104 protein-coding genes, 1 tRNA gene, 2 pseudogenes, 1 riboswitch and 1 other annotated feature are annotated in these 115,343 nt (G+C 36.8%); of the genes and pseudogenes, 15 read left to right on the top strand and 92 right to left on the bottom strand.

Going from position 1 to position 115,343, the window contains the following annotated elements; translation table 11 throughout:
* Positions 1-52: 52 nt before the first annotated feature.
* On the top strand, positions 53-475 hold the full coding sequence (locus STRPS_RS00855) for a DUF6556 family protein (protein WP_007894304.1): 423 nt from the start codon (positions 53-55) through the stop codon (positions 473-475).
* 27 nt (positions 476-502) lie between these two features.
* On the opposite strand, the gene gorA is transcribed toward STRPS_RS00855, so the two are convergent.
* The 5 genes from gorA to STRPS_RS00830 form a co-directional block, all read right to left on the bottom strand.
* Positions 503-1,852: a glutathione-disulfide reductase gene (gene gorA, locus STRPS_RS00850; protein WP_007894372.1), complete on the bottom strand. Its 1,350-nt coding sequence runs from the start codon at positions 1,850-1,852 to the stop codon at positions 503-505.
* 116 nt (positions 1,853-1,968) lie between these two features.
* Complete coding sequence (locus tag STRPS_RS00845; protein WP_007894297.1) at positions 1,969-2,307, bottom strand: YlbF/YmcA family competence regulator; 339 nt, start codon at positions 2,305-2,307, stop codon at positions 1,969-1,971.
* Between the two features lie 61 nt (positions 2,308-2,368).
* Positions 2,369-3,535 (bottom strand): chorismate synthase, encoded by a 1,167-nt coding sequence (gene aroC / locus STRPS_RS00840; protein ID WP_007894390.1) that lies wholly within the window; start codon positions 3,533-3,535, stop codon positions 2,369-2,371.
* A 95-nt stretch (positions 3,536-3,630) separates the two neighbouring features.
* On the bottom strand, positions 3,631-4,308 hold the full coding sequence (aroD, locus tag STRPS_RS00835) for a type I 3-dehydroquinate dehydratase (protein ID WP_007894132.1): 678 nt from the start codon (positions 4,306-4,308) through the stop codon (positions 3,631-3,633).
* Entirely contained in the window at positions 4,305-5,465 is a 1,161-nt protein-coding gene (locus tag STRPS_RS00830) for a class I SAM-dependent rRNA methyltransferase (protein ID WP_007894364.1), read from the bottom strand. The genes aroD and STRPS_RS00830 overlap by 4 nt, the downstream gene beginning before the upstream one ends.
* A gap of 135 nt (positions 5,466-5,600) precedes the next feature.
* Here STRPS_RS00830 and STRPS_RS00825 point away from each other — a divergent pair, with 135 nt between their 5' ends.
* Positions 5,601-7,781, top strand: coding sequence for an LTA synthase family protein (locus STRPS_RS00825; protein WP_007894330.1), 2,181 nt, complete (start codon positions 5,601-5,603; stop codon positions 7,779-7,781).
* 127 nt (positions 7,782-7,908) lie between these two features.
* Here STRPS_RS00825 and rplT read toward each other — a convergent pair whose 3' ends face one another.
* The 5 genes from rplT to STRPS_RS00800 form a co-directional block, all read right to left on the bottom strand.
* Positions 7,909-8,268 (bottom strand): 50S ribosomal protein L20, encoded by a 360-nt coding sequence (rplT, locus tag STRPS_RS00820; RefSeq protein WP_007894401.1) that lies wholly within the window; start codon positions 8,266-8,268, stop codon positions 7,909-7,911.
* A 54-nt stretch (positions 8,269-8,322) separates the two neighbouring features.
* Positions 8,323-8,523 (bottom strand): 50S ribosomal protein L35, encoded by a 201-nt coding sequence (gene rpmI / locus STRPS_RS00815; protein ID WP_003085764.1) that lies wholly within the window; start codon positions 8,521-8,523, stop codon positions 8,323-8,325.
* A 41-nt stretch (positions 8,524-8,564) separates the two neighbouring features.
* A complete protein-coding gene (gene infC / locus STRPS_RS00810) occupies positions 8,565-9,095 on the bottom strand; it encodes a translation initiation factor IF-3 (RefSeq protein WP_007894295.1) in 531 nt (176 codons plus the stop codon).
* Between the two features lie 14 nt (positions 9,096-9,109).
* Positions 9,110-9,232 (bottom strand) — a sequence feature (ribosomal protein L20 leader region).
* A 23-nt stretch (positions 9,233-9,255) separates the two neighbouring features.
* Positions 9,256-9,936, bottom strand: coding sequence for a (d)CMP kinase (gene cmk / locus STRPS_RS00805; protein ID WP_007894338.1), 681 nt, complete (start codon positions 9,934-9,936; stop codon positions 9,256-9,258).
* A 19-nt stretch (positions 9,937-9,955) separates the two neighbouring features.
* Positions 9,956-10,450 (bottom strand): SAG1386/EF1546 family surface-associated protein, encoded by a 495-nt coding sequence (locus tag STRPS_RS00800; protein ID WP_007894126.1) that lies wholly within the window; start codon positions 10,448-10,450, stop codon positions 9,956-9,958.
* 46 nt (positions 10,451-10,496) lie between these two features.
* On the opposite strand from STRPS_RS00800, the gene STRPS_RS00795 reads away from it, so the two are divergent.
* Entirely contained in the window at positions 10,497-10,694 is a 198-nt protein-coding gene (locus tag STRPS_RS00795; RefSeq protein WP_007894064.1) for a ferredoxin, read from the top strand.
* On the opposite strand, the gene STRPS_RS00790 is transcribed toward STRPS_RS00795, so the two are convergent.
* From STRPS_RS00790 to dnaG, 20 genes are all read right to left on the bottom strand, one after another.
* Positions 10,681-11,169, bottom strand: a complete 489-nt coding sequence (locus STRPS_RS00790) for an EbsA family protein (protein WP_007894367.1) — start codon at positions 11,167-11,169, stop codon at positions 10,681-10,683. The genes STRPS_RS00795 and STRPS_RS00790 overlap by 14 nt on opposite strands.
* A gap of 29 nt (positions 11,170-11,198) precedes the next feature.
* Positions 11,199-12,422 carry a peptidase T gene (gene pepT / locus STRPS_RS00785; RefSeq protein WP_007894320.1) on the bottom strand — a complete coding sequence of 408 codons (1,224 nt, stop codon included), beginning with the start codon at positions 12,420-12,422 and terminating at the stop codon, positions 11,199-11,201.
* A gap of 84 nt (positions 12,423-12,506) precedes the next feature.
* A complete protein-coding gene (locus STRPS_RS00780) occupies positions 12,507-14,384 on the bottom strand; it encodes an N-acetylmuramoyl-L-alanine amidase (protein ID WP_007894133.1) in 1,878 nt (625 codons plus the stop codon).
* Positions 14,385-14,405: 21 nt separating this feature from the next.
* Positions 14,406-15,542 carry a glycosyltransferase family 4 protein gene (locus STRPS_RS00775; RefSeq protein WP_007894106.1) on the bottom strand — a complete coding sequence of 379 codons (1,137 nt, stop codon included), beginning with the start codon at positions 15,540-15,542 and terminating at the stop codon, positions 14,406-14,408.
* Positions 15,532-16,365, bottom strand: a complete 834-nt coding sequence (locus STRPS_RS00770) for a glycosyltransferase (protein WP_007894130.1) — start codon at positions 16,363-16,365, stop codon at positions 15,532-15,534. The genes STRPS_RS00775 and STRPS_RS00770 overlap by 11 nt, the downstream gene beginning before the upstream one ends.
* Before the next feature lies 1 nt (position 16,366).
* A complete protein-coding gene (locus STRPS_RS00765; protein WP_007894382.1) occupies positions 16,367-17,785 on the bottom strand; it encodes an oligosaccharide flippase family protein in 1,419 nt (472 codons plus the stop codon).
* A gap of 5 nt (positions 17,786-17,790) precedes the next feature.
* Entirely contained in the window at positions 17,791-19,149 is a 1,359-nt protein-coding gene (locus STRPS_RS00760) for a DUF2142 domain-containing protein (protein WP_007894395.1), read from the bottom strand.
* A gap of 10 nt (positions 19,150-19,159) precedes the next feature.
* The gene (locus STRPS_RS00755; RefSeq protein WP_007894371.1) at positions 19,160-20,095 is read right to left on the bottom strand and encodes a glycosyltransferase; all 936 of its coding nucleotides are present in this window, start codon (positions 20,093-20,095) and stop codon (positions 19,160-19,162) included.
* Positions 20,095-21,153 carry an NAD-dependent epimerase/dehydratase family protein gene (locus STRPS_RS00750; protein ID WP_234944388.1) on the bottom strand — a complete coding sequence of 353 codons (1,059 nt, stop codon included), beginning with the start codon at positions 21,151-21,153 and terminating at the stop codon, positions 20,095-20,097. Before STRPS_RS00750 ends, STRPS_RS00755 begins: the two co-directional genes overlap by 1 nt.
* 1 nt (position 21,154) lies before the next feature.
* Positions 21,155-21,877: an IspD/TarI family cytidylyltransferase gene (locus tag STRPS_RS00745; protein WP_007894361.1), complete on the bottom strand. Its 723-nt coding sequence runs from the start codon at positions 21,875-21,877 to the stop codon at positions 21,155-21,157.
* On the bottom strand, positions 21,878-22,702 hold the full coding sequence (locus STRPS_RS00740; RefSeq protein ID WP_007894057.1) for a LicD family protein: 825 nt from the start codon (positions 22,700-22,702) through the stop codon (positions 21,878-21,880).
* 36 nt (positions 22,703-22,738) lie between these two features.
* Positions 22,739-24,499, bottom strand: coding sequence for a hypothetical protein (locus STRPS_RS00735; RefSeq protein ID WP_007894300.1), 1,761 nt, complete (start codon positions 24,497-24,499; stop codon positions 22,739-22,741).
* Positions 24,496-24,846 (bottom strand): DUF2304 domain-containing protein, encoded by a 351-nt coding sequence (locus STRPS_RS00730; RefSeq protein WP_007894331.1) that lies wholly within the window; start codon positions 24,844-24,846, stop codon positions 24,496-24,498. Before STRPS_RS00730 ends, STRPS_RS00735 begins: the two co-directional genes overlap by 4 nt.
* Positions 24,846-25,571, bottom strand: a complete 726-nt coding sequence (locus STRPS_RS00725; RefSeq protein WP_007894141.1) for a glycosyltransferase family 2 protein — start codon at positions 25,569-25,571, stop codon at positions 24,846-24,848. Before STRPS_RS00725 ends, STRPS_RS00730 begins: the two co-directional genes overlap by 1 nt.
* A gap of 2 nt (positions 25,572-25,573) precedes the next feature.
* Entirely contained in the window at positions 25,574-26,515 is a 942-nt protein-coding gene (locus tag STRPS_RS00720; protein ID WP_007894048.1) for a glycosyltransferase family 2 protein, read from the bottom strand.
* The gene (gene cps2T, locus STRPS_RS00715) at positions 26,505-27,659 is read right to left on the bottom strand and encodes a beta 1-4 rhamnosyltransferase Cps2T (RefSeq protein ID WP_007894136.1); all 1,155 of its coding nucleotides are present in this window, start codon (positions 27,657-27,659) and stop codon (positions 26,505-26,507) included. The genes STRPS_RS00720 and cps2T overlap by 11 nt, the downstream gene beginning before the upstream one ends.
* A 117-nt stretch (positions 27,660-27,776) precedes the next feature.
* Positions 27,777-28,631 (bottom strand): dTDP-4-dehydrorhamnose reductase, encoded by an 855-nt coding sequence (gene rfbD, locus STRPS_RS00710; protein ID WP_007894311.1) that lies wholly within the window; start codon positions 28,629-28,631, stop codon positions 27,777-27,779.
* A gap of 105 nt (positions 28,632-28,736) precedes the next feature.
* Complete coding sequence (locus STRPS_RS00705) at positions 28,737-29,075, bottom strand: metal-sulfur cluster assembly factor (protein WP_007894093.1); 339 nt, start codon at positions 29,073-29,075, stop codon at positions 28,737-28,739.
* Between the two features lie 294 nt (positions 29,076-29,369).
* Entirely contained in the window at positions 29,370-30,479 is a 1,110-nt protein-coding gene (rpoD, locus tag STRPS_RS00700; protein ID WP_003084376.1) for an RNA polymerase sigma factor RpoD, read from the bottom strand.
* Positions 30,480-30,487: 8 nt separating this feature from the next.
* On the bottom strand, positions 30,488-32,296 hold the full coding sequence (dnaG, locus tag STRPS_RS00695; protein ID WP_007894277.1) for a DNA primase: 1,809 nt from the start codon (positions 32,294-32,296) through the stop codon (positions 30,488-30,490).
* Positions 32,297-32,421: 125 nt separating this feature from the next.
* Between dnaG and mscL the strand changes: the two genes are divergently transcribed.
* A complete protein-coding gene (gene mscL / locus STRPS_RS00690; RefSeq protein ID WP_007894068.1) occupies positions 32,422-32,799 on the top strand; it encodes a large conductance mechanosensitive channel protein MscL in 378 nt (125 codons plus the stop codon).
* A 225-nt stretch (positions 32,800-33,024) separates the two neighbouring features.
* On the opposite strand, the gene rpsU is transcribed toward mscL, so the two are convergent.
* The 3 genes from rpsU to rexB form a co-directional block, all read right to left on the bottom strand.
* A complete protein-coding gene (gene rpsU, locus STRPS_RS00685) occupies positions 33,025-33,201 on the bottom strand; it encodes a 30S ribosomal protein S21 (protein ID WP_000048058.1) in 177 nt (58 codons plus the stop codon).
* A 180-nt stretch (positions 33,202-33,381) separates the two neighbouring features.
* On the bottom strand, positions 33,382-37,035 hold the full coding sequence (gene addA, locus STRPS_RS00680; protein WP_007894147.1) for a helicase-exonuclease AddAB subunit AddA: 3,654 nt from the start codon (positions 37,033-37,035) through the stop codon (positions 33,382-33,384).
* 1 nt (position 37,036) lies between these two features.
* The gene (gene rexB, locus STRPS_RS00675; RefSeq protein ID WP_007894286.1) at positions 37,037-40,273 is read right to left on the bottom strand and encodes an ATP-dependent nuclease subunit B; all 3,237 of its coding nucleotides are present in this window, start codon (positions 40,271-40,273) and stop codon (positions 37,037-37,039) included.
* A gap of 170 nt (positions 40,274-40,443) precedes the next feature.
* Here rexB and ypfJ point away from each other — a divergent pair, with 170 nt between their 5' ends.
* Positions 40,444-41,361, top strand: coding sequence for a KPN_02809 family neutral zinc metallopeptidase (gene ypfJ / locus STRPS_RS00670; RefSeq protein ID WP_007894266.1), 918 nt, complete (start codon positions 40,444-40,446; stop codon positions 41,359-41,361).
* A 112-nt stretch (positions 41,362-41,473) separates the two neighbouring features.
* On the opposite strand, the gene STRPS_RS00665 is transcribed toward ypfJ, so the two are convergent.
* The 25 genes from STRPS_RS00665 to eno all read right to left on the bottom strand — a co-directional run bounded on the left by STRPS_RS00665 (position 41,474) and on the right by eno (position 69,507).
* Positions 41,474-41,848 carry an OsmC family protein gene (locus STRPS_RS00665; protein WP_007894293.1) on the bottom strand — a complete coding sequence of 125 codons (375 nt, stop codon included), beginning with the start codon at positions 41,846-41,848 and terminating at the stop codon, positions 41,474-41,476.
* 91 nt (positions 41,849-41,939) lie between these two features.
* On the bottom strand, positions 41,940-44,345 hold the full coding sequence (gene pheT / locus STRPS_RS00660) for a phenylalanine--tRNA ligase subunit beta (RefSeq protein ID WP_007895982.1): 2,406 nt from the start codon (positions 44,343-44,345) through the stop codon (positions 41,940-41,942).
* A 14-nt stretch (positions 44,346-44,359) separates the two neighbouring features.
* Complete coding sequence (locus STRPS_RS00655) at positions 44,360-44,884, bottom strand: GNAT family N-acetyltransferase (protein WP_007894116.1); 525 nt, start codon at positions 44,882-44,884, stop codon at positions 44,360-44,362.
* Positions 44,885-44,928: 44 nt separating this feature from the next.
* Positions 44,929-45,972 (bottom strand): phenylalanine--tRNA ligase subunit alpha, encoded by a 1,044-nt coding sequence (gene pheS, locus STRPS_RS00650; RefSeq protein ID WP_007894315.1) that lies wholly within the window; start codon positions 45,970-45,972, stop codon positions 44,929-44,931.
* A 304-nt stretch (positions 45,973-46,276) separates the two neighbouring features.
* Positions 46,277-47,146, bottom strand: coding sequence for a DNA/RNA non-specific endonuclease (locus tag STRPS_RS00645; RefSeq protein WP_007894365.1), 870 nt, complete (start codon positions 47,144-47,146; stop codon positions 46,277-46,279).
* A gap of 30 nt (positions 47,147-47,176) precedes the next feature.
* Entirely contained in the window at positions 47,177-47,368 is a 192-nt protein-coding gene (locus STRPS_RS00640; protein WP_176602246.1) for a DNA-directed RNA polymerase subunit beta, read from the bottom strand.
* Positions 47,368-48,639, bottom strand: coding sequence for a UDP-N-acetylglucosamine 1-carboxyvinyltransferase (gene murA, locus STRPS_RS00635; protein ID WP_007894157.1), 1,272 nt, complete (start codon positions 48,637-48,639; stop codon positions 47,368-47,370). The genes STRPS_RS00640 and murA overlap by 1 nt, the downstream gene beginning before the upstream one ends.
* 74 nt (positions 48,640-48,713) lie before the next feature.
* Positions 48,714-48,938 carry a DUF1146 family protein gene (locus STRPS_RS00630; RefSeq protein ID WP_037598858.1) on the bottom strand — a complete coding sequence of 75 codons (225 nt, stop codon included), beginning with the start codon at positions 48,936-48,938 and terminating at the stop codon, positions 48,714-48,716.
* An 81-nt stretch (positions 48,939-49,019) separates the two neighbouring features.
* Positions 49,020-49,436: a F0F1 ATP synthase subunit epsilon gene (locus STRPS_RS00625; protein WP_007894322.1), complete on the bottom strand. Its 417-nt coding sequence runs from the start codon at positions 49,434-49,436 to the stop codon at positions 49,020-49,022.
* Between the two features lie 12 nt (positions 49,437-49,448).
* The gene (atpD, locus tag STRPS_RS00620) at positions 49,449-50,855 is read right to left on the bottom strand and encodes a F0F1 ATP synthase subunit beta (RefSeq protein WP_007894308.1); all 1,407 of its coding nucleotides are present in this window, start codon (positions 50,853-50,855) and stop codon (positions 49,449-49,451) included.
* Positions 50,856-50,972: 117 nt separating this feature from the next.
* Entirely contained in the window at positions 50,973-51,851 is an 879-nt protein-coding gene (locus tag STRPS_RS00615; RefSeq protein ID WP_007894114.1) for a F0F1 ATP synthase subunit gamma, read from the bottom strand.
* Positions 51,852-51,866: 15 nt separating this feature from the next.
* Positions 51,867-53,372, bottom strand: coding sequence for a F0F1 ATP synthase subunit alpha (gene atpA, locus STRPS_RS00610; protein ID WP_007894375.1), 1,506 nt, complete (start codon positions 53,370-53,372; stop codon positions 51,867-51,869).
* Between the two features lie 15 nt (positions 53,373-53,387).
* On the bottom strand, positions 53,388-53,924 hold the full coding sequence (locus tag STRPS_RS00605) for a F0F1 ATP synthase subunit delta (RefSeq protein ID WP_007894165.1): 537 nt from the start codon (positions 53,922-53,924) through the stop codon (positions 53,388-53,390).
* Positions 53,924-54,418: a F0F1 ATP synthase subunit B gene (gene atpF, locus STRPS_RS00600; RefSeq protein WP_007894109.1), complete on the bottom strand. Its 495-nt coding sequence runs from the start codon at positions 54,416-54,418 to the stop codon at positions 53,924-53,926. Before atpF ends, STRPS_RS00605 begins: the two co-directional genes overlap by 1 nt.
* A 15-nt stretch (positions 54,419-54,433) precedes the next feature.
* Positions 54,434-55,147, bottom strand: a complete 714-nt coding sequence (gene atpB / locus STRPS_RS00595; RefSeq protein ID WP_007894291.1) for a F0F1 ATP synthase subunit A — start codon at positions 55,145-55,147, stop codon at positions 54,434-54,436.
* A 109-nt stretch (positions 55,148-55,256) separates the two neighbouring features.
* The gene (locus STRPS_RS00590) at positions 55,257-55,454 is read right to left on the bottom strand and encodes a F0F1 ATP synthase subunit C (protein ID WP_003085112.1); all 198 of its coding nucleotides are present in this window, start codon (positions 55,452-55,454) and stop codon (positions 55,257-55,259) included.
* 290 nt (positions 55,455-55,744) lie between these two features.
* Entirely contained in the window at positions 55,745-57,184 is a 1,440-nt protein-coding gene (gene glgA, locus STRPS_RS00585; protein ID WP_007894124.1) for a glycogen synthase GlgA, read from the bottom strand.
* Positions 57,181-58,314, bottom strand: a complete 1,134-nt coding sequence (gene glgD, locus STRPS_RS00580; RefSeq protein ID WP_007894150.1) for a glucose-1-phosphate adenylyltransferase subunit GlgD — start codon at positions 58,312-58,314, stop codon at positions 57,181-57,183. Before glgD ends, glgA begins: the two co-directional genes overlap by 4 nt.
* The gene (locus STRPS_RS00575) at positions 58,304-59,443 is read right to left on the bottom strand and encodes a glucose-1-phosphate adenylyltransferase (RefSeq protein ID WP_007894098.1); all 1,140 of its coding nucleotides are present in this window, start codon (positions 59,441-59,443) and stop codon (positions 58,304-58,306) included. Before STRPS_RS00575 ends, glgD begins: the two co-directional genes overlap by 11 nt.
* A 60-nt stretch (positions 59,444-59,503) precedes the next feature.
* Positions 59,504-61,378, bottom strand: coding sequence for a 1,4-alpha-glucan branching protein GlgB (glgB, locus tag STRPS_RS00570; protein ID WP_007894335.1), 1,875 nt, complete (start codon positions 61,376-61,378; stop codon positions 59,504-59,506).
* 75 nt (positions 61,379-61,453) lie between these two features.
* Complete coding sequence (gene pulA, locus STRPS_RS00565; RefSeq protein WP_007894156.1) at positions 61,454-63,754, bottom strand: type I pullulanase; 2,301 nt, start codon at positions 63,752-63,754, stop codon at positions 61,454-61,456.
* Entirely contained in the window at positions 63,754-64,785 is a 1,032-nt protein-coding gene (locus STRPS_RS00560) for a diacylglycerol kinase family lipid kinase (RefSeq protein ID WP_007894341.1), read from the bottom strand. The genes pulA and STRPS_RS00560 overlap by 1 nt, the downstream gene beginning before the upstream one ends.
* A 15-nt stretch (positions 64,786-64,800) precedes the next feature.
* Entirely contained in the window at positions 64,801-66,759 is a 1,959-nt protein-coding gene (ligA, locus tag STRPS_RS00555; protein ID WP_007894140.1) for an NAD-dependent DNA ligase LigA, read from the bottom strand.
* 107 nt (positions 66,760-66,866) lie between these two features.
* Entirely contained in the window at positions 66,867-67,376 is a 510-nt protein-coding gene (locus tag STRPS_RS00550) for a QueT transporter family protein (protein WP_007894302.1), read from the bottom strand.
* Positions 67,374-67,487, bottom strand: a riboswitch (PreQ1 riboswitch). Its footprint overlaps the gene before it by 3 nt.
* 712 nt (positions 67,488-68,199) lie before the next feature.
* Positions 68,200-69,507: a surface-displayed alpha-enolase gene (gene eno / locus STRPS_RS00540; protein WP_003082749.1), complete on the bottom strand. Its 1,308-nt coding sequence runs from the start codon at positions 69,505-69,507 to the stop codon at positions 68,200-68,202.
* Between the two features lie 229 nt (positions 69,508-69,736).
* On the opposite strand from eno, the pseudogene STRPS_RS00535 reads away from it, so the two are divergent.
* Positions 69,737-70,182 (top strand): annotated as a pseudogene (locus STRPS_RS00535) (DUF1694 domain-containing protein).
* Positions 70,183-70,805: 623 nt separating this feature from the next.
* On the opposite strand, the gene serB reads toward STRPS_RS00535, so the two are convergent.
* From serB to STRPS_RS00480, 11 genes are all read right to left on the bottom strand, one after another.
* Positions 70,806-71,468, bottom strand: a complete 663-nt coding sequence (gene serB, locus STRPS_RS00530) for a phosphoserine phosphatase SerB (protein ID WP_007894122.1) — start codon at positions 71,466-71,468, stop codon at positions 70,806-70,808.
* 103 nt (positions 71,469-71,571) lie between these two features.
* Positions 71,572-73,296 (bottom strand): septation ring formation regulator EzrA, encoded by a 1,725-nt coding sequence (gene ezrA, locus STRPS_RS00525; protein ID WP_007894312.1) that lies wholly within the window; start codon positions 73,294-73,296, stop codon positions 71,572-71,574.
* Positions 73,297-73,448: 152 nt separating this feature from the next.
* Complete coding sequence (gene gyrB / locus STRPS_RS00520) at positions 73,449-75,401, bottom strand: DNA topoisomerase (ATP-hydrolyzing) subunit B (protein WP_007894054.1); 1,953 nt, start codon at positions 75,399-75,401, stop codon at positions 73,449-73,451.
* Positions 75,402-75,962 (bottom strand): HAD-IA family hydrolase, encoded by a 561-nt coding sequence (locus STRPS_RS00515; RefSeq protein ID WP_007894405.1) that lies wholly within the window; start codon positions 75,960-75,962, stop codon positions 75,402-75,404.
* 101 nt (positions 75,963-76,063) lie between these two features.
* Positions 76,064-77,281 (bottom strand): FtsW/RodA/SpoVE family cell cycle protein, encoded by a 1,218-nt coding sequence (locus STRPS_RS00510; RefSeq protein WP_007894145.1) that lies wholly within the window; start codon positions 77,279-77,281, stop codon positions 76,064-76,066.
* 121 nt (positions 77,282-77,402) lie between these two features.
* A tRNA-Arg gene (locus STRPS_RS00505) sits at positions 77,403-77,474 on the bottom strand.
* A 60-nt stretch (positions 77,475-77,534) separates the two neighbouring features.
* Positions 77,535-78,215: a hypothetical protein gene (locus STRPS_RS00500; protein WP_007894327.1), complete on the bottom strand. Its 681-nt coding sequence runs from the start codon at positions 78,213-78,215 to the stop codon at positions 77,535-77,537.
* Between the two features lie 663 nt (positions 78,216-78,878).
* On the bottom strand, positions 78,879-79,226 hold the full coding sequence (rplS, locus tag STRPS_RS00495) for a 50S ribosomal protein L19 (protein WP_007894388.1): 348 nt from the start codon (positions 79,224-79,226) through the stop codon (positions 78,879-78,881).
* 134 nt (positions 79,227-79,360) lie between these two features.
* The gene (locus STRPS_RS00490; RefSeq protein WP_007894137.1) at positions 79,361-80,578 is read right to left on the bottom strand and encodes a chloride channel protein; all 1,218 of its coding nucleotides are present in this window, start codon (positions 80,576-80,578) and stop codon (positions 79,361-79,363) included.
* On the bottom strand, positions 80,565-80,843 hold the full coding sequence (locus STRPS_RS00485) for a chorismate mutase (RefSeq protein WP_007894162.1): 279 nt from the start codon (positions 80,841-80,843) through the stop codon (positions 80,565-80,567). Before STRPS_RS00485 ends, STRPS_RS00490 begins: the two co-directional genes overlap by 14 nt.
* 114 nt (positions 80,844-80,957) lie before the next feature.
* On the bottom strand, positions 80,958-81,407 hold the full coding sequence (locus STRPS_RS00480; RefSeq protein ID WP_007894368.1) for a flavodoxin: 450 nt from the start codon (positions 81,405-81,407) through the stop codon (positions 80,958-80,960).
* A gap of 308 nt (positions 81,408-81,715) precedes the next feature.
* On the opposite strand from STRPS_RS00480, the gene yghU reads away from it, so the two are divergent.
* The 4 genes from yghU (at position 81,716) to STRPS_RS00460 (ending at position 84,428) form a co-directional block, all read left to right on the top strand.
* Positions 81,716-82,495: a glutathione-dependent disulfide-bond oxidoreductase gene (yghU, locus tag STRPS_RS00475; RefSeq protein WP_007894121.1), complete on the top strand. Its 780-nt coding sequence runs from the start codon at positions 81,716-81,718 to the stop codon at positions 82,493-82,495.
* 184 nt (positions 82,496-82,679) lie between these two features.
* Positions 82,680-83,114 (top strand): GNAT family N-acetyltransferase, encoded by a 435-nt coding sequence (locus STRPS_RS00470; protein WP_007894332.1) that lies wholly within the window; start codon positions 82,680-82,682, stop codon positions 83,112-83,114.
* A gap of 8 nt (positions 83,115-83,122) precedes the next feature.
* Entirely contained in the window at positions 83,123-84,055 is a 933-nt protein-coding gene (locus STRPS_RS00465; RefSeq protein WP_007894155.1) for a DHH family phosphoesterase, read from the top strand.
* Positions 84,056-84,167: 112 nt separating this feature from the next.
* Positions 84,168-84,428 carry a type B 50S ribosomal protein L31 gene (locus tag STRPS_RS00460; protein ID WP_003086121.1) on the top strand — a complete coding sequence of 87 codons (261 nt, stop codon included), beginning with the start codon at positions 84,168-84,170 and terminating at the stop codon, positions 84,426-84,428.
* A gap of 209 nt (positions 84,429-84,637) precedes the next feature.
* Here the strand turns inward: STRPS_RS00460 and STRPS_RS00455 are convergent, their stop codons facing one another.
* Genes STRPS_RS00455 through STRPS_RS00440 form a run of 4 tightly spaced genes read right to left on the bottom strand, consistent with a single transcriptional unit; the run spans position 84,638 to position 87,252 of the window.
* On the bottom strand, positions 84,638-85,045 hold the full coding sequence (locus STRPS_RS00455) for a PTS sugar transporter subunit IIA (protein ID WP_007894265.1): 408 nt from the start codon (positions 85,043-85,045) through the stop codon (positions 84,638-84,640).
* 4 nt (positions 85,046-85,049) lie between these two features.
* Entirely contained in the window at positions 85,050-85,868 is an 819-nt protein-coding gene (locus STRPS_RS00450; RefSeq protein ID WP_007894166.1) for a PTS system mannose/fructose/sorbose family transporter subunit IID, read from the bottom strand.
* The gene (locus tag STRPS_RS00445; RefSeq protein ID WP_007894288.1) at positions 85,855-86,736 is read right to left on the bottom strand and encodes a PTS mannose/fructose/sorbose/N-acetylgalactosamine transporter subunit IIC; all 882 of its coding nucleotides are present in this window, start codon (positions 86,734-86,736) and stop codon (positions 85,855-85,857) included. The genes STRPS_RS00450 and STRPS_RS00445 overlap by 14 nt, the downstream gene beginning before the upstream one ends.
* A gap of 12 nt (positions 86,737-86,748) precedes the next feature.
* Positions 86,749-87,252, bottom strand: coding sequence for a PTS system mannose/fructose/N-acetylgalactosamine-transporter subunit IIB (locus tag STRPS_RS00440; RefSeq protein WP_007894113.1), 504 nt, complete (start codon positions 87,250-87,252; stop codon positions 86,749-86,751).
* A gap of 157 nt (positions 87,253-87,409) precedes the next feature.
* On the opposite strand from STRPS_RS00440, the gene STRPS_RS00435 reads away from it, so the two are divergent.
* Entirely contained in the window at positions 87,410-88,135 is a 726-nt protein-coding gene (locus tag STRPS_RS00435; RefSeq protein ID WP_007894275.1) for a GntR family transcriptional regulator, read from the top strand.
* Positions 88,136-88,159: 24 nt separating this feature from the next.
* On the opposite strand, the gene lacD is transcribed toward STRPS_RS00435, so the two are convergent.
* From lacD to STRPS_RS00370, 13 genes are all read right to left on the bottom strand, one after another.
* The gene (gene lacD / locus STRPS_RS00430; protein WP_007896043.1) at positions 88,160-89,137 is read right to left on the bottom strand and encodes a tagatose-bisphosphate aldolase; all 978 of its coding nucleotides are present in this window, start codon (positions 89,135-89,137) and stop codon (positions 88,160-88,162) included.
* Positions 89,138-89,140: 3 nt separating this feature from the next.
* Complete coding sequence (locus STRPS_RS00425; RefSeq protein ID WP_007892745.1) at positions 89,141-90,316, bottom strand: SIS domain-containing protein; 1,176 nt, start codon at positions 90,314-90,316, stop codon at positions 89,141-89,143.
* A gap of 19 nt (positions 90,317-90,335) precedes the next feature.
* Positions 90,336-91,058, bottom strand: coding sequence for a GntR family transcriptional regulator (locus STRPS_RS00420; RefSeq protein ID WP_007892770.1), 723 nt, complete (start codon positions 91,056-91,058; stop codon positions 90,336-90,338).
* 113 nt (positions 91,059-91,171) lie between these two features.
* Positions 91,172-92,722, bottom strand: coding sequence for a zinc ABC transporter substrate-binding protein AdcA (locus tag STRPS_RS00415; protein ID WP_007892728.1), 1,551 nt, complete (start codon positions 92,720-92,722; stop codon positions 91,172-91,174).
* Between the two features lie 324 nt (positions 92,723-93,046).
* Positions 93,047-93,796, bottom strand: a complete 750-nt coding sequence (locus STRPS_RS00410) for an ADP-ribosyltransferase (RefSeq protein ID WP_007892751.1) — start codon at positions 93,794-93,796, stop codon at positions 93,047-93,049.
* Positions 93,797-94,365: 569 nt separating this feature from the next.
* Complete coding sequence (locus STRPS_RS00405; protein ID WP_007895994.1) at positions 94,366-95,763, bottom strand: C69 family dipeptidase; 1,398 nt, start codon at positions 95,761-95,763, stop codon at positions 94,366-94,368.
* Between the two features lie 106 nt (positions 95,764-95,869).
* Positions 95,870-96,781 (bottom strand): DNA-binding protein WhiA, encoded by a 912-nt coding sequence (gene whiA / locus STRPS_RS00400; RefSeq protein ID WP_007892723.1) that lies wholly within the window; start codon positions 96,779-96,781, stop codon positions 95,870-95,872.
* Positions 96,778-97,755 (bottom strand): YvcK family protein, encoded by a 978-nt coding sequence (locus STRPS_RS00395; protein WP_007892731.1) that lies wholly within the window; start codon positions 97,753-97,755, stop codon positions 96,778-96,780. The genes whiA and STRPS_RS00395 overlap by 4 nt, the downstream gene beginning before the upstream one ends.
* Positions 97,752-98,642 carry an RNase adapter RapZ gene (gene rapZ / locus STRPS_RS00390; RefSeq protein WP_007892718.1) on the bottom strand — a complete coding sequence of 297 codons (891 nt, stop codon included), beginning with the start codon at positions 98,640-98,642 and terminating at the stop codon, positions 97,752-97,754. The genes STRPS_RS00395 and rapZ overlap by 4 nt, the downstream gene beginning before the upstream one ends.
* A gap of 80 nt (positions 98,643-98,722) precedes the next feature.
* Complete coding sequence (locus STRPS_RS00385; protein ID WP_007892772.1) at positions 98,723-99,493, bottom strand: DUF1003 domain-containing protein; 771 nt, start codon at positions 99,491-99,493, stop codon at positions 98,723-98,725.
* A 216-nt stretch (positions 99,494-99,709) separates the two neighbouring features.
* The gene (gene asnS, locus STRPS_RS00380; RefSeq protein WP_007892729.1) at positions 99,710-101,056 is read right to left on the bottom strand and encodes an asparagine--tRNA ligase; all 1,347 of its coding nucleotides are present in this window, start codon (positions 101,054-101,056) and stop codon (positions 99,710-99,712) included.
* Positions 101,057-101,100: 44 nt separating this feature from the next.
* Complete coding sequence (locus tag STRPS_RS00375; RefSeq protein WP_007892744.1) at positions 101,101-102,291, bottom strand: pyridoxal phosphate-dependent aminotransferase; 1,191 nt, start codon at positions 102,289-102,291, stop codon at positions 101,101-101,103.
* 159 nt (positions 102,292-102,450) lie between these two features.
* The gene (locus STRPS_RS00370; RefSeq protein WP_007892740.1) at positions 102,451-104,913 is read right to left on the bottom strand and encodes a bifunctional DnaQ family exonuclease/ATP-dependent helicase; all 2,463 of its coding nucleotides are present in this window, start codon (positions 104,911-104,913) and stop codon (positions 102,451-102,453) included.
* A 151-nt stretch (positions 104,914-105,064) separates the two neighbouring features.
* Here STRPS_RS00370 and STRPS_RS00365 point away from each other — a divergent pair, with 151 nt between their 5' ends.
* Entirely contained in the window at positions 105,065-105,886 is an 822-nt protein-coding gene (locus STRPS_RS00365) for an alpha/beta hydrolase (protein ID WP_007892760.1), read from the top strand.
* Positions 105,887-105,945: 59 nt separating this feature from the next.
* A complete protein-coding gene (locus tag STRPS_RS00360) occupies positions 105,946-106,581 on the top strand; it encodes an MBL fold metallo-hydrolase (RefSeq protein WP_007892730.1) in 636 nt (211 codons plus the stop codon).
* Between the two features lie 593 nt (positions 106,582-107,174).
* Here the strand turns inward: STRPS_RS00360 and ftsX are convergent.
* The 6 genes and pseudogenes from ftsX to STRPS_RS00330 form a co-directional block, all read right to left on the bottom strand.
* A complete protein-coding gene (gene ftsX, locus STRPS_RS00355; RefSeq protein ID WP_007892738.1) occupies positions 107,175-108,104 on the bottom strand; it encodes a permease-like cell division protein FtsX in 930 nt (309 codons plus the stop codon).
* Entirely contained in the window at positions 108,097-108,789 is a 693-nt protein-coding gene (ftsE, locus tag STRPS_RS00350; RefSeq protein ID WP_007892765.1) for a cell division ATP-binding protein FtsE, read from the bottom strand. Before ftsE ends, ftsX begins: the two co-directional genes overlap by 8 nt.
* A 32-nt stretch (positions 108,790-108,821) precedes the next feature.
* Positions 108,822-109,923 (bottom strand): peptide chain release factor 2 gene (gene prfB, locus STRPS_RS00345; protein WP_100068853.1). Its coding sequence is split into 2 segments (ribosomal slippage): positions 108,822-109,850 and positions 109,852-109,923, totalling 1,101 coding nucleotides; the frame shifts between segments, so codons are not numbered across the junction.
* Positions 109,924-109,972: 49 nt separating this feature from the next.
* Positions 109,973-111,090: pseudogene (gene queG, locus STRPS_RS00340) on the bottom strand (tRNA epoxyqueuosine(34) reductase QueG).
* A 112-nt stretch (positions 111,091-111,202) separates the two neighbouring features.
* On the bottom strand, positions 111,203-113,119 hold the full coding sequence (locus tag STRPS_RS00335) for a fructose-bisphosphatase class III (protein ID WP_037598857.1): 1,917 nt from the start codon (positions 113,117-113,119) through the stop codon (positions 111,203-111,205).
* Between the two features lie 163 nt (positions 113,120-113,282).
* Entirely contained in the window at positions 113,283-113,921 is a 639-nt protein-coding gene (locus STRPS_RS00330) for an HAD family hydrolase (protein ID WP_007892733.1), read from the bottom strand.
* A gap of 68 nt (positions 113,922-113,989) precedes the next feature.
* Here STRPS_RS00330 and STRPS_RS00325 point away from each other — a divergent pair, with 68 nt between their 5' ends.
* Together STRPS_RS00325 and STRPS_RS00320 are read left to right on the top strand one after the other, a co-directional pair.
* On the top strand, positions 113,990-114,856 hold the full coding sequence (locus STRPS_RS00325; protein WP_007892726.1) for a metallophosphoesterase: 867 nt from the start codon (positions 113,990-113,992) through the stop codon (positions 114,854-114,856).
* Positions 114,857-114,873: 17 nt separating this feature from the next.
* Positions 114,874-115,248: a hypothetical protein gene (locus tag STRPS_RS00320; RefSeq protein WP_007892761.1), complete on the top strand. Its 375-nt coding sequence runs from the start codon at positions 114,874-114,876 to the stop codon at positions 115,246-115,248.
* Positions 115,249-115,343 lie beyond the last annotated feature (95 nt).

Here is a 115,343-nt window from a genome sequence, read left to right as displayed (position 1 = left end):
AGGTTTGTATCAATACACCTTAGTTCTAAGTAATCATTGATAAGGAGATAAAATGAATTCCCACTATTCACGAAAAAACAAACCCCAATCAAAGAAAACAGTTGCCGTTCCGACTAAGCATATCAAGACAGGTTTTACGGCTCTCCAAAAAACAATTGCCTTAATTGGTAGTATTTTAAGTATTATCGTTGCAACCATCACTATTACTAAAGTTCTTCATCCCAATACAGAAACCAAAAAAGATAAGGTTGATCATTCGACATCAACTATCGTTAAAATTATTGAAAAAGATAGCTCATCAAGTACAGTCAATACCGACCTCAGTCACTCTAGTAGCTCTGCTATTCCAGAAAGTAGCACCAATACCCAAACCAGCAGCTCTTCAGAAAATCCTGCCGCTAAAACAGATACAAGTACCAGCACAGCTCCAACAACTAATACCGGAGCTTCCACTAACACAAGCACTACACCTTAAAAGGCCGAGAATAATTCTCAGCCTTTTTTAGCGCATGGTTACAAATTCCTCAGCGCCCGTGGGGTGAATGGCAACTGTATTGTCGAAGTCTCTTTTTGTTGCTCCCATTTTGATGGCTACAGCAAAGCCTTGAATCATTTCATCAACCCCATAACCAATCCCATGTAAGCCAACAATTTTCTCATCTTTACCATAAGTAACCAACTTCATTTTACAGTTTTGACGATGACTTGTCACAGCAGTGTACATAGAAGCAAAAGTCGATTGATAAGTTTTAATGTGATCAACCCCATACTTTGCAATGGCAGCTTCCTCACTAAGTCCTACTGAACCGATTGCAGGATGACTAAAAATAACCGTCGCTATATTTTCATACTCTAGCTTCTCTTCAGTTTTACCATTAAAGAGACGCTCGGACAGCCGTCTGCCTGCGGCAATAGCCACTGGTGTTAATGCTAATTTCCCATTAATATCTCCAACAGCATAGACTCCCTCTACAGAAGTATTTTCAAAAGCATCTGTTTCAATATAACCTGACTTAGTGTACTTAAGGTCAAGGTTCTCAAGTCCAAAACCTTTGGTATTAGGATGGCGACCAATCGCCCAGATTAATTGGTCCACTTCAAGCTCTTCACCATTTTTTAGGGTAATTGTCAAAGACTGATCAGGATTTTTTATGACTGACTGAACGTGGCTTTCCGTCATCACATTAATGTCTGTTTTTTCCATTTCCTCTACTAAACTAGCAATGATATCTTGGTCAAAATGTCGTAAGGGACGATCATGCCGAACTAGTAAATGTGTTGTAGACCCTAAAGCCTTTAAAATACCTGCAATTTCGACCGCAATATAACCAGCCCCAACAATGGCTGTACGATCTGGTACCTGATCCAACTCAAAAAAACCATCTGAAGTAATGCCATAATCAGCTCCAGGAATATCTGGCACTGTCGGACTTCCACCAGTTGCAATTAAGATATGAGGAGCATAATAAGTTTCACCATCTACTTCAATATGATGGGCATCTATAAAGCGAGCAAAGCCAGTTAAATGAGTGACTCCACTTTGTTGAAAACTTCTTTCATAAGACTTATGAATGCTATCAATATAAGCTTGACGATTTTTCTTCAAAACATCAAATTGAAATAGCTCTTCTTGAACAGTGAAGCCGTAATCCTTAGCATAAGTATGTATGGTTTCTGCAACTTGCGCACCATACCACATCACCTTTTTAGGAACGCAACCTAAATTAACACATGTCCCACCAATTTCATTTGCTTCAATTAATAAGACACTTGCACCATGAATAGCTGCGCGATTGGCAGAGGCAATACCTCCGCTACCTCCACCTACTACTATGTAATCAAATGATTTCATGTTATACTACCTCTTCATTTTTCCTTAAATGTAACATAATTCATTTCACCTCTCAAGAATTTGCTACAGAAAAACCATTTCCTCCTTGAAAATGGTCTTGTATGTTATAAAGTCTTCTAAATAAGATCCTTAAGTGGTTTAAAGACAATACGTTCAACATCACTAATATAAACTGATAGTGATTGCTGTGCATCAAAATAAGCTTTTAAGAAAGCATTAGACTCAATCTTTTTACTAAGTTCTTCGATATCAGATTGCTCTTCAGCAGTTGGCATTTGCCCAGCCTGCATCATTCCTTGTAGCTTTTCTTGCATTGCAACGAATTGATCAAAAAGTTGACTTGCTTCGCCATCTTCCTTAATAGCAGATTTAGCAGCTTCTACATTTTTATATTCCGGAAGATGACGTAAGGCGCGCTCCAGTTTATTAGCATAATCATAAATTTCTTGTGACATCTATTAATCTCCTTTAACCTTAAATTACTACTATCATACCATAAATATGCCACTATTTCTGTTAATAATTTTTACAATAATCCAGATAATCGTCAAAGGTAGTTTTTAGCTCATCAATATGATCAGCCGGGAATTTTTCTAGAATTTCTTGTGCAAGCACAGTAGCGACAACATTTTCCATGACCACACCAGCAGCCGGTAAGGCAGTGGGATCAGACCGTTCAACACTAGCTTTAAAAGGTTGGTGCGTATCAATATCAACCGACATCAAGGGCTTGTAGAGGGTAGGGATAGGTTTCATGACCGCCTTGATAATCAGCGGCTGACCATTAGTAACTCCGCCTTCAAAGCCTCCTAGATGATTTGTCCGTCTCTGATAACCTGTTTCTTGTGTCCAAGTAATCTCATCCATGACCTCTGAACCTTTATGACTTGCCATATCAAAGCCCATTCCGAACTCGACTCCTTTAAATGCATTTATCGAAAGGATTGCTTGAGCTAATTTGCCGTCTAATTTCCGGTCCCAATGCACAAAAGATCCTAACCCTACCGGTACCCCAGTAACAATAGTTTCTATTATTCCGCCAATGGTATTGCCTTCTTGTTTAATGTTATCAATTAACCCCTTAATCAAAGTTTCCTGATCAGGATTAGCAATTGAAAGCTCTGACAATCTAGCCTTTTCTGCAAGTTCTTGAATAGACATTTCTTCTGGAATAAGGATCTCTTGCCCACCAAAATTGAGAATATGGTTCATTGTGGTAATACCTAATTCTTTTAAAAGTCGTTTTGAAAGAGCTCCCACAGCTACACGAATAGCCGTTTCACGGGCAGATGACCGTTCCAATGAATTTCGTAAGTCTTTAAAATGATATTTAATACCACCCACCAAATCAGCATGACCAGGTCGTGGTTTTTTCACTTGTCGCTTCTTTTGTGCGGCCTGATCTACTGGTTGGACAGACATAATATCGAGCCATTTTTGATGATCTTTATTGGTAATAATCATAGTGATAGGAGCGCCTGTTGTTTTCCCATGGCGAAGGCCAGAAGTAATAGATACTCTATCAGATTCAATCCGCATCCTAGCTCCCCTACCATAGCCACCTTGTCTTCTTTTAAGCTCATCATTAATCTCATCAAGATTAATGTTTAGGCCAGCTGGAAAACCTTCAACAATTGCTGTTAAACTATTACCATGCGATTCACCTGCCGTTAGATACCTCATCCTTACCTCCTTCATCATTTACTAAATACCACTATAAAGAAAAACATTATCCTAATTAGTATTAGAATAATGTTATGCTTATCTACCATACATCACTAGTCAGCTTCCATTACTGATATTAGTTTTTTCATATCAGCTAATGTCACTTGCCCCGGAGCACTAGCATCATCAACAGCCACAAATGTCCAAGCAGAGCCAATGATGTCGCCTGCAATCCGAGAAATTCTTCCCAGCTTACCCATTGACATCGTTGCATAGGTTTGCTCAGGATTCAGTGCTTTAAATCCACGAGTATAATTCATTACATTCAAAACATCTTGCTCACTTTTTGGCATGACAGCAATTTTAACAACACGAGGGGCCAGTTTTGTCATTTCCGAAAATGACTCCATGAGATTTTCAGGTGTCTCCTCAAAATTGTGATAAGACAAAACAAGATTCGAAAAATCCATCATTTCACCAAAAACGGATTTGTGCGTGAAATACTCAAAGTCAACAAAATCAGGATTATAGATGGCGTTGATTTCCTTAATCAAATCAATATATTCTTGGTCTGTCAAATCAATCATGCCACCCTCAGGCTTTGTTCTCAAAGTAAAGATAATTTCTCTACCCGCAAACTTTTCAAAGATGGCTGGAGCAACCGTGATCACTTTTTCCTTTGGAAGAAAGTCTGCACGCCACTCAATAATATCAACACCCTCATATTTAGACACATCAATAGATTGTGCTTCTTCAAAACTTGTCGGCATTATCGGAGCTACTATTTTCATTTTTTTACCTTTATTGTAAATACTTTTAAATAATTACTTCTTTCATCTGCGTTGTTTATTGTAAAATCTTCGGGTAACTGTTGAAGACTCATATCTGCGATATGGTAACCTTCAAAGCCTTTTTTAATCTCATTTTTAAACTGTATGACTGTCATATTTGCTGCGTTAGTGGACGCAATAAGCATTCCTTCTGGGCTCAAAATAGCTAGTGCTTCAGAAATAAGACGATGGTAATCCTTTTGAACCGAGAAAGTTTGTTTTTTGTTTCGAGCAAAACTTGGTGGATCAATAACAATGACATCAAAAGTCAAAGCTTTTCGTTTAGCATATTTAAAATACTCAAACACATCCATAACATGGAAAAAATGATTATCTGTAGAAATGCCGTTTGCTTGAAAGTGTGCGCTTGATAGGTCACGCGATCTTTTAGCTAAGTCAACTGACCTCGTTTCTTTAGCTCCGCCTACGGCAGCTGCTACTGAAAATGCTGCTGTATAAGAGAACATATTTAAGAGCGACTTCCCTTTTGCAAGTCCTTCTACTAGATTTTTTCGGACATCATGCTGGTCCAGAAAAATACCAGTCATTAAGCCATCGTTTAAAAATACCTGATAGTTCACACCATTTTCTTTAATAATAAAAGTCTCAGGAGCTTCTAAACCATAAAGGTGTACGGATTCTGCAGTTTCACTTTTGAAACGAATTTTACCGTATGCTCCCTTAATTTCAGGAAAGACCTTTTGGAAAGCCTCAATAATAATTTCTTTAATTGAAAAAACAAAAGTATTATACCACGAAAAGACAGCAAAGTCATTATAGAAATCAATGGTTAAACCACCGAAATTATCGCCTTCTTGATTAAAGATACGATAAGCATTGGTAGTCTCATCATTAATGAAGAACCTTCTCTTTGCTTTTGCCTGCAAAAATAATTGGCAAAAATAATCACTTGTTAAATCAGCATGCTGACCTAAAAACCAGCCAACTCCTCGATGTTGTTTGGAGAGGTATGCTACTCCAATAATTTGATTTCCTTTAGAAACAAGAGTTACTACCTGATCGGTAATGTTAAGATTTTTAAAATCTCTTTCTTCTAATAATTGAACTCCTGCGCTTAGCTTTTTTTCAACAAAAGAATTAATATAGAGTTTATTCATAGTCCTTATTATAACAAAAAGTCCCCAAAAATCCTACTAAATTTAAACTTTTAGCGAGCATAAGATCATTTTTTTTGTTATAATTTACTTTGAGATTTTTATCTTTAGGAAAAAATAAATGAGGAAGTTTCTTCAGTGACAACATTTAAAACTACCATATCAAAATTTACAAGTACGCGATTAGGGTTTATTCTCACCCTACTCCTTGCCTATTGGATAAAGACCCTTTGGGCTTATCAAATGGATTTTTCACTTGATCTAGGAAACCTATATCAAGTCTTCTTATCAATCATCAATCCTATCCCATTAGCATTATTACTATTGGGATTTGCACTTTATATCAAAAATACGAAAACGTTTTATATCCTCTCTTGGATAATTTATGTCATTCTGAACTTATTACTGATTTCAAATGCTATTTATTATCGCGAATTTTCTGACTTCATCACTGTAAGTGCGATGCTAGCCTCTAGTAAGGTGTCCGCAGGCTTAGGCGATTCCGCCTTAAACCTACTACGTTTCTGGGACATTATCTTTATTTTAGACTTTATTATCTTTGGTATTCTAAAAGTCAGCAAAAGATTAACGAGGGACCCTAGACCCTTTAACAAAAGAGCTGCCTTCGCTGTCTCTGCTCTTTCATTCTTGATGCTCACAGCCAATTTATTCCTAGCTGAGATTGATCGACCTGAACTATTAACGCGTGGTTTTTCTAATACTTATATTGTTAGAGCACTTGGCTTACCAGCTTTCACTGCGTATAGTGCCAATCAAACCTACCAAGCACAAAAAGAGCGTAACGGTGCCACAGCTGATGAATTAGTTGCTGTCAAAAAATATGTTCAGCAACATTACGCGGCGCCAAATCCTAAGTACTATGGAATCGCGAAGGGTAAAAATGTTATTGTTATTCATCTGGAAAGCTTCCAGCAATTTTTAATTGATTATAAATTAAAATCTGGTGATAAAGATTATGAAGTGACACCTTTTCTCAACTCACTTTATCATTCAAAATCTACACTAGCCTTTTCAAACTTTTTCCATCAAGTAAAAGCAGGAAAAACCTCTGATGCTGAAACCATGATGGAAAACTCACTCTTTGGTTTAAATAGTGGCTCCTTCATGGTTAACTATGGAGGTGATAATACACAATTTTCTGCCCCCTCTATTCTTAGACAAAAAGATGGTTATACTAGTGCTGTCTTTCATGGGAATGTTGGTACCTTTTGGAATAGGAACAATGCCTATAAACAATGGGGCTATAACTACTTCTTTGATTCTTCTTATTTCTCAAAACAAACCAAAAATAACTCTTTCCAATATGGACTCAATGACAAGTACATGTTCAAAGATTCCATCAAGTATTTAGAAAGAATGCAGCAACCTTTCTATACTAAGTTTATTACTGTAAGTAACCATTATCCTTATACCAGTCTAAAAGGTGAAAAAGATGAAGAAGGCTTCCCGCTAGCAGAAACCAAAGATGAAACTATTAATGGCTATTTCGCAACAGCAAACTATCTTGATGCCTCCATTAAATCGTTTTTCGACTATTTAAAAGCATCAGGCTTATATGATAAATCAGTCATTGTACTTTATGGTGATCATTATGGTATCTCGAATTCACGTAATACTAATCTAGCTACCTTATTGGGTAAAGATCCCGAAACTTGGTCGGAATATGACAACGCTATGCTTCAACGCGTACCTTATATGATTCATATCCCTGGTTATCAGGATGGTGGCATTAAAGACACTTTTGGGGGTGAAATAGATGCTCTACCAACCTTACTTCACGTCCTTGGTATTGACACTTCCAAGTATATTCAACTCGGTCAGGATTTATTATCTCCTCAGAATAAACAAATAGTGGCTCAACGGACCTCAGGGACCTATATGACGCCTGATTACACCAACTACGGTGGCAGACTTTATAACACTAAGACCGGTGTTGAAATTACAAATCCTGATGAAATAACTCTTGAAAAAACTAAAGCCATCCGCGAACAGACTGCACAACAATTATTAGCCAGTGATAATGTCCAAACAGGTGATCTCCTTCGTTTTAATACCGATAATGGATTAGAAAAAACAGATCCAAGTAAATTTCTTTACACACACCAATTAAAACAAATGGAAAAAATCGAAAAAGAACTTGGTAATAAGTCAACCAGTCTCTATAGTGAAAATGGTGATAAAACTACCATAAACCTTTTTAAAGCTCCTTCTTATTTAGAACTCAATCCTAAAGAGGAAAGAACATCATCATCTAATAATGACAACTCAAAAGATGGAAAAAAGGTTGAAAAAAATTAAAGCTATCCAAAAGGCACCTCTATTTTTAAAGATAGGGGTGCCTTTTGGAAACAAAATAAAAAAGAGTGGTAGAAAGGTTACCTTATCAACAAGGATAATCCTTTCTACCACTTCTGATGAGGTAAGTTTATTTACCTAATTTATCTTTTGCTGCATCAGCAAGTGCTGTAAAGCCAGCTGCATCTGTAACAGCTAAATCTGCAAGCATTTTACGGTTAACTTCAATTTCAGCAAGTTTTAAACCATGCATTAATTGTGAATAAGATAATCCATTCATGCGTGCTGCCGCATTAATACGTGTAATCCATAATTTACGGAAATCACGTTTCTTTTGACGACGGTCACGGTATGCATAGTAATAAGAATTCATTACTTGTTCTTTTGCAGTGCGGAACAAGATATGTTTTGCTCCATAGTAACCTTTAGCTAATTTTAATATACGTTTGCGACGTTTGCGTGAAACAACTCCACCTTTAACACGAGCCATTTATATTTCCTCCAAATAGTTCTAATAATTCTAGTAAATATTTAACTAAGTCTCTTATCTAAGACCAGTAAGCATTGCTTTAATACGTTTAAAATCTCCAGCACTTACCATTGAAGCTTTACGAAGATGACGACGTTGCTTTTTAGTTTTGCCGTGGAAACGGTGTGATGTAAAAGCGCGGAAGCGTTTCAAACCACCAGAACCTGTACGTTTAAAACGTTTAGCTGATGCGCGGTGTGTTTTTTGTTTTGGCATTTTTGTATTCTCCTCTTACTAAATCTTAAAAACTGTGACAATTATTTTTTGTCTGAAATCGGTGCAAGTTGCATAAACATTTGGCGACCATCCATTTTTGCTCTTTGCTCAATGATAGCAATATCCTGAGTAGCTTCAGCAAATTCAGCTAGAACCTTTGCACCAATCTCTTTATGAGTAATCATACGCCCTTTAAAGCGAATAGAAACTTTAACCTTATTCCCCTTTTCAAGGAATTTACGGCCATTACGAAGTTTCGTCTCAAAGTCACCCTTATCAATAACGGGACTTAAGCGTACCTCCTTAACAGTTACAACGCTCTGTTTCTTACGTTGTTCTTTTTGTTTCTTTTGAAACTCAAACTTGAACTTTCCATAGTCCATGATTTTGGCTACTGGAGGAACAGCTTGTGGCTGGATTAAAACCAAATCAACATTGGCATTATCAGCAATTGCTTGCGCCTCTGATAGTGGTTTTATACCTAATTGTTCACCTTCTAGACCAACTAGACGAACTTCGCGAACGCGAATTTCATCATTAATGAATAGATCCTTTTTAGCTATGATCTTCACCTCTTTATTTTTTTAGAGAAAAACGAAAGCGGACTTGATAAATCAAGCCCGCACACATAATATCCAAATGGATTTTGATATGTAGGGCCAGACAACCTAAGTCGCAAGGCGAGAAGTTCTCACTTCTGCTTTTCTCATTGTTACTATACTACCATGAATTTTATTTCGTGTCAATTAATTTTTCTGCTTTTTCTTGAATAAATGTTACGACACCTTGAATATCAACACCCGTTGTATCAAAAACAATAGCATCATCTGCTGCTTTTAATGGGGAAACTTGTCGATGACTATCTTTATAGTCACGCGCAGCAATTTCATCTTTCAAGGTTTCTAAATTGGTCTCTATCCCTTTTTCAATGTTTTCCTTATAGCGCCTTGTAGCCCTCTCTTCTACAGAGGCAATTAAAAAGACTTTTAGTTCAGCATCTGGCAAAACAACAGTCCCGATATCACGGCCGTCCATAATGATAGCACCTTTTGCTGCAATACGTCGCTGCTGTTCTACGAGTTCCTTGCGGATTTTGGCAATGGCCGAAACCCATGAAACATTGTTAGTAACATCATTTTGTCGAATAGCTAGGGTCACATCCCGCTGGCCTAGATAGACCAATTGACTACCGTCACTAGCTTTTTTGAAAGAAATAGGCTGTTTTGATAGTTCTGCTAGCAAAGCATCTACATCATTTTCTGTAAAATGGTGCTCTAAGGCAATATAAGTTGCACAACGGTACATAGCGCCAGTGTCTAAATAAGTGTAGCCAAGATTTTTAGCAATAATCTTGGCTACCGTACTTTTACCACTTGATGCAGGACCGTCAATTGCGATTTTAATAGCTTTCATGTTGTCCTCTTGTAAAAAATTAGTTAATGTATACCGCATCACCGGGATTTGCATACCAATACCCCAGCGTCATATGGTCTGGGTTTAAAGTCTGTAATTGTTCGACGCTAATACCTGCTCTCGCAGCAATAGATGCAACGCCCTCTCCCTGTAAAACAATAATCGTTTCGCCTTTTGTAGTACTTGAACTTGATGATGTACTAGAAGACGTCTCGGCCCTTGATGAACTACTTGTTTGCCCCTTTTTCGAAGATGACTTGGCAGCTTTTGATGCTTTAGCAGCTTCATTTGATTTTGATACAGATGCTCCATAAAAACCACTTGTGGCTGTTGTCCGATCTCCACCACTATTAGACGTATAGAAGAAAATAAACAAAATAGCAACGATAATAACGAAGAAAACACTTAATAAGGCTGTTAACCAAGGTGTGCTCAATATAGGGCCTCTAGCTTTGCGCGACCTTAACCCTTTATCCTCGTTGACAATTTTTTCTTCCCATGGTTCTTTAGCCATGATTTTCCCCCTTGTTAAATAAACAAAATCATATTAAAATGATACTATGAAAGTATCCATAATTCCAGAAAAATGTATTGCGTGCGGCCTTTGTCAGACCTACTCTGACCTCTTTGACTACCAAGACGATGGCATCGTAAAGTTTACCGATTCAGATAGCTTGCAAAAAGAAGTTTCTTTTCAAGATAACCAAACCTTACTTGCTGTTAAATCTTGCCCAACTAAGGCACTTACAATAGAGTAAGTGTCTTTTTTTCATCTTTATAGTATTCAAAATAATCCAAATTAATCAAATTATCAACAAGGATAACTTCTCCTTTAAAATACGGGTTAATAACTAAAGCATCAAGAAAATATTTCTTAGGCCACTTACGCATGTAAAAGAGATAGTTTTTATCACTTGTACAAATAGTCACAGTTGATTTAGTGACTTCAACTTTACTGATATCAGAAATTGCTAATTTCCGTGGCCCCAAAAGTCTTAAGGAAACAATTTTGAGAATGCCACCTTCTTCAATTAAGAAATAGCGATGCAATCCAACCCCCACTAAGATGACAAATATAAAAAATAAGACAAAGACGCGGCTAGGAATATTAGTATTCTCATAAAGGAGTGATAATCCAATAAAAATGGGAGAAATCGCAATTGACCAATAGATAATAGACCAGGATAACTCTGGTTGCCAGTGATATCGGATTTTACCAAAAATTTTAATCATTTGATTTAGTCCCCTTAAACTTTTAATAACTATGGTTTTTGTACAATACCCACAATAACTTGAACAGCTTTTTCCATAGTTTCAAGGCTGACAAATTCGAAGCGACCATGCATATTTTCTCCACCAGCGAAAATATTTGGCGTAGGGATTCCCATAAAGGAAATCTTTGATCCATCTGTACCACCACGTATTGGTTCAATGATTGGTTCAATAGATAAGTCTTCCATGACTTCTTTAGCTAACTCAACTGGAGTCATGTCTTTCTCAATAATCTTACGCATATTGTAATACTGATCATAAAGAGTGACCAGAACCCGTTCTGAACCAAGTTCGGCATTCATTTTATCTGCAATAGCTTGAACTTTTTCTTTTCTCTCTTGGAAAGACGTTTCATCAAAATCACGAATGATGTATGAGCTACTTGCTTCTTCCACACTACCTGACATATCACTCAACATATAGAAACCAGCATATCCATCTGTCAATTCTGGGCGGTCACTTGTTGGTAACTGATTGTGAAAGTCTATGGCTAATTGCAGAGCATTAATCATTTGTCCTTTTGCAGTACCTGGATGAACATTCCGACCTAAAAATGTCAAGTCCAGACCAGCTGCACTAAAGGTTTCAAATTGCAACTCTCCTAAAGGCCCTCCATCCACAGTGTAGGCAAAATCAACATCAAAGTCTTCAACATCAAATTTATCAGCTCCAACACCAATTTCTTCGTCGGGACCAAAAGCAACGCGAATCTCGCAATGCTCTATTTTAGGATTAGCTCCTAAAAATTCAATGGCTGTCATTATCTCAGCTATTCCTGATTTATCATCTGAACCAAGTAGGGTTGTCCCGTCCGTTGTAATGAGAGTTTGACCTAAATAATTAGTCAAATTTGAAAATGCTTCAGGATCTAATGAATAACCAGAGTCACCCAAAGGGATTGATCCACCTTGATAATTTTCAATAATTTGGGGATTGACATTTTCAGCATTAAAATCAGCAGTATCAATATGAGAAATGAAACCAATTTTACGAGTTAAGTGACTGGCATTGGCCGGCAAAGTTCCAACAATATAGCCATTTTCAGGGATATAATGAACATTCTGTAAGCCGATTGCTTCCATTTCTGGCTTTAAAATGTTCAAAGCAAAGTCAACTTGACTTTGGGTACTAGGAGTTGTTTTACTTTCAGGATTACTGCGTGTATTAACTTTAACGTACTTCAAAAAACGTTCTAAAAGAGTGTTATTTAACATTATCAACCTCAATCATTTATTACCCCCATTATAGCATAAAATAGCCCAAAAATCCTAAGCGGGGTAAGATTTTTGAGCTATTTTTTAGACCGTATAGTGTTTATAGTATGCCAGAATACCGCTTACAACGCCAGTAGCTAATTTTTCTTGATAAGCTGCTGTTGTAATCTTTTGGAACTCGGTTGCATTAGACATATAACCCAATTCTAATAGCACAGCTGGGGCAGTCGTTTCTCTTAACACCGCAAAGGTGTTTCTCAAGACCCCATTATCTTTAGCGCCAGTATTTTTCACCGCAGCTGACTGAATTGCTTGCGCTAAGAAGGCACTTCTGCTCAAGCGTTCGGGATCATTATGATACAATTCATTAATCGCTGACGGATACTCTGGATAATATTCATAATAGTAGGATTCAATTCCATTGGCATAGGAGCTTGTTGAGGCATTAAAATGGAGACTGACAAAAAGGTCAGACAATGAGGCATTGGCATTTTCCGACCGTGGAATCAAATCAACATATGTATCACTTGTGCGAGTGGTGATAACCTTATATCCAGCTGCTTCTAGCTTGGCCTTAATCCTATTTTGCATTTGCAAATTCAAGGTTTTTTCATACTGATTAAAGTAAGCCGCTCCAGAATCATAGCCACCATGTCCTGCATCAAGATAAATAATGTTATTAACAACTGCATAATTGCCTTGGGAAGCAGACAAACCTATAGGTGTGGCAATCTTATCGACTAATACAATCTCAATTGCCTCTAAACGTTTTGATTGCCCCGTAGTACCAGCAATGGCATTATCATAAACCCATGCTTGCCAACCAATATCTTGAACATGAACGCGATATTTCACACTGTATTTTTGTGCTAAACTGCCCGTTAGCTGTAATTGCAAAGCCTCTAAGCGACGTGATTGCCCATTTGTGCCACTCATACTTCCACTAGTGACATAATTTTGCCAGCCAATACCTTGTACATGACTACGATATTGTAAATTTCCAAATTCATTTGAAGATAAATTAACTATTAGCCCTTCAATTCTTTTTGATTGTCCCGTTGTTCCAGCAAGCTGACCTTCTGCAACAAGTGGTCCCCAACCAATAGTTTGAACGTGAGTTTGATAAGTTAAACTTGGTTTTACCATTTGAATAAAAGCCTTATTTTGATCTAAACTAGTCTCTGCTCCCTTTGTAATCAGAAAGATTTCAAAAGCTTCCAACTGTTTAGATAAGCCCGTGCTACCTGCAAAAGCACCATTTTTAGCCCAACTAAGCCAGCCATAAGAGGCAATATGAGTACGATAATAGATATCGTATTTAAGGGCTAAATCACCGGTTAGATTAATCTGAATAGCTTCAATTGCCTTAGATTGGCCTGTCGTTCCACTAATCTGACCAGTTGAAACAGCCTTTTGCCAACCCGAATTAATGACTGAACTATTATAAGTTATGGCACCTGTATAAGGAGTTGACATATTAATTTTGATAGCTTCGAGTCGTTTAGCTTGACCCGTCGTTCCACTCACTAAACCATCCGTTACTGGCGCTTGCCAACCGATATCCTGAACATGACCTGAGTAAGAGAGAACTGTATCTTGTACTGCTGCCGTTTTGACCTCGGTTTGATCAGTCTTTTTAACCAGAGTTATCGGGTTTGTAGGAGGAACCGTTTTAACATCCTGGCTAGTTGTTGATGGCACTTGTGAGTCTTGGTTAGAAACAAGATCTTTTGAACCTGTCCTTTGTGATTCTGAAACTAGATTAGTAGACATAGCTTGCTCACTTAATCCGGTTTGCCTACTAGTTGTATTTTGCTGATTGATAGTAACAGGACTAGCTACGCTATCAGTAACTAGTGGTCTGCTAACATCATTTGCATGGATTATGCCTACATTCACAAGATTAGCTAAAGCGATGCCCGCAAGTAAGTAAAACTTTTTTGAGCCATAGTATTTTTTCATTTTTCATCTCCATTATTACCTTTAGTTACCAAATAATATGGCCTCAAGTTTTTTAGCTGTTACTGACCAAACAAATGTTGATTGAATCCGTTCTTGAATATTTTTTTGTAATTTTACTCGTCTAGTAGAATCATCAACTAGGATTTGTAATGCATCTCTCAGTGACTCTTTATTTTCTTCAATAATGATTCCCAATTGATCATTGGTAATAACTTCAGTTGTACCACCACGATCTGTAGCAATTACGGCTGTTCCCAATAATCCTGCTTCTAAAATCGAAGTTGGTAAGCCTTCAGGATACATTGAAGGATAAACAAAAATATCTGATTGAGCCATTAAAGACATGGTCTCTTGGAAGTTTAACTTACCTAAAAAGTGAATATTCTCATTCTGATTTTCAGCTACTAACTCCTCAAGCAAAGGTCCATCCCCAGCAATCTGAAGATGAATATGGTCTGGAAACTTAGCCTCCGCAAAGGCCTCTACCAACATTGCTACACCCTTCTCTTTGAGTATGCGACCAGCGTAGGTAATATAGATTTCCTGCTCTTTTTTCGGTAAATAGCTAGCGCCCTTAAATTGGTTTGCTAAATCATCCGGAACAGAATTATAGATAACGCCACTTGACTTAATCGAAAAGTGTTTGAGCCAGTTGGAACTACGTTCTGACACTGCAAAAAATTGAGGATGATAAGATTTAACAAGAGCAGTCAAGAGATGCTCGTAGATAGCACCAAAGACATCCAAGACTTTATTATTGACGGTAAAATGACTACTACCATGATCAAGAACAATACTTGGAAGTCCTTTAGCTTTAGCATACTTTAACCCCATTAAAGTTGTCAATTGAAAGCGAGTATTACAGAGGATATAATCTGGATTTTCAGCTAAAAGTTTATCATATAAATCATGATATTCTTGATTCTTATCTAAAATCGGGTAGCGCTGTTTAAATTGTTTTTTAGATGGAAAACGATAGATTTTACGATTATTATCTACTTGATAATTAGGCAAATGATCGTGATTAGTGGTCACAATAATGATGTCGTAACCCAACTTAACCAACTCATTTGTTAACTTATCAGTATAACGTTCAATCCCACCCAAGAAAGGTAGAAAATATCCGGAGAAAAATAGAATTGTTTTCTTATTTGCCATTTTTATCCACCTTCATAAGTAAGCCTGCGATAATACCTTTACCCATTGCAGTCACCTTTGACAACTTATGCTTTTCAAAACAGACAATTTTAATAAACTCATCTCTTAAGACGATGTAGTTATTTTTTGTTTCCTTGTTAAAGCCATATTTTTTACTAAGGTAAATGGTATTACGAGAAAAATAATATTTTCGAAAAGCACTATGGTTAGATGTATAAGCTTCTCTTCCTAAAAACCTGATCGGACTTGCATTACCAATTTCGTGAAGAAATCCAATTTTATTGATGCGATAGGTTTTGTAACCTAACTTTTCATAATGATAGTTTAAATCATAGTCCACTAAATCAATAAACATTTTTTCATCAAATTTATCAGATTTGGCAAATACACTTGTTTTCATAAAAGCTGCTGATGTAATACATTTCTTAACTTCTTCATATTCAGAAGTATAGCTTTCATCACTAGTTTTATTGATGTCTTTAAACAAACAGGTTAATATACCTACATTCGGCAAATTTTTATAAGGTTGATAATTTGTAATAAGGTCTTTAAAAACAACAGTATCTTGATCTAATGTTAGAAACCAGTCGAAGGCATGTTCAATGGCGTAATTTCCAATTTTATTCAGTGCTGCTGCAATTCCTAGATTCTCATTTAATTTAATAAGGGTCAAATCTGGGAAGTACTGACAAATCTCTTCGCAATTTTGTGAACCATTATCAACAATAATAACTTTATCTACTTGAGGCTTAATAGCTTCAATATTTTCTTTTAAACGTTGCATTTCTGGATTGAATGTAACAATCCCTGCTAAAATTGGCATTTTACAGTCCCCTCTTAAAGTTTTTAAATAGAGCAATAACTGGTGTTTTCAACAAATAGATAATAATAATATAGGTTGACACACCTACAATTGTTTGAAGTCCATAGTTTATAAAGGAAATAGACATGTGGCTATCCATATAATAAATTAGAGAAGCTGTTACAAGTGCTGCAAGTGAATAACGTAATAATCCTCTTGTTAGTTCCTTAATACTAAAGACATCTCGTAAGGAGATTATTTGATATAAAGATACTGCAAATTCAGTTAAAACTGTTGATATAATGGCACCCATAGCACCAAGAATTGGAATTAAAATGATATTACCAATGACATTTGTAATTAACCCAACAACCGCTGAATAGGTATAGGCTTTTGTACGCTTTGAAGCTAGTAGATACTGAGTCCCTAAAGCATTACCATAGGAAATAAAAATAATCATAAAGGATTGAATAGCCATTAAAGCACCCACTTGAGCATAGTCTTTTCCAAAAAAGAAAGTTGCAAAAGTAGAGGATACTCCTACAACACCAGCAATCATAAGCATTGAAATAGCGTTACTCAAGTCTATTAATTTAATGAGTAATGATTTAGCTTCTTCTTTTTTTCCATTAGAAAAGAGACTTGACAAGCGTGGTAGAAAAACCCCACCAATAGCTGAAACGATTGTAAATAAAATCCGAATGATTTTATCCGACTGATCAAAATATCCAGCACTGACAACACTATCCATTGCACCTAACATACTTTTATTCAATGATAGGTAAATTTGCATTGTAATTTGTGGCAAAAAGAGCATCAAAGTTGGTTTCAAGTGCTTAAAAATTGAAAGTCTTTTAAAAGGGATCCGTATAACTTCTTCTTTCAGATGTTGCCATACTGTTAAATTTCCAAGTAAAGCTGCAAAAGCGATTAAAAAGATATACAAACCCAAATCATTTTTTGTTTTTACTAAAACAAATGTTAATGTAACCGTCGTTAGCTTAACAAGGGTATTTCGAACAACTATTCTTTTGAAATCTTCTATTCCCAAGTAATACCAAGAAATATCCGTTGCTATAGCCAGCAAATTTATCCCTTGTAAAAGGTAAAAATTAGTCCAATCTTTAATCCAGAAGACAAAAATCAAGTAAAAGACCGAAGCAATTGAGACGGTAATAAATTTCAAGAAAACTAATTCCCAAAATACTTTACTTCTTTTATACTTGTTATTTTGAACAAAAGCAATTTCACGATTCCCGTATAAAGAAATCCCCAAAGCTCCAAAAAGGGTAAAATACATAACAATTGAACTTGTATAGGCATTAATACCTATACCTACTGGAGATAAGATACGAGATACATAAGGAACTGTTATCAACGGAAGTATTAATGTTAATAATTGATAAGAGGTATTGTAAAAGATATTTTTTATTAATTTCACGCGAATTACCTCAAAATCAAACTAATAACAGTATCAAATAATAGAAGTCCATTCGATACGAGTATTAAACAAAGTAAAGCAATTGGCACAATTTTTTGACCATTTTGCTCAATTCTAAGTTTTATACTAGATGCAAAAACTTGTAATAATACTAAGGTTGGAGTGAAATAGCGTCCTTGTACTCCTTCAATATAACTTGTTCTTGCTCCATTATATTCTAACATGATAAAATATACCCCAAAAATCCCAACAAAGAATGTCACAAGGAATATTAGACCAATTTGTCTACTCTTAATAAATTTTTTTTCGGTAAATAAGACTGCGAAAAATAAGAGATACCAAACAGCTGAAATCCATGTGGGGATAAAATTATAAGTAGGATAAGGTGCTGCCAACCAAGATGTAATATCATTACTTAACAAGTCAGTTCCAGAGTAGTTATAGCCAAAAGTCATCAAGTACCTTCGGATAACAACGAAAATTCCCCCATGTGACCTACATACTAAATAGAAGACTCCTAGTGCAAGCAGGATAAGAACTATTTTTATCAGCATATGACTTTTTACAAAGTCATATGAGAGCCTTACTTTATTTGTCATTTTTTTTGCGAAGCTATGATTCGTCTGAAGTAATGAAATTGGAATCAATAAAAGTAATAGCCAGTAGTTTTGCTTACATGCAAGTAATAATAAAAGGCTTATAAACGCAAGAATAATTAACCGTCTTTTAGTTACTAAATGGTCTGATAGAATATTTATCAATACTGCTATTAGGCTGGCAGTAATAAGATAACCCGTTGCATCATATGATAGGCTCGCAAAAGCATTTAGTGCAACTGGACTCAAGAAAACAGCAAAATATATCATTTTTGCATTTCTTAAATATTTAATAATTAATGTTAAACTTATAATTGAAACAAAAGATGAAAAAAGTCTTGCTACGGTTATCATTACTCCCATTGAAGGATAAATATATGAACCAATTTTAAGACCAATTGCTGGCAAAACATGTCCACCAAAAACAAAGTTAAAAATGGAGTAGTTCACTTCTCGAGGAGCGTCTTTCCATGATACAAAATTTGCCTTATTGAGATAGTATTTTTCAAATCTTGTCCCATCCTGATATGACTCTTTTTGGCTCTTCATTCCTGAAGCAATGCTATATTCACCATATTTAGAAGTATCAATAACTTTATTTACAATACGGCCCGATACGGCTAGATGGTATTGACCATCAGGTTCATTGAAAAAAGGCATAAAAATGCTAAGTGACATTGTTACCATTAAACCTACTACCAAAAAGGTTTTGTGTATTGAATTGTCTGAAAAAATATTATCAAAAAAAGTCAAAGCTTTTTCTTTCATTTACTCACCATTATTTCTTAAAGATAAAAATTAAATCTCTTATTCGATTACTGAAACTATCATAATATTGGCCTTTTATAATAGTTTGTTTCAAGGTCGAAAATAATTTCCGATTCTCAGCATTTTCAAGACGCTCAACATTAAATTGATAATATTCGTTTAAACGATTTAGGTTTTTATGTTGATCCTCAACGAGCACGCCCCGAGCGATTGTAAAATAGCTCACTACTAATTTTAACTCCGAGATATGTCTTGAATGTGTGCTGTGTATGTTCAATAAATGGCCACTGGCGTTTCCACCATGCCGTTTATGTAATCCTACAGGATAATTATAATTGTATCCTGTTCCTAATAACCCGGAAATTCCGGTCATTAAGTTATCATGTGATAGCATTAACCCTTCTTGGTAATACTTCATAACTTGCTCAACAAATGATTTCCTGATACAAAAAGTCCAGCCTTGACGGTAATTATGATATGAAAAATCAAGTGGATACTGAGTAAGTTCAGCTTTAGCATCAAACCGAAATTGGTTCGGGTAAGTAGCTTCTTCTGACATTAGTTTAATATCAACATCTGCACTTAGGACATCAACAAAAGGGTGAGTTTCCATGATAGAAACTTGTTTATCATTTTTATCCAAATACCATATGTCATCTTGATCACTAAAAAAGATATAATCAACTGCTAGAGGTAATGAATCAAGTAATAATTGTCGAAAATTCAACCGCCACCCTAAATTCTTCTCATTTTTTTGAATGGACCAATTATTTAAGTTATGTTTTAAAATATAAGTATTAACAACTTCTATGGTTTTATCAGTTGAACCGTCATCACGAAGTAAGACATAATCCGGCTTCAATGTTTGATTTCTGATAGAATCTAATTGTTCTTCAATAAAATCTTGTCCATTATAGGTAGCCATTAATACTGCTGTTCTAACCATTATATCTCCTCAAAGCTCTTAACAGTTTTGACAAGCCCGTCTGTTAAGGAAACTTTCTTTTTCCAACCAATCTTTTCAATTTTTTCAGTACTTAGTCTTGTCCGTCCCATTTTACTATATGCTTTACTAACTTCATTTGGAATTTCAAATACAACCTGCAAATTTTTTTCTGGGAAAGTATCAACTAATAACTGAGCCAAGTTCCGAATCATAATAGGTTCTTCTTCATTAGCTATGTTATAGGCTTGACCAATTTCTCCATTTAATAAAATTAAGAATAAGGCAACTGTTGCGTCAGCTAAATAACAAAAGGCACGTTCTGCACTCCCATCACTTTTTAAAACAATGTCTTCTTTCATAAGAACATTGTTTATTAAATCACTCATAATACGGCCATCATTATTAACTTCCATACCAGGTCCATAAACATGTGCTAACCGAGCTACCGTAAATGGTACATGATACTGATCATAGTAGGATTTCAATAACGTCTCTGCAGCACGTTTACTTTCAGGATAACAAGCTCTGCTTTCTAAGATATCAAAAGCACCGTATGCTTCTTCATCAATGACCTCTTGTATTGCTTTTCCATATATTTCACGAGTTGACATAAAAAGAAAGTTTTCAATGCTTTTTGTTTTTGAAAATTCCAAGAGGTTAAGTGTCCCTAAGGTATTGGCTGTTATAATACCAACAGGATCAGTTAATATATAGTGGGGACTGGCATTGCTTGCTGCATGAACAAGAAAATCAACAGGACCATCGTAATGCAAGGCTTCATTGACATCGTGTTGAATTAATAGGATCTTATGGTCTTTCACCAAGTCAGTAAAACGAGCCTTAGCTTTTTCTAGGTTTCTAGCACTTGCAATAATAGTAATATTGCGATCCTCAAACTGATTTAAATAAACTAAGGTATAAATCATATAGGTGGCCAACATACTGTTCGCCCCAGTAATTAAAATTGATTTATGATTTAATTTATCCCAAGCTACGGATTGATCTTTAATAATAGCTTGTAGATCTTCTTGAACAATTGTATTTGAATAACTTATCATCTTATAATCCATAAATTTGTGCATTTTCTTTGGCATCGTAAAGAGCTTTAAACGTGTAAAAATCATCCGGTGTTGTGATTTTTATGTTTTCATATGGCCCTTCTACAATAGTTAACTTCCGATTGTACATTCCCATTAAGGTACTGGAATCAATTGCATTAGTGATTCCTTTTGAGATAGCATCACGTTGAACTTCTAAAATATCTTTCAAGTAAAAGCTTTGCGGAGCTTTTGCAATATAGGAACGCGTTCGATCAACAACCTCTTGAATTTCCTCTTGGTCATTTATCAAAACAACTGTTTCTTTTGCAGCTACTGATGTAATAGCAGTTCCTTTTTCCTTTACAGTTTTAATGTTGCTAGAAAGCAAAGGAACATCAATTAAGGGACGAACACCATCATGAATCAAAACAATATCATCTTGTCCACTAGCAATTTTTTCAGCAGCTTCTAAACCATTAAAAATTGAAAGCTGTCCTGTTTCACCTCCAGGAACAATTGCTTTAACTTTTTTGAGAGAAAATTTTTCTACTAATTTTTCCATGTAGTCAATCCAATCACTGACACATACAACAACAGTCACATCAATTTCTGGATTATTTTCAAAAACTTCTAAGGTATGAACAATGATTGGTTTACTATGAACTTCTAAAAATTGTTTTGGTTTCCCTTTAGAACGCATCCGGCTCCCTACGCCACCTGCAAAAATAAGACCAATATTCATTTAATTCTCCTTCCAGTACCAAGTATAGTAACTGTGATTTTCTCGCTTATTCTCAGGCGGTAATTCCATATAAGAATTGCCATAAAGTTGCTTTAAATAAGCATGATCATTTTTAATTTTTCTTACTGTTAGATGTTCAAATGGTGTGTCTTCATATTCTGAAAATAATTCAACAGGGAAAAACTCTTTTAAGCGATAGCGTGAGTCTGTATAGCCTATAAAAGGTACATCTTGATCATTGTATGTTCTCATAATTTGCTCTGCCACTAATGCTCGTTTTTTTGCTTGGCCATGATACAAAACAAAACGTGGAAAACCTAAAATCAATCTAGCAATAGCATATAGTTTCCGTGAACCACTAGCATAGTTTGGATAGGTTGTACACATAAGGTTTGCAGCTGCATTATGAACTTTCTTAAAGAATTTCTCCCGCTCCTCAGAACTTTCAGGTAATTTGTCCATAGGGAAGAGGTCAATAAAGATACCCGTCCAAGGATGAATTCGATCAGTCTTACTCTGATACATAGAGCCTGTATGATAGAGCTTTGCAAATGGCCAGAGGTTAGGTTCAACGGAATGGTGCAACAACTTATACTCTGTATTGTCTTCTTTAGCCAAAACTACCATCAACTTTTCATAGTCGCTTCTTTTGAGCATTAAGTCAATATCATCATCCCAAGGAATAAATCCTTGATGGCGAATAGAGCCCAAGAGACTTCCGCCACCTAAAGAATATTCTATTTTGTTTTCTCTTGCTATTTCATCAATATAGGAAAGCATCTCCAACTGAACTTTCCTAATTTCTGAAACGGTCATTTTTTTCATATCATATTTCCTTTCAAATTGAAGAAATCGTTATAACTAGGTTTTTTTGATAAAGAAAATAATAACGCCAATATAAGAAATAATAACAACAATTAATAGTCCGACTATCTTATAGATTGGATTCAAATTATGAGTTGATTTTTGACCCTTATTTTTAACAGGAATAGCATTATATTCTTGATCACCATATTTAAAATCTGAAACAAAACCGTTAACTTCATAATTAGTTACTCTAGCATTCGAAATAGAATTACTATCGACTTTAAAATAGATTGGTTTCTTATTATTAACTTCCCTCTTTTCATTTTGTCGGGGAATAATAAAATAGTTGTATCTATCTGAAAGACCTCTTATTTTGTATAAAGGTTCATTATCTTTTTTTTGTTCTTTTTTATTGAAAACCCAAAAGTCATAATTGATAGGGATATCTCTAACATTCCCATCTACGTAGCTAAACCTCTCACCGTTAATTAAAAATGGTTGAAAGTGACTGATTTTCTTGGCAAATTCCATTTGGTTTAAATGCGTATTAGTCCAAAAAGTTGTCTCTTTTTTTGTTTCTAAAACTTCTACTTTCCCATTTCGAATTCTTCCTAATATAAATTGAATTCCCGAGATTGGTTTATTTGTCTCCTGATCGTTTGTTACAAAATTAATACCATAACTTCTAATTTCCGGAGTAAGGATACCACCATTTTCATCTAAAACAAAAATGCCTTGTGATGACTTCGTGTTGTACACGTCAAATGATTTTTCCATAAGACTTGTTTGATCATTTGGTTTTTCAAGAATCAAAGGTAACTTATAATTGACCATTGAGCTCACATGTCCCTTAATAATCAGTTTACCTTTTGTATTTTTTTCAAAATTAAAATTAAGTAACTTTATCGCATAAAGCTTAGAAAGCGCCAGAGTAACTTCTTTATCCATAATATCCAAATCATTTTTATCTGGACTTTCTTTTCCAATACGATAACTAATTTGTCCATTTACAATTGTCGGACTATATTTAGAATCGGTGAGTTTTCCATTATCAGATTCCTTAGTAGTAATTGGATCAATTTTTTCTTGATATTGATGATTTGCTGAATCAATAACAAAATTGGGTGATAATCGTACCAGCATTTTGCGTGAAGTTATTGGAATTTCATAAGTCATTTCTTCTCCAAAGTCTGCTGAAATGCCACTTAACTTTTGTTTCCCATTAAGTAATATCGGTTTTTTATTTGGCCTCGAATTTCCCAGATAAATAGTAGAGTTATTAGTAAGTCTTACTAAACGATAATCTTTAGACCCAGTAGTATCTCTTAATATAGATAAGCCACTCTCTACATTCCCAATTAATTTACCGGATTTATTTGAAAATTTATACCTTGTATTTTCTGGATTAGATAGAAAGACTTCTTCTTTTAGGCCATTCATAAAAGTTAAGTAATCTAGTGAATTTTCAAAAAGAATCTTAATAATGGCCTTAGCCTCTGCATCATTATGCTTTATACCTTGTCCAAACTGGTAATCACCGAGATTTATTTTTGAGGCATGAACATCATATTTCTTTCTTACACTGTCTAAAGTATAATGTGAAAAATCAGATGTATTGAATTTACCAGACCTAATTTTTCTATAAGCCGTTTCATAGTTAAATACTGCGACATGTATTCCTTGCATTGGTTGATTATTATAATGATAATAAGCTGTAATATCAACTTTCTTATATGTATTTTCAGAATTACTTGACTTCTTACATCCCGTCAATAGTAAAAGAAAAGTTACAACAATTAATATCTTTTTGGTCATTTAGAATTTTTATCCTCTATTTCTTTTTTTAACAGGGAAACTTCTTGAATGAGTTTTTTGATTTGTTCTTCTTTGCGGGTACTACTGGTCGTATCAAATATCTCTAGGATAAATAAAAAGAGGACAGCCATAAACAAAAGAAAATTCATTGTTAACGCAAATCCAGCCCGATGCGCCACGAAAGAAACGACCTGTGGGAATAAACTAATAAAAACAAGTGAAAAACCGATAAATAACCACGGTGTTGCTCGTTTCACAGAAAATGAATGTCTATTAACCATACGAATGATGACATATAAAATGGCAATAGCTAACAGGAACATTTCAACTTGTAAAAATAAACTCATTAGTCTTTCTCCTTCATGAATCCTGCAATTAGGATTGAAATAAGCACATCAATCATGTAAGTTACAGATTTAAAAGCTCTTATACTCGAAACACCTTCTAAGCGTTCAAACATATTTGCAGGCATTTCTTTTACTTTTAAGCCTTTTTTTAAGAGACTTACAATTGATTCAGGTTCAGGGTAGGCAACCGGATATCGATCAGCAAAATAAGCAATTACCTTTTTGTTTCCAGCTCGATAACCGCTTGTTGTATCATAAATTTTCTTACCAGTAGTTAATTTAATAGCAATTGAGATAAGATTGATGCCTAAACGACGCATAAAGGTAGACTGAAAATTTTCAATTGACCTGTCAACAAAGCGAGAGCCAATAACAAAGTCTACTTCTTCATCTAGTACTGGCGTAACCACTTGGACTATACTATTGATATCATGTTGTCCATCACCATCAAATTGAACAGCGACATCGTAACCTTCTCTTAAAGCATAAATATAACCTGTTTGAACACCGCCACCGATGCCTAAATTTTGAATTAAATCAATGTGGTGAAGACCCTTAGCATCTAATATGTCTGCTGTCCTATCTTTTGAACCATCATTAATAACAATATAATCTAAAAGAAAAGGAAGTTGGTGTTCTTCTCGGTAGGACACAATATTAGCGACCGTTTTTTCGATACTTCCTTCTTCATTATAGGCTGGAATTATTAATAGTACTTTTTTCATGTTCATCTCGCATTATATAGATTTGTGATTAGTAATAATCGGAATACAATGATATGTTTCCATTGATTTTTAGTATAGTGATATTTTAATACTCTACGAATTCTTTCAGAGAAAGCTTGTTGATCAATATCAATATAATTTTCAAGTAATTCCCTATCCCCTTGGTTTAATAAAGGTCCATAGGAATATATAATTTTTTGTGCTTGTTTTTGTGAAGCATGAATGAGATTCCAATATCTGGTAAAAATCCTTTTGGGACCTTCCCTTAATAGTTTAAACCGTTTATCAAGTGTTCGTGCTCCAAGGACATTATTAGCGTGTTGGCGATAGAGCTCTCCAGGTTGATCAATGTAAATTAACTTACCAAGACTTGTTGCTAAAAGCGCTAAGTACCAATCGTGCATGATAATGTTATCCGGTGAGAGCCATTTTTCAGCTAAGGCATGATTAATCATCATGACTCCCCCCGTCACTGAATTTTCAGCCAATTCTTGAACCAAACTCGTATTAGCATGTCCAGATTGTGAACGAATCATACTTTCGTTGATAACATTTAACTGCTGATCAACAACTTTTAAATCCATGTAAACTAATATTGGTGTTTCTACAGAATATTTCTGAGCTTCTTCAAGTTGAACAGCCATTTTATCCGGTAGCCAAATATCATCTTGGTCACTAAAAAAATAGTAATCTGCTTTTTCGTACTTTAGAAGGGTGAAAAAATTCTTGATAACCCCATAATTTTCCCGATTCTCAGCATTAATAAAGTGAATACGACTATCCTTTGCAACATATTCTTCAATAATTTCTGGTGTTCTATCTGATGAACCATCGTCTCGGATTAGCAGATGCCAGTCTGTAATAGTTTGATTGCGAATACTTTCAATCTGCTCCGCTAGAAATTGTTCCCCATTATAGGTTGACATTAAGATATTAATTTTCATTTAAAAATAAAGCCTCATATTCTCCTACAATTTTATCCCATGTGTATTCTCTTTGAATAATATTTCTAGCTTCTTGACCTAAATCATCATAGTTGTGGCGACTATCTACACTCTCAATTAACTGAGCTAAAACAGTTTGTTCTTTAGTCCAATACAAAGCGCCAGTTTTTGCCACTGATTTATTGAAATCAACACCTAAAACTAAATTCAACTTAGTGTGAGCAAGAGCTTCTAAGAGACCCGGATTTGTGCCCCCAACTTCATGTCCATGGATATAGGCAAAAGCATTTTCTCGGATATAGGTTAATAGCTGCCGATCATACAAAGTTCCTAGAAACTTAATCCGCTCATCTTGCTCTAACTGTGTTTTATTTTTTAGTGTCTCAAAGAATGAACTTCCTTCATGATTACAAATCACAACCAAATCACGCTTGGTGCTTGAAGACATAAACTCTTTGATAATGGTTTCATAATTGTTTTCAGGAACAAAGCGGCCAACTACTAAATAGTAATTGTGTTCATTAATACCTGCCTTATTAAAGTAGTCTCGTACGCGATCATCTTCAAAACTTAAAGCTGAAGATGCTGTATCCGTTCCATAGGCAATAAATTGTGTTTTGGCTCGAGGGTATGTTTCTTTGATATAGGTTTCAATCCCTAAATTATCAGAAATTACCAAATGGGCCTTCTCTGCCATTTGTTTTTCTGAATACTTTAAGTACCATTGAACGGGTTTGGGCCATTTACTACGTTTCCACTCTAAGCCATCTGGATTAATGTAAAACTGACCCTGGACCTTCTTGATTTTAGGGATAAATAAGCCAATAAAAGCACCTATTGTATTCCCTAAAATATAAAAGATCGGGCTATCAATCCTATTTTTTTCGCAGTAAGTCAAAGCATAAGTGAGTGCCATCATATCATAAGCAATCACTCGAGCTGGTCCAAGTTGAGGAGGATTAATGTAAAAACAATCTGCACCTCTAAACTCAAAGTGTTCCTTATGTTTTGAATCACTTAAGCAGGCAACATGATAGTGAATAGCCCCACTTTTTTGACGGCTGACTAATTCCTCAACAAAGGTTTCAAAGCCCCCATATTTTGCTGGCAATCCTCGGCTACCAATAATAAATACATCCTGCATCCACAATGCCCCATTCTAAATTATAATCATTTAACAATTATAGCATATTTATAGTCTATTTGCGAAATTTTACCAATAGGAAAAGCCCCGCCATTAGGGCAGAGCTCATTATTCCATCTATTTTTTGATTTCTTGTTTATAAAATTCCTGTAAAGCATCTTGCCACATAGGGATTACAAATCCTGTTGCTTTAGCCTTGTCTAAATTCATCGTTGAATTAAGTGGGCGCTTTGCTTTTGCTGGAAAAGCTGACGAATCAACTGGTACTACTTCAACATCTGTATCCTTTAGGATTTCTTTAGCAAAATCATACCAATTTGTATCTTCTTGTGAGTCATTTGAAAGGTGATAATAACCAAAGGCTTTATTATTTTCTGCCAAATAACACATGAATTCTGCCAAGGTCCTTGTCCAAGTCGGACGACCGAATTGATCGTTAACAACAGTCAATTTGGGATGTGTTTTTGCTAAATTTTGCATTGTAAAGACAAAATTCTTACCATAGTTACCAAAGACCCAAGCCGTTCTAATAATATAATATTTCTTACTATATTTTTCAACAGCTTCTTCGCCTAATCGTTTTGTACGACCATATTCTGTTTGCGGATCAGGAATATCTGTTTCAAACCATTCTTGCCCCACTGTTTTTGTTCCATCAAAAACATAATCAGTAGAGATATATACTAAGGTAGCATCATACTTCTGACAAGCTTTTGCGATGTTTTCTGTCCCATCAACGTTAATAGCTTGATTCAAAGCCTTGCCTTCATCTTCAGCGGCATCTACTGCAGTATAGGCCGCGCAATGATAGACTAAAGTTGGCTTTACTTGTGCAAACACCTGATCAACCATCTCTTCATTAGTGATATCCATCTCTGCAACATCTACAGCTACATAGTCTTCATTACGTTCATCTAGCAAATAGCGTAATTCGGTACCAAGCTGGCCGTTACTTCCTGTGATTAAGATCATAACTTCTCCTTTAAAGAATTATTAATAAGATATTCTGAGAATAATTAACTATTTCTTCATTATTCTACACTAAAAAAGAGAATATTTCATCTCTTTACCCTTGTTTTAACGAATACCTAAAGCAATCCTAGCGTAGCGACTCATTTTCTCCACAGTCCATGCTGGATACCAGACCAATTTCACTTCCGAACTAGTAACTTCGGGAACCTCTCTTAAGACATCATAAATTTGATCAGTTAGTAAATCAGCTAAAGGACATCCCATAGTCGTTAGAGTCATATCAATTTCTGTATGACCAGAATCGGAGAAACGAATTTCATAAATCAAACCTAGATTAACGATATCAATTCCTAGTTCTGGATCAATTACCATTTCTAAAGCCTCAAGGATACGATCTTTAATTTTTGTAACTTCCTCTTCACTGTATTTTAGGTTTTCTGACATAGAATTTCCTTTATCCTCGTTATTTTGATTATTTAAGGCTAGGAGAACCAAGATAAACCTTCGAAACCTATGATATAGTAACGTTATTTATTTCTTGATCTCTAAAGCTCAATGACAACTCCCGACTCATTATTGAGAGTCATTGTTTACACTTTTTTTATTTTAAAGAAGACCTTTAAAAACGTCCACTGGACGTAAACTAATTTTGGGGCATGACTGACCTTAACATTAGCTCTTATTATCCTTCCTTTTTTATTTTCCAAGGAACGACCTAAAAACGTCCAGTGGACGTTTTTAGTCCTCTATAAAGTCTCTTAATTGTTTACTTCTGCTTGGGTGGCGGAGTTTTCGTAAAGCTTTGGCTTCGATTTGGCGGATACGTTCCCTCGTTACGTTGAAAACTTTACCAACATCTTCAAGCGTACGCATTTTGCCATCATCTAAACCAAAACGCAAACGCAAAACATTTTCTTCGCGGTCTGTTAATGTATCTAAAACTTCATCTAACTGCTCACGGAGAACAACACGTGTCGTATAATCTACCGGATTTTCAATCACTTCATCTTCAATAAAATCACCTAAATGACTATCGTCTTCTTCACCAATTGGTGTTTCTAAAGAGACGGGTTCTTGAGCAATTTTAAGGATTTCACGCACTTTATCAGGCGTCATCTCCATTCGTTCTGCAATCTGTTCTGGTGTAGGATCTTGGCCTAATTCTTGCAGAAGATTCCTTTGTTCACGAACTAACTTATTAATCGTTTCAACCATATGGACCGGAATACGAATCGTGCGAGCTTGGTCTGCAATAGCGCGCGTAATAGCTTGACGAATCCACCAAGTTGCATAAGTTGAAAATTTAAACCCTTTAGAATAATCAAATTTATCAACGGCCTTCATTAGCCCCATATTACCTTCTTGAATTAGATCAAGGAATTGCATACCACGTCCCACATAGCGTTTGGCAATTGAAACAACTAAACGTAAGTTTGCCTCTGCTAAACGCTGTTTAGCATCTACGTCACCTTCAGCAACAGCAATCGCTAGTTCTTTTTCTTCTTCGCCTGTTAAAAGTGGAACGACCCCAATTTCCTTCAGATACATCCGTACTGGATCATTGACTTTAGCTGAATTACTGCCAATCAACTGTTCATCTGTTAATTCTTCTGGTTTTGGTTCTTCAACGATATATTTTGTTGACGGATTTCCCTCTTTATCCGTAATTGAAATACCACCATCTGTTAGACGTTCTAGTAAATCATCAATTTGGTCAGCGTCCAATACAAAAGGAATAACAAGTTTTTCTGTTACTTCATCATCAACTGCAGTACCTTCTTTTTTATGGTTACGAATGAATTCGGCAACTTGAACATTAAAAGTTGTTATTTCGTTTTTTTTAGTCATATTTTCCTCTATTCCATTTTCCTTTTCTGTGCAATGAGATTTTCTAAAACTTCTAAGGCTAGTTGGTGGTCTCCATTATTACTGGATTCTCGTACTTGTTTTCCTTGCTTATGGATATCTCTTTCCCTCAGTAATTTGTCACGCTTTCTTAAAATATCACTAATTTCACTTTCAGTCACTTCCTCAGGTAAATGTTCTTCTAAAACACGATAATAAGCTTGGTTAACGTCTTCCGATAGATTGGCTAAATCAAGTGGGCTGATTTCTCCATTTGCCTTTAAAACAAGAAATAATTCCTGTAGAGCCGGTGTGTCAAAATAAAAATTATCTTTTAGTCTAAATTCATTAAGCAAATACTCATGATGAATTAAGCGGTGTAAAAGCTGATTTTCTGTTCTCACCAAGGCCGTAATATTTTTGGTAACCGGCAGAGTCATAATAGGCGCTTCCGATGGAGTTATCTGTACTTGACGTCTTTGCCGATCTTGAACTCGGTAAGTATTGACTGTCTGTTCCACCTGCAAGTAGTCAAAATCAGGTAAACTATCAGCCACTTTATGAATATACGAATTCTGAGCTGTTATTGAAGGGGCTTTAGCAATAATCCTGGCAATCTCTTCCACATAAGCAATTTGAGCTTGTAAATTATCTGTATTTTCTGGCTTTAAGTACCTAATGAAAAATTCAACGTCACTAATCCTTGAGTGTTCTAATAAATGAGCTAATTCTTCTGCTGAATGCTTTTGGACAAATTCATCTGGATCCATCTTGTTCGGGATAAGAACAATTTCAACTTGAAAATCAGATAATAAATCTATAGACTTAGCAATAGCATTCTGACCAGCATCGTCACCATCATAAGTTAAAATCACTTTTTTAGTTAGTGGTTTCAAATGATTAATATGCTCCTGAGTTAAAGCTGTCCCCATTGAAGCGATAGCATTTTCACAACCTGCTTTATAGGCTGCGATGACATCCATAAAACCTTCCATTAAAAAAACTTCATGTTTTTTGGCAATAACTGGCTTAGCCTTGTCTAAATGGTAAAATTCATAGGACTTATTAAAAAGTAGTGTCGCTCGCGAATTTTTATATTTAGCTAGTTTATTACCTTGATCCTCTTTAGTCCAAATTCGACCAGAAAAAGCAATAGTCTGACCGCGATCATCTGTCAAAGGAAACATAATACGATTACGAAAAGCATCATATAGGGTGTTAGACGATTCAGATAGATTAAATAGTCCAGATGTTGTTAAGATCTCCTCTGGGTATTTTTTGGAAAGTGCCTGATAAAGGTAATTCGGTTCAGCTGGAGCTAATCCAATATTAAAATGCTCAATCAGATTATCGTCTAAGCCACGCTGGTATAAATAGTTTCGAGCTTCTTGCCCTATTTTTGTGGTTTTTAGAACAGCTTGGTAAAATTTCTGAGCATCTTGATGTAAATCAATAAGTTCTTGATGACTTTTCTTTTTTGGCGACTGATTTTGAGGTTTAGGAACATCTAAAGCAATACCACTCTTTTCAGCAAGAATACTAACGCTCTCTAAAAAAGGAACTTGCCGATATTCTTCAATGAATTTAAAAACATCGCCTGAACGACCACAACCAAAACAGTGAAAAAATTGTCGGTCCTCAATAACATTAAATGATGGTGTCTTCTCTTTATGAAAAGGACACAAGCCCAAATAATGTCTCCCCGAACGAGAAAGACTAACAACTTCACCAATGACATCAACAATATTGACAGCATTTTTAATCTGGGAAATCTTTTCTTTGTCTATAGCCAAACTGTCACCTCCCCAGAAAAAACCCATTGTATTTTTACAGTTTATTATATCACCTAGCAGCTTTTTTGTAAATTTTTAAAATTGAACACAATTGCTGTCTTTTATATGAAAACTGTGATATGATTAAGTTATTAAAAAAAAGGGGAATTCTCATGATTAAAGAGTTAAAAGAATTTTTATTTAAAGGCAATGTCTTAGATCTAGCTGTTGCTGTCGTTATTGGGGCTGCTTTTAAAGCAATCATTGATTCATTAGTGGCTGATGTCATTACACCACTGATTTTGAATCCTGTTCTTAAGGCTGCTGGTGTTTCAAACATTGCAGAACTTGCATGGAACGGTGTTAAATATGGAAGTTTCATCGCTGCAGTTATCAACTTCCTAATCATTGGTACAACTCTATTCTTCGTTGTTAAGGCTGCTAACAAGGCAATGACCTTCAGAAAAAAAGAAGAGGAAGAAGTTATTGCTGGTCCTACTCAAGAAGAACTCCTCGTTCAAATTCGCGACTTACTTGCAAGCAAATCATAATCCTGAAGAAGTTGGTTTCCAACTTCTTTTTTAATGTCCTCTTAAAGTCAAAAGAGTCTGGGACAAAAAGATATTAATTTTTGAGATTCCCTGCCATTAATTTTTCCAATTGATAAATGAAACCCAAAAAGCGAACAAAACTCATTTTCTGATACTCAGAATACTGTCTTGTTCGCTTTTTATATTTGAGCTTAGACTTTTGTCCCAGCCTCTTTTTATCTAAAATTAGAATTTTTTACGTTTACGAGCTGCTTCTGATTTGCGTTTACGTTTTACAGAAGGTTTTTCGTAGAATTCACGTTTACGTGATTCTTGAAGAGTTCCAGCTTTAGTAACAGAACGTTTGAAACGACGAAGAGCATCATCCAATGATTCGTTTTTACGTACTACTGTTTTTGACATATGTTTCACCTCCTCAAGATATTGTAACATTTACACGTTCTTTAACATATTACATGACTTTTGAAAAATTGTCAATAAGATTTAGTAATACTTTTACTTCTCTTTCAATTTGGTCAACTATTACTTTCTCATTAAGATACCATTTAGGCCTTTAAAATTAGTTTAAAAGCAAAAGAAACCTTACAAGACAGAAATCACTTCTAGATCTTCTCCTCCCAATAAAACAAGATACTTTTCGACAGTGTCAATATTATAAGCTTGTGACAAAGCTTCTGCATATAAGGCTAGTTGACCTGCATACCTTCTCTCTAGCTCACTTGCCTGGTGATATTTATCAGTCTTGTAATCAAAGAGAATAATTTTATCCTTAAACAGCAAGTAACCATCAATAATGCCACGAACCACAAACTTTTCTTGACTAAGCATGTCCTTTTTGAGCATAGCAAACGGCGCTTCACGATGGAGCTTCTGATGGTGATTACAGATTAGTTGACCAAGGGCAGTCTGGTTGAAGAACTGAATAATCTTGTCAAGATCCAGCTTAGCTTTAAGGGACTCACTAGCATTAACCAGGGTCAAAGCCTTTCGAACACTTTCTTGTGTCACTCTTTCTGAAATCGTGATTTTTTGCATCAATTCATGTAAGCTTGATCCAATTTGGCTAGCATCAATAGTAAGATTTTCACTAAAATTTGGTAAGACAAACGATGCTTGACTCAAAGGTCGGCTTTTTTCTATAACAGCAACTCCTTCAGAGTCCATAATTGGCTGATAAAAGTCTTTAAGCTGACTCGGTGTTTGAACTGTTGGTAAATGAATAGCTGCATGATAAGACTGGTTTAACTGATTAACTTTTTCTAACATATCTAAAGCACGCGCAATATGGTCAGATTGTCTATTATGGGCCAAATTATCAGGATCTAAAACCTCTTTTACGACTAATTGGCCAATAGCGTCATCTCCTAAATCACTATCACTTTCAAAACGGAGATCAAAATAAAGTTCTTCTTGGGCAAAACTTTCTCGAATAGCTAAAAACCAATCTTGGAAACTTTGGAGATTTTCACGCACTGTCCTAGGCAAATGATTTCCTTCTCTTTGCCCATCATACTTATCAGCTAACTTCTCTTGACTTCCCTTACCAATCAAATATAGCTTCTTTTCCGCCCTAGTCATCGCAACGTAAAGCAGGCGCATCTGCTCTGAAAGAGTAGCTCGCTTCAAGGCTTTTCTATTCATCTGATAAGGAAGCGTTTCTAAAGTAACCTTTAAGCTTGATAATTGCTCTGCATCCAAAAGAGTTTTAAAATCAGCTAAATATTTAATACCTATCCCCTGCTGACGGTCAAGAATAGCTGGCGCGTATAAATCCTTAAAACTAAACTTTTTATCACAGTTTAATATAAATACATACTTGAATTCTAACCCCTTCGATTTATGAATCGTCATCAAATTGACAGCATCTTTAGCCTGAACAATATCAACATCAGCCAGGTCATTTTCCGTTTCTAAAATCCTATCGATCATGGAGATAAAGCGCGACAAACCTCTATAACCTGTCTTTTCAAATTGACTGGCCCTTAATGCTAGAGCATATAGGTTAGCTTGCGCCTGTTCTGCCTTAGGACTGGTAGCCACATAATCAAAGTAAAAACGATCATTATAGATTTTCCAAATTAAATCATACAAACTATTCTTCTTCGCAAAAAGTCGCCATTGCTTTAAAATCTTGTCAAATCTTATTAGACTCTCTTGTAAGTCGTTGGTTACTAAGTCTGGATAAAGACCTTTCTTGGATAAAGCGTTTTGAATCTTCTCATAGAAACTTTCCACTTTGTCTTGCCTAGATTCCTGTAAAGCTATTCGTGCTAACTGGTCCTCATCAAAGGCAAACATTGGGGATTTAAGTAAGGCCACAAGGGCATAATCATTAAGAGGATTATTAATCGTCCTCAAGGTATCTAGCATGACCATTATTTCTACTGATTGCAGATAATGATCTAGGCCACCATCAGACACTAAGGGAATCCCCAAACGATTAAAGGTTCGCAAGATATTATCATTTCGCGTTCGAGACGAAACCAAGAGCGTAATATCCGAAAAAGCTACTTGCTCGTCATTATGAAGACGAATAATTTCTTTAGCAACAATTTTGACCTCACCAGGTGAGACTTGATTATCACTAAGCATCTCACTAGAATCTGGCTGCTGACTCTGATCTTGACTGTCGGTATTGTATAGTAACAGTTGACACCTATTTTCTGGGAAGCTTTCTTCTTGACGAGAACTACCAGGTAATAAACGATGGCTAGTATCATAAAGAATATCGCCAACTGCTTCGTCCATTAAATGAGAAAATACTGCATTGGTGACCGCCAAGACTTCTGACTGACTCCGGAAATTCTCTTTCAATAGAATCAGTCTGCCATTTTCCGGGTTTTCTTGATAATCTTTAAACTTTTGGTTAAAAATAAGCGGATCTGCTTGTCTAAAACGGTAGATTGACTGTTTAATATCTCCTACCATAAAACGATTGTGACCATTTGACAATAATTCCAAGAGTTTTTCTTGAATATGGTTATTGTCCTGATACTCATCAACCATAACTTCATGATATTTGTTCTGATAAGACACTTGAATCTCAGGATTATTTTCCAATATAGCAATGGCAAAATGAGCAACATCAGAAAATTCAAAAGCATTCTCTTCTATTTTTGCTTTTAAATAAGCTTTGCTGAAATCAAGGACAAAAGCTTGTAAAAGTTTTAATAATGGTAAGGTTTCTGCTTGAAAAGTAAAAATAGTTTCCAAATGTTGCACATCTTTTAGGCGCGCTTGTAAGTCTTTAAAAACACTATATTTTCGCTTATTGATCGTCACAGCATCACCAGTTGGCAAAAGTGCCAAAACATCTCTAGCTAATTGACTAATCTGTTCTTTGCCATAGTAAGTGTCAAAGTGGAGGGACCATTCTTGCAGTAATTGGATCATCTGTAGATGCTTTTGGTATTTAGCACTAGGTTTTCCTGCTTTTGTCAGTTGTCCGTAATCTTCTAATTCTGTCAGATCACGTAAACTAGTTGCTGTTCTTTGCATGCTTTGGAGCAAAGCTTCTATATCAGTATCTGGCAAACTACCAAAATCAGTATAACTGTTACTGGCCTTTAGAAAAGTTTTCTCTAACCATTCCAAAGGATCTTCGGTCGATTGGCTAAACTCATAAATCTTATAGACAATTGCTCGAAACCCTTTAGAATCTTTTCGATGTCCAGAGAAATTTTTGACTGTTTTCATAAAGGTCAAACTCTCTTTTGAATCCATATAGTTAGCAAAAATTGATTCATAAATTCTGTTTTTGAGGATATCTTGTTCCGACTTATCCTGCATGATTCGAAACTTTGGTGAGATACCTAAGGTGTAGCTATATTGGGACAAGAGCTTTTGGGTAAAGGCGTCCATGGTACCAATATCTGCTTGAGAAATTCCTTGTAATTGCTGATTCAAATAAGCCTTCCATTCGGCATCGCTGCTTTCTTTGATCAAGGCTAAGAATCTCTTTTCCAGGCGTTCTTTTAGCTCCGTAGCGGCTTTGACTGTAAAAGTAGATATGAACATTTCATCAATGGCAATACCACGCATGACCTTATCAATAATCCGTTCAACCATAACAAAAGTTTTCCCTGAACCAGCTGATGCAGAAACTAGGATATTCTGTCCATTACAATAGATTGCTTCAATTTGCTCAGGCGTTCGTTTTTGTGCTTTATTAGATTCAGCTTCTTTTTCTTGTAGTTTCTTAATGTCCTTGTCACTTAAAAATTGTGGAAAGATCATATTACTGGTTACCTTCCTGTCTGTCTTTCATTAATTCTAATAACGTTTCTTTTTTGTTTTTTCCAAAAACAGTTACTAAGGACCTTGCTTGTCCGAAATCCAAATCAGCCTCAAAGCCAGTTATGGCCTTCAATTGATCCCCCTGAACGGATTTGCCGTCCTTAGTGTAAGGATTAATGAGAAAATGCCCCTGACGAATTTTTTCTTCAGCTCTTAAATATAACCACTCGTTATAGGCTAACAAGACAGCCACTTCTTCTTCAGTGAAAGTATTGTTGGTAATATGGTAGGCCCCAGAAGCTAAATACTCTTTTTCACTTTCCATAAAAATACCTTTATAGGTGAGCTCTTTATAGTGGTCTTTCAATAGTTTACTATCCAACTCTGGATAGCTTGCCAAATCAAGTGTTGGCTCTTGCATATGCAAATACATCGCACCAAAAATAGGAATATGATTTTGATAGTGCCTTTTTAGAGCTGACAAATAAGTAGGCAACTGCGAGTTTAAACCATTGAAAAAGAGGGACAAATCAAAAGCACTAGCACTTGACTTATAATCTACTATGCCTACACTCTGATCAACCAGCTGATCAATCCGATCTATCGTTCCCTTAATTATTAACTTGTCCTTAATTGGCAACTGAAACTTTTCTTCCTGCGCTAAGACATGAACATTTTGATGGGTCTTAAAAATATCTGCAGTCGCTTTGGCAATTCCTTCTAAAAGGTGAAGACTATAGCGTCCTTGCGCGTCATCTTGGTAAAAATATTTGAAACTTGATTCTTGATTTGTCTGTTCAATTGCCCTTTTAACTTTATCATCAAAAGCTAGATCTGTAGCATCTGCCATTACACGTTCAAACACACGGTGTAAATAAGTTCCATGTTGACGTGCATCTGGATGGATCGACTCCATTTCTTGCAAACCTAAAATATATTGTAGAAAATATTTATACTGATTATCATAAAAAACGGTTAAGGCTGAATGAGATAAATGGATAGGTTTTTCTTGCGGAAATCGGGTTTGAATGACTTCTTGTGATAGAGGTTTAGTTTGTAAATGTTTTTTAACTTGAGGCAATACCAAGTCTTCTTTCGCCAAACGTCCTTTAAGATAACGTAACATAACCGTCCAAAAATTTTCCTCTTCTGAGCTGAGTTCTATCTGTCTAGTATTTAGTTCAATCACTTGAGATAAAAGTGATTTATAATTTCCAATGTCAGTCTCCATAGCAGAAAATTGGCTTTTTCCTTTTTCAAGTAAAGGAATGCCAAAATCTAGCAGTAAGGAAATATAAGGGGATAGCTCTACTGATACCTCGTTTAATTGCATTGGGACACTAAGCACTAATTCTTGATTTGCAGAATTAAAAAGCGAAAGTGCCATAAAATGATTCTTTTTAGTTGTTTCATGGCTAGCGACTTCAAATCGCTGGAAAGAAGATAATTTTTGATTGGTTAAAGCACGTTCTTTATCACTTATTAAACTTTTCTTAAGAGTAACTTTTGGAAAATGGGCACTAGTCATCCCAATAGCATAGACAAAGGCCTTACTATGCGGTTGAACTAAGTCATAGGATTTGATCGTAACGACATCTAAAGTTGCTGGCACCACCCGATAATTAGCTGCCTGCATTCCCATTTTAATAAGGTTAAAAGCATGTTCTAAACTAATGATATCATCTTTGAAAATGTGGTGAAATTGCTCTAAAATAGTGGTAAAAACTTTCCAGACTTCCAAATCTTTTTCTTGCTCATTTTCATTTTGAGAATAGCTAAGCTGCTCAAGCTTTGCCGGCAACTCAACTTGCTTTAAAAAGTTCAACAAGCCTGTCAAAAAGCTTGCGCCTGTTTGTTCTTTTTGACTATATAATTCTCTTAGTGGGCTATAAATAACTTCTCGAACCCTATTTATAATCTCAAGATCAAATTTGCGACGGTCGCGATGATCTAGCGGGTTCAAAGAAAAGGGTTTAGCAAACTTGCGAGAACCGTTGATATCAGCAAATTGGACATAGGCTTCAAATTGGTCTAGATCAAAATCTTCAACATGGCTAAATAAACCTGTTTTTAATAGGGACAAGATATCCTCGTTTCGCCAATTATAGCCATAAATACGCTCAAGTGCATCTATAAATTGCACCAGAGGATGATGAGACATGGCTTCTGCCTTACCAAAATAATAAGGGATTTCGTATTTGTCAAAGAGTTGACCAATCTGTAATTGGTAACTTTCAAGATCACCTAATAGAACAAGGATATCCTTATAACGATAACCTTCATAGAGTTTCTGACGGATGCTCTTTGCCACATGCTCAATTTCATCTTTCTGATTGAGGCTTTGCCAAATTTGGAAGGACTCTTTATCCTGTGAACTTAACTGGTTCTCTGATTCAGAAAAATCAAAATGCTCCTCTAAAAGCTTGGTAAGTTTTTGAAAACTCTCAGGATATATTGTCTGACCCTTAACATACTGTGCTTTAACCCCATAAGTTTGAGAAAGTTCACGAAAAAAATCAATACTTGCTTGATAAATATTTCCTTCGGTAAAGTTCTTTGAATAAGCCTTTGGGCTAAGATAAGTGCCAATGACAACCTGACGACATTTAGCATCTAGTTGCGCAACTAAATTAGCTTCTTCAGTGGAGAAACGAGTAAAACCGTCAATAATAAGAACGGTCTGACTAAGCTGGTCATCTATTTGGCTGCTTGCTATGACTTGAGAAAACTGTTCAAGAGAACTTGTCTCATCAAGCTGATATCTTGCCATTAAGTCTTCAACAGCAAGAAAAATTGAGATGAAATCATTCTTCTTTTCAGGGTCTTCCATTTCAAGTTCTGTTACTGCAATATTTGCCCCTTTAAGCTCTTTATATAAATCAATCAATTGCAGTATAAAAGCTAAATCCCCCTTTAGATGATAATAACGCTTTAAATCAGATGCTGTTAATTGGTCTAAAGCACGGTAAAAAATCATTGATAAAGTCATATCATCAATTGGCAAACTTGTTTTAACCTTATTTAGCGTAAAATAGCGAGCCAACTGGCCAAATCGAGTTACTGTAATGGCAAATGAAGCTTCTTGCCTGAGAGCTTCTAAAACATCTCTTTCTTTCTCAAATGAAAGAGAATTTGGTGCGATATAAAAAACACGATACCCTTCTTGGGCATAGTTATCGGCCTGAGCAACTAAAAGTTCCGTTAAAGAATAGTGCAAATCTGTATAAAGTAATTTCATCTTGACCCTTCGTTTTCCTGAATGCTTTCTTCTATTATAACAAATCAAATCATAAAAACGATTTAAGGGCTATTTTTGAGGTAAAAATAAGCCTTCCAACCTTATTTTCAAGCAATTCTCATAAAAATACTTTATAATAGTTACAATGACTAAAAAGAGGAGAAAACAAAATGAAAACTGATGATCTTAGAGAAAGTCAACATGTCGAAGACCGTCGTAATGAAAGTTCTGGTTCCTATACCGGTGGAGGGAGCGGAGCAGGCTTACTGCTACAACTCCTTTTTTCTCGGGGAGGCTGGAAAACAAAACTCCTTCTTTTAATTCTCTTGCTGGTTATGGGAGCCGGTGGCTTAACTGGGATTCTCAATGGGGGTCACTCCACTCACAACAACAATCCCTACCAATCTACAAAAGTAGCACGAACAAGTGGTGATAAAGCTAGCGACCAACAAGTTCAGTTTGTTAGTAAAGTTTTTGCCTCCACCGAAGACTTTTGGACAAAAGAATTTGAAAAACGTGGTAAAACTTATAAAAAACCAACCTTAGTGCTCTATACCGGTTCTATTACGACAGCCTGTGGACAAGGGCAGGCTTCCTCAGGACCCTTTTACTGTTCAGGTGATAACAAGGTCTACCTAGACATTTCTTTCTATAACGAGCTATCAGAAAAATATGGTGCCGCTGGTGACTTTGCTATGGCATACGTTATTGCCCATGAAGTTGGCCACCATGTGCAAAATGAACTAGGTATAATGGAAAAGTACACAAATGCCCGTAAAGGTAAAAATCAAACTGATGCCAATAAACTGACTGTTCAGCTCGAGTTGCAAGCCGATTATTATGCTGGAGCATGGGCTAACTATGTTCAACATCAGGGACTTCTTGATAAAGGAGATATTGAAGAAGCGATGAGGGCAGCAAATGCCGTAGGTGATGATACCTTGCAAAAAGAAACCTATGGTAAAACTGTTCCAGATAGCTTCACACATGGCACATCTGAACAGCGTCAACGATGGTTTGACAAAGGTTATCACTATGGTGATATTGAACACGGGAATACCTTTGAAATAGCTTATAATAGCTTGTAGACAAATTAAAAGAACTGAGCGCCTAATGAAGTGCACCCAAAAAGTTAGATTTTTAGTCTAACTTTTTGGGGTCACTTCACGCCTAAGCCAGTTCTTTTTATTTGTCTAAGTCTTAGTGTAAGACTGTTTTGAAACCAATTTTAATAGCTACATCTGGGGCTAGAAGATTGCTAACACGGCATTTCTTTTTTATAAAAGCTATTAATTGATTTTGCTGTACTTGATTAAGTTGCTCTCCCATATGAACTGTAAGAGTAAAGACACGGTCATCATAATGCGATTCTGTTTTAAGAGGTAGCTCATCCACTTTTTCATAAATCTTAAAATACGACTGAATACACATGGTAACACAGGAAGCTAAAGCTATATTGAGCAAACTCATTGGTGTTTCCCCATCGTCAGTTACCCCAAATAATTCCACTCCTGCCCCATAGCCTTTTGATCTTGTATGATACAGATAATCTCCTCTTATTTCTGTTTGATACATTTTCTACCTCCTTTAAACGACCTTATTATACCAAAAAAAGAACAAGATCAAATACCTATAAGCTTAGAAGGTATGTCCTGTTCTTTTTATTTTACCTTACTTGTGCACCTGCTTCTTTTACCAGAGCATTCGTAATCTTATCCATATATTTCGCTACATCTTCATCACGTAAACTATCTTGCGGATTTTGGAATCTTAAACTATAGGCCATTGATTTTTTACCTGGCTCAATGTGCGCACCAGCATAAATATCAAACAATTTTATAGTGTCTAAATACTTAATTCCGAGATTGTCAATAATCCTTATGATGTCTTGATGGCTTGTGCTATCATCAACTAATATGGCAATATCACGTGACACTGCTGGTACTTTACTGATTTCGTTGAAGACTTGATTTGACTTCATATTTTCTTCAATAATCTGTAAGTTTAGTTCAGCTACGTAAGTTTCAGGAATATCATAATCACTAGCTACTTGAGGATGTACCTGCCCGATAAAGCCAATAGTTTGATTATTCAAGATCAGGCGTGCTGTTCGACCAGGGTGCATACTTGCCATCTCTTTTTCAGCAACAAAATGGACCCTAACCCCTAATTTATCAAATAAACTCTCGAGAATCCCCTTAGCATAGAAGAAATCCACAGGTTGAGCTTGCGTTTGAAAATCTTTCTCAGCAACTAAACCAGAGAGGGCAAAAGCAAAGGTATCAATTTCATTAGGCAAATCTCTTTTAGGATCTCCCTCTTGCTCAAAGATCTTACCAATTTCATAAATAGCTAGATTCTTTTGTTTACGCGCTACGTTATAAGCAACCGTATCCAACATACCAGATACAATATTCTGGCGGAGTGCTGACCTTTCGATGGTCATTGGCCACATCAACTCGGTGAGCTTACTTGGTTGAATGGCAAAAGCTTGGGCTTTTTCTGGAGTTGTTAAAGCATAAGAAATTATTTCTGTCAGCCCAGCCCCTTCGGCGATCGTTCGCACACGTCGACGTAAGGCTTGACTTGCGGTCAATTCACCTGCAGTTCCGCCAGCTTCCGGAAGAGTTGTGGGGAGCTTATCGTAACCATAAATACGCGCGATTTCCTCCACTAAGTCTGCTTGAATACTGATATCCCAGCGACGACGGGGAACAGAAACTGTAAAGGATGAGGCATCACCACTTAGACCAAACCCTAACTTAGCAAAAATTTTCTCAATATCTGTATAGGTTAAATCTGTACCGAGACGAACATTAACATAATCCAAAGTTGTTAGAACTTGAACTGGGTCAGTTGGTAACTGGCCAGCTTGCACACGTCCGGCAAGTACTTGTCCCTGTGCTAATTCTTGCAACATAGCTGCAGCAAAATCAAGTGCTTCAAGAACCGTATCATAATTAACCCCTTTTTCAAAACGAGATGAACTTTCTGAACGCAGGTTAAGTCGGCTACTTGTCTTACGAATTGACTTACCATCAAAAACAGCAGCTTCGAGAACAACCCTAGTGGAGCCATAATCAATCTCTGTTTCTTTTCCTCCCATCACACCTGCTAAGGCAACGGGCTTGTCATTAACTGCTATAACGATATCTTGGGAAATCAATTGACGTTCTTCACCATCCAAAGTGATTAACGTTTCACCATCACGTGCTTGACGAGCAACAATAGAATGGTTGGCAAACTTATCCAAGTCAAAAGCGTGCATTGGTTGACCAAAATAAAGCAAAACGTAGTTGGTCACATCTACAACGTTATTGATGGGACGAATTCCAGCATTCATTAAAAGATTTTGCAACCATTGTGGGCTGGGTTCAATAGTTACGTTTTCAACCACACGACTAGCGTAAGTAAGAACGTTCTCTGATTCAATAGCGACAGAAATCATATCAGAAGCTTTTCTAGAACTTTCATGCACTTCTTTTTCTGGAAAGTGAACTTCTTTTCCATAAATAGCAGCTACTTCATGAGCAACTCCGCGCATTGATAGAGCATCCGCGCGATTAGGTGTGATTGATAACTCAATGATTTGATCGTCTAAGTCTAAATAAGGGAAAATACTGTCACCAGGCTTTGCATCAGCTGGTAAAATCTGAATTCCTTCAGCAAATTCTTTTGGAATAATAGAATCTGGCAATCCTAATTCCTGTAATGAACAGATCATTCCTAATGATTCCATTCCTCTCATTTTGCCTTTTTTAATTTTGTAATTATCGGCAATCCTTGCCCCCGGCAAGGCTACAATAACATTAATTCCAGCTTTCACATTTGGTGCACCACAAACAATTTGTCGAGGCTCATCGTCACCAGTATCAACCTGACATAGATGTAGGTGTGTCTCTGGAACATCTTGACATGATAAAACATGGCCAACAACTAATTTTGATAAACCAGCTGAAGGAACTTCTACACCCTCAACTTCTATTCCAGTTGTTGACATTTTTTCTGCCAATTCTGCTGAAGTCACATCAATGTCAACTAATTCTTTTAACCATTTATAAGATACTAACATACTTCTCTTTCTTTCTATTTCAAGGATTTCTTCATTAGCCAGTCGGTATCAACCAGATCCCCTACAGCAAATGAGTGTTCTGAAAATTTTTTAAAGCCATATTTGCTATACAAGGACTGAGCTTTTAGATTTTTTTCCCAAACGCCAAGCCAGACCCAAGCCTTACCCGATTGATAAGCTTTTTCCAATGCAAAGTTAAATAAATAGTTTCCAAAACCTCTCCCTTGGTATTGATTCAAAATATAAATGCGCTGAATCTCAAAGGCGTCTTCTAGTTCATGCTCGGTTTGATCCTTACCCCAATTGACTTTAAGGTAACCAATAACAACACTATTCAGGCGTAAAAAATAAACTAGATTTTCATTACTCTTTAATTCTTGAGCGAGTATCTCAGTGCTATAAGCTTCTTGAAAAAATTCTTGTAATTGTTGTTCTGTGTTATGACCACCAAAGGTTTCGGTAAAGGTTTGGACTGCTAAATCTCTTAATATGGCAACTTCTCCATCTTTTACTAAATCAATGGATAATTCTTTCTGCATGGCTATTCCCCTAAAGTTCTGTCGCGCCTTAATGAAGACTCTTTTTATTTAAATTGCTCAGAAAATCGCATGTCGCCTTGATAGAATCCACGGATATCATTGATTCCATAACGTAACATAGCGATACGTTCTTGACCAAGGCCAAAGGCAAAACCAGAATAGGTTTCAGCGTCAACACCTGACATCTCTAAGACGCTCGGATGAACCATTCCAGCCCCGAGAATCTCAATCCAGCCAGTTCCCTTGCAGACATTACAACCTTTTCCACCGCACTTGAAACAAGACACATCAACCTCAACAGATGGCTCTGTAAAAGGAAAATAGGAAGGACGAAGACGAATTTTTCGTTCTTCACCAAACATCTTTTTGATAATCATTTCTAGAGTGCCTTTTAAGTCACCCATTGATATATTTTTACCAACGACAAGACCTTCAATTTGGTGGAATTGATGGGAATGAGTCGCATCATCAGTATCACGTCGGAAAACACGACCAGGTGAAATCATTTTAAGAGGACCTTTTGAAAAGTCATGTTGATCAAGTGTACGAGCTTGAACAGGACTTGTATGAGTCCTAAGTAAAATGTCATCTGTAATATAGAAAGTATCTTGCATGTCACGAGCGGGATGATCTTTCGGTAGATTCATTCTTTCAAAATTATAGTAATCTTTTTCAACTTCAAAACCGTCAACAATTTGAAATCCCATCCCTAAAAAGATATCTTCAATCTCTTCACTGGTCTGCGTCAAGATATGTCGGTTACCAATTGTCATTTGTCGGCCGGGAAGTGTGACATCAATACTTTGCGCATCAAGCTCTTCTTGAATTTTTGCAGCTTCAACAATTCTTCCCTGTTCTTCAAAGGCACTTGTTAATACATCACGTAGTTCATTAACTTGTTTTCCAACTAAAGGACGCATGTCAGCTGATAAATCTTTCAGACCTTTTAATAACTCTGTTAAAGAACCTTTTTTCCCTAAAACAGCAACTTTTAAATCCTGTAATTCTTTACTGTGATTGCCAGTCAGTTCTTTTAATTGATTTAAGGTTTGGTTGCGTAATGCTTCTAATTGCTCTTGTAAATCCATTGTTTTCCCTTCTTTAAGTGGACAAAAAAGCGTGCCAAAACTCCAAATAAGCGGAGCGTTGACACGCGGTACCATCCGATTTCATCTGTCATAACAGACCTTAATTAGTGATCATATGTGAGTGAATTCCTTACATTTCCATCAAGAAGGCTTACAGTCTATGGCCCTCAGTCCCTGATAATTTCCCTGTAATTACTAGTCTCACTGATTTCTATTCAATTAAGATTATTTTATCAAAAATGCTTTTAAAAGACAATAAAAATTACCTATAGCCAGCGGATCACTATTCCAATCAGCTAGCTCTTTAATTCATGTGTCGCTTAACTTGTCCTGTTTGATAGTTAATCTTTAAACCTTTTTGAACATTTGGCACAAAAACATTAAATTCCAAACTGCCATCATTAGCTTTTGCTTCTAAGTGACTACCGCTAGAAACAAGGTTATTCTTCTCATAAAGCAAGGTCACTCTGTAACGAACCCGTTTACCGCTATCTAGTGCTTTTCGTATTAAGGTTTCATAATAATTTTGACCTGTTGAATCTGAGAGGTAAGCTTGGTTTGCCCAGGCCGTTTGTACTGCAATGTTACTTGGATTGCTGGTAGAAGCGTCATAATCTTTTAGGCCACCTATCAATGCATAAGCTAGTAAATGCCCCCTATCAATAGCATGATCATATCCACCTGACAAGCCATGAATTTGATGCCACCCCGCTGGCTTCCAAGAGGTATAGCCATTCCCCGTTTCATTGCGGTTACGGTATTGTCTTGTTGATTTAGCTAATAAAGCATTCGCTCTGAAAGGCACTTGCTTACCCTCAACTCGCTTGATGTCATTATTGGCATAAGGTAAACTTGAAACTTTTACCTTCAAATCGGTCCTATTATTGTTAATGATAAAAGCACCAGCACCATTCCACTCAATCTTCTGACCTAATTGTTTTTTCACTTGTTGCGTAAGCACTGAACTAGCTAACTGATAACTAGGTGTATCAGGATTCGTCGGATTTTTGGAGTATTTTTGAGTTTTCCCTTGACCGGAAATAATCTGTAATACTTGCTGAAATGGGTTATCAGACGCAAGATGACGGCTCTGCGGTAAGGCTATTACCCCAGTAATGAGCAGAGCTAGCAGAATCCCATTGAGCTTTTGGATATTTAGCTGTTTTTTGGACATTTTTCCTCTCAGTTAAAAAGTAGGCTAGGCCTACTTTCCAGCAAATTTATGAATTAACTCTGCCCATTTGGCTACTGACAGAATTGATGAGGCATGTTGACCATCGCCAAAGACGCTATAGCCAATCATCAAGCCAATAGCTAAAAATAAACAGGCTAAGATTGCTACTAGAGCCAGTAAGCCAACTTGCTTAGCAACATATTTCCATCCAGTCGTCATTATTAGTCCTCACTTATACGTTCGATTTTTGCGCCCAATTTTGCCAATTTTTCATGAAATTGATAATAACCACGGTCTAAGTGCGACAATTTTGTCACAGTAGTTTTTCCCTTAGCGACCATACCACTCAAAATAAGAGCAGCAGAGGCACGAAGGTCAGTAGACATAACCGGAGCACCTTGTAAATCGTGACCTCCATGAATTATCGCAGTGTCCCGTAAAACTTCTGAATGAAGTCCCATACGACGCATTTCCTCTAAGTGCTGGAAACGATTTTCAAAAACAGTCTCTATCATGGTTGATTCACCCTTAACAACTGCCATTAAAGCTGTGAATTGAGCTTGCATATCAGTTGGGAAACCGGGATGCGGTAAGGTTTTTACTGTTACAGGTTTTAGTTTAGAAGTATCAGACTTAACACGAATACCCTCTGCTTCTTCTGTAACCTCAACCCCCATTTCTTTCAGTTTGGAAATGAGAGGGCGATTGTGCTCCCAAACAGCATCTTTAACAAGCACATCCCCAGAGGTCATAGCAGCTGCGACCATAAAGGTTCCTGCCTCAATCCGATCTTGAACAACATCATGTTCAACACCGTGTAATTCAGTCACACCTTTAATAATCAACGTTTCAGTCCCAGCTCCTTTGACAATAGCACCCATTTTATTTAAGAGCTGAGCTAAATCAACAATTTCTGGTTCACGCGCAGCATTTTCAATAGTTGTCGTTCCCTCCGCTAAAGTTGCCGCCATCATTAGATTTTGAGTAGCTCCAACTGACGGAAAGTCCATATAAATTGTTGCACCTTTGAGTCGAGTTGCACTTGCTGTGATATCCCCATTACTTTGTTTAATCTCTGCACCCATAGCTTCTAAACCTTTTAGATGCAAATCAATCGGACGGCTACCAATTGTACAACCTCCTGGCATAGATACCTTTGCATGACCATTTCGGGCTAAAATCGGGCCTAAAACAACAATAGAAGCTCGCATTTGACTAACATACTCATACGGTGCTTCATCCAAAATATCTCCAGAAGCATCTACGACGATTTCATTTGCTTCCTGATTAAATGTTACCGGAATATTGAGACCACGTACAACATTGTTCATGGTAAAAACATCTGAAAGAATGGGAACATTACGTAAAATCGTTTTTCCTTCTGATGGTAGGATAGTTGCCGCTAACAAGGGGAGCACCGCATTTTTAGCACCTTCAATAATGACTTCACCTTCTAATCTTGTTGCCCCACCTTCAATAATAATTTTATCCACGCTTTTCTCCATTTCCTTTGACTTCATAATATAAAATTATATCACATTTCTAATTTTCAGACCTTAACTAAGCATTAGAAGAGTGTTTGGCTCATTTGGATCAGCTCTAAAATAAAATGGCTAACCAAATAGCCCAAGACAATGGCTAGAAAAAAGACAAAAAGTTTTAACTTACCAATATTCTCCGGACTGCGATAAATGATTTTAGACCAGTCAAAAAGACTAATCAATAGTTGAAAACTAATACCGATAAACAGTAAGTGACTGATTAATTTTAATACATTATTGATATATTCCATAGCCATATTATACCAAAAGAACAGTAACAAGAATAGGATTTCAATCAAAATAAAAAAAGACTCTATTACTAGAGCCAGTTTTTATTTCTTTCCCACATTGATACGATTCAAAGCACGCTGTAAGGCAATTTCAGCACGACGAGCTTGATTAATATCCTTACTTGATTTTGCTTCTTCGATGTCACGTTCGGCACGTTTTTTAGCACGTTCGGCACGGCTAACATCAATGTCGCGTGAGCGTTCTGCAGAATCAGCTACAATGGTAACAACATTATCCTTTACTTCAATAATGCCACCGTTTACAGCTATCCAATCCACACTGTCAACATCGTCGGTAGGACGAATTTTCATTTCATGAATAACCAAGGGTGCAATCATATTAATATGGTTAGGGAGAATCCCCATCTCACCCTCAGGTGTCGCTACTGAGATAAATTTTACCTGATGATCATATTTAATACCGTCAGGTGTTACTACTTGAACTGTCATATGTGCCATAGTAGAACCTCACTAATATCCCATTTTTTTAGCTTTTTCGAGAACATCCTCAATTGGACCTACAGAACGGAAAGCATCTTCCGGAATATGGTCATATTTACCATCTAAAATTTCTTTGAAGCTACGCACAGTGTCTGCCACGGGAACATAAGAACCAGGTTGACCTGTAAATTGTTCAGCGACATTAAAGTTTTGTGAAAGGAAGAATTGAATGCGACGCGCACGTCCAACCAGTGTTTTTTCATCATCAGATAGTTCGTCCATCCCTAAGATAGCAATAATATCTTGAAGCTCGCGGTAGCGTTGTAAAACACGCTGAACTTCTGTTGCTACCGCATAATGCTCTTCACCAACGATTTCGGGCGCTAAGGCACGTGAACTTGAAGCTAGAGGATCTACAGCAGGATAAATACCCATTTGCGTCAATTTACGTTCCAAGTTAGTCGTTGAATCCAAATGAGCAAATGCTGTTGCTGGAGCTGGGTCAGTGTAGTCATCAGCAGGCACATAAATTGCCTGAATAGAGGTAACAGACCCTTTTTTAGTAGAAGTGATACGTTCTTGTAATTGACCCATCTCAGTAGCCAGCGTTGGTTGGTAACCAACAGCAGACGGCATACGACCTAGCAAGGCAGATACTTCTGAACCAGCTTGAGTGAAACGGAAGATATTATCGATGAATAATAACACGTCTTGACCTTCAACATCACGGAAATATTCAGCAATAGTTAAACCCGTCAAAGCAACACGCATGCGTGCACCTGGTGGCTCGTTCATCTGACCGAATACCATGGCAGTCTTTTCAATAACACCCGATTCTTTCATTTCCCAATAAAGGTCATTTCCTTCACGAGTTCTTTCACCTACACCAGTAAACACAGAAATACCACCATGTTCTTGCGCAATATTATGAATTAACTCTTGAATTAATACGGTTTTACCAACTCCGGCACCACCGAATAAACCAACTTTACCACCTTTTAAATAAGGCGCAAGTAAGTCAATAACCTTGATACCTGTTTCAAGAATTTCTGATGATGTTGATAATTCATCGAAAGCTGGTGCTTTCTTATGGATTGGTTCACGTTCTGCATCTTCTGCAAATGGTTTTTCCAAATCAATGGTGTCACCAAGAACATTAAAGACCCGTCCCAAAGTCTCTTTACCAACCGGTACACTAATAGCACGGCCAGTATCTAAAACTTCCAATCCACGAGTAAGCCCATCAGTTGATTCCATAGCGATTGTTCGAACCATTCCGTCCCCAAGTTCAAGGGCAACTTCAAGAACAATTTTTTGTTTCTTATCGCTATCTTTATAAACTATCAATGCATTATTAATCTCTGGTAATTTCTCACCAGTTGCAAACACTACGTCAACAACTGGACCAACTACCTGAGCAATTTTGCCTGAGCTCATTTATTTCTCCTTATGTCAGTTTGAAAACATCATCTCAAATTGAGATATGTTTTATAGTAATTTTTGTAAAAATGACATGCCTAATCTTAAGGTTTACTATTCTAGTGAACAATAAGATTATTCTAATGCGTTTGCTCCAGCTACAATTTCAGTAATTTCCTGTGTAATTGCTGCTTGACGAGCACGATTATATTGAATGGTTAAATCATTAATAACATTTTTCGCATTATCAGTCGCTGTCTGCATAGCTGTCATGCCTGCAGCGTGCTCTGCCGTTTTGGCATCAATAATTGCCCCATAAATTAAGCTTTCAGTAAACTGAGGTAATAATTGATTTAAAATGCTATCTCGATCAGGTTCGAGTTCAAATCCCAAAACTCCTTCTTCAGTTGCTTCATCGGCAACCAAATCAGAAATTGGTAGCATCTGTTGAACACGAACTTGGCTAGTCAAACTATTAACATGATGATTATAACAAACATACAATTCATCAAAAATTTCATGCTGAAACATATCTACAGATTGTGAAATAATCTTAGATACTTCTTCAAATGTTGGCTGATCAGCTAAGCCACGAAGTTCAAAAGAGACATTCATCCCTCTGGCTTTGAAAAAATCTGAACCAACACTTCCAATCGAAATGATTGAATAATCACCGTCCTGATGGTATTCTTCAACCATCTCCATAATAGATTTTAAAATTTTAGAATTATAGCCACCAACTAACCCTTTATCTGAGGTAATGACAATATAACCCGTTTTTTTAACTGGTCGGGAAACCAACATTGGGTTATTGGAACCTCCACCAGTTAATTCTGCCTTTAAAAAATCTGTTGTTATTTGACGAATTTTTGATGAATAAATTTGAAAATCACGCGCAGCTTGTTCTGATTTGACCAATTTTGCTGAAGAAACCATCCGCATGGCACTTGTAATTTTACTTGTTTTCTCAGTTGAATTAATCTTTGCTTTAATTTCACTTAGAGAGCCTGCCATACTTACATCCCTTCCTTATTCAAAATGTGACTGAGCTTTAAATGCCTTAATAGCATCCTTTAGTTCATTTTCATCTGGGAGATCATTTGTTGTACGGATTGTCTCAAAAAGGCCACTGTAATGCATATCAAAATAATCATACAAAGCTTCTTCAAATGCAAGAATATCATTAACAGGCACATCATCTAAGAAGCCATGAGTCAATGCATATAAAATGACAACTTGTTTTTCTACAGGAAGTGGTTTATGCAAGGGTTGTTTCAAGATTTCAACTGTTCGACGACCACGATTAAGTTTAGCTTGAGTGGCAGCATCTAAATCAGAACCAAACTGAGTAAAGGCTTCTAATTCACGGTAAGATGCCAAATCTAGACGTAGAGTCCCCGCAACCTTCTTCATAGCCTTAATCTGAGCTGATCCTCCAACACGTGAAACAGAAGAACCGGCATCAATAGCTGGACGAATCCCTGAGTTAAAGAGATCTTCTTGTAAGAAAATCTGTCCATCAGTAATTGAAATAACATTTGTTGCGATATAAGCAGAAATATCTCCCGCCTGTGTTTCAATAAATGGTAGTGCTGTGATTGAACCACCACCTAAAGCATCAGAAACTTTGGCTGAACGTTCCAACAAACGACTGTGTAAGTAAAAGACATCACCTGGGTAAGCCTCACGGCCTGGTGGGCGACGAAGTAATAGCGAAAGTTCACGATAAGCCACTGCTTGTTTTGACAAATCATCATAGACGATCAAAACGTGTTTGCCTTGATACATAAACTCTTCAGCCATTGCCACACCAGCATAAGGTGCTATAAAGAGTAATGGTGAAGGTTGCGAAGCAGAGGCCGTAACAACGATAGTGTAATCAAGAGCACCATATTTACGTAAGGTTTCTACTTGTGTACGAACCGTTGATTCTTTTTGCCCGATAGCAACATAGATACAAATCATATCTTGACCTTTTTGGTTCAAGATAGTGTCAATAGCAACTGCTGTTTTACCAGTTTGTCTATCACCGATGATTAACTCCCGTTGCCCACGTCCAATAGGAACTAAAGCATCAATTGCTTTTAGTCCGGTTTGAAGGGGTTCAGATACAGATTTACGTTGCATTACGCCTGGAGCAACTGCTTCAACTGGTCTAAAGCCTGTTGTTGCAATATCTCCCAAACCATCTACAGGTTGTCCTAGTGGGTTTACAACACGTCCGATAAGAGCTTCACCTACTGGAACCTCCATAATTTTTCCTGTGCGTTTAACGACATCACCTTCACGAATTGTTGAAAAGTCACCGAGAATGATGATTCCAATATCACTCGTTTCTAGGTTTTGAGCCATCCCAAAAGCGCCATTAGAAAATTCAAGAAGTTCACCACTCATAGCATTATCTAAACCACGAGCTCGTGCAATACCGTCACCAATATAAGTAACGATTCCAGTTTCTGTGACATCGAAATTTGGCTGGAAGTTCTCAATTTGCTTTTTAATTAAAGCGCTAATTTCTTGTGCATTAATTGCCAAAAGTCACACCACTTTCTATATTAATTTCATTTTAAATTCGTGCAATTGTTGCTGAATACTAGTATCAATAACTTTATTATTAACTTGGATAATAAAGCCACCAATGAGGGATTCATCAATTATTTCTTCTAATCGACCTGTCTGTAAACCAAATTTCTTTGTAACAAGCGATTTGACACGAGATTTTTGTTCCTCATTTAAAGGAACTGTTGATATGACTTTAACATCATATTCATTTGTTACTTGTTCTATTTCTCTCAGTGCAGAGTTAAGAATCTCAAATAGAAACGCTTCTCTCTGGTTTAAGATAATTAGTTCAAGTAAATTGTTGATATATACTGAACTAGTATCCTTTAATAACCTAACTAACTGCGTCTTTTCAGCTTGCGGAACAGCTAAACTTGATAAGCTTCTATTAAGTTCTGTTGACTCAAAAACTGTCATTAAGGTTAAAATATTATTTTTAACGTCTTCGATATATTCGTGCTCAACAGCCACCTCAACAAGGCTTTTAGCGTACTGTGCAACAAGCGCCTGTTCTTTTTTGGTCATTAGGCATCTCCTAACTCATCGAGATATGTATCAATAAGCTGACTTTGAGCGTCCTTATCAAGGTTTGAGCCCATGATTTTTTCAGCTAAAAGAACTGATAAATCTGACATCTCTGCTTTTACACTTGCAATGGCATCCGTTTTACTTTGTTGAATGTCAGCTTCGGCTTGTGTTTTTAAGCGGCTTGCTTCTTCAGATGCATCTGCAATGATTTGATCACCTTTTACTTGACCTAATTCCTTAGCATCTGTAATGATTTGACTTGCTTCTTGTTTTGCTCCAGCTAATTCTAATTCGCGTTTTTGAGCTAATGTTTCAGCACTTTGACGAGCTTCCTCTGCTTTATCGATATCAGTAGCAATCTTTACAGAACGTTCTTCTAAGATACCGCTAATAGCTCCCCACGCAAACTTTTTGATAAGGAGATACAAAACAAGTACTGAACCTGATACTAGGATAAAATTCCCAATAAGTTCACCTACTGTTAATTCCATGTCAGTACTCCTTTCCTATTCATCTTCTTCATTGACTTTTTTACCTAAATACATCGAAGTTAATTTAGTGAAAACATACGCTTGGATACAAGAAATAAAAATTGAAAAGGCAGTCCAAACGATATTTAAAACAAAAGCAACCGGAAACCATAATGTGTTAGCTGCGATTAATCTTAATATCAAACCAGTTACTACCTCACCAGCGAAGATATTCCCATATAACCGAAGTGCCAATGAAATAACATTTGTAAATTCTTCTAATATATTCATCGGGCTCATAATCCCGGGTGTGAAAAAGCGTTTGATGTAGGCTTTCACACCTCTTTGACGAATCCCTTCAAATTGACAAATCAATGAAATTAAAATTGAAAGAGAGAGGTCAAAGCCAATATTAGCAGTTGGTGATGTCCAAAGGTTCATATGATGACTTGTTTCTAGTTTAGTCATCAAACCTAAGTTATTTGCCACCATCACAAAAAGGAAGAGACAGAAAAAGAATAGTGAGTATTGATTTCTAAATTGCTTTTCAACGTGTTCGTCTGTAACACCAGATATAAAATCAATCAAGTATTCTAGAACCGTTTGTTTCCCTTTTGGTTTTAAAGTCATGTTTCGACTTGCGAAATAAACAAAAGAGAAAACCAAAGCAATTGTGATTACACACATAACTAGTAGGGTTAAATCAATAGTTACTGGACCGAGTGTCAGTGTTGGAGTTACTTCTCCCAATTTAAACCCTCCTTTATTCTTTTAAATGACATTAAATGTAAGTCTAACTATTAAGTCACTAATTAAAGAAACAAATAGTTATCATTTACTTCATTTCTTATCAAAAAATTTATTTTAAGATAAATGCCATAGCAAGAGTAACGAAGAAAGTACCTTCAATAAAGGCAATACCCATAATCATTAACGAACGCAACTGACCAATAATTTCCGGTTGACGAGATGCAGCTCTAAAAAGATTGGCCATTAAGAAACCTTCACCAAGTGATACACCCATACAGGCGATAGCTAATGCGAAAATAGGACTCATAATTGAATTCTCCTTAAAATATTTTTTACTTTGCTATTCTATTCCTTAAAATTAAGAATGTCAACTAATTTCTGAAAACTGGTGACGCTTTCTTAAACCTTTCCTAACCTTCACAAAGTAGGGGTTTGAGGGGTTGTATTCTTAAAAATTCGGATAGCTTAACATTATTATTATAGCAGTTATAGACAGATAATACAAAATTTGGTAATGGTTAAACGAGGCTATCATAGCCAAGAAAGATACCTTTAAAATCACGAATAATAGCCTTCCATGATTTTAAAGGTATTCTCTCAATTATGGTCTACAACTTGATCATATAAAGTTAAATAGGCAAGACTTGCAGTGTCCCAAGAAAAATCTTGTGTCATCGCATTCCTTTGAAGTTTTTTCCAATCTTCTTGATGATGATGATAAACGTCTAAAGCTAGAAGTAAGGTTTGTGTTAGCCAATAACCTGAAAAATGCTTAAATCCGAAACCGGTTCCCGTTTTTTCATAACGATTGTAGGCTTGTACCGTATCTTTTAAGCCCCCAATTTCGTGCACTAAGGGTAATGTACCATAACGCATAGCCATCATTTGCGATAAACCACAAGGTTCAAATGCACTTGGCATTAAAAAGAGATCACATGCCCCATATATCTGTTGCGCTAGCTCTAAGTCAAAGGTGATATTGGCAGACAACTTGTCTGGATATTGCTGAGCAAACCAAGAAAAAGCTTCTTCATACTGCTGGTAACCGGTCCCAAGAAGAACTATTTGGATATTAAAGTTCAGAAGATTTTCAAGTTCCGAAACAACCAAATCAAATCCTTTCTGGTCTGTTAGCCGAGAAACAATTCCGATTAAGGGTATCCCAGCTTCGACTGGCAAAGAAAGTTTCTTTTGCAAATTAGTTTTGTTTTTCAGTTTTCCTGAAAGATCATCCACTGAAAAAGAATAGTCTAGGTAAGGATCATTTTCAGGATCTATCAAGTTTGTATCAATACCATTGACAATACCGGACAATTTACCAGATTCCATCCGCATCAAATGGTCTAACCCTTTCCCAAAAGCCGGTGTCTGAATCTCTTGAGCGTATGAGGGTGATACTGTTGTTATTCTATCAGAATAGAGCACTCCTGCTTTCATCCAGTTAAGGCCATTATGCCATCGCAATGTTCCATCTTCATAGCGTTCCATGCCAAGTCCAAATAAATCACCAAGCATCGCCGGATCAAATTGCCCTTGAAATTCAATATTATGTATCGTAAAGACAGTTTTGATAGACTGATAAACTTGAATCCATGCATATTTTTCTTTTAGTAAAAAAGGTATCATCGCTGTGTGATAATCGTGAACATGCAATAAGTCCGGTACAAAATTAATTTTCTCCATAGCTTCTAGTGCTGCTAGTTGGAAAAAGGCAAAGCGTTCACCATCATCCCAATCTCCATAAACATGACCCCTAAAGAAGTAGTATTGATTATCAATAAAATAGAAAGTAACCCGATCTTTAACAAGTTTTTTAATACCGACATATTGCCTTCTCCAGCCAACATTAGTGTAAAAATAAAGCACTTCTTCTACTTGCTGCCCAAATTTCTGGTCAATCATATCATAATAGGGTAAAATGACGGCAACTTGATGACCGTGTTTTACGAGGGATTTAGGTAAGGCGCCAATAACGTCCCCTAATCCGCCAGTCTTTGCAAAGGGAGCTCCCTCTGCTGCTACAAATAATATTTTCATTTAATCATATCCTCGGTTACTTGACTCCCTTTAGCGACAACAATTGGATCAGATGCTTTTCCCCGGATAAGGAGACCTGGTCCAATTGTAACGGACTTGTCAACAATTGCATATTCTACGCTAGAACCCTTTCCTATTGTCACTTTAGGTGAAATAATAGAATGGTTTATATAAGAATCACTTTCTAAATAACAATTTCGTGAAATAATTGAATGATTAACAGTACCTTTGATAACACTACCAGAGGCAAATTGTGAATTATTGACTTCTGACTCTTCTGCAAAATAAGTAGCTTCTTCATTTTTGACACGTGTGTACACTTTTTGATTTGAATAGAGAAGTGAGTAAAATTTCAAAGGATCTAACATATCCATATTAGCATCATAGTATGATTTGATAGAATGAATATTTGCCATATAACCAGTGTATTCAAAAGCAAGTGCACCTTCATTGACAGTCAAATCACGAAGCAAGAAGCGCAGTTTTTGAGGCTTTTCTCTTTGAGCTTCTTTTTCCATTTCCCTTATCAACCAGTCGGTATTAACAATATAGATACCTGCAGACATCTTTTCGATACCTTCTTTTTCACTGATACTACTTCTACCAATTACAGTGTCCGTCTCATCAATTTCTAAAATATCATTTTCAGAAGAAATGGAAGCAAGAGGCATTTTCTTATAAACAACCGTCATATGACGTTTATTAGCCTTATGGAGGTGAATAACCTGCTCTAGTTCAATATTACAGAGGATATCACAACTCATATAGATTGTTTGGTCTGAGCCTGACCTTCTGAGATAGGTCAGAATTTGTTCATAGTAGTTAGCATCAGTCTCCTTTGAATCTTCTTTCGTATTATAAAAACCCAAGAAGTAATGGCTTAGCAGAGAATTTAGTCCCCATTCACGGCCACTACGGATATGATCAAAGACGGAACGAATATTTTCTGCTCGAAAAATACCATAAATACTTTTAACACCTGCATTAGCCAGATTAGATAAATGGAAGTCAATTAGACGGTATTTCCCATCAAATGGCAAATTAGCTAATGGACGCTTATCAGTCAAGCCTCCCATTTCTGGAAACCCGATAGCACTACCTAAAATTGCTGAATATTTATCACTCTTCATCTGAAACCCCCACTACTTCATTATAGCCTATGACTTGAATCTCATCACTTCCATCAATAACGACATCATTGCCAATGACAGCACCTTCCCCAATGATGGCGCGCGTGATTTTGGCTCTCTCCCCAATGACAGCTCCAGACATGATAAAGGAGTCTTTAATTTCTGATCCTAATTTCATTTGAACATTGGCAGAAAGAATAGAATGGTCTACTTTCCCAGAAATAAAACAACCATCAACAATGAGAGAGTCCTTGACTTCTGAATGTTCAGAGATAAAATTTGGGGGAGCAATATGATTTTTAGAATAAATTTTCCAAGACCGATTCCGACTATCCAAAGCATTGTTTTCCCCAATATATTCCATATTGGCTTCCCAAAGCGATTCTATAGTTCCAACGTCTTTCCAATAACCACTAAAGTGATAAGCATAGACCCTTTCACCGGCTTCTAGGTAAGCAGGGATAACATTTTGCCCAAAGTCAGACATATCAATATTATTTTTTTCGGCATCAACCAACATACTCCTTAGGCGCTTCCATTCAAAAATATAGATGCCCATTGAAGCTTTGGTTGATTTAGGATGCTCAGGTTTTTCTTCAAACTCGACAATACGATTGCTGTTATCTGTATTCATGATCCCAAAACGGCTTGCTTCTTTTAAAGGGACATCTAGCACCGCAACTGTTAAACTGGCTAAATTATCCTTATGACTTTTTAGCATATCGTCATAATCCATTTTGTAAATGTGATCCCCAGATAAAACAAGAACATACTCAGGATTGATACTATCAATGTAGTCCATATTTTGATAGATAGCATGGCTAGTTCCCTGAAACCAACGATTACCTTCTGTTGCTGAGTATGGTTGTAAAATAGTGACTCCTCTGTTAATCCCCTCTAATCCCCAAGAGGAACCACTTCCAATGTGATTATTTAAGGCTAAAGGTTCATACTGTGTAATAACGCCAACATGATCAATCCCTGAATTGGCACAATTAGAAAGTGCAAAATCAATAATCCGATAATGGCCACCAAATTGAACTGCTGGCTTAGCAATGCTTTGAGTCAACTTGCCCAGACGTGTTCCTTGTCCCCCAGCAAGAATAAGAGCTAACATTTCATTTTTCATAGGTATTCCTTTCATGGTCAATTGGACCCAAAACAAACTTAGTCACTGCTTTAATTAGCATCACTTACGTTTTTTTATTTTCCAAATACTGGCTCCTAAAGCAGGTAAAGTAAAAGTTAGTGTTGTTTGATAATCTCTCCAGGATTCCTTTTGACTCTCAGTTATAGGATTATGCTCTTTCCAAACACCGCCGAAAGATTCCAACTCTGTATTCCAAATCTCTTCATAAATACCTTCTTGTGGCACACCGATGGAAAATCCTCTTCTTTCAACTGGGGTCATATTAAACACACATAAAATAAAATCTCCCTTTTTATTTTTGCGCGTAAAACTTAAAATCGTTTCTTGAGCATTGTCTGCATCAATAATGTCAATGCCATCATAAGTATAATCATCTTGCCACAGCATATTATGATCTAGATAAAACTGATTCAATAGTGATGTAAATACCAGCATCTTACTGTTCATCTCATCCTCAAGATTGCTCCAAACTAGCTGATCATCGTGTTTCCACTCTAAAAATTGACCGAATTCAGATCCCATAAACAGTAATTTTTTCCCAGGATGACAGATTTGATAGGTTAATAGGGTCCGTAACCCTGCAAATTGGTTGTAGCGATCTCCCCACATTTTATGCATTAAACTTTTTTTACCATGAACCACTTCGTCATGAGAAAAAGGCAAAATATAATTTTCATTGAAACAGTACATAAAGCTAAAGGTTACTAAGTTAAAATGATATTTCCGATCAAAAGGATCCATCTCGTAGAATTTGAGAATATCGTTCATCCAGCCCATATTCCACTTATAATCAAATCCCAGCCCTCCTTCAGCAATTGATTTCGTAATGGGAATATCTGATGTTGCCTCTTCTGCAATCATCATGACATCAGGATGGTCCTTCTTAATAGCTTGAATCAGTTTCCTTAAAAAGGCAATTGCTTCAAGGTTATGATTTCCACCTTCACTGTTTGGTTGCCAAGGTCCCTGATCATAATCCAAATAAAGCATGTTGCTAACAGCATCTACACGGATGCCGTCAATATGGAATGTTTCTATCCAGTATAGAGCACTAGATATTAAGTAAGATTGCACTTGATTTTTTCCCAAGTCAAAATTCAATACGCCCCAGCTATAGTTATGAGCACGATGGTAATCCTCATATTCATAAGTTGGCGTCCCATCATAATAAGCTAAGGCATCATCATTTTGGGTAAAGTGGCCAGGAACCCAGTCAAGAATGACACCAATATTGTTAGCATGACATGCTTCAACAAAATCTTGAAAATCCTCTGGACTACCATAAGTTGTTTCGAAACCGAAATAGGCCATCACCTGATATCCCCAGCTCATTCCTAAGGGATGAGACATTAAAGGTAAGAATTCAACATGGGTATAATGCATCTCTTTTAAATAGGGAATTAAGTGCTCCTTTAGTTCTTTAAATTGATAAGGTTTCCCATCTTGATCCTTTTTCCAAGAATTAGCATGCACTTCATAAATGGAGACGGGACGCTCTTTAAATCCAAGTCGTTTACGTCTTGCCATCCATAGAGAGTCTTTCCATTTTTTACTTTTTAAGGGCTTAACAATTGCACCTGTTCCTGGCCTATTTTCAAAACGAATAGCAAGCGGATCTAATTTTTCAACTTCTTGCCCACCTTGTCGTCTGACTAGATATTTATAAATATCTCCTTCATGAGGTAAATCTGTAAAAACTTCCCAAACTCCTGCTTGATTTCTAGTCATTTTCAACTTTTGGGATAACCAGTCCGTAAAGTCACCAATCAGAAAAACTGCTTCGGCATTTGGTGCCCAGACTCTAAAAACAAATCCTTTCTGACCGTCCCTTACTGTTTCATGAACACCAAAATAATCTTGAATCCGATAATTTTCACCTAAACCAAATGTATATAAAGCTAGTTCCGTATCCATCAATCCCTCTTTCTTTACTTTTCTAAATAATAAGGTGTGGCTAAAATAAAACAAAAAGCAACCTGAAGCTTCAGGTTACTCTGTGATATCAAGGACCAATGCTGTCAATTGATCAATAAAACCAGTCTCAATTTGAAAGCGCTTATCATTTGTTACAATTATAGCACTTTGATTTTTCAATTGCAAACGTTTACTAAAAGCTGTGAAAATGACTTGATATTTCTTTCTATCTTCAACTGTAAGACTGATAAATCCACTATCACGCTGGGAGGACTCAAGATAAACATGCTGTCTAATATCAGAAAATGTTTGATATGAAAAAAGTTTCGTTTTCGTTTTCAATTGGATCAATTTTTTCACAAATGCTACTGTCTCTGATTCTTTTGTGACTTGCCTCCAGTCAACCTGATTCACAGCATCTGGTGCATTATAGGAATTCATAGCACGTTGTAAATCTTCTTGGCTTAGACTACCATCTTGACTTGTAGCAATTCGCTTGGTTCGTAAAAATTCTTGCCCTATCTGCATAAAGCACACCCCTTGCATCAAAAGGGTCATAGCTGTCGCTAACTGTACCCGTTTTCTATGTGTTACTTGATCATCGTCTGGATTAAGTGCCCAAAAGAGATCATTTACATTATAATTATCATGCGCTTCAATATAATTAATAACTTGGTCTGGACTTAAGTAGGGAACAAGTTCGTCACTTGCTAAGACTGCTTTCGCTACCACATCTTCTGTAGGTGCTCCTGATACAAATCCTCTCTCTAAATGGCCATAGACTTCTGCACCTTTAATAGCATTGCGTTGATCATCATTGAAAAAACCTATACCAGGTAATTTAGCAGCATTTGCCTTTATAGCCTTTTGCTGAGGAGAAAGGCCAGTCCCCATATCCCAGCCCTCACCATATATTAAGATGCGACTATCAATCTGATTAATGACTTGACGGATAGTGTTCATTGTTTCTATATCATGCAATCCCATCAAATCAAAACGAAAGCCGTCAATATTGTATTCGGTAACCCAATACAGAATAGAATCAACCATATATTTGCGAAACATTTCCTTTTCACTAGCCGTTTCATTGCCACAACCAGAACCATTCTGAAAGGAACCATCAGGATTCATTCGATAATAATAGTCTGGAACCGTTAGTTGAAAAGCTGAGTCTCGTGACGAATAAGTATGATTATAAACGACATCCATGATAACACTAATACCAGCATTATGATATGCTTGAATCGCTTCTTTCAATTCAAGAATTCGAGTAGCTGGCTCATCAGGATTGCTAGTAAAACTTGCATCAGGAACATTATAATTTTCAGGATCATAACCCCAGTTATAGGCATAACTTCCATCTTCCAGCAGGGTCTGATGATGATCAAAGAGAGGCTGCAATTGGATATGTGTCACACCTAAATCTTTAACATAATCAAAAGCACTAGGGTCCCCATAAGGATTTCTAGTACCTTCTTCAAATAGACCCTTAAACTTACCTCTATTATCTACACTAACTCCTGATGTTTCTGAAACCGAAAAATCTCTAACGTGCATCTCGTAAATAACTGCTTGGTTGGCGTTATCAAGTCTCCACCACGCATCTTCTTTTTGTTTTACCGAAAAACCTTCTGGTCTTAAATGCTCAGGAGCAATAACGATTGACCGTTTCCCCTTTGCTGTCGTAGCAATTGTATAGGGATCACGTGTATCCTTAAAGGTCCTTTTACGATAGTGAACACGGTACATATAAGCTTGATAGTTTAAATCACCCTTTAGACTGATAAACCATAGGCCATGTGTGTTTTGACTATGATTATTCCTATCCTCATGCTCACCTCGCATCATTGGGTAAACAGCTGAAACACTAGCATGCTCAGCGGTTGAAGAAAACAAAACAATTTCTACCGCTAGTGCTGTAGGAGCCCAAAGACGAAACTCTGTTTTTTCTTGCGAATAGGAAAAACCCAACCACCCTGAAAAGCCCCACTTTTTGTCAAAAGCTCTGCTATTAACAGCCATATCAAAAGCATGCGCTTCACGATTTTTGTAACAATGACTTGCGATTGCTGCCTGCCGAGAATAATAGACTGTGTCATCACCATCTACCAACCAAACTTCCGTTTTAGGTAGACCATAGGCTCTTTCGATACGATAATCTTTAGTTTTATAATGCCAATAATGTTTTTTTACAATAACATATACATGATTTAAAAAATAAGGAGCCTCGAAGTCTAAGTGTGCCACAAGTCCAAAACTATCAAAACTTGTGAAAAATGCATCCTTTCCAAGCTCGCCATCACGCCATTTCCACAAATTGAAGTCAAAATAACTGCCTTCTCTAGAATGGAAATGTATCGTCACAGCATTTTTCATTAGTTCGTGATCCTTCTGTTTTTTTCTTCCAAATCTTCTACTTCATGGGCAAATTTTTGTGCAATTTCTTCTATCTCTGGTTCCCCATCATTAATATCATAAGCATCATCGGAAATCAAATCCGTATTGGCAAAAAAAGTAATATGATTTTTAAGGTTTTCGATGACAATAGGCGCATCACCACCGTATTCACCATCTAAATTGATCATCATTCTGCTATCTGACCTTGGTTCAATAAAAATTTTACTCGTTTTAATATATTCAATTCGACGATCATTGACATGTTTGCCCCCATCAAGGACAAGTCGAAGTAGGTGGACGATCTCAAATAAATTCGCCGTTTTGACCAGAATCAATGTAAACATACCGTCATCTAATTTTGCATCAGGAGCAATCATCTCAAAGCCCCCTACAGAATTAGTGATAGCAGCAAAAATCATTGAGACTTCTCCTTCAAAAATCCCTCCATCATGAGTGATTTTAACAGGAACATTTTTAACACGAGGTAATAATTCCACCCCTTTCGCCAAATAAGCAAGATAACCAAACATTGTCTTTAACTGACTTGGAACACTGTAAGTTAATTCTGTTAGTGAGCCTGCAGCAGCAATATTGATAAAATACTCCTTTTCACGCACTTTCCCAATGTCCATTTTAATCGTTTGATTCTTTCCAATTAACTTTGCGGCCTTGATAGGGTTTCCCCTTGGAATCTTTAAAGCACGTGCAAAATCATTAGTCGTTCCGGTAGGAATAATAGCCATTTTAGGACGTTTTTTCAAGGGTGCAATACCATTAACAACTTCATTAATGGTGCCATCTCCACCCGCAGCAATGATTAAGTCCACACCAGTTTCTGCAACACGTCTCGCCTCTTTCTGAGCAGATTTAGGCTCTGCACTTGTTTGAAAAGCTGATGTTTCATAGCCATAACTTTCTAAAATATCTAAAACATCCGCAACATTTTTCTTCATTATTTCTTGTCCAGATGTTGGATTGTAAATCAGCCTAGCTCTTTTTAGCTTTGTCATTTTTTTACCTCATCACTATAAATCCAATAACCATTGTTCATCTTCTACCCTAATACCTAACTGCCTTGCTTTATCCAACTTAGAGCCAGAATCACTTCCCGCAAGAACCACATCTGTTTTTTTAGAGACACTAGATGTTACTTTAGCGCCAAGCTTTTCAAGTTTGGTCTTTGCTTCGCTACGCCCCATCTCCTCTAATTTTCCAGTTAGAACAACCGTTAGACCGTAAAGTGGCGCAGATTGGTCTACCCTTTGGCCTAAATAAGTTAGATTAAGACCTTGACATTTCAACTCAGATATCAATTGCTGAGCTTCTGGCTTGGCAAAATATTGAGCTAAGGAATTAGCAATAACATGACCCAAGCCATCTATTTGGGCAATAGCGTCTTCATTAGATTGCATCAAGGTTTCAATATCACCAAATGTTTCCAATAATAAACGACTTGCTTTCTCACCAACATGCCTAATACCCAAACCAAAAAGAAGTTTTTCAGCTGATTTTTCTTTAGAATCAGCAATAGCAGACAATAATTTATCAGCTGACTTCTCTTTAATACCTTCTAAAGACAATAATTGCTCACGACTGAGTTTATAAATATCAGCAACATCATGTATCAATTGAGCCCTAAATAGTTTTTCAACTACTGCAGGTCCTAAACCAGCAATGTTCATAGCATTTCGGCTAGCAAAATGTTCTAAACTTCTTTGTATCAAGCTAGGGCACAATGGATTTATACAACGTAAGGCTACTTCATCTTCCAAATGAGTTAAGGAGCTTTGACAAGATGGGCAGAGATTAGGAATTAATATCGGTTCTTGATTTTTTCTTTTATCTGTTACAACCCGTAAAACCGCCGGAATAATATCACCAGCCTTATAAACAATAACGGTATCACCGATACGAATATCTTTTTGAGCGATATAGTCAACATTATGCAATGTCGCACGGCTTACTGTGGTTCCTGCAAGCTGAACTGGCCTTAGATTAGCGGTAGGTGTTACAACCCCAGTTCGACCTATTGTCCAATCCACAGATAAAATCTCAGCTTCTTTTTCCTCAGCTGGAAATTTATAAGCAATTGCCCAACGTGGCGCTTTTACAGTAAAACCTAACTCTTCTTGCATGGCAAGATCATCTACCTTAATCACTATACCGTCAATATCATAAGGCAATTGGGCACGATCTGGCTCAATTTCTTGGATAAATTGCCAAATGTCTTCCATGGAAGATGACACCATACGGTGTTTATTAACAGAAAATCCCAAGTGAGACAATTTGTCTAATACGGCCACTTGGGTTATTTCCTGACTAGGACTAGCTTCTTGATAGAGAAAACTTGCTAAATTTCTTTTACTCACAATTGAGGTATCTAACTGGCGAAGAGTCCCTGCTGCAGCATTTCGAGGATTAGCAAACTCTGCTTCTCCGCTTTCTTGTCTTTCGATGTTAATCATCTGAAAAGAATGTTTAGACATATATGCCTCACCCCTGACAGTGATATCAATAGGATCTTTTAAAGTTTGTGGAATATCTTTAATTTTTTTAATATTTTCAGTGATATTTTCTCCAACAGAACCGTTCCCCCGTGTCGCACCAGTCACCAATTTTCCCTCTTTATAATCTAAGGAAATAGACAAGCCATCAATCTTAAGCTCGGCCACATAAGTTACTGTCGGGAATTCTAATTTAACACGTCGATCAAAGGCAAATAATTCTTCTTGCGAAAATGCATCCTGTAAGCTATAAAGGGGGTAAGGATGCTGATATTTTTCAAAGCCAGATAAAATAAGCCCACCAACTCCTTGTGTTGGGCTATCTTTTTGAATCAATTCGGGATATTCAGTTTCTAATGCTAACAATTCATGATAAAGTTTATCATATTCTTGATCACTTACTGTAGGGTTATCATTTGTATAGTATTCTTGTCGATACTGATTCAAGAGATTTGTTAACTCAATAATTCTTTTTTCCATACCTTTATTTTATCATATTTCCTTTCAAATACGTGATTGAGTCTATCATCTTTACAAATAAAAAGCAGACCTCTAAACTATTTAGAAAATCTGCCTTTGGTCTAAGCTCATTGACTTAAATCAATGCGCTTAGCTAGTTTATTAATAATTAAAGCTCCAATGATGAGCGACGTCAACTCACCAACTGCAGTCGTAAACCAAGTCATAAAGAATGGCAACTTAGCAAGAAAAACTAACTCTATTGCGACTGTAACCATAGAAGCTGCAAAGAAAAAGGAAAAATAAAGAAAAGCCTTGTTTAGTAACCCGTTAAATAAGTAATCATTTTTATACTTTTCAAATAATAGCACCCCTAAAGTGACAAATATAAGTGTCGAACTACCACCAACTAAAACATCAATTAAGCCAAAACTGTAAAAGTTTGCAATGATACATCCCATAGTAACGGCAACGATGTATTTCTTGTTAAAAAAGGCTAAGAAGTTTAGCATCTCTGCCACTCTAAACTGATAGGCTCCATAAGATATAGCGTTCAGGGGCGGTGTAATCGTCAGAACAACATAAAGTGCAGCCACTAAGGCAATGTGAACGTAGTCACGGATAGTATAAGATTTCATCATTTTCTCCTTTAATGCTATCAGGAATCTTTGCTAATAACATTTGTAATATGCTTGGCGAAAGGGAACTAAGCACCAAGGGTTGCATGGCAACCTTTTCATTATACCACAAACGAGTGATTAAAAAAAGAAAAGCCATACTTTGTAGTGCAAAGACAATAGACAAAGTAGATTTTTACTAACTACCGACTACCTTTATCATGCACTAATACCACTATTAAGCCACTCCGATAGCAAAGTTTGTCAGAGAAACGAGCACAAACAGGTACATGACAGGCTAACAAAAATACTAGAGACAATGAGTTTCTAGCATTGAGAAATCTTTAGACCTTAGGCTTAAGAGTTAGGTATGGCATTCCTTTCGATGCCTCAAACGGCCACTTCTCTGACCGCTTGACCCACTCTCCAGGCTACCTAACTATCTTATCATCAAGAAAAACCTTTTAATGACATTGGCTTTTGACTTCAGTCTGAAGATATTCCGATGAGCAATAGACTTCATTATCCTGAGATTCTTAAAAAGAATAGAATAAACGTCAAAAAGTAAGCAAAAGCGATGACAAACTGCACTAGTCATCATACTTTATTTTAGTAGCAGAATCTATTACCAAATTTTTCAAAAGTCTTAGCTTTTCCTGCTATCTAGTAATCTAAATACTATCCAGCCAATATCAGAAACTAGAGAAAGATCTTCACTACTGGACATTATTAACATACTGATGGGAGCACACAAAAAACTTGGGTTTCCCCAAGTTTTTTATAGTCTACTAAGCCTTAAGCCTAATTAGTCATATTCTTCTAATAACTAATCTTTATTCAGCACTTATTTTTTTAAGTTATAGAATGATTTAATACCTTTATATTGAGCAACTTCACCAAGTTGATCTTCAATACGAAGCAATTGGTTGTATTTAGCAATACGGTCTGTACGTGACAAGGAACCTGTTTTAATTTGACCAGCGTTAGTTGCAACTGCGATATCAGCAATTGTTGAATCTTCAGTTTCACCTGAACGGTGTGATACAACTGCAGTATAACCAGCTTCTTTAGCCATTTCAATAGCTTCAAAAGTTTCAGTCAAGGTACCGATTTGGTTAACTTTGATAAGAATTGAGTTAGCAGCTTCTTCTTTGATACCACGTGCTAAGTAGTCAGTGTTTGTAACGAAGAAATCGTCACCAACCAATTGAACACGTCCGCCAAGACGCTCAGTAAGAGCTTTCCAACCGTCCCAGTCATTTTCATCCATACCATCTTCAATAGTGATAATTGGGTATTTATTTACTAATTCTTCAAGGTAGTCAATTTGTTCAGCAGAAGTGCGGACTGCTCCACCTTCACCTTCAAATTTAGAGTAGTCGTAAACACCGCGCTCTTTGTCGTAAAATTCTGATGAAGCACAATCGAAACCAATCATGATTCCATTTTCCCCAGCTTCATAGCCAGCAGCTTCGATAGCTTTAAGGATAGTTTCTACACCATCTTCAGTTCCATCAAATTTAGGAGCGAATCCACCTTCATCACCAACAGCTGTAACAAGTCCACGTTCTTTAAGGATTTTCTTAAGGGCATGGAAAACTTCAGCACCCCAACGAAGAGCTTCTTTGAAAGTAGGAGCACCAACTGGCATAATCATAAACTCTTGGAATGCAATTGGAGCATCAGAGTGAGAACCACCGTTGATAATGTTCATCATAGGAGTTGGAAGAACTTTAGTGTTGAATCCACCAAGGTAAGTGTAAAGTGGAACTTCAAGGTAGTCAGCTGCCGCACGAGCTACAGCAATAGAAACACCAAGAATAGCATTAGCTCCAAGTTTACCTTTGTTAGGAGTACCGTCAAGAGCGATCATCGCACGGTCAATAGCTTGTTGATCGCGTACATCGTAACCGATGATTGCTTCAGCGATAATGTTGTTAACGTTATCAACAGCTTTTTGTGTACCAAGACCAAGGTAACGAGATTTATCACCATCACGAAGTTCAACTGCTTCGTGTTCACCAGTTGAAGCTCCTGAAGGAACCATACCACGTCCGAATGCACCTGATTCAGTATAAACTTCTACTTCAAGTGTTGGGTTACCGCGTGAGTCAAGGACTTCGCGAGCGTAAACATCAGTAATAATTGACATTATAATACTCTCCTTATGAGTTTTAATATTTTACATGTTAATAATACCACAAAAATAAAGCAGTTTCAACTTAAAAAACAAGCTTATGAAAACAATCACTAACTTTTGCCTATGATTTTCCTTAGATTTCTGAAAGCTACTGCAAGTTTCAGAATGCAGGTTTTAATAGCTTTTTAATCTAAAAATCAGTATAATGATAATAAGCTTATTCCCATTTAAGGAGGATATTATGGACTCATTAGATCAAAAAATAGTAAAGAGCGCCCACGGAGAGTATCGTTTAGATCCTGACCAACAACGTTATTATTTAGGAACATTTGCCGAAAGAGTTCTATTGACAATACCACTTGAAGGTATCGAAAATGATATTGCAAAGCTGGAATTTGAACGACTCTTGCCAAGTTTGGTTGAACAATACTCACCTTTATCATTAAAATTGTCCTCAGAATTAGAATCTGACTACCAAATGGCATACATGAAATTAGCAAGTAAAAAAATATCCCTACAACAATTGTAGATGAAATAAGCGCCCAATCACCATTTGCCATCGTCTTACATACCGACCACGCTGTCAATCTGGATGAAACTTCCATTGCCTCATCTCTATCTCAACCACAAAATACAGAGGACACCAAACAAAAAAGCTCTTTTTGGCAACAGTTGTTTGGGAAATAATCAGAAGATTTCAAGATACCAGACAATCTATTGTTAGGTCTTTCAATTGAATCATTATCATCACCCACAAGCAGAAATCAGCATACACTCTTTATTTCCCAGTCTAAGATTTTATCTTAATGAGAGATAAACAGTGCCTACTGGTTTCTTTTTACTTTTTTATCAAAGTTGCTGCTATTAACCTGTTGAATAAAGCCCCTCTTCATATCTAGTAACAGCTTCTCCTATCAAACCATTACCGTCACATGGTCACTCCGTACCATTTCTGAATTTCAGCAAGCTTCCCACACGTAAAGATCTGGATTGGTGAAGTGAGCATGAAATCCTGCTTAGAAAAAACTTAGTAGTTCCTTTAATATTCTAAGGCCAACTGGTTTCGCTAATGGTGGTACCTAAAAGGCTTTTCTTTTGTTTTAACATTGTAAGCAGTGTCATCTCATTCAAGTCTTCCTCTGGAAGAATGGCAAACCATTTCAAATTTAGCTGCGAGCCCTGCAATTAATACCATCTTAATTTAAAACTAAGTACTGGACTTGTTCTTGCTTTTTTTGTTTCAAACCTAAATCATCTTGATAAAAGGTTATTGGACCTTCCCCATGTTTCTATGGCTAAAGGATCCAAAATTAATTCTCTTCTTTTGGTAGGCCTCTCTGTTCAATTAAGGGAATCAACTCCATCAGGTCTGCTTTATTTATTTGATATGGTGCCTGTGCTTTGACAACACTTTTGGCACAAAAAGCAACCCCTATACCCGCTGCTTGTATCATTGGTAAGTCATTGGCTCCATCGCCCACGGCAATAGTATCAACTAATTCTAGATCATTTTCTTTGGCCCACTCCAATAGGCACTGGTATTTAACCTCTTTATCAACAACTTGTCCAGCCACCAGACCTGTCAAGTAACCACCTCTAACCTCTAATTTGTTAGCTTTAACATAATCGAGTTTCAATTCTTGTGCCAAAGGATCAATGATTTCGTGAAAGCCTCCAGAAACCACCCCCACTTTAAATCCCTTAGCATGCATAAGGTCAACTAATTCTTTAGCTCCTTTTTGCAAATGAATTTGCTGATATACCTGCTTAAAGACTGACGTAGGTAGGCCCTTTAGTAGGTTAACACGCTCCGTTAATGCTTCTTGAAAGTCTAATAGACCATTCATAGCTCTATCTGTGATTTCCGCAATTTCCAAACCTAGGCCAGCTTCTTGACCTAATAAATCAATCACTTCTTCTTTAATTAGGGTCGAGTCGACATCCATAAGCAGAAGACCTTTTACATCTTTCATCATTTCTCCTTAATTGCATGCTCTAGGCTTGCAAATTCTGATTTTATTTATAGAAAATATAATTAAAGGGCATTTAAAAAAGTTCGAGCAAGATGCTCAAACTTTAAAATCGAATCCGTTCTTTTGTTCGTTCATAAGAATTCACAAATCTGTCAGTAACGCCGGGTTCAACGGTTTCTAGTGCATAAGAGATTTCATCAAAGGAGGCTTGGTAATCATATTCAACCTCAAATAAATGCATAGCTATTTCAAAGGAAGATTGTACCCCAGCTTCAAAACTACGATAACGATTAGAATATTGTAGTAATTGTTCTGTTAAAGTAGCATTTCCAACAACTTGGTAAGTGTACTCTTCCAAATTTGCAATTGAAGCACTTGAAATATCAGATAGACGCACAATAGCCTCAATATCTATTTTACCTTTACTTAATTCATCCATTAGAGCTTCCAGTTGTGTTGAAGTTGTAAAAAAGACATTAAGATAATCCTGAGGAATCCCAGGTAAGTTGCGCTTTTCTATAAAACGCTTAATCATATGAAGGTGAGCCACAAACTTATCAGCATCTTTACGTGCTTTTACTTCAATGGCTTCAATATCCTTGATAGAATCAAAAACTTCAATTTGACCTGCCTCAACAGCTCCAAGTTTTTTCAAGTATTTTTCAAAAAGAACTTGCAATTCCGAATATGGAACTTCCTGATTCGAGATATCGTTTGCCAGTTCAAGAGCATTTTCTTCAACTTCTTTGATATCCTTTTCAAAAGCTTTTACATTTAAAGTTTGGTTTTCATTGATGATATACTTACGTGATAAACGTGTCATTTCATCAGCAAGTTTATGATTATTTTCTTTAGCATGTGCCAAGTAGGAAGGAAGGATTTTGCTGTCTTTTACGACTTGTTTATGTGCTTTTATTTCCCGTTCAAACAAATCATACAATGAATCAATACGTTCTTGGATATGATCATTATTTTCCCTTGCACTGTCTAAATCAAGACTAGCTAAATCAGAAGAATTGGTCCGAATAGCTTCCCTAATTTCTTGAAAACGAGCCTCAATATTTGTCTCAGCAAAGTGATAGTTCTCTTCTAACAGACGACGATAACCTGATTCGAGATCATCTAATTGATCAGGGAAATTTGTTTCAAGCTTTTCAACAATCGCCGGAATTTGTTCTGTAATCTGACCAAGGGCAATCGTATGCTCTTCCGCTCGATCAAGCACTTCAGAAGCCTCAACAGGATCGCCAGAAGAATTTAAAGTGACAAATTGTGAGAACTCGGTCTCAATATTTTTCATCTGCTTATCAATCTCAGGCTTAGTTGAGCCAAACTTGTCATCATGTTCTAAAATCCATTTTTGAAGGTTTTCATATAAATCTAAAGCATGTGTTACTCGAGCGCTATTTTTTTCTTCTTGTTCTTTTAGGATATCTAAAGCTTCGCGGATAGACTGAATATCTTCTTCCACCAAGTTTAGCTGGCTTTCGACATTGTTAATTTCATGCTTGGCGCGAATAAAATTGAAAGTATCATTCAATTTCTCAGCCTCAAACAGATGATTTTCAATATCAGCAAAAGAATTGAGGGTTAGATCAACCCACTTTTGGTTCCATTCTCTAAAAGATGTTTGACTTTGACCAATCAAATGTAAGGATTTGACTTCTTCAATTTCATCATTTACAGGTAAGCCAAATAGTTCTACTTTTCTGTCTTCTAGACTACTAATCAATGACTCATTACGTTTTCTAATAATGATGCCTATTAAATAGGCAACAATCACAAGTAGGACTATAGCTACAATGAGCAAAATAATTCCGCTTGACATCTTAATCTCCTTATTTTATGCGGTGTGATCACTTTTTATTAAATTCAGTTCTGGATTTAGTGATAGTTCGCTACTTTATTAAAATTTATCAAAAATACATTATAACGTTTCGATTATAACATACTTTAAAGTGGTTTTCAAAGGATATTTCACTAAATATCAAGCGTACTATAGACTGCATTTTCTTCAATAAATTCACGCCTTGGCTCAACACGATCACCCATTAACATATCAAAAACTCGATCAGCTTCAGCAGCATCATCAACCGTTACCTTTGCCATTAAACGGTTTTCAGGATCCATGGTTGTTTCCCATAATTGATGATCGTCCATTTCTCCTAGACCTTTATAACGTTGAACCGAGGGTTTTGACCGACCGCTACTATATTTTTCTAAAGCATCTTGTAATTGTATTTCTTGGTTAACACCTGGTTGAATATACTCTTTTATTTCATTACCAACTTTGACACCATAAATTGGTGGTTGAGCGATATAAACATAACCAGCCTCAAGAACAGGACGCATAAAGCGATAAATTAAGGTCAAGAGTAAGGTTCTAATATGAGCACCATCCACATCGGCATCTGTCATGATAACTAATTTTTGATATCTTGCTTTACTTACATCAAAATCAGCTCCAAAACCCGTTCCCATAGCCGTAAACAAGCTTCTAATTTCTTCATTAGCTAGAATCTTATCCATCGTCGCTTTTTCAACATTTAATATCTTACCGCGAATAGGTAAAATAGCTTGAAATTCCCGATTTCGTCCAGATTTAGCAGAACCACCAGCTGAGTCCCCTTCGACGATAAAAAGTTCATTTTGGCTAGCATCGTTAGAGGAACAGTCCGCAAGTTTTCCTGGTAAATTTGAAATTTCTAGACCTGATTTTTTACGCGTTACTTCACGTGCACGTTTTGCTGCTATTCTTGCCTTAGAGGCTAGAATACCTTTTTCAACAATTTTTCTAGCAACTTGAGGGTTTTCTAATAAGAAACGATGAAAGGCTTCACTAAACAAACGGTTTGTAATTTTGACAACCTCAGAATTTCCCAGTTTTGTTTTTGTTTGGCCCTCAAACTGTGGATTGGGGTGTTTAACAGAGATAACCGCAGTTAAGCCCTCACGAACATCTTCACCAGTTAGATTATCGTCATTTTCTTTTAGAATCTTATTCTTCTTAGCATAGTCATTGATTACTCTAGTTAAAGCAGTTCGGAAACCTTGCTCATGTGTCCCGCCTTCATGGGTATGGATATTATTAGCAAAACTCATGACGTTTTCATGGTAACCAGTAGTATACTGCATGGCAACTTCGACAGCAATTCCGTCCATCTCTCCGTCTGTGTAAATAGGAGTTTCAATAATGACATCTTTTTTTTCATTGAGGTATTCAACATAAGAACCAATGCCACCTTCATAGTGGAAATCCTTTTCTTGTTGCATGCCTTTACGTTTATCTGAGATTGATATTCTTAAACCACGATTCAAGAAAGCAAGTTCTTGTATTCTCTTAGCAAGTTTATCAAAATTAAAAATAACCGTTTCTGTAAAAATCTCTGGATCCGGTGTGAAATGGACCGTCGTCCCCGTTAATTCGGTTTCGCCAATAATTGTCAGGTCATCAACAACGACACCACGTTTGAATTCTTGATAATGGATTTGACCATTTTTATAAACGCGAACATCTAATTGAGTTGATAGTGCATTAACTACTGATGAACCAACACCGTGCAAACCACCTGAGACTTTATAACCACCACCGCCAAACTTACCCCCGGCATGTAACACAGTGAATACTGTCTCGACTGCTGGCCGTCCTGTTTTAGCTTGGATATCTACGGGAATCCCACGGCCATCGTCAACAACAGTGATGGAGTTGTCTTCTTCAATAATAACCTCAATATGACTAGCAAATCCAGCCAAGGCCTCATCAATAGAATTATCGACAATCTCCCAAACCAGGTGGTGCAAGCCTTCAGATGAAGTTGATCCAATATACATTCCTGGACGCATACGAACAGCTTCTAATCCTTCTAAAACTTGAATTTGGCTGGCGTCATATTCTTGTACATTGTCTTCTAACGGTTTGTTTTCTTCAATCATTTAATTTACTATCTCCAATAATGACTTATTTTCATCAACAAGCAAACTATCAAAATTTGCGGCTTGTCCTGCTTGGCAATCAATGGGGCGATCTCCAATGACCAAAGCATTGCGAATATGGTATTTTTCTTTTAAGTATAGAATACTTTCAGGGTTAGGTTTACGTGCAAAACCATTATTTGCGGTCACAATCTCAGTAAAATACTGTTCTAAATGAGCTTCTTTTAAGAGATCTAAGACTTGATTATCACGATGAGAGACTAAAAAATTACGTCCCCCATCTTGCACTATCTTTTTGAGTATTTCTTTAGCCCCATCACGCCAAATGGGATTGGCCAAGGCCTCTGCTTCATTTAATTTATAATCATTAAGAAATTGACTCTCAAAAGGTGCAAAGTAGCTAACTGCAGCTTCTGTTGACTCTTTTAGTTTAGCATAAACAGCATCATGGCTCCCAGGAAGATGATAAGCAGCCAAAGTTTCCACGAAGGCTTGGGTCGAGGTCTCATAATTATCTAAAAGAGTTCCACCTAAGTCCCAAATGTAATCATCGTAATTCATAACCCTAATTATAACATATTTTACCCCTATTTTATAGTATGAAAGTAAAATAAAAGGATTGTCTAGTCATTACAAAAAAGTAAGACAGACAATCCCTATTTTTAGTAGTCGTAACGATAACTTCTTCTTAATTGTTGTTCACTTTCAATTTCGCCCGCCAAAATATGTTGATAATTCATCGATAGAATCAAACCCACACCAATGAGGTTGGAAATTAAAGCAGAGCCCCCTTGTGAAATAAAAGGCAGAGGAATACCCGTTAGTGGTAAGATCCCAATAGCAGCACCAATATTTTCAAAAATATGGAAGAGAATCATCATAATAAAACCAGTTGAAATATAAGTATAAAAGAGATTATTGGATTCAAATGTCACTTTCAACATTCTATATATTAAAAGAAGATAGAGCATTAACAAAATTGCAGATCCAATAAAGCCAAAATTTTCAGCAATCACAGTGAAAATCATATCACTTTCTCTTACAGGAACCGGCAAATCTAAGTGATTAAAACCCTTCCCAAAAATCCCCCCAGTTCCTATGGAAATCATGCTTTGCGTTTGCTGGTAAGCAATCGTTTCAGAAAATTCAAATGGCGTTAAGAAGGCAGAGATACGATTAATTTGATAGGCATCCATTCCTATCTTGAAGAAAAAGTCCTTGCCTTGAGGAAAAGTGAAAATTAGAAAAAAAGCGATAATGGCTACTAAAACACCAAAAGTGATCGGTAAAATAAGCCACCAAGAAATACCTGAGATTAAGACAACTCCGACCAAGATAGCCAAAAAAACCATGGCTGTCCCCAAATCTTTTTGCAAACCTAATAAGACCATCACAGGCAGGGTTAAGAAAAGATACAAGCCTAGAAGTTTCCAGTCATCTTTAAAGGTTAACCTTTTACTTTTCCCCTTAAACCATACGGTTAGACGAGCTAAAGCTAGAATATAAGAAATTTTCATAAATTCTGACGGTTGAAAAAGGGTTACGGAGCCAATCGTTATCCAGTTTCTAGCACCAGTAGCAGCTACTAGCTGAGGACTATAAAACAATAATGGTAAAACCATCAAAACAAGTCCTAAGGCATAGAGAAAAGGCGTCAGCTTCCATAGAAACTTCGTACTAAAAAACATGAGAACAAAAGCAAATAAGGAACCAAAACCGATCCATAAGAGTTGCTGGACCATAACTTTAGCCAGATTTTTAGGATAGTCATGGTAGGTTGCCACGTAAACAGCCAGAAGACCAATCACTAGTAAACAAAAAACGGGAGTGATAATACCATAGTCAATTTTATGATCAAGGCTTCTCTTATGATATGCCATTCTATCCTACTTTCTATATTATCGAACCACTTTACATTAGAGGTGTGGAGAGAACATTTCCTCAACCTGAAAAAATGAAAAAAGGACCAAAAATTTGGTCACTATTAACAATTTTCACAGATGGCCCCTGCAGGAATCGAACCTGCAACTACTCCTTAGGAGGGAGTTGTTATATCCATTGAACTAAGGAGCCTAAGGCAATATACCTTTATCTATTGTAGCCTAGAAAATCCGGAATTGCAAGATTAAATCTTTAATCTTGGTGACTTTCTCGATAGGCCATCATTTTCTTTTTAAAAAGCTCACCATTGGTCGGTGGCGTGATGGTAACCGCATTGGCCCCAGCTTCAATAACAGCTTTGACGGTTTCATTTGTAGGACCACCCGTTGCCATAATCGGTATGTCAGGAAATGACTGTCTGATTTTACGAACAACTTGAGGGGTATCTGGTCCACAAGAAACATTTAAAATATCCACCCCTGCTGCGATACGACCTCTAATATCAGAATACTCTGATACCACCGTATAAATAATAGGAATATCAATAAAATCTTCAATATCACGGATAGTCTCAACCTTTGTAGGCCCGTTAACAACTACTGCATAGGCTCCTTCTGATTCTGAAAAAAGGCTCATATTTGCTGAACGAAATCCTGTGGTTAGACCACCACCAACACCTGCTAAAACGGGTACTGATGAAGCAATCATGATACTTTTTAAAATGGCAGGGTGAGGGGTGAAAGGATAAACCGCTAAGACTGCATCAGCATCGCTATTCGCAATAATAGAAACATCTGTACTAAATAAGACTGACCGTATCCGACGACCATAAATAAAAATTCCAGAACATTCTTGGATCACTTCCGGCATACGGATGATTTCCTTACGTAAATCAGACATGACGATTGGTGGTGTCAAGTTTTTTGAAGGCATAGGATTTCCTTTACTATTAAGTAATACTACTATTCTATCATAGGAGTTAAGCTCAGACACCTAAAAAGTTATGTCAAAACCAATTTTTCTTTAGAACAGCTCTGTATAGCAAATAATTTCTAGAAAGGATAATAAGCTGATCATATAGCTAATACCAACAAATTATGTTTTCTTTCAAAGCATTTATTAAGATAGCATTTCCTTTGCTGACTTGGCGGCCTTTACCACACAAAAAAAGCTCCTTCAAAAGACATCATTATCCAAATCGTAGTCGAGCTAACCACTTGAGAAAACGATAAGAAATGCACCTGACCTAAAACGGTGTAATCACTAGCTGCAAGGATTAAAAAGTGTAACTGTTCATTTTGACAATCTCGGTCTTTCATTTTTTGAGTACCTGGTCAAAAAAGCCCATCTTCTCAGATGATATCCTTGTCAAAATTAAGCACGGCCTAAGAGCTATGCAAAAAGATGGTCTTTCCTATAGCCATTTGCCTTTTCGTCAAGCTTCCTATTTTTCGCTTTGCTATCTTGACGACCCTTGCATTCTAATAATTAAACCCAGGCTGAGACCTCGAAAATAGAAAAACTGCCACTGTGACATAGTCACGAGGCAGTTTTTCTATTTTTCTATCGACTTCTAGATACCTTTAGTATCTTAGATTAACGACGGACTTCTTTGATACGTGCTGCTTTACCTTGTAATGCACGTAAGTAGTAAAGTTTAGCACGACGAACTTTACCATAACGGATAACTTCGATTTTATCTACACGTGGAGTGTGGATTGGGAAAGTACGTTCAACACCGATACCGCTTGAAATTTTACGAACAGTGTACATTTCAGAGATCCCTTGACCTTTACGAGAGATAACAACACCTTCAAAGATCTGGATACGTTCGCGAGTACCTTCGACAACTTTTGCGTGAACACGTACAGTGTCACCAGCGCGGAACTCAGGGATATCAGTACGAAGTTGACCTTCAGTCAAACTTTGGATTAATGGATTCATTTTTTATTCTCCTATCTTACTAATCTTTAGAGCAACCTGATGACAGTCTAAGCGGATTAGCCGTAATTTCTATGTGTCCATCACACACAAAGCATATTTTAGCATATTTCACTAGACTTGTAAAGATAATTTCTTTACAAAATCAGTCTTTCCTGCTTACTATAGATACTATAGTTACGATTGAGACTATAAGCAAACACAAGCGCTAGAAAGAAAAAAACAAAATATTCCGAACCAAAAACTTCAAAGCCAATAAAAAGGGGCGCAAAAAAAGTATTTGTCGCACTGGCAAAAACACAAACATAACCAAGGGCAGCAACCATTTCAATCGGCAATCCAAAAAAGGGAGCTAACGCTGCGCCAAGGGAGGCCCCAATGGCAAATAAGGGAGTAACCTCCCCTCCTTGAAATCCAGCTGCAATCGTCACCACAGTCAGTACAAGTTTAAAGAACCAATCATAAGCCAAGACCTGCTTTTCACCAAAAGCCGCAGCTATTAAATTTGTTCCAAGACCACTATAGCGTCCAAAATGTAAGAAGATTAAAAGCAAGGATAATAAGAATCCAATAACCATAATGCGTTGATAGGGGTTCCCTAAAATGCGTGAGAAATAGATTTTAAGGTGTGCTAAGCTGACAGCGAAGATATTTCCTACCATCCCAAATAATAAACCCAGTATTATCATTTTAAGAAAGAGGTCTAGGCTTAGTACTGGAGGCTCTTTTAAAAGTACTGAAAATTTCTCTAAACCTAGGAAGTGGGTTGTCATCGAAGCTGTAAAAGCTGCGAGCGTTGCTGGTATAAGAGCTCTGAAAAAAACATGATCCAGTAATAACAACTCTAAGGAAAACAAAACTGCTGCAATAGGCGTTTGAAACAAGCCAGCAAATCCAGCTGACATACCGACCACCAAATAAAGACGAGACGCACTTTTAAACTGACTGAATTTTGAAAAATAATGTGCTAAGCTAGCTCCTATTTGGACAGCCACACCTTCTCTCCCCGCACTTCCGCCAAATAAATGCGTTATCCAAGTTGACAATAGGACGAGAGGAATTAATACAAGAGGAATTGTCTCTTCTTTTCCGTGACCAACCTCAAAAAGCAAAGACATACCAGCCTTAGCTTTTCCTCCAAAACGGTCATAAAGATAGACAATAAACAAGCCACTAACTGCTAAAAAAGGAATTAAGTATAAAAAATGAGTATCCCTATAAGCCGACAGTATAAGTAGACCTTTTCCAAAAACAAAATCTAAAAGGCCCACAAGAAGACCGATAAGAATGGCAAATAGGCTTAAAAATATGAGTTCTTGTTTTTTAAGTTTTGTACCTATGCTAGTCTTTATCATTAGCTAACCTCTGGTATTGATAAAGGCGAGAATGGGTCATAATAGACTCAAAGGTCTCTAAAATCGTTTTTTCATAATCAGCATTTTGAATATTCGTTGAAACCATTTCTAAAATACTTGTCTCCCGCTTCCGATTTAAAACGTCAATCTGTTCGCGTTTTTTATATGCCGCAATCTGATTAACCAAGTCCATTCGTTTCTCTAATAAAATAACTAACTGAGCATCAACAGAATCAATCTCCCGGCGAAGTTGCTCTAGATTCATAGATCTCCTACTTTCTTTTTTCTCATTTTTCTAAATTATAAGAAAAATCAGCTAACAAAACAAGAAAAAATACTAGGGATTCCTAGTATTCTGCTTTACCAATCGTATCTGTTACTAGATAGCTTCTACAGCTTCTGACATTTTTTTAGCAAAAAGTTCCAGATTCTCAATATCTTCCTCTTCAGCTGCTAAATCAACCTTAACAGAATCTGCTCCCTTTCTTGCACCAGTTAGGGCAAATTGTTCTTCAAATTCGTCTACTGATTTACAAAAATAATCATAGAAAGTATCGCCAGAACCAACAACACCATAAATCTTCCCAGACAAGTCTAAATCTTGTAAATCCTCATAGAAATCTACAATCTCATCAGGTAAGTCACCATCACCATAAGTATAAGTTGCAACAATTGCCATATCAGCATCTTCAAAATCTGAAGCTTCTACTGAGGTACATTCGTCAATCTCTACATCATGTCCAAGTTCTTGCAATTTACTTGCAACGATATCAGCAATTTCTTCAGTATTTCCTGTCATGCTGGCATAAACGATCTTTGCTAATGCCATAATTTCCTCCAAAAACTAAACTGCTCTTATTTTACCACACTTTTTTGAGAAAAGCATCTGCATTTTAAGTTCGCCTCTATTTCCTAAGACCTTAACTCAAGATTACTTAAAAAGAGATGGGCCTAGCCTTTATAATATGCTCTTTCTTGCACCCTGCTACTACCGATAGAAGCCATTGATGACATTTCCAGAAAAAGGATACTTCTTACATTAAGTATAAGCTTCCTCTTGCTTTGGCAATTTTATCTTTTGTTTTAGCTACTTCTTTTTGATATGATGAGATTAAGAAAAATGAGGAGGATAAATCTATGTCTGACTATCAACTACCCACCGTTTGGGAAAACACTGCTAAAGAAACTGATAACAATCAACCAACAGCCGGAAGCCGTTTTAAGCAAGCTATACCAAAGGGCGATGCACCTTTTCAATTATATACCTTAGGAACTCCAAATGGCATTAAGCCCTTAATTATGCTCGAAGAACTAAAAGAATTAGGCATTGAAGAAAGTCAATATGATGCCTTCAAAATTAAGATTGACCAAGGACAACAATTTGGCAGCGATTTTGTTGCTATTAACCCTAACTCAAAAATTCCTGCTTTAGTTGATCAGAGTACAGAGACATCAATTCGTATTTTTGAATCAGCTAATATCTTACTTTACCTAGCTGACAAGTTTCAGACTTTAATCAGCTCCGACTGGTCTACACGGACCGAAACACTTAATTGGCTCTTTTGGCAAACTGGTGCTGCACCTTTTGTTGGAGGCGGTTTCGGTCACTTCTTCCATTATGCTCCCGAGAAACTAGAATACCCCATTAACCGTTACACTATGGAGACAAAACGTCAGTTAGACCTTTTGGATAAAGAACTGGCTAACAAAACTTACATTGTAGGTCATGACTATAGCATTGCTGACATTGCTATTTGGTCTTGGTATGGACAACTCGCACTTGATGACCTCTACAAGGATGCGGGTACTTTCCTCAATGTAAGAGAATATCAAAACCTTCAAGCCTGGACAAAACGGATAGCAGAAAGACCTGCTGTTAAACGAGCTTTGACCCAAGAATTAACAGATATTAACTAAAAAGTGATGGTATTTCCCATCACTTTTTCTTGGGTAACTTTTTATAAAACTCACGCACCGAGTCCTTTAATCTATGATTCTATTTAACCGTTAATCTCTATCTATGCAAGATTTTTTCTAAATGAATGACTCCCTACAAATATGTTATAATATGACCATTAAGTAGGGTGAGGAGAGAAAAGCTATGTGGATGATTAAAAGTTTTAAAGAGCTTAGTAGGGAGCAACTATTTGCGATACTAAAAGCACGGGTAGATGTCTTTGTTGTGGAGCAAGACTGCGCCTATCCAGAAATTGATGACCTGGATAAGACTGCTATACATCTTTTTAAAATAGATGGTTTTGAACAAGTAATAGCCTATTGTCGCCTAATTCCTACTAAAAGTGAAATCAAACTAGGACGTGTTTTAGTTGGAAAGTCTTATCGTAAGTCAGGTCTCGGACGTGATTTAGTGAGTTACGCTTTAAGCTATTGCGCCAAGGAGTATACCATGAAACCAGTCTATGCGCAAGCACAAGCCTATCTAGAAAAATTCTATAATTCTTTTGGATTTTACAGTACATCAGAGGTTTATCTTGAAGATAAGATTCCCCATATTGATATGATTAAAATAGATTAGAGGATAACATGACCATTTACCAACAAATTTTGGATGAAATTATAAAAAGTGAGACAATTATTATTCATCGCCATCAAAATCCCGATCCAGATGCCATTGGCAGCCAAGTCGGCTTGAAAGAATTGATTTTAGCTAATTTTCCTGATAAGAGGGTATTAGTAACAGGTTTTGATGAACCAAGCCTGGCCTGGATTGCACAAATGGATCATGTCACTAACGACGACTATCATGATGCGCTTGTGATTGTGACGGATACGGCAAATCGTCCTAGAATTGATAATCCTAATTATTGCAATGGAAAAAAATTAATCAAAATTGATCACCATCCTAATGACGATGCCTATGGTGACATCTCTCTAGTTGATACTAATGCCTCAAGTGCCAGTGAAATCATTGCTGATTTTGCTTTTAGTCTCAATTTGACATTAACCACCAAGGTTGCTTCCTTACTTTATACAGGAATCGTCGGCGATACAGGACGTTTTCTCTACCCAGCAACGACTGCAAAAACTTTCCGCATTGCCGCTAAACTTAGAGAATATCAATTTGATTTTGCAACCATTTCACGCCAAATGGATTCTTTCCCCTTCAAAATTGCTAAATTACAAGGCTATGTCTTTGATCATCTAGAAGTTGATCAACATGGCGTTGCGCGGGTAGTTCTGAGTCAAGAAACCTTAAAAGCCTTCAATATTTCAGAGGCTGAAAGCTCCGCTATTGTTTCTGCACCAGGCAAAATTGATATGGTTACCGTTTGGGCCATCTTTGTTCAGCATGAAGATGGTAGCTTCAGAGTACGGATGCGCAGTAAAGAAAAAACGATTAATCAGATTGCCAAGGCACATGAAGGAGGAGGACACCCTTTAGCTAGTGGTGCTAATTCCTACAGCTTAGCAGAAAATGAACAGATTTACCGAGAAATGCAAGCACTCTTTGATTAGTCATTTTTTAAATTTAAGTAAAAGGCTTGTCAAAACAAGATAAGTTTGATAAACTAGACTAGTTAATAACTATGGGCAAAAGCACCATGGCAGAAAGGAAATTATTTTTAAGATGAGAAAAGACATCCATCCAGATTATCGTCCAGTTGTATTTTTAGATACAACCACAGGTTACCAGTTCCTTAGTGGATCTACTAAGTCAAGCAACGAAACTGTTGAGTTCGAAGGTGAAACTTATCCACTTATTCGTGTAGAAATTTCATCAGATTCTCACCCATTCTACACAGGACGTCAAAAATTTACACAAGCAGACGGACGTGTCGATCGTTTCAACAAAAAATACGGTCTCAAAGATGCAAACGCAGCAAAATAAGTCACAAACATACAACCACTTCTTCTCAGAAGTGGTTTTTTGCTATCAAAAATCCCTCAATTTGAAGTCCTAGGCTCTTAGAATAACTAATAACAACTTGGTCTTCATTAGGCAACAGCTCACGCCAATCTTACCAAATCATTTGTTAATGTCATTAATACTCTCTAAAAGCTAGTCTCATTAAATCTCTTTAATAATGAGACTAGTACTTAGACTTCATCTTCCTCATCATTTTTTTGCTCAAGTAAGGCATTGACAAAATAAATGTTTTCTTGAGCAAAACTCCTAAGATCAATATCTTGGTCCAACATTTGACTATTTAGAAAAGCAATTATCATAGGCATATTCATTCCCGCATAGAGTTCAAAGTGATGACCAGCCATCAATAACTGCGTAGCCACATTACAGGGAGTTCCTCCCAATAAATCAGCAAAAATAAGGAAGTCACCTTCAAGCTTATTAATGATTGTTACCAATTTTTCCCTAAACTCTTCTGCTCCTTCGATAGTTTCTAAGCCTACCGAAAAAATAGTATTTTGTGGTCCCATTATCATTTCTGTTGATTTTTTAAGCTCGTGACAAAAATGCCCGTGGCTAACTAAGATAAGATTTTTCACTCTTCTAAACTCCTAACACTTTGAAATAAGCCATGATAATGGCAAAAATAATAATCGCAAATATGGCTTTTGTTGGTGTCATGCCTTTTCGACCAAGGAGCCAAAAAACAGCTCCGGTAAAAATAGCTGGAAGTAAACGTGGAAAGATAGTATTTAGTAAGTCTTGAATATCAATTACTTTTGAACCGATTTTGGGAGCTGCTGTCACTTTAAAATTAATCATTGTAGCAATCAAAGCGCCTACCATAAAGACCCCCATAACGGAAGCGGCATCAACCAAAGAAGATAACTTATCACGCATGGTTGTGACTAGCTTTGTTCCTTCTCTATAGGCAATTTCCAGCTGTTTCCACCGAAAAACATTGATTAGTATTTGAACACTAACCCACATCAAAATACCAATAATCCCTGACCATATACCGTCTTTTGCTAAACCAGCCGCAATTGAACCCATAATTGCCGGGATTAAAGAAACAAAGACAGAATCCCCAATTGGTGCAAAGGGGCCCATCAATCCCGTTTTGATTCCATTTACAGCATCTTTAGCTTGGAGACCTTCACTTTCTTCCAGTGCCAAATCAATACCTGTAATGATGGTATGAAAAAAATTTGAAGTATTGAAGAATTGGGTATGAACGGTCATCATTTCTCTTAACTCTGGACTATTATCACCATATAACTTACGCAATTGTGGCAAAATCATATAGAGATAGCCGGACCCCTGCATCCGTTCATAATTCCAACCCCACTGGAAAGTAAATAAACTTCTTTTATTAATCTGTTTAAAATCTTGTTTACTTAATTTATAATCAGATCTCATCATCTTCAATTTCCCCACTTTCAGAAACTTGAATCCTTTGTTCAACTATTGGTGTTTTTTGATTATTTTTATAATGTAAAGTTGCTAAGCAGGCTCCGATGATAGCAATCCCAATCATTGGCAAACTTTTATATGGAGAGGCATCAAACCCTTTGGATACAGTCGTTAAAGCAGTGCTAACAGTTTGCAAATTAGTATAAACTACTGTTAACATTGCCGTTATGACAAAACCTAAAGCTAAGTAGTGACTATTCCGTTTTACTGGTAGATAGTGTAAAAGGATGGCAAAACCTAAACCAGGTAGCATTTTACCAGCCAAAGTTAAACCATTAGCTAACCATTGATACTGTTGAATACCGTTAACCAAGGATTGGACAAAATGGCCACCAAGTGTAATCGCCAAAAAGACTGGCAAAGCCCTAGATAAGGCCCAGGGAATGGCTCCCATTAAATAATTTCTTTCGATTCCTTTGTAGTTATGATTCTCCACATGAGTATCTATTCTATGTGCAAAATAGGTTGTTGAAAAGCGACCTAAAATATCAGTATATACCATTAAAGCTGCTACTGGCACTGCAATAGTTGAAATAGCGATTTCTGGTTTAATTCCCTGTGAAACCGAAAAAGCTGTCGCAATCACCGCACCTGAAGTTGCATCAATCCGTGACGCCCCACCAAAGGTTCCAACACCTAGAACCATCAGTTGAAGGCTACCACCAATCCAAAGACCTGTTTTTAAGTCACCCATTATTAAACCAGCTATAAAACCAGCAAAGACTGGTGATCCAGCTGAGGAAACAATCGTTAATTCATCAAGAATCTGATATGCTGAATATAAGGTTAATAAAAGTATTTGCCACCATTGAATCATTTGAAAATCCTCCTAGTTATGATGAGATTCCTGTCTTACTTTATTGAGCAATGGCATAAAATCTATAGCTGTATCACTTGGCACCATCTGTGCAGTAAGCATTGTTCCGGTTTTAGCAATAGCGTCAAAATCATTGATATCCTGTTTCAGAACATTTATTGAGCGGGTAACAGATATTGTCTCAGCTGATTGGGACATATTTCCCACATTAAGATTCCTAAGAGCGACACCTCTATTAATAAGTTCTAAAAAACGATCTGGTTTTTTAGCCACAATTAGTAAGCGTTGAGAATCATAACGGCCAGCTAAAATATTGCTAGCAGCTTTTTCAACGGTTAATATGGATAATTTAACACCCGCTGGAGTGGCTAATTTCAAGGCTGTTTTTTCTAACTCATTAGTGACAATTTCGTTATCTATAACCATAATTCTTGAAATATTCAGTTTGGTTGTCCATAAATTAGCGACCTGACCATGGATCAAACGCCCATCAATTCGTGTTGCAATAATTGTCATCATATTCTCCTATTTTCTATAATAGTTTTTTGGTAAGCGTTTCCATTTTTACCAATAAATAAAGTACAGCAATTAGTTTTGTAATATCATAGCTTTTTATAACATTTTCGGTATAATTTTAAGTAAGAAGCTGACGGAAATGGAGTAAAGGTAACCTATGCAAGCTAAAAAACCCAAGTATCAAGTTATTAAAGAAAATCTTTATCACCTCATTATGTCAAAACACTATAAAAAAGGGGACTTATTTTTCACTGAAGCAGAATTAATCCAAAAATATAAGGCCAGTTCCATAACCATAAAACGCGCTTTAAAAGAACTTGAAAATGATGGCTTCATTAGCCGTAAACAGGGCCTAGGAACTTTTATCAAAAAAACCAGTAAAGATAAAGTGGTTCACTTTTCCTACACCAACAATACGTCAAACCATCAAGAAGATGTTTTTATTTTAAGTTTAGAAAAAGGAAACGATCCTTATTATTTAAGTCTTTTAGGTCTCCATAAGACTGAGCACTATTACACTTTGTCACGTCAAAGATGGATAGACAATGAGCCTTATCTGTTTCAAAAATCTTTTATCCCACACGATTACATTGCCAACCCCAAGGCAGATTTATCTTCCTATACTTCTGTCTATCAACGCTTTTTTGAAGATTTTAAGATTCAAATGGCTGAACAAGATTTTTCTCAGAAAACTGATTTAACCCTTGATTATAGCCATGAAGTGGCTGAGTTTTTACAATTGGATAAAAAACAACCTTGTGTTCGCCAACTTAAACTAACTAAAGATAAGATATCACATCGCATTTTGGAATATGCAGAAGTTTATAAAAATTGGAAATTCTTCCAGTATCGCATTAATTCTCTTCACTATGATTGGGATTAAGACCTCCTTTATGAAACCATCTTCTTATATTTTTTCTGTCCAAGGCCTTGCTGTTTTAGCTAACACGTCATTAAGTGCTTCAATATTCCTTACCCCTTCTTGCCTTAGCCATTGACGGGCTGCTGCTTCACCTTCCTTGATATAGACTGGAACAGCACCTGCCCAGGTGGCACGGCCACAAAGAACCCCATTAAATTGTGCTCCTGCTTGCGCCGCAAAGCTTAAGGTTTCTTGGAATAGCTGAGCTGATACTCCTGCACTAAGGTAGATGTAAGGCAAGTGACTGGCTGCTGCTTGCTCTTTAAAAACTTGCGCCGCTTCTGCTTGGCTATAAAGAATTGGTCCTTCTGTAAAGCCTTCAACATAAGCCATATTAAGAGGAACTTCCACTTTCAAAACATCAATCCCATACCGCTCAGCTGAGAAGACTTTCATGGCTTCATTAACTTTATGGGCTTTTACCTTGGCAAAGTCAATACTGCTATTATCACTCATTTTTTCATCATAGGTCAAAATTTCTAAGAAGAAGGGGAGGTCTTCTGCTTGACACTCTGAGCCGATGCGTTCAATGTAGGCTTTCTTTTGGCGGTTAACAGCCTCATTGCCATCAACATCATAATAGAGAAGAAACTTGATAGCATCTGCACCAGCTGCCTTAAGCCCCTTTACCGACCAGTCTTCTAAACAGTCTGGCAGGCGACTACTTGTTTTGGCATCATAGCCTGTTTTTTCGTAAGCCAGTAACAAGCCTGCTTTTTGATCTTTAACTGCAATGGCTGGCAAGCCATACTCTGGGTCTAGGAGAATTGAAGAAGCATAGGGGGTTAATTCTTCAGAAACCAAGCGCTTTAAGGTCACTATGTGATCAACTGTTGGCTCATTATCTTGATGGCTGGCCATCATTCGTTTTAGAGCACCGCGTTGATCAAAAGCCAATGCAGAAATTATCCCATCACGGCTTACTTTTTCCAAGTAGGCCTTTTTATTTGATGTAAGCATCATCTTTTACTCCCTTAAATAATCGTATATCCTCACACCTTTGACAACACGATTAACTGTTCCGCTTTCAGAAGGAGTGTCAGGTAAGTTGTTGACTTTTATGGAGGCTAGTAGCGCAACTGTTTGGGCAAAAACTATCATAGGAAAAGCCAAATAAGCATCGGGCAAGAGGAAATCCGAATTCAGAACAACATTTTTACCACTGAAATTTTTCTCTTTTCTCTGGCCTATGGCAATGGTTGACTGGGCAATCTGATCACTAGCAATTTCTTCTAAAATATCAAGATCATATTGCCTTGTGTAAGTATGATTATTAACGAAACCAAAAACAACCGTCTGTTCATTAATAAAAGATTTTGGGCCATGCCTAAATCCCATAGAGGAGTCATAAAGAGTTGCAATTTTGCCAGCTGTCAATTCTAATATTTTTAATTGCGCTTCTTGTGTTAATCCTGCTAAAGATCCCGAACCTAAGTAGACTATGCGATGAAATGGTTTCTTCATTAAGTCACTGATTTCTGGTTCCCTATTAATAATGTCTTCAGCCATTCTTTTCATTTGTGTGATAAAATCTAATTTTTCCTCATTGGTATGAGCCTTGTCAAAGATTAACAAAGCTGATAACATCATACAAGTAAAACTCCCAGTCATGGCAAAACCGGCATCATTTGACCGAGGAGGCATTAGAAGTAAGAAATGACGCTTATCAGCTAGAGCTCTTTGGGCTAACTCCCCCTCCTCTGCGCAGGTAATCGTTAAATGATAACAATTAGCAACTAACTGATTGGCTAAATCCACTGCTGCAATACTTTCTGGGCTATTACCACTTCTTGCAAAAGAAACCAGTAAGACGGTATCTTCCTCATAAAGGTAATAATGAGGAGCAGACACAAGATCCGTTGAAGCAATACTGTAAAAAAGAAACTGCTCACGTTGCCCATAGGTTTGTAAAAATGACCAAATGCTATTACCCACATATTCGGAGGTTCCAGCTCCTGTAAAAATGACTTTAATCTTTGTGTCAGCGCTTTCAATAATCTTGTTTAAAAAAGAAGAAAGCTCTTCTTCTTTATCCAAAAATCGCTGATAGACTTGCTCCCACAAATCAGGTTCTTGTTTAATTTCCTTGGTAGTAACGGCAGCTCCCAATTGATTAAGCTCTGGCTCAGTTAATTGAAACATATTGACCTCCTAAAATCTTTTATTGATTGGGTTGATGAATAATTCTATAGGTAAAATGATCAGCTCTGGCAATTGAAAAAGTATGCTCTATTAAGAGATTTTTATCATTGTAGGTTTTTCTTATCATATGCAATACAGGGTCACCTTTCTTTATACCTAGTAAGTGGGCCTCATAATCAAGGGCGATACTAGCATAAAACTCTTCTTCAGCAAGTCGAATCTGCTGATGGTAATCTTCAGCAAAAATATCATATAGGGGTTTTTGCAATAGCAAGTCCTTGGATAAATCATTGAATAAGGTGGCAGGAAGATAGGATCTCTCAAACATCATTGGCTCGCCATCTGCTAATCTCACCCGTTCCAGCTCAAATGCTTCACCTTCTGTATCCATGTCTAAAAACTTTTCCAGATAATCTTTTACAGCTACTTTTTCAAAAGAAATGATTTCAGTTTTTGGTTCCTTTCCAATTTTTTTCATCTGCTCAGTAAAGCTATAAGCAGTCGCTAAATCTGTTAAGGGCTCCTTCAATTTTGAAACATAGGTTCCCTTACCATGAACTTTGTAAATTAGACCACGTGATTCTAACTCCCTCAGAGCTTGTCGAACAGTTATACGGCTAACAGAATAGCTTTCACTCAATTCTCGTTCTGACAATAACTTCTCATGAGGGGCCATATCTTTTCTAATCTTTACTTCAAGTTGATCGACTAATTTTTGATATAATGGTTGATTTTTCGTCATAGAATTCCTTTTTCTCTACTGGTTATAACCACATAAAAGTATATTATACTAAGTTGGCTTTGTCAAGAAAAAAAGAACTGATTATTTTCAGTTCTTTTTAATGGTGAGCTATATTAGTGGGCATTAATCTCTTGGGCAATTTCACGTCCTGATAAATCAGACTTGTAGTATGTTGGCCAGTGATCCCATTTTGATGCAATCTCGTCATGGCCTTGAGCTCCCCAATAAAGATGGAAATGCTCTGCTTTATTTGGTGCTATTTCATGGTCACTAAATTGTATATATTTAAATTCACCTGCATCTTTTTCCTTAGCTTCAAACATGTAGCGAACACCACGATTGCCTTTTTCGTAAGTAATGATTTTTTTACCAGAATAGCTATATGTAAAAGTTTTCTTATCATTGCCACGCTCAAAAGTAATTGTTGATTTCTTACCATTAATTTTAATGGCAGTAACGTCAGTCTTGTAGCCAGCTTCGTAATAATCTTTATATTCTTTCGCTGTCATTTTTCCTTTTGATTTTTTAGCTTTATAATCCATAACTTGATCTAAAGTACCATCTTGTAAATAAGGATAGACAGACTGCCAACTACCAGACCAATCACTTAGCTTACGGTCCTTCACAGCACTATCTTTGAAATAGCCATTGTAAACTGATTTACTCTTATCTTCTTCAGGTTTAATTTCCTTGCCATCTCGTTTGGTTGTTAATTCTAAAGCTTTAAGGTTTTCACGCATAACACTGAAATAATCCTCACCAGCCTTAATTTCTTTTTTCGTTAAGCTTTCAAGCGGACTTAGAACAACAGACTTGACACCTGCTTCCTTAGCAAGGGTTTTAGCAACTTTACTTGAAGCATTCTCTTCAAAATAGATATATTTGATGTCATATTTTTTGACATATTTTGAAAGTTCAGCTAAACGTTTTGCTGAAGGTTCATTTTCTGGAGAAACACCATTAATAGCAATTTGATTTAAACCATAGTCAAGTGCCATATAGCCAAATGCAGCATGTTGCGTCACAAAACTCTTTTGTTTTGCTGAAGATAAAGCATCACTATATTCTTTATCTAGCTTTTTCAATTTTTCAATATAGGCTGCTGCGTTTGATTTGAAAACATCAGCTTTCTTAGGGTATTTCTTTGAAAGTGAATCGCGGATATTTTCAACGACAGTAATGCTACGATATGGAGATAACCACACGTGTGGGTCAAATTTATGACTATGACCTTCTTCATCATGATGGTCATGACTTTTTTTGCTGTCTTCATGTTCATGATGGTGTTCCTCACCTGAACCAGCAGCCAAAATCATTGAGCCTGTTCCCTCAATGTAATCAACTTTATCTGATTTAATTGATTTTTTAACCTTTGGAATCCAAGTTTCCATGTTATCATCCATGTAGACAATCACATCTGAATCTTGAATCTTTTTAACATCCTTAGTTGTTGGCTCAAAATCATGAGGCTCTGTTCCAGCCTTCATTAACATGGAAACATCGCCATCATTCCCTACTATCCCTTTAGTAAACTCATACACAGGATAAAAAGTGGTCATTACCTTAACTTTAGTATCTTCTGCTTCTACTTGCTTAATTTGACTTAGTTGCCACGCTGATGTCAACCCAACAAAACTCATCATTAAAAGAATTTTCTTTTTCATGATTCCTCCTCTTTCATTAACTGGTTAAAGTTTTACCGGTTAAGTATAACATTTTAAAAAGAATTTGTCACGTGATTTTCTTCTTTTAGGAACTCTTTTTAAGAACAGTAACTTCTGTATTCCTTTTGCCTATTCTATTAAACTCATTTATGGTCATTGAACAAGAGGCAACAAAGACTCTAGCAACTCCTCCCAGTTTGAACCTATAAAAAGGGCCTAGCCCCCCTGTAATCGAGAGCTAGGCTTTTGACCAATAATAGCTAGTAGCCACTTTTTGACAGTGCACACTACTTTAAAGAAGATAGTTTAAGAACTCTAAAGGGGCTAGTCACTAGATTTTAGCTTAACTTCAATATTAAGCTTTTTATCATCGTCCGACAAATAAGCACCTATCACTTCTAGTTGACTACCCCGCGGAAACAGTAATTCAAGTTCAGAAGGAACCCAGGAATAAGGTTCAACAAAAGCTGCCTTTGCCCCTCTTTTTACCCTAATTCGTAATTCGATTGGTCTTTTTATCATAGCTCCATTTTTCACCGCTGTGGTACTCATAAAACTATATTTTGTATATTGGGCGCCTGGTACAAATTTATCCAATACCTTAGGATTAAATGTACCGTTTGCATAACAGTTATCTAGTTGGTCTTGAGTAAAACCTAAATCTAAAAGGAAACTGGTGTAAACATAACGATAACTAATAATATCCCAAGGAATAGTCATTTTTTGTGTAGCGCTATCTAGTAGCTGGGCTTGTCTTTTCATTTCAGGAGTTAATTGACTGAGGTCGCCTTTAACCTTATCAAGTTGGCCATTAATGGGAACAGACTGCTCGCAAGTATAGTCCTGTATAGCCTTTTTCTCTTCTTCAGTAAATATAGTTTTATTTGCCCAGCGCTTGTTAATAATATACTTTGTAACTTCCGAATCTGTAAATTTAAAATAGGCACTGTCTCCATCAAATACAACACTATCAGCTTCATCATAATAATGTTGGGAAAATACTGTACTTTGTCCTATAAAGAAAAAAAGTGACATAAAAGGTAGTAATATAATAGTTTTACATTTTTGATTCATCCACTTTGCCTCCAACTCTAACTAATAGCCCAATTAGGACTTAAACAGCATCACATGAGTTTATAAGCTCTATTTGAGCATTTAGACAATATCCCTACCATATCAATGCAAATAACTAATCATTTGAGATAATATTTTTACTATCATATCCTATAACTTCTGGAGAAGAAAATCTGATTTTTAAACATTTTTCAAATCATGAACCATATAAAAACCTTTTATGATATTGGACTGAAGAAAAAGTCCAATATCATAAAAGGTTTTCTCTTGATGCTAACCTACTTAGGTAAGTGGGTCGGTAGGTCAAACAGTTAGGGAGGTGACTGTTTGAGGCAGACAAAAGAAGGTCATACCTACTAAAGTCTAAAGATTTCTCAGTGCCAGAAATGAGAAGTTTCTGGTATGTTTGCTAACTCGTAACCTCTCGGTTTGTGCTTCTTTCACTCGTAAGCTTTGCTAGAGGACAGACTTGAGAGTGATAGGTATGATAAAGGCAGTCGATACTTAATCTTTGTCTACTTTCTAAAAAAACTTTAAGGTTAGAAACCTTAAAGTTTTCAACTATCCTATTAATCACTTAAACTAAAACGATTGGTCATTAAGTTACTAGCATCAAAAAGAATTTTATTGAGCAGGGCTTGTGTCTCAATTTGGATATAGTCACTCATTTCCTGATTTTTCTGGGTTAAATTCACACCTTTACCTTCAGCCATCAATTCTTCGACAGCATGAAGCATGGCATGACCTTGAGCCATTGTTTTTTCAGCGTAAGCTTCTATATCACTGTCATGGTGGTTAAAATGTGGGTCGGCAATTGCTGCAATGAGGCGATTAACCCAATAAAAACTATCCGTTGAAACATTCTCACTAGTATTTGTGAAATAGTCTGGCATATCAGTCACCTGTGTAAAGAATGGTACCATAGTATTAAATGGCATTGATCCAAATGCAATCCATTGAATACCTGCAATGTCCTTAGCTTGGTGTGACCGCACTTGAAGAATTGAAGTCTGACTCGTACGATTAATACCAATCGTTCTAAATGTTTTTCGACTAACCTTATCTCCTTCAGGACCGTAGGGATCATAAATGGTGTCTTGATAATGACTACTTAAAACATATTTAATGTCTTCAATGGTTACCTTACGATAGGGTTTTCGACACCAAGGAATCGCAAAACTGCGTGGGTCTTGCTCAACCTCAGGATTTAAGAACTTTTGCATCATCCAAGCTCGTGGGGTATTGTAATGACGGTCTTTATCACGTTGACTTCCAAAAGCATAACGAGGATTGAAATGCTCGTTACTATAAGTAAGATCTAAATGATACTTATTAATAAAATCTTTAAGGTCTTCCGAACAGAGATACTCATCAGGATTATTAAATTCGAAGTGATCTATACCCAATTGATTGGGATTAGTCACATAGGCGTCGTCTGGGACACGTCTGGCAATCCAGTGATGGCCACCAACTGTTTCTAGCCACCAAATCTCATTTTCATCAGAAAAAGCAACACCATTTGACTCATACGTACCATACTGGCTGAGTAGTTGGCCTAAGCGTAGCACGCCTTCACGCGCCGATTTAATATATGGTAACACCAAGGTCAGCATATCTTCTTCGCCGATACCATCTTCAACCAGCGGATCAGCCCCTAGCACACGTGCATTAGTCGTAATTGTTTCTGTTGCACTCATAGCAACATTCTCAGAATTAATACCTGCTTCTGCCCAGATCCCATCTTTACCCAAAGCGTCAGGAACTGAGGTATAGGTCAGAGGCTTGTCAGGCAAGTCAATGGCAAAACGCGATAAGACAGATTGATAATGACGAGGATGGTTCTTAGCTGTCATCAGGGCCATTTTCTTAGGAGTAAAATCTCCATTTTGCGAATCTTCTGTTCGAGCCACTAAAGTAGAGCCATCATAAGAAGCTTTTTTCCCGACAAGAATTGTTGTACATGACATAATATATCTCCTTTATAGTATATTTAGAGTCACAAAGTCAGATGTTTAGCTAGCTGTGCTTATAGAATCATTGATAGGATGGCAAAGTCAGTTAGACTAAAATCTTTTATAAATCATCTGCGATTTTATTCAATTTACGTAAACGGTGGTTGACACCACTTTTTGACAAGGGAAACTCTAAGCTATCCGAAATTTGTTGGATAGAGTAATCTGGGTGATTGACACGGATTTGAGCAATCTGCTGCAATTCTACCGGTAAACTGTCTAAACCAATTGTCTCCATAATCTTAATAATATTATTAATTGTTTTCATGCTAGCCTGTATTGTTTTTGCAATGTTTGCAGTTTCTGCGTTATTGGCACGATTAATATCATTTCTTGCTTCTCTCATCATCTTTACTGATTCAAATAGGTCTTTACTTTCCATAGCACCGATAATAATCAGAAAATCCATGATATCTTCAGCCTTTTGGAGGTAGGTAATAGCTCCACTCTTGTGTTCAATGGTTTTAGCATCTAACATAAATTTATGCAGTAAGTCAGCTAAATCCTGTGCATGGTCTAAATACACGGAATAAATTTCTAATTGGTATTTCCCAGATTCTGGATCTCTAATCGTTCCTGTTGCTAAGAAGGCCCCCTTTAAATAAGAGCGACCCGCATCATCATCTTCTAACATCCATGATGCCATACCTGTTTCAATCCCAAAAAAAGCATCTGCTAACTTTAAATCAGAGAGGATTATTTCCACTTCTTCTGCAACAAAAACAGTGTAAACTCGATTTTTTCTTAAATTAGTTTTCTGGTGATATTTAATTTCTGGTTGAATGTGATAGCTTTGTTCGAAAAGAGCATAAATATAGCGAGCAATACGAGCATTTTCTGTGGTAATAGATAAGGTCAAGCCTTGGTTGTTTAGTCCCAATGTTCCTGATAATTTTATAATAGCTGAAAGTTCATTCTTATCACTTTTAGCCTGGTCTATCAACTCTTCTTTTACCTGTATCGTGAAACTCATAGATGTTGTTCCCTTACTAAATTCATCAATTCTTCTACCACCAAATTCCCATCATGAAAAGCTCCGCCATTTTTCAAACGTAAAAAATTAGAGGAAATAACCTTTTTGGCCTCTTGTTGGAGCCCTTTAAAGTCGTGATCAACTTGGACCAAATATTCGTCAAATTTATTAGTATTCATATAAGACTGAGGCACTTTTTCAATATTAACCAAGACAGTATCAATAAGATCCCGTCCTAAATGCTTGTTTAAAACAGAAAGATGATCAGCATCAGAAAAATGTTCTGTTTCACCATGTTGAGTCATAATATTACAGATATAGACGACTTCAGCTTTAGTGGCCCGTAAGGCCTCATTAATTTCAGGAATCACTAAGTTAGGGAGGATGGATGTAAAAAGAGAGCCTGGTCCCAAAACAATCATATCACTTTCCAAAATAGCTTTTACCACTTTACGGCTAGCCTTTGGCTTTTCATCATTATAGGTATTAGTCACATAGACATGATCAATCATTCCCTGATAACCAGAAATCTGACTTTCACCAGAAACTTCATGGCCATCTTTAAAAACAGCGTGCAGGGTCAGAGCTTGTTCACTGGAAGGAAAAATATGGCCAGTAATGTGGAAAAACTTAGTCAAAATTTGAATGGCATTGTAAGTCGAATTTTGCATCTCAGAAATACCAGCAATAATGAGATTACCTAGTGGATGACCAGAAAGAACCCCGTCATTGCCATTAAAACGGTATTGAAAAACCTTTTCATAAAATCGTGGCATGTCACTCATCGCTAGTAACACATTGCGCAAATCACCCGGAGGTGTCAGCTGCATGGCATTACGAATTTTACCTGATGACCCCCCATCATCAGCAACCGTCACAACAGCTGTAATATCAACTTCTTCATTTCGTAAGCTTTTTAAGATAACTGGAATTCCCGTACCGCCTCCAATTACCGTTATCTTTGGTTTTTTCATGATCTATTCACTGTTTCCTTACGTTTGTCTTTATCACGATGGCTTTCATTTATCGGCCATTCCTCTTTGATTCTTTCTGCAAGACGATGAGCAAAAGCGACGCTTCTATGTTGGCCACCAGTACAACCAATTGCAATAGTCAAAAGTGATTTACCTTCACGCTTGTAGCCTGGCAGAATTGGCAAAATCAATTGAACCAAGTTTTGGAAAAAATCTTCAGATTCTTGATGGTCCATTACATAATCATAGACTTCCTGATCTAGTCCTGTTTTTTCTCGTAAGTCTGCAACATAGTAGGGATTTGGTAGAAAGCGCACGTCAAATACTAAATCCGCATCTAAAGGAATCCCATATTTAAAACCAAAACTCATGACTTCAACCCGGAAAGACACCGTATTTGAGGCATTAGAAAATTGATCTGAAATAGTTTGGCGTAACTGTCTTGGAGTCAAATCGCTTGTATCTACTACATTTTGACTCATGCTCTTTAAAGGAGCTAAGAGTTCTCTTTCCAATTTAATACCGTCCATTACCCGTCCGTCTGGGGCAAGCGGATGACTTCTTCGAGTTTCTTTATAACGTGAGACTAACTCATTATCAGTAGCATCTAAAAAGAGAATCCTAAAGGTAATAGATTGTTTCCGCTCAATTTGATCTAAAATAGCATTGATTTCTTTAAAAAAACTCCTACTGCGCATATCAACGACCAGGGCTACCCGTTCATATTCATTTGTTTGACCAATGATTTCTAGGAACTTTGGCACCAATGTTGGAGGCATATTATCAATAGTGAAGTAACCTAAATCTTCAAATGATTGGATTGCGACTGTCTTACCTGCTCCACTCATTCCTGTAACAATGACAAGGTCAATTTTATTAGTTACCATTTTTCTATTCCTTTCTCAAATTTAGGTTCTATATTTTATTATAACATAGAAAAACCTATCAATGATAGGTTTCTCATAGGCTATTTTTGCGCTCTTTGTTTGATATCTGCCGCATCTGGTGTTAAGACATCGTTTTCTAAGATTTGCACTTGATTTAACTGTTTAGTGATTGATAATAGAATTTCTGTTTGTAATTTTTGAATTTGCATCAAATCTGATTGGTCTTGTAAAACAAGGTGATCAATCTTAGAATGCAATAAACGAACACCTTCTTCTGACGTTTTGTTAACCTGATAGTCATTTTTAGCTTGCAAACGATCATACTCAGATGCTCGATTTTGACTCATCATAATGAGGGGAGCCTGAATAGCAGCAATGGTAGACAGTGCCAAATTTAAGAGAATAAAAGGATACTTATCAAAAGCTAAGCCAAAAGGATTAATGATATTAAAGCCCATCCAAATAGCCATAAAAATAATAAAGGTAATAATAAAAGTCCAAGTTCCTCCAAAACGGGCAACTTGATCCGCCAAGCGTTGTCCAAATGTAATTTTACTATCTAACTGGTCTTGTACGTTTAAGATAGCGTAATTGTTGTTTTTGGAAACATCATTTACCATTTCACGGATAGCTTCGTTTTTTAATTTAGCACTTGCAATCATCTCATCCAGGTAGTTGAGGCGATAGGTGGCTAAATTTTCCTGACTGATAAAAGAGGTCGAATCCAGTTCAGGATGGTCATCCATAATTAGTGCTTGTAATTGTTCATCAAGTTCATAGAGAAAAACTCCCTCAGTAGAAAGATACTTTCCACCATCAATGGCATCGATTACCCAACGTTTTTTGTTCATATGTGACCTCTTTCTTTCTTATTGATGCTAACTACCTTAACCTCAATAAGAAACTTACTCCTGTAAGTTAGTTTATTTTTGATACTATTGCTTTTAATTTTCAAACAATATAACCTTTGACATTATCCTCTTCTTAACTTAAATATTCCTTAAATAAAATAGCTTCGTAGCAAGTATCAAAAAACCCATTCGTTGCGAACAGGTTTAAAGCTTTGGTTATGGTTTGATACGATGAAGCATACGTGGAAACGGAATCGCTTCACGTATATGTTTTGTTCCAGCTACGAAGGTAACCATGCGCTCAATTCCTATTCCAAAACCACCATGAGGCACGGAACCATATTTGCGAAGGTCTAGGTAAAATTCATATTCTGATTTATCCATCTCTAAAGCATCCATTTTTGCAACAAGAGCTTGGTAATCATCTTCACGCATGGAGCCTCCAATAATTTCACCGTAACCTTCTGGTGCTAAAAGATCGGCACAAAGTACGCGCTCTGGGTTGCCAGGAACAGGTTTCATATAGAAAGCCTTGAAGCTTGCTGGATAATTTACGACAAAGGTTGGGACCCCAAAGTAATTTGAAATCCAAGTTTCGTGTGGTGAACCAAAATCATCACCATGTTCAAGGTGCTCATAATCTGTATCTTCATCAGCCTCATGTTCTTGCAAAAGAGTGATCGCATCATCATATGAAACCCTTTTAAATGGCTCAGCAATATAGCGTTTTAGAGCCTCTACATCGCGTTCCAAAATCTCAAGAGCTTGGGGAGCTCTATCAATAACTCCTTGAATTAAAGCTTTTACGTATGCTTCTTGTAAATCAAGGGATTGATCATGGTTTAAGAAGGAATATTCAGCATCCATCATCCAGAATTCTGTTAGATGGCGACGTGTTTTTGATTTTTCTGCTCGGAAAACTGGACCGAAGTCAAAGACCCGTCCTAATGCCATTGCACCAGCCTCAAGGTAGAGTTGCCCTGATTGACTTAGGTAGGCTGGTGTTCCAAAATAATCCGTTTCAAACAATTCTGTAGAATCTTCAGCAGCATTTCCTGATAAAATAGGACTATCAAATTTGATGAAGCCATTTTGGTCAAAAAATTCATAAGTTGAGTAAATGATGGCATTACGGATTTGCATAATGGCCATTTGTTTACGTGACCGTAGCCATAAATGACGATTATCCATTAGGAAATCAGTCCCGTGCTCTTTAGGTGTAATGGGATAGTCAACTGATTCGCCAATAACCTCTAAATCAGTAATATCCAGCTCATAGCCAAACTTCGAGCGCTGATCTTCTTTAACAACTCCAGTTACTTTGACAGAGGTTTCTTGGCTAAGACGTTTAACGATATCAAATTTCTTAGCTCCTTCTTCTTCTCCAAATTGCTCAATAAAATTTGGCTTAAAAGCTACTGCTTGGAAAAAGGCTGTTCCATCGCGTAACTGTAAAAAGGCTAGTTTTCCTTTGCCTGACTTGTTAGCAACCCAAGCACCGATTGTAATTTCTTGTCCGACAAATTTCTTAACATCAATGATTGAAACGTATTCTTTTGACATAATTCTCTTTTCTTTCTTAAATTCTTCCCTATAATGACTTTAGTTTACAAGATATGACTGGCCATAAATGACTTAATGCGCGATACAGCTTCCTTTAAGGTCTCTAAATCAGTAGCGTAGCTTAGTCTAATATTTTCCGGTGCCCCAAACCCTGCACCTGTCACCATGGCTACGCCAACGTCATCCAAAATAGCATTTGTAAAATCAGTGACATTAGAAAATCCAGTCATTCGCATGGCTTGAGCAACATTTGGAAACAGATAGAAGGCTCCTTGAGGCTTGACCAATGAAAAACCAGGAATTTCTTCTACTAGTGGGTAAATAGCATTGAGTCGTTCCTCAAAGGCCTGTCGCATAGTTTCAACAGACGATTGGTCTCCACTTAAAGCCTCAATCGCAGCATACTGTGCTACTGTGGTTAAATTTGAAGTGGTTTGACTCGTAATCTTTGCCATTGCAGCAATAATTTCCGGATCGCCAACTGCAAAACCAACTCTCCAGCCTGTCATTGAGTAGGTTTTGGCTACTCCGTTAACAGTTATGGTCTGCCGTCGGATAGCCTCAGATAAAGTTGAGATTGGGGTAAAAGAATTCCCATTATAAACCAAACGCCCATAGATATCATCAGCTAGGATAAGAATATCGTGCTGAACGGCCCATTGACCGATAGCCTCTAATTCTGTTTTACTATAAATCATTCCCGTCGGATTAGAAGGTGAATTAATTAATAACACTTTGGTTTTATGAGTTCGGGCAGCTTCCAGTTGTTCAAGGGTAATTTTATAATTGTTGCTAGCAAGGCAGTCTACAAAGACTGGATTACCTTCTGCTAATTTAACTTGATCAGCGTATGAGACCCAAAAAGGGGTTGGAATTATCACTTGATCACCAGGGTTGAGAGTAGCCATAAAAAAAGCATAAAGGATAAATTTAGCTCCTGTACCAGCCACAATTTGATTATGAGCAACTGAATAGCCATAGAAATTTTCCATGTAAGTAGCTATAGCACTTTTTAACTCTGGAATGCCGCTAGCTGCTGTGTAAAAGCTAGCACTTCCATCCTTAATTGAGGCAATTGCTCGCTTTTGAATGGCTACTGGTGTTACAAAGTCTGGCTCACCTACGGTTAAACTCAAAATATCACGGCCTATTGCTTTTAAAGCCTTAGCGCGAGCACCCGCAGCTAAGGTAATACTTTCTTCCATTTCTAGAACTCTTTTAGATAGCTTTGTCATGACCTCTCCTACTTAGCGTGTATGCTCCTTTAAGACGTATTTCAATTATAGCAAATACCTTTTGTTTTTCAAGGTCAATCTTCTGTGAGCTTAACTTAGGCGAGATTGCTTACAAATGAAAATGAATTCTTAAATAAGGTATCAATCTTATCTTTTCTATTATAACAGAAATTGTCTTGACTCAAGTAAGCAATTTTCGAATGTTTCACAACTGATAAGAAATTCCTCACCTAAATTTGCTAAGACTTCTGGACCGTATGATTTGGTTATAAGCCTTTTATCTAATAGTAAAATGAGAGACTTTTGTTCTTCACGGCGCATCGTTCGGCCAATTGCTTGTTTTAATTTTAGAATGGTCATTGGCAAGAAATAATCTTTGAAGGGATTTCTTTGTTTAGCCAGAAGATAAGCACTCATCTTTTTAACATAGAAATCCTGAGGGTTATCAAAAGGTAACTTTGTAATGACCTCAATCATACGATCTGCTTGTACAAAATCAACGCCTTCCCAGAAAGCCCCCATTCCTAATAAAATAGATTGTTCACCCCGATCAAAGCGTTTTTTGATATTATAAGCAGTTCCATTTTTTTCTTGTGCTAGGTGAGCTAGATTCCACTCTTCCAAAATATCCGATACCAAAAAGAGATGGCTGCGAGAATTAAAAAGTACTAAGATAGGTAATTTTTCGTGATTTAAGGCATAAATTCTCTTAGCCAGTGCCCTGCAATAGTCCTCTTCATTCACTTCACTGATGACTGGCATCTCTTGGTCAATCATTATTTTTTGGTGTTTTGATTTCAAATGGTCAATTTTAGCAAAGTGGTAATTGTCAAAGCCTAGTAAATAAGCTAGATTCACCCTCTGACTGATAGCTAAGGTAGCCGAAATAAAGAAACTTTTATGGATTTCTGGTAAAAGGTGCTGAAAATTAATGAAGCGCTGAGTGCTGGCATTAAGAGAGATGACCCGCTTTTCATCTTTAGTTTCACTACTAATCCAATAATCGGTGTCAGGGTATTTAAAGATAGCATGTAATGCTGAAAAACGATTAGTGTCTAATTCTTTTACAATGTCACTCAGTTTTTGTGATGCTTTGGGATTACTAGCCTCATACGACCGCTTTTTCAAAGAAGTTGTCGCCATATCATTTAACTCAAAAATAAGGCTTTCCAGCAGACGCTTCTCTAAAAGCGATTGTGGACTCTCTAGGGCTCTTGTTAAATCTTGTAATAATTGTTGTAGATCAATTTGTTTACGAGATAGTTGGTCCAACTGCAACAGTAGTCTTTGTGCTTCATCAAAAACGAGGATTTTATTACGGGCAAATGCTTTATCATCCTCTATACGATGTAAAAAATAGGCATGATTGGTTAGTAAGACCTTAGCACGCTTAGCCCTCTCGTAGCTATACCGCCAATAGTCATAATCATAAAATGGTGACCCTTGGTTCAAATCTCCATCGTGTTGAATCGTATCAAAGAATGCAGCATAGCGCTGTTTTTGCTTAATCTCATCAAGATCACCCGTTCTTGTTTCTAGGAGCCAAACTAATAACTGCAATTTATAGCGATTAACCAGTCGATTATCTTCTACTTGCTGAAGACTTTTGTGAAAGAGATCAAGTTTTATGTAATTAGCAGGCCCTTTGAGACTGTGACAATCAATCTGAAAAACCGTTTCGATAGCAGCGAGTTCTTTAGCAGTCATCTGATCCTGGAGGATTTTAGTTGGTACACTAACAAGGACCTGTTGCTCCTGTGTCTTTGCTAAAAGAGGAAGCAAGTAACCATAACTTTTTCCAATACCTGCCTGCGCTTGAATAAAACTGGGCTCTGAGTAGGTCAGCCCCTCTTCAATTAAAGCTGCAAAATCATTTTGCAACGGTCGGTCCTCAAGACCTAAAATAGCCGTATTGATAGAAAAATCTTGTGATAGTTTTTTAGCCTTTTTTGTTCTTTGTTTTTTGGGAAATAGGATACCTTCTACTAAATCGTAATGCCTTTTATCATAAGATTTAGCTTTAGAAAGGGCTTGAGTAATGAGCTGACCGCTTTCAAAAATAAGATTATCAGCAAAAACCGCCATCATTTCCAATGTTTCTCGGGGCAGAGATTCTATTTTCTTTTGAATCTTGATAAATAGTTTGGCCGTAGCTAAGGCATCATCAATGGCTGTATGAGCATGTGCTAAATGCAAGTCCATATTTTTAGCTAGATGACCAAGATTGTACTTCTCTAAATTTGGAAAAAAGACTTGAGCTAATTCAACAGTATCCATCCTTGGTGTCAACAACTCAAAGCCTTCAAAAAATAAGGCCTCAGCAAGAAGATTAGCGTCAAATTTAACATTATGTGCCACAAAAACACAATCTTTAATTAGTTCAAAAATCTGACTGGCCACTTGAGAAAATTCCGGAGCTGAAGCTAATTGCTGATCAGTAATACCAGTAAGGGATTTAATATGTTCTGAAAGCTTGCTGTGAGGATTAATATCGGTTTGAAAACGATCAATTATCTTTTTATTTTCAACGATAACTATTCCTATTTGAATAATGCGTGCGTCTGATCCTGCATTGGTTGCTTCTAAATCAATGACGGCATATTTTGTTAATTGTTCTGTCATAGTAGATTAATTATACCATTTTTCAGCAAATCTTTTCTGACTAAACCCATCTTTAAAGCAAAGCTGAGGAATGAATTTGTTTCAAAAGGTGTTCTTTGTTTCTTCAAATCGTGTTATAATAAAGCTGAAATTTTAACAAAGGATCTGCAGAATGGTTGATACATCTACTAACCTGAAAACCCATTTTTTTGCACTGCCATACACAAAGAAAAAGCGACGCGTCCGTGTTCTCCTGCCCAATAATTATTCAGAAAAAAATACTGTAAACTATCCTGTTTTATATATGCATGATGGACAAAATCTCCTTTTTGATCAGGAATCCTTTTCAGGTAACTCCTGGAAGATTATAGAATCCTTACAAGCACAAGTATTCCCTGACATTATTGTCGTTGCTATTGACCACGCCGATACCTATCGTCTACGGGAGTATGCTCCTTTTCCCTTTGAAAAAGTGATCCCTCACGCAGTTCCAAAGGATGGGGGTAATGGCCAAGATTACGCTAATTGGGTAGTGACTGAGCTTAAGCCCTTTATTGACCTTAATTATCGAACTAAAAAGGACTTTGAGCATAGTTTCTTAGCTGGCTCTTCTATGGGAGGCTTAATCACGGCCTATACAGCAGCCCAGTATCCTAATGTCTTTGGTGGCTTGGGAATTTTCTCTATTGCTTCTTGGACCTGTGAAAAGCAATTGTTAAGCTTTTGTCAAAGTCATCCTTTAAATCCAAAAACCAAGCTTTACCTCCAGGTAGGAACCAATGAAGGGGACCTGTCAAATCAACCTTCAAATCCTCAAAAAAATCAGACTTACATTACTAACAGCCTCAATTACTATAAACAAATTCTTGCCCAAGGCTTGCCAATTTCGCAAATAGATTTTGCTATTATTGCTGGTGCCCAGCATACAGAAAACGTGTGGGCTCAGCAATTTCCACATTTCTTGAACCACCTTTTGAAGAGTAACCCCATCTAACTCAAATTGTTAACACATTTTGCTTGTGTCAACTAGAATGGATTTGTTAAACTAAACTTATGAAAATCATAACTGTTACCAATGCTATTGCTAGCGAAAATACCTATATTTTATCTAATAATGAGGCCATTTTAGTGATTGATCCAGGGAGTAATGGCGACAAAATTTGTCAGGAAATTAAAAAATTGGCTAAACCTGTTGCTGCCATTCTTTTAACTCATACCCATTATGATCACATTTTTAGTTTGGAGAAAGTTAGACAAAGCTTTAACCAGCCACCTGTTTATGTTTCAGGAAAAGAAGCTTCCTGGCTCTTCACCCCTAAAGACAATTTATCTGGCCTATTACGACATGCTGATATCCCAGACATTATTTGTAAGCCCGCAGAACAGCTCTTTGAATTTGAAAAAGATTATCACTTAGCTGGTTTTACCTTTTCCGTGGTGGAAACTCCTGGCCACTCCATTGGGGGCCTCTCCTTTATTTTCAAAGAACATGAAGCCATTTTCTCTGGCGATGCACTCTTTCGCGAAAGTATAGGACGGTCTGACTTGCCAACTGGCAATTATGAACAGCTGATTGAAGGTATCAAAGAAAAACTATTGACCCAGCCTTCATTTTTCAAGGTTTATCCTGGCCATGGCCAGATGACAACAATTGCACATGAAAAAAATAGCAATCCTTTTCTAAGCTAAAGCCTATCAAGTGAACTTGATAGGCTCAGACTGAAAAAGAGATCTATTCCTTACAACTATTAATTCTTTAAAATAAAAGACTTTATTTAGCTTGCTCAGATAGTAGCTTAAAGAGTCACTTCCATGACTCTTTAAGATATCAAAAGGCATTCTAGGCCTAGATTGGGAGCCTAAGTCAAAAGTTCTCCAATGCCAGAAACCAAGTGTTTCTGGTATTTTTGTTAGGCTATCAAGCAGCTCAGTCAACTCGTTTCACGCACAGGCTTTGCCTAAAGATACGAGAGATTTAGTGATTTGTTAACAAAAGACTATTTTGTCATAAACTAAGGGACTGAGACAAAATGATGGTAATTTTTGAGATTCCCTGCCATTACTTTTTCCAATTGATAAATGAAATCTAAAAAGCGAACAAAACTCGTTTTCTGATACTCAGAATGCTGTCTTGTTCGCTTGTTATCTTTGAGCTTAGACTCTTGTCTTAGTCTCTTACGTTATTCTTAGCATATTATCTAGGCTAGGCCATTAAAAATCTACTCAATACTATTTCCTCATCAACAGCTAGACAAGAAGACCGCAAAATCCCTTTTCTGAAATTAAAATTTCAAATAGCGTCTCATTGAGAGGACTGACCCTAGGGATCCAATAATGATACCGATGACAAATAAGATACCAATTAAAAGATAGAGATAATAGTTAATTGGGTACATTGACAAACCATTGAGTTGAAGCTGGGGCGTAAATTGTCGATAGGCATATTCATATAAATAAAAGATAAGGAGAGATGGGAAAACAGCTCCTAAAAAGCCAACCCAGGCTCCTTCAAAGAAGAATGGTCCACGAATGTAAGAATTTTTAGCTCCCACTAAGCGCATAATTTCAATATCTCGTTGACGGTTCATAATAGTCATACGAATAGTATTTGAAATAAGGAAGACCGCAACAATCAGCAATAATACTGTTCCTATCAAGCCCCATGTCTTAATAAATGAGGCAAATTTAAAGAGTTTATCTGAATTAATACCACCGTAGTCGACATCTTCTACACCGTTAATGCCTTTGATAATTGCACTAATCTTTTTAACTTGAGATGGTTTCTCAGTTTCAATCATATAAATGTCTTGAAGGGGGTTGGTGTCTTTATCATACATTTTCCAGACATCGCCCATAGAGTCTTGTAATTTTTGTAATTGTTCATCTTTGCTGGAAAAATTAATTTTTTCAACACCTTTTATTTTGGCAATTTGGTCATAGATTTTGTGGTATTTGTTATTTTTGACCTCTTTGCCATCAACGGTTTTAACAACTTCTTTGGCATCAGTAGAATCAACATTTAAATAAGTATTAATTTGAATATTATTTTGAACCCCTGAAGCAACCCGTTCAATGTTTAAGAGGGTTGCAGCAAAAATCCCAACCAAAGTTAGAGTGATTGCTACTGAGCTAATTGCGGCAATAGTCATCCAAATATTTCGTTTGAGATTCTTAATAGATTCCCAAATATGACGGAAAAAATTTCTAATCATCGTAGCCGTAATCTCCTTCCTCTTCATCACGGACAATACGTCCGTCTTCAATCGCGATTACTCGATGGCGTAGAGAGTTAACGATATGACTATTGTGCGTTGCCATCAAAATAGTTGTTCCTTGGACATTGATACGCTCTAATAAGTGCATGATTTCCCAAGAAATTTCTGGGTCTAAGTTACCTGTTGGTTCGTCAGCAATCAACAGTTTAGGATTATTGACAATAGCACGCGCGATAGCAACCCGTTGCTGTTCCCCACCTGAGAGTTGGTTTGGGAAAGAACGCATTTTATGTTTCAAACCAACTAGCTCAAGCACCTCAGGAACACGTTTTTTAATATGCCGAGGCTTAGCACCAATAACTTCCATAGCATAAGCTACATTTTCAAAGACTGTTTTCCGCGGAAGTAATTTATAGTCTTGGAAGACAACTCCTATATTACGACGTAAAATAGGAACTTCTTTTGCTTTTAATTTAGGTAGATTAAATTCACCAACATAGAGTGATCCACTTGTCACTTTTTCCTCACGATAAAGGAGCTTGATTAAACTGGATTTCCCAGCCCCAGAAGGGCCTACCAAGTATACAAATTCACCTTGATTAATTGAGAAATCTAAATTCCTTAAGGCTGTTGTCGAACGTTTGTATTTTTTCGTAACGCCCTTCATTTCAATTAATGCCATTCTACTCTTCTTTCTAGCTTTAGCTTATTTTTTTAGTCATCATTCATACGCCATTTAAGATAGGCATCAATAAAGCCATCAATATCACCGTCCATGACCTTATCAACCTGAGCTACCTCAAAATTGGTACGATGGTCTTTTACCATTGTATAGGGTGTGAAAACATATGACCTAATTTGGCTTCCCCAAGTGATTTCTTTCTTATCACCCTTGAGGGCATTGACTTCTTCTGCTTTTTTATCTTGTTCCATTTGGTAAAGTTTAGCCTGCAACATTTTCATAGCACGGTCTCTATTACCATATTGTGTCCGATCTACTGTTGAAGAGACAACAATACCAGTTGGAATATGTGTCAAACGGACACCTGTAGACACCTTGTTAACATTTTGTCCACCAGCACCGCCCGAACGGAAGGTATCCATCTTGATATCATCATCTCGAATATCAACCTCTATGGTATCATCCAATTCTGGCATAACCTCCACAGATGTAAAGGAAGTATGCCTTCTCTTTGCTGAATCAAAAGGAGAAATCCGAACCAATCGATGAACTCCCATTTCTGATTTTAAGAAACCATAGGCATTAGGACCCTCAAAAGATAGAGTGACTGATTTAATACCAGCCTCATCTCCCGCTTGATAGTCCAAGGTTTCAACTTTAAAACCTTTGGCATTACCAAACCGCGTGTACATTCGAAAAAGCATATCAGCCCAATCTTGAGCCTCTGTGCCACCTGAACCAGGATGAATCTCCAATATGGCATTATTATGATCGTAGGGTTCTGACAAGAGTAAAGTCATTTCATAAGCTGCTAAAATCTGGTCCAACTTTAACAAACTTTCTTCCAACTCTCCCTTAACCGACTCATCTTCTTCCAACATTTCCATATATAGTTCTGTCTCTTCTGACAGATTTTCCATATTGTGGAAAGTATCAAACTTGACCTTCAATTCATTGAGCTCTTGTGATGTTTTCTGAGCCGCAATAGTGTCGTTCCAAAAATCCGGCTCAGTCATTTGATTTTCTAACAGAGCAATCTCTTCCTCTAAACGATCTAAGTCAAAGAGACCTCCTGAAGCTAGTCAACTTCTCTTTATTTTCTACTATCTTTTGGCGAATTTCTGCCACTTCCATGGATTTACCTCGTTCTCGTTTTTATCTTCATTATTTTAACACATTGGCATCAAAATTGCCATTTTGTCCTGAGGCTCTCAAGCTCCTTTTGACTATCTAAGTCCTTTGGAGATAAGCTTTGCATATAGGCAATCATCTCTTGGTTAGGCTTTTTAATCAATTCACCAAGCGCCCAAATGGCTGTCGCTACATGAATAGGATTATGTTGTTTATCGATAATTTCCATCAACTTAACAATGGCCGATCGATCATGTCCATTTGCCAGGGCAATAATAACATTCCGTTGTAAGATATTTTTACCACGCCACGAAGCCGCAATGTGACCAAATTTGGCTTTGAACTCTTTGTTGGATAGTTCTAAAAAAGGGATTAACTCAGGTTCTGCTAAATCAGGATCAATCTTACTTGCTAATGGGTTATTAAGGCCTTTATTGTAAGGACAACAAATCTGACATATATCACAACCATAAATAACGGTTTTGATTTTCTTACGAAATTCTAAAGCCATCATGCCCTTATCTTGAGTTTGAAATGACAAACAGCGTTTGGCATTCATAGTTCCATCACCAATTAAACATGATGTAGGACAAGCATCTAAACAACGCCTGCAATCACCACAGTCATAATCAACAGGCTGATCTGGCTCAATATCAAGATTGGTAATCAGTTCACCAAGATACATATAAGAGCCAAACTCTTTTGAAATAACCAAGCCATTTTTACCAATAAAGCCAATGCCAGCTCGTCTAGCCACTGCTGTATCTACTAAGGCTCCGGTATCAACCATCCCTTTATATTCAAAATCTTGAGTCAGAGCCTCAATTCCAGCTGCTAACCTTTGCAATTTGTCTTGCAAAACATAATGATAATCAAGTCCCCAAGAATTTGGTGTGATTTTCCCACGTTTATACTGCGTTTTTTGAGCTCGGACAGGTAACTTATGAGGATATGCAACTGCAATAGAAATAATTGTTTTAGCTGATGCTAATGATAGTTTAGGTTTAATCCGTTCTTCAATTACTTTATGCTCAAAACCAGAAATACGATCCTCTTCAAGAGCTAATTTTAAGGATTTTTCTAAATAGGAAAAATCATCAGCTGTTGTAAAACCGATTTTGAAATCCCAATTTCTTTTGCTAGCTTTATAATTTCCGCTTTAAGTTCCATATTACTATCATAATGGAAAAATATAAAGACTTCAAGACTAAGCAATGACTTCTTGTAACAAATATTAAATTGTAGTAACAAAAAGAAACTGGTTAGACCAGTCTCCTTCTAACTAGTATTGGTCAAAATGGTGGTAGAGGTGATCCAAATCAGCTATTTCCTGCAATAATTTCTTCCCATTATCTGTATCTTTTACTAATGTCCGGTCTTCAACCTGTTCAACCAGACGCTTGATAAAGATAATATCGCACTTTCCTTCTAATACGTCTTTGACAGACGAAAAAGGCTTATGTGCCACCAACTCTAACCCATAACTATTGGAGATCAAGGTGTAACCTGCGATTCCAGTAGTTTTTTGATAACCTTTAGCTAGTCCACCGTCAATGATAATAATACGACCATTGGCCTTAATTGGAAGCTCACCACCTTTTTCTTTAACAGGTGTATGACCGTTAACAATATGGCCATTAGCATCTAGGCCAAATTCTGCCAAAATGCGGAGACAAATTTCCTCATCTTCCCTTAAACGGTAATAAGGATTTTTTTCCTCATGGTGGCTAGCTTTGTCAGCGATATAATAGCGCTCAAAAGTGGTCATTCGATTTTTGCCAAACAATGAAGAAACCTCACCACACCATAAATACCAAAAAATATCTGTCGCTAAATCTTCATGTTGGTCGCGATTCTTATAAGATTCTCTGACCTGTTCTTGGAAAAAATCAAGAAGAGCCTTACCGGAATAAATACAGTTGCCAAAGCGCATAGACTTAAAGTCCCCGTTAGAATGCATTGGCATACAACCATGGAAGAGTAAATGATTATTAGAGATATGATACATTGCCCCTTTCTCCATCAAGAAGTCAATGTGACTTTCCAATTTTTCTGAACTTTGAAAACGATACATGAGTCCTTTTAAGATTTGCTCTTCTTCTTCCGTCAAAAGCTCAGCATGATCCCAGACAAGCTTATGGTAAGGGAATGATTGCAAGGGGTAAACCTTTTTACCAAGTTTAATGGTCTTTTTTTCAGGATCGATTTTTGAGAATAATTGCCAAGCTTCCATACCAAATTCCGGACGCCGCTTAATTAATTGATGTTCTAGTTTGAATTGTAAAAGGGCTGTCGCTTGCTGTAATTTGTTTAGTGTCAAACGCTCTGATTCAGAAATATGATCGCCGTCTAGAATCGGGTTAAAAACGGCTTCTTCGTTGAAGTAACGATGACTATAATCAATAAGACGGCGTAAATTAATACCATAGCGATCTTCAATGAGAGCCAGTGAATTATACCTAGCCGCAATGCGAATCACATTAATCATACATATATAAGAGCCAGACATTGCCCCAATCCAAGTTATATCATGGTTTCCCCACTGAATATCAATATTCTGGAAGCCTTTTAAACGATCAATAATTAAATCTGGGTATTGCCCCCTATCAAAAATATCTCCCACAACATGAAGATGATCAATAGCCAAGCCTTGAATTAGATGGGCAAAAGCAATAAAGAGGTTATCCAACTGTTCAAGCTCAGTAACTTTTGAAATAATAGCATTATAATAGTATTGTTTATTTTTATCTGGCTGCTCTTTCGTTAGCAGTTCTTCCATGATATAGGCATAATCTGGTGGAAGCATCTTTCGCACCTTTGAACGGGTATATTTCCCGCCAATATATTTGACTAATTGTAAGAGATCGAGCAAATAATTGCACAATTCTCTATTTAAAGTTGCTTGGTCCAATATTTCTTGACGTGCTTGGATTTTTTCCACGGGGTAATAGATATATTGACATAGCGTTTCGATATCTGCTACCTTTTTTTGTGGAAAACATTCTTGGATTTTCTTTTTAATGGATCCTGAGCCGTTTCGTAATAAATAGTCAAAAGCTTGGTATTCACCATGCAAATCACTCAAAAAATGCTCAGTTCCCTTGGGCAAATGGCAAATAGCATCAAGATTAATCATCTCTGTAATCAAAGAGGATTTTGTTGGAAACTTTTCCTTTAATAATTGATAGTACTGCAACATGGCTAGGCGAATAGTCCTTTCTTTTAAATGATGAGCAATAGTGGTCTGAGACAAGTCCCTATCATTATTTTAAAATTTATTTTAAGAAAATGCCAGCATAAGACGTAAGCGCATACAAAAAAGGTACCCAATGATACCTACAGGCTTTAGTTATTTTTAAATGTTACTTTAAGACCTCTAATAAATCACCTATATCATTAATCTGACCATTAGCCGCTGATTGGTTAATCCCATAGCGATAATCTTTGATAGCCAAAACAGTAATCCCGGCCGCTTTTGCGGCAGCAATTCCCTTTTCACTATCTTCAATAATGAGGACTGCTTCCTTATCAATTCCTAATAATTGTGCAGCCTTTTGATAAATTTCAGGATTGGGTTTGGCATTCAGGACATCTTCTCTTCCCAAAACAAGGTCAAAATAGGGCATGATTTCTGACGATGTCAAAGCCCAATGCACATCTCTTGTCTGGCTATTAGATGCTAAGGCCAGTTTATAGCCCATATCTCTCAACTCTTTAAGTGTTGATTTGACTTGAGGAAATAAGAGTTCAGAATAAGGTGCCGGATGCTCTTTTTTATAGCTCTCATAGTCCTTCTGAATGATGTCTCCATCTAATTTAGCAGTATTCTGACTAAGAAGTTTTTGCCAGACTTGTTGCAAGTTCCCTCCAATAAATTCCTTTGCTTCCATATGAGCAATTGAAAGACCATGTTTATCTAAGAACTGCCTACGGCGTTCAAAATAAAAGTCTTCGGTGTCAAAAATGACCCCATCCATATCAAAAATGATTGCTTGATACATGTTTTTCCTCCTGAAGCCCTATTTTACCATAAATAGCCAAGTTATTTTATTTTTGTTAAAATAAATGCATGACTAAATTAGCTATTATGAGTGATCTTCATATCGACCTCAACCATTTTGACAAAGACGAAACAGATGTCCTTATCACTGTCCTTAAAGAAGAGGCTGTTGATCACCTTCATCTAGCTGGTGATCTAGCTAATCATTTTGAAGAGACGGCAAAACCTTTTCTAGGCTACTTAAACCAATTTATCAAGGTCACCTATAACTTAGGCAATCACGATATGTTAGATTTAAGTGAAGACAGTATTGAAGCTAGTGATTTCCATATCTATCCTTTGAGTAATGATTCCTCTTTACTAGCAATCCACGGCTGGTACGATTACAGTTTTTATCCTCTCAAAACTGAGCAAGAAAATCGAGCATTTAAGAAGACTTTTTGGTTCGATCATCGACTTAAAAGAGAACAGTCTGATCCTCAAATTACGGATACAATCTGTCAAAAACTTGAAAGGATACTTTATCAGTTAGCAGATAAGCGCCTCATTGTCGCTATGCATTTTGTTCCTCATCAAGCTTTTTTGCTATCTTATCCTAAGTTGAAGCCTTTTAATGCTTTTTTAGGCAGTCATAAATTCCATCAGATTTTTGTAAATACTTCTGTTACTGATGTGGTGTTTGGCCACAATCACAAGCGCATTAAAAACACCGAGTTTGATGGAATTACTTACCATAGTAAGCCCCTTGGGTATATGAAAGAATGGCAATTAACAGATCGCTTTTTAAAGCAGTTTCCTCACTATTTAACCAAGGAAACTGATGATCCTAACAAACACTTTGCTGCTATCCAAAAAGAAGAGGCTTTTATCGCCTATCGCCAAGAACACCTGGCAGAGGAATTTCGCTCTGCAATGACTATTTTTACCATTGATTAGAGAGGGGGATTATTAGCATGAAGCTAGAACGACGAACACGATTTGCTAAAATTGGTGCTAAAATGACCGTCAACATTGGCCACAGGGAGAAAGTTCTTCTTAAAAATGGTCAAACAGTCAGTATTCCACTTGATAAAGACGGAGAGGAAATCTTCATTCGACAATGGTTTGGCAAGAAACTAAGAGTCTATGATCAGGATTTTTATCTGGTTGTTGATAATCCTCTCAATGTTATCTTATTTTGGTCAAGTATCCTCCTCATTCTCATTAGTCATCTCCTTTTAAGCTTTGATTCTAATCTCCTTTGGTGGCTCACCATAATTGGGATCCTTCTATTAGCTGGGAGCTATTTAAGGCCTCCTTGTTATTTCAAAAAAGCAAAAGAAGATTAACTGAACTGCACCCCAAAAGTTAGACAACAAATCTAACTTTTGGGGTGTTTTTCTATGAAATTAAGTTATGAAGATAAAATTGAAATCTATCGCTT

The sequence above is a fragment of the Streptococcus pseudoporcinus LQ 940-04 genome, from assembly GCF_000188035.1.
Taxonomy (GTDB): Bacteria; Bacillota; Bacilli; order Lactobacillales; family Streptococcaceae; genus Streptococcus; species Streptococcus pseudoporcinus.
Note: the sequence above shows the minus strand (reverse complement) of the source record. Positions and strands in the feature narration are given on the sequence as shown.

What these genes read in the sequence shown, in the direction of transcription:
- STRPS_RS00855 (WP_007894304.1), top strand. Translation starts at nt 53, where the DNA reads ATGAATTCCCACTATTCACGAAAAAACAAACCCCAATCAAAGAAAACA.
- gorA (WP_007894372.1), bottom strand. Translation starts at nt 1,852, where the DNA reads ATGAAATCATTTGATTACATAGTAGTAGGTGGAGGTAGCGGAGGTATT.
- STRPS_RS00845 (WP_007894297.1), bottom strand. Translation starts at nt 2,307, where the DNA reads ATGTCACAAGAAATTTATGATTATGCTAATAAACTGGAGCGCGCCTTA.
- aroC (WP_007894390.1), bottom strand. Translation starts at nt 3,535, where the DNA reads ATGAGGTATCTAACGGCAGGTGAATCGCATGGTAATAGTTTAACAGCA.
- aroD (WP_007894132.1), bottom strand. Translation starts at nt 4,308, where the DNA reads ATGAAAATAGTAGCTCCGATAATGCCGACAAGTTTTGAAGAAGCACAA.
- STRPS_RS00830 (WP_007894364.1), bottom strand. Translation starts at nt 5,465, where the DNA reads ATGAATAAACTCTATATTAATTCTTTTGTTGAAAAAAAGCTAAGCGCA.
- rplT (WP_007894401.1), bottom strand. Translation starts at nt 8,268, where the DNA reads ATGGCTCGTGTTAAAGGTGGAGTTGTTTCACGCAAACGTCGCAAACGT.
- rpmI (WP_003085764.1), bottom strand. Translation starts at nt 8,523, where the DNA reads ATGCCAAAACAAAAAACACACCGCGCATCAGCTAAACGTTTTAAACGT.
- cmk (WP_007894338.1), bottom strand. Translation starts at nt 9,936, where the DNA reads ATGAAAGCTATTAAAATCGCAATTGACGGTCCTGCATCAAGTGGTAAA.
- STRPS_RS00800 (WP_007894126.1), bottom strand. Translation starts at nt 10,450, where the DNA reads ATGGCTAAAGAACCATGGGAAGAAAAAATTGTCAACGAGGATAAAGGG.
- STRPS_RS00795 (WP_007894064.1), top strand. Translation starts at nt 10,497, where the DNA reads ATGAAAGTATCCATAATTCCAGAAAAATGTATTGCGTGCGGCCTTTGT.
- STRPS_RS00790 (WP_007894367.1), bottom strand. Translation starts at nt 11,169, where the DNA reads ATGATTAAAATTTTTGGTAAAATCCGATATCACTGGCAACCAGAGTTA.
- pepT (WP_007894320.1), bottom strand. Translation starts at nt 12,422, where the DNA reads ATGTTAAATAACACTCTTTTAGAACGTTTTTTGAAGTACGTTAAAGTT.
- STRPS_RS00780 (WP_007894133.1), bottom strand. Translation starts at nt 14,384, where the DNA reads ATGAAAAAATACTATGGCTCAAAAAAGTTTTACTTACTTGCGGGCATC.
- STRPS_RS00775 (WP_007894106.1), bottom strand. Translation starts at nt 15,542, where the DNA reads ATGGCAAATAAGAAAACAATTCTATTTTTCTCCGGATATTTTCTACCT.
- STRPS_RS00770 (WP_007894130.1), bottom strand. Translation starts at nt 16,365, where the DNA reads ATGCCAATTTTAGCAGGGATTGTTACATTCAATCCAGAAATGCAACGT.
- STRPS_RS00760 (WP_007894395.1), bottom strand. Translation starts at nt 19,149, where the DNA reads ATGAAAGAAAAAGCTTTGACTTTTTTTGATAATATTTTTTCAGACAAT.
- STRPS_RS00755 (WP_007894371.1), bottom strand. Translation starts at nt 20,095, where the DNA reads ATGGTTAGAACAGCAGTATTAATGGCTACCTATAATGGACAAGATTTT.
- STRPS_RS00750 (WP_234944388.1), bottom strand. Translation starts at nt 21,153, where the DNA reads ATGATAAGTTATTCAAATACAATTGTTCAAGAAGATCTACAAGCTATT.
- STRPS_RS00745 (WP_007894361.1), bottom strand. Translation starts at nt 21,877, where the DNA reads ATGAATATTGGTCTTATTTTTGCAGGTGGCGTAGGGAGCCGGATGCGT.
- STRPS_RS00740 (WP_007894057.1), bottom strand. Translation starts at nt 22,702, where the DNA reads ATGAAAAAAATGACCGTTTCAGAAATTAGGAAAGTTCAGTTGGAGATG.
- STRPS_RS00735 (WP_007894300.1), bottom strand. Translation starts at nt 24,499, where the DNA reads ATGACCAAAAAGATATTAATTGTTGTAACTTTTCTTTTACTATTGACG.
- STRPS_RS00730 (WP_007894331.1), bottom strand. Translation starts at nt 24,846, where the DNA reads ATGAGTTTATTTTTACAAGTTGAAATGTTCCTGTTAGCTATTGCCATT.
- STRPS_RS00725 (WP_007894141.1), bottom strand. Translation starts at nt 25,571, where the DNA reads ATGAAAAAAGTACTATTAATAATTCCAGCCTATAATGAAGAAGGAAGT.
- STRPS_RS00720 (WP_007894048.1), bottom strand. Translation starts at nt 26,515, where the DNA reads ATGAAAATTAATATCTTAATGTCAACCTATAATGGGGAACAATTTCTA.
- cps2T (WP_007894136.1), bottom strand. Translation starts at nt 27,659, where the DNA reads ATGCAGGATGTATTTATTATTGGTAGCCGAGGATTGCCAGCAAAATAT.
- rfbD (WP_007894311.1), bottom strand. Translation starts at nt 28,631, where the DNA reads ATGATCTTAATCACAGGAAGTAACGGCCAGCTTGGTACCGAATTACGC.
- STRPS_RS00705 (WP_007894093.1), bottom strand. Translation starts at nt 29,075, where the DNA reads ATGTCAGAAAACCTAAAATACAGTGAAGAGGAAGTTACAAAAATTAAA.
- rpoD (WP_003084376.1), bottom strand. Translation starts at nt 30,479, where the DNA reads ATGACTAAAAAAAACGAAATAACAACTTTTAATGTTCAAGTTGCCGAA.
- dnaG (WP_007894277.1), bottom strand. Translation starts at nt 32,296, where the DNA reads ATGGGTTTTTTCTGGGGAGGTGACAGTTTGGCTATAGACAAAGAAAAG.
- mscL (WP_007894068.1), top strand. Translation starts at nt 32,422, where the DNA reads ATGATTAAAGAGTTAAAAGAATTTTTATTTAAAGGCAATGTCTTAGAT.
- rpsU (WP_000048058.1), bottom strand. Translation starts at nt 33,201, where the DNA reads ATGTCAAAAACAGTAGTACGTAAAAACGAATCATTGGATGATGCTCTT.
- addA (WP_007894147.1), bottom strand. Translation starts at nt 37,035, where the DNA reads ATGATCTTTCCACAATTTTTAAGTGACAAGGACATTAAGAAACTACAA.
- rexB (WP_007894286.1), bottom strand. Translation starts at nt 40,273, where the DNA reads ATGAAATTACTTTATACAGATTTGCACTATTCTTTAACGGAACTTTTA.
- ypfJ (WP_007894266.1), top strand. Translation starts at nt 40,444, where the DNA reads ATGAAAACTGATGATCTTAGAGAAAGTCAACATGTCGAAGACCGTCGT.
- STRPS_RS00665 (WP_007894293.1), bottom strand. Translation starts at nt 41,848, where the DNA reads ATGTATCAAACAGAAATAAGAGGAGATTATCTGTATCATACAAGATCA.
- pheT (WP_007895982.1), bottom strand. Translation starts at nt 44,345, where the DNA reads ATGTTAGTATCTTATAAATGGTTAAAAGAATTAGTTGACATTGATGTG.
- STRPS_RS00655 (WP_007894116.1), bottom strand. Translation starts at nt 44,884, where the DNA reads ATGCAGAAAGAATTATCCATTGATTTAGTAAAAGATGGAGAAGTTGCC.
- pheS (WP_007894315.1), bottom strand. Translation starts at nt 45,972, where the DNA reads ATGGATTTACAAGAGCAATTAGAAGCATTACGCAACCAAACCTTAAAT.
- STRPS_RS00645 (WP_007894365.1), bottom strand. Translation starts at nt 47,146, where the DNA reads ATGTCCAAAAAACAGCTAAATATCCAAAAGCTCAATGGGATTCTGCTA.
- STRPS_RS00630 (WP_037598858.1), bottom strand. Translation starts at nt 48,938, where the DNA reads ATGGAATATATCAATAATGTATTAAAATTAATCAGTCACTTACTGTTT.
- STRPS_RS00625 (WP_007894322.1), bottom strand. Translation starts at nt 49,436, where the DNA reads ATGGCACATATGACAGTTCAAGTAGTAACACCTGACGGTATTAAATAT.
- atpD (WP_007894308.1), bottom strand. Translation starts at nt 50,855, where the DNA reads ATGAGCTCAGGCAAAATTGCTCAGGTAGTTGGTCCAGTTGTTGACGTA.
- STRPS_RS00615 (WP_007894114.1), bottom strand. Translation starts at nt 51,851, where the DNA reads ATGGCAGGCTCTCTAAGTGAAATTAAAGCAAAGATTAATTCAACTGAG.
- STRPS_RS00605 (WP_007894165.1), bottom strand. Translation starts at nt 53,924, where the DNA reads ATGACCAAAAAAGAACAGGCGCTTGTTGCACAGTACGCTAAAAGCCTT.
- atpF (WP_007894109.1), bottom strand. Translation starts at nt 54,418, where the DNA reads ATGGAATTAACAGTAGGTGAACTTATTGGGAATTTTATCCTAGTATCA.
- STRPS_RS00590 (WP_003085112.1), bottom strand. Translation starts at nt 55,454, where the DNA reads ATGAGTCCTATTTTCGCATTAGCTATCGCCTGTATGGGTGTATCACTT.
- glgA (WP_007894124.1), bottom strand. Translation starts at nt 57,184, where the DNA reads ATGAAAATATTATTTGTAGCAGCAGAGGGAGCTCCCTTTGCAAAGACT.
- glgD (WP_007894150.1), bottom strand. Translation starts at nt 58,314, where the DNA reads ATGAAGAGTGATAAATATTCAGCAATTTTAGGTAGTGCTATCGGGTTT.
- STRPS_RS00575 (WP_007894098.1), bottom strand. Translation starts at nt 59,443, where the DNA reads ATGAAAAATGAAATGTTAGCTCTTATTCTTGCTGGGGGACAAGGAACA.
- glgB (WP_007894335.1), bottom strand. Translation starts at nt 61,378, where the DNA reads ATGGATACGGAACTAGCTTTATATACATTTGGTTTAGGTGAAAATTAT.
- pulA (WP_007894156.1), bottom strand. Translation starts at nt 63,754, where the DNA reads ATGAAAAATGCTGTGACGATACATTTCCATTCTAGAGAAGGCAGTTAT.
- STRPS_RS00560 (WP_007894341.1), bottom strand. Translation starts at nt 64,785, where the DNA reads ATGACAAAGCTAAAAAGAGCTAGGCTGATTTACAATCCAACATCTGGA.
- ligA (WP_007894140.1), bottom strand. Translation starts at nt 66,759, where the DNA reads ATGGAAAAAAGAATTATTGAGTTAACAAATCTCTTGAATCAGTATCGA.
- STRPS_RS00550 (WP_007894302.1), bottom strand. Translation starts at nt 67,376, where the DNA reads ATGAAATCTTATACTATCCGTGACTACGTTCACATTGCCTTAGTGGCT.
- eno (WP_003082749.1), bottom strand. Translation starts at nt 69,507, where the DNA reads ATGTCAATTATTACTGATGTTTACGCTCGCGAAGTCCTTGACTCACGC.
- serB (WP_007894122.1), bottom strand. Translation starts at nt 71,468, where the DNA reads ATGAAAGATGTAAAAGGTCTTCTGCTTATGGATGTCGACTCGACCCTA.
- ezrA (WP_007894312.1), bottom strand. Translation starts at nt 73,296, where the DNA reads ATGTCAAGCGGAATTATTTTGCTCATTGTAGCTATAGTCCTACTTGTG.
- gyrB (WP_007894054.1), bottom strand. Translation starts at nt 75,401, where the DNA reads ATGATTGAAGAAAACAAACCGTTAGAAGACAATGTACAAGAATATGAC.
- STRPS_RS00515 (WP_007894405.1), bottom strand. Translation starts at nt 75,962, where the DNA reads ATGAATTACGATGATTACATTTGGGACTTAGGTGGAACTCTTTTAGAT.
- STRPS_RS00510 (WP_007894145.1), bottom strand. Translation starts at nt 77,281, where the DNA reads ATGGCATATCATAAGAGAAGCCTTGATCATAAAATTGACTATGGTATT.
- STRPS_RS00500 (WP_007894327.1), bottom strand. Translation starts at nt 78,215, where the DNA reads ATGCCTTCAAAAAACTTGACACCACCAATCGTCATGTCTGATTTACGT.
- rplS (WP_007894388.1), bottom strand. Translation starts at nt 79,226, where the DNA reads ATGAATCCATTAATCCAAAGTTTGACTGAAGGTCAACTTCGTACTGAT.
- STRPS_RS00490 (WP_007894137.1), bottom strand. Translation starts at nt 80,578, where the DNA reads ATGATAAAGACTAGCATAGGTACAAAACTTAAAAAACAAGAACTCATA.
- STRPS_RS00485 (WP_007894162.1), bottom strand. Translation starts at nt 80,843, where the DNA reads ATGAATCTAGAGCAACTTCGCCGGGAGATTGATTCTGTTGATGCTCAG.
- STRPS_RS00480 (WP_007894368.1), bottom strand. Translation starts at nt 81,407, where the DNA reads ATGGCATTAGCAAAGATCGTTTATGCCAGCATGACAGGAAATACTGAA.
- yghU (WP_007894121.1), top strand. Translation starts at nt 81,716, where the DNA reads ATGTCTGACTATCAACTACCCACCGTTTGGGAAAACACTGCTAAAGAA.
- STRPS_RS00470 (WP_007894332.1), top strand. Translation starts at nt 82,680, where the DNA reads ATGTGGATGATTAAAAGTTTTAAAGAGCTTAGTAGGGAGCAACTATTT.
- STRPS_RS00465 (WP_007894155.1), top strand. Translation starts at nt 83,123, where the DNA reads ATGACCATTTACCAACAAATTTTGGATGAAATTATAAAAAGTGAGACA.
- STRPS_RS00460 (WP_003086121.1), top strand. Translation starts at nt 84,168, where the DNA reads ATGAGAAAAGACATCCATCCAGATTATCGTCCAGTTGTATTTTTAGAT.
- STRPS_RS00450 (WP_007894166.1), bottom strand. Translation starts at nt 85,868, where the DNA reads ATGATGAGATCTGATTATAAATTAAGTAAACAAGATTTTAAACAGATT.
- STRPS_RS00445 (WP_007894288.1), bottom strand. Translation starts at nt 86,736, where the DNA reads ATGATTCAATGGTGGCAAATACTTTTATTAACCTTATATTCAGCATAT.
- STRPS_RS00440 (WP_007894113.1), bottom strand. Translation starts at nt 87,252, where the DNA reads ATGACAATTATTGCAACACGAATTGATGGGCGTTTGATCCATGGTCAG.
- STRPS_RS00435 (WP_007894275.1), top strand. Translation starts at nt 87,410, where the DNA reads ATGCAAGCTAAAAAACCCAAGTATCAAGTTATTAAAGAAAATCTTTAT.
- lacD (WP_007896043.1), bottom strand. Translation starts at nt 89,137, where the DNA reads ATGATGCTTACATCAAATAAAAAGGCCTACTTGGAAAAAGTAAGCCGT.
- STRPS_RS00425 (WP_007892745.1), bottom strand. Translation starts at nt 90,316, where the DNA reads ATGTTTCAATTAACTGAGCCAGAGCTTAATCAATTGGGAGCTGCCGTT.
- STRPS_RS00420 (WP_007892770.1), bottom strand. Translation starts at nt 91,058, where the DNA reads ATGACGAAAAATCAACCATTATATCAAAAATTAGTCGATCAACTTGAA.
- STRPS_RS00415 (WP_007892728.1), bottom strand. Translation starts at nt 92,722, where the DNA reads ATGAAAAAGAAAATTCTTTTAATGATGAGTTTTGTTGGGTTGACATCA.
- STRPS_RS00410 (WP_007892751.1), bottom strand. Translation starts at nt 93,796, where the DNA reads ATGAATCAAAAATGTAAAACTATTATATTACTACCTTTTATGTCACTT.
- STRPS_RS00405 (WP_007895994.1), bottom strand. Translation starts at nt 95,763, where the DNA reads ATGTCATGTACAACAATTCTTGTCGGGAAAAAAGCTTCTTATGATGGC.
- whiA (WP_007892723.1), bottom strand. Translation starts at nt 96,781, where the DNA reads ATGAGTTTCACGATACAGGTAAAAGAAGAGTTGATAGACCAGGCTAAA.
- STRPS_RS00395 (WP_007892731.1), bottom strand. Translation starts at nt 97,755, where the DNA reads ATGAAAAAACCAAAGATAACGGTAATTGGAGGCGGTACGGGAATTCCA.
- rapZ (WP_007892718.1), bottom strand. Translation starts at nt 98,642, where the DNA reads ATGGTAACTAATAAAATTGACCTTGTCATTGTTACAGGAATGAGTGGA.
- STRPS_RS00385 (WP_007892772.1), bottom strand. Translation starts at nt 99,493, where the DNA reads ATGAACAAAAAACGTTGGGTAATCGATGCCATTGATGGTGGAAAGTAT.
- asnS (WP_007892729.1), bottom strand. Translation starts at nt 101,056, where the DNA reads ATGTCAAAAGAATACGTTTCAATCATTGATGTTAAGAAATTTGTCGGA.
- STRPS_RS00375 (WP_007892744.1), bottom strand. Translation starts at nt 102,291, where the DNA reads ATGACAAAGCTATCTAAAAGAGTTCTAGAAATGGAAGAAAGTATTACC.
- STRPS_RS00370 (WP_007892740.1), bottom strand. Translation starts at nt 104,913, where the DNA reads ATGACAGAACAATTAACAAAATATGCCGTCATTGATTTAGAAGCAACC.
- STRPS_RS00365 (WP_007892760.1), top strand. Translation starts at nt 105,065, where the DNA reads ATGGTTGATACATCTACTAACCTGAAAACCCATTTTTTTGCACTGCCA.
- STRPS_RS00360 (WP_007892730.1), top strand. Translation starts at nt 105,946, where the DNA reads ATGAAAATCATAACTGTTACCAATGCTATTGCTAGCGAAAATACCTAT.
- ftsX (WP_007892738.1), bottom strand. Translation starts at nt 108,104, where the DNA reads ATGATTAGAAATTTTTTCCGTCATATTTGGGAATCTATTAAGAATCTC.
- ftsE (WP_007892765.1), bottom strand. Translation starts at nt 108,789, where the DNA reads ATGGCATTAATTGAAATGAAGGGCGTTACGAAAAAATACAAACGTTCG.
- STRPS_RS00335 (WP_037598857.1), bottom strand. Translation starts at nt 113,119, where the DNA reads ATGTTGCAGTACTATCAATTATTAAAGGAAAAGTTTCCAACAAAATCC.
- STRPS_RS00330 (WP_007892733.1), bottom strand. Translation starts at nt 113,921, where the DNA reads ATGTATCAAGCAATCATTTTTGATATGGATGGGGTCATTTTTGACACC.
- STRPS_RS00325 (WP_007892726.1), top strand. Translation starts at nt 113,990, where the DNA reads ATGACTAAATTAGCTATTATGAGTGATCTTCATATCGACCTCAACCAT.
- STRPS_RS00320 (WP_007892761.1), top strand. Translation starts at nt 114,874, where the DNA reads ATGAAGCTAGAACGACGAACACGATTTGCTAAAATTGGTGCTAAAATG.